At 59.2% G+C, this 112,068-nt stretch carries 107 protein-coding genes, 2 tRNA genes and 3 pseudogenes (1 of these 112 only partly in view); 56 read left to right on the top strand and 56 right to left on the bottom strand.

Annotated elements, in window-relative coordinates; translation table 11 throughout:
* Nucleotides 1-4,185 carry the 3' portion of a response regulator gene (locus NIM86_RS11500; RefSeq protein ID WP_253382242.1) on the top strand. Its footprint begins 12 nt before the window's first position, so only the last 4,185 of its 4,197 coding nucleotides appear in the window; its start codon lies beyond the left edge, outside the window; it ends in the stop codon at nt 4,183-4,185.
* Nucleotides 4,186-4,234: 49 nt separating this feature from the next.
* Here NIM86_RS11500 and NIM86_RS11495 read toward each other — a convergent pair whose 3' ends face one another.
* The 5 genes from NIM86_RS11495 to NIM86_RS11475 form a co-directional block, all read right to left on the bottom strand.
* On the bottom strand, nt 4,235-4,513 hold the full coding sequence (locus NIM86_RS11495; protein ID WP_253382240.1) for a glycine zipper domain-containing protein: 279 nt from the start codon (nt 4,511-4,513) through the stop codon (nt 4,235-4,237).
* 163 nt (nt 4,514-4,676) lie between these two features.
* Nucleotides 4,677-5,534, bottom strand: coding sequence for a metal ABC transporter permease (locus tag NIM86_RS11490; protein WP_253382636.1), 858 nt, complete (start codon nt 5,532-5,534; stop codon nt 4,677-4,679).
* The gene (locus NIM86_RS11485; RefSeq protein WP_253382238.1) at nt 5,534-6,436 is read right to left on the bottom strand and encodes a metal ABC transporter permease; all 903 of its coding nucleotides are present in this window, start codon (nt 6,434-6,436) and stop codon (nt 5,534-5,536) included. The genes NIM86_RS11490 and NIM86_RS11485 overlap by 1 nt, the downstream gene beginning before the upstream one ends.
* A complete protein-coding gene (locus NIM86_RS11480; protein WP_253382235.1) occupies nt 6,433-7,380 on the bottom strand; it encodes a manganese/iron ABC transporter ATP-binding protein in 948 nt (315 codons plus the stop codon). The genes NIM86_RS11485 and NIM86_RS11480 overlap by 4 nt, the downstream gene beginning before the upstream one ends.
* Nucleotides 7,377-8,294 carry a metal ABC transporter substrate-binding protein gene (locus NIM86_RS11475; protein ID WP_371872886.1) on the bottom strand — a complete coding sequence of 306 codons (918 nt, stop codon included), beginning with the start codon at nt 8,292-8,294 and terminating at the stop codon, nt 7,377-7,379. Before NIM86_RS11475 ends, NIM86_RS11480 begins: the two co-directional genes overlap by 4 nt.
* Before the next feature lie 128 nt (nt 8,295-8,422).
* On the opposite strand from NIM86_RS11475, the gene NIM86_RS11470 reads away from it, so the two are divergent.
* Entirely contained in the window at nt 8,423-8,854 is a 432-nt protein-coding gene (locus NIM86_RS11470) for a Fur family transcriptional regulator (RefSeq protein WP_253382233.1), read from the top strand.
* Nucleotides 8,855-8,869: 15 nt separating this feature from the next.
* Here NIM86_RS11470 and fumC read toward each other — a convergent pair whose 3' ends face one another.
* From fumC to NIM86_RS11455, 3 genes are all read right to left on the bottom strand, one after another.
* Nucleotides 8,870-10,318 (bottom strand): class II fumarate hydratase, encoded by a 1,449-nt coding sequence (fumC, locus tag NIM86_RS11465; protein WP_253382231.1) that lies wholly within the window; start codon nt 10,316-10,318, stop codon nt 8,870-8,872.
* Between the two features lie 55 nt (nt 10,319-10,373).
* Nucleotides 10,374-11,846: a xylulokinase gene (gene xylB, locus NIM86_RS11460; protein WP_253382229.1), complete on the bottom strand. Its 1,473-nt coding sequence runs from the start codon at nt 11,844-11,846 to the stop codon at nt 10,374-10,376.
* A gap of 98 nt (nt 11,847-11,944) precedes the next feature.
* A complete protein-coding gene (locus NIM86_RS11455) occupies nt 11,945-12,097 on the bottom strand; it encodes a hypothetical protein (protein WP_253382227.1) in 153 nt (50 codons plus the stop codon).
* A 335-nt stretch (nt 12,098-12,432) separates the two neighbouring features.
* Here NIM86_RS11455 and NIM86_RS11450 point away from each other — a divergent pair, with 335 nt between their 5' ends.
* Nucleotides 12,433-13,545: a TRAP transporter substrate-binding protein gene (locus tag NIM86_RS11450; protein ID WP_253382225.1), complete on the top strand. Its 1,113-nt coding sequence runs from the start codon at nt 12,433-12,435 to the stop codon at nt 13,543-13,545.
* Nucleotides 13,546-13,645: 100 nt separating this feature from the next.
* On the opposite strand, the gene NIM86_RS11445 is transcribed toward NIM86_RS11450, so the two are convergent.
* Nucleotides 13,646-14,440, bottom strand: coding sequence for a hypothetical protein (locus NIM86_RS11445; protein WP_253382223.1), 795 nt, complete (start codon nt 14,438-14,440; stop codon nt 13,646-13,648).
* Between the two features lie 41 nt (nt 14,441-14,481).
* Nucleotides 14,482-16,632 (bottom strand): VWA domain-containing protein, encoded by a 2,151-nt coding sequence (locus NIM86_RS11440; RefSeq protein ID WP_253382221.1) that lies wholly within the window; start codon nt 16,630-16,632, stop codon nt 14,482-14,484.
* Nucleotides 16,633-16,755: 123 nt separating this feature from the next.
* Here NIM86_RS11440 and NIM86_RS11435 point away from each other — a divergent pair, with 123 nt between their 5' ends.
* From NIM86_RS11435 to NIM86_RS11400, 8 genes are all read left to right on the top strand, one after another.
* On the top strand, nt 16,756-17,490 hold the full coding sequence (locus NIM86_RS11435) for a LuxR family transcriptional regulator (protein ID WP_253382219.1): 735 nt from the start codon (nt 16,756-16,758) through the stop codon (nt 17,488-17,490).
* A 124-nt stretch (nt 17,491-17,614) separates the two neighbouring features.
* A complete protein-coding gene (locus NIM86_RS11430; RefSeq protein ID WP_253382217.1) occupies nt 17,615-18,541 on the top strand; it encodes a LysR substrate-binding domain-containing protein in 927 nt (308 codons plus the stop codon).
* 231 nt (nt 18,542-18,772) lie between these two features.
* Nucleotides 18,773-19,852: an ATP-binding cassette domain-containing protein gene (locus NIM86_RS11425; RefSeq protein WP_253382215.1), complete on the top strand. Its 1,080-nt coding sequence runs from the start codon at nt 18,773-18,775 to the stop codon at nt 19,850-19,852.
* On the top strand, nt 19,849-21,489 hold the full coding sequence (locus NIM86_RS11420; protein WP_253382213.1) for an iron ABC transporter permease: 1,641 nt from the start codon (nt 19,849-19,851) through the stop codon (nt 21,487-21,489). Before NIM86_RS11425 ends, NIM86_RS11420 begins: the two co-directional genes overlap by 4 nt.
* A gap of 16 nt (nt 21,490-21,505) precedes the next feature.
* Nucleotides 21,506-22,480 (top strand): extracellular solute-binding protein, encoded by a 975-nt coding sequence (locus NIM86_RS11415; RefSeq protein WP_253382212.1) that lies wholly within the window; start codon nt 21,506-21,508, stop codon nt 22,478-22,480.
* Between the two features lie 76 nt (nt 22,481-22,556).
* Entirely contained in the window at nt 22,557-23,777 is a 1,221-nt protein-coding gene (locus NIM86_RS11410) for a pyridoxal phosphate-dependent aminotransferase (RefSeq protein WP_253382210.1), read from the top strand.
* 20 nt (nt 23,778-23,797) lie between these two features.
* Nucleotides 23,798-24,673 carry an isocitrate lyase/phosphoenolpyruvate mutase family protein gene (locus NIM86_RS11405; protein ID WP_253382208.1) on the top strand — a complete coding sequence of 292 codons (876 nt, stop codon included), beginning with the start codon at nt 23,798-23,800 and terminating at the stop codon, nt 24,671-24,673.
* A 144-nt stretch (nt 24,674-24,817) separates the two neighbouring features.
* Nucleotides 24,818-26,266, top strand: a complete 1,449-nt coding sequence (locus tag NIM86_RS11400; protein WP_371872885.1) for a Glu/Leu/Phe/Val dehydrogenase — start codon at nt 24,818-24,820, stop codon at nt 26,264-26,266.
* Between the two features lie 148 nt (nt 26,267-26,414).
* Here NIM86_RS11400 and NIM86_RS11395 read toward each other — a convergent pair.
* Nucleotides 26,415-26,491 (bottom strand) — tRNA-Arg (locus NIM86_RS11395).
* Nucleotides 26,492-26,681: 190 nt separating this feature from the next.
* Here NIM86_RS11395 and NIM86_RS11390 point away from each other — a divergent pair.
* Together NIM86_RS11390 and NIM86_RS11385 are read left to right on the top strand one after the other, a co-directional pair.
* Nucleotides 26,682-27,743: pseudogene (locus NIM86_RS11390) on the top strand (D-alanyl-D-alanine carboxypeptidase family protein); the annotation flags it as partial.
* Between the two features lie 227 nt (nt 27,744-27,970).
* The gene (locus NIM86_RS11385) at nt 27,971-29,044 is read left to right on the top strand and encodes a GTP-binding protein (RefSeq protein ID WP_253382204.1); all 1,074 of its coding nucleotides are present in this window, start codon (nt 27,971-27,973) and stop codon (nt 29,042-29,044) included.
* 3 nt (nt 29,045-29,047) lie between these two features.
* Here NIM86_RS11385 and NIM86_RS11380 read toward each other — a convergent pair whose 3' ends face one another.
* Both NIM86_RS11380 and NIM86_RS11375 read right to left on the bottom strand, forming a co-directional pair.
* A complete protein-coding gene (locus NIM86_RS11380; protein WP_253382628.1) occupies nt 29,048-29,233 on the bottom strand; it encodes a sulfurtransferase TusA family protein in 186 nt (61 codons plus the stop codon).
* A gap of 77 nt (nt 29,234-29,310) precedes the next feature.
* A complete protein-coding gene (locus NIM86_RS11375; RefSeq protein WP_371872884.1) occupies nt 29,311-30,543 on the bottom strand; it encodes a murein L,D-transpeptidase family protein in 1,233 nt (410 codons plus the stop codon).
* Between the two features lie 259 nt (nt 30,544-30,802).
* On the opposite strand from NIM86_RS11375, the gene NIM86_RS11370 reads away from it, so the two are divergent.
* Nucleotides 30,803-31,258, top strand: a complete 456-nt coding sequence (locus NIM86_RS11370) for a DsrE family protein (protein WP_253382202.1) — start codon at nt 30,803-30,805, stop codon at nt 31,256-31,258.
* Nucleotides 31,259-31,304: 46 nt separating this feature from the next.
* Here NIM86_RS11370 and NIM86_RS11365 read toward each other — a convergent pair whose 3' ends face one another.
* The 3 genes from NIM86_RS11365 to NIM86_RS11355 all read right to left on the bottom strand — a co-directional run bounded on the left by NIM86_RS11365 (nt 31,305) and on the right by NIM86_RS11355 (nt 33,508).
* A complete protein-coding gene (locus tag NIM86_RS11365; RefSeq protein ID WP_253382200.1) occupies nt 31,305-32,255 on the bottom strand; it encodes an acetyl-CoA carboxylase carboxyltransferase subunit alpha in 951 nt (316 codons plus the stop codon).
* 87 nt (nt 32,256-32,342) lie between these two features.
* On the bottom strand, nt 32,343-33,269 hold the full coding sequence (locus NIM86_RS11360; RefSeq protein ID WP_253382198.1) for a site-specific tyrosine recombinase XerD: 927 nt from the start codon (nt 33,267-33,269) through the stop codon (nt 32,343-32,345).
* On the bottom strand, nt 33,266-33,508 hold the full coding sequence (locus NIM86_RS11355; RefSeq protein ID WP_253382196.1) for a hypothetical protein: 243 nt from the start codon (nt 33,506-33,508) through the stop codon (nt 33,266-33,268). Before NIM86_RS11355 ends, NIM86_RS11360 begins: the two co-directional genes overlap by 4 nt.
* A gap of 111 nt (nt 33,509-33,619) precedes the next feature.
* Between NIM86_RS11355 and NIM86_RS11350 the strand changes: the two genes are divergently transcribed.
* The 3 genes from NIM86_RS11350 to NIM86_RS11340 are packed head-to-tail and all read left to right on the top strand — an operon-like array spanning nt 33,620 to nt 36,647.
* The gene (locus NIM86_RS11350) at nt 33,620-34,228 is read left to right on the top strand and encodes a shikimate kinase (protein WP_253382194.1); all 609 of its coding nucleotides are present in this window, start codon (nt 33,620-33,622) and stop codon (nt 34,226-34,228) included.
* Between the two features lie 5 nt (nt 34,229-34,233).
* Nucleotides 34,234-35,361, top strand: a complete 1,128-nt coding sequence (aroB, locus tag NIM86_RS11345) for a 3-dehydroquinate synthase (RefSeq protein WP_253382192.1) — start codon at nt 34,234-34,236, stop codon at nt 35,359-35,361.
* 8 nt (nt 35,362-35,369) lie between these two features.
* Complete coding sequence (locus tag NIM86_RS11340) at nt 35,370-36,647, top strand: HlyC/CorC family transporter (protein WP_253382191.1); 1,278 nt, start codon at nt 35,370-35,372, stop codon at nt 36,645-36,647.
* 38 nt (nt 36,648-36,685) lie between these two features.
* On the opposite strand, the gene NIM86_RS11335 is transcribed toward NIM86_RS11340, so the two are convergent.
* The gene (locus NIM86_RS11335) at nt 36,686-37,411 is read right to left on the bottom strand and encodes a YoaK family protein (protein WP_253382189.1); all 726 of its coding nucleotides are present in this window, start codon (nt 37,409-37,411) and stop codon (nt 36,686-36,688) included.
* Nucleotides 37,362-37,679 (bottom strand): BolA family transcriptional regulator, encoded by a 318-nt coding sequence (locus NIM86_RS11330; RefSeq protein WP_253382187.1) that lies wholly within the window; start codon nt 37,677-37,679, stop codon nt 37,362-37,364. The genes NIM86_RS11335 and NIM86_RS11330 overlap by 50 nt, the downstream gene beginning before the upstream one ends.
* A gap of 108 nt (nt 37,680-37,787) precedes the next feature.
* Between NIM86_RS11330 and NIM86_RS11325 the strand changes: the two genes are divergently transcribed.
* The 3 genes from NIM86_RS11325 to NIM86_RS11315 all read left to right on the top strand — a co-directional run bounded on the left by NIM86_RS11325 (nt 37,788) and on the right by NIM86_RS11315 (nt 40,176).
* Complete coding sequence (locus NIM86_RS11325; protein WP_253382185.1) at nt 37,788-38,402, top strand: J domain-containing protein; 615 nt, start codon at nt 37,788-37,790, stop codon at nt 38,400-38,402.
* A 97-nt stretch (nt 38,403-38,499) separates the two neighbouring features.
* On the top strand, nt 38,500-39,486 hold the full coding sequence (gene cobS / locus NIM86_RS11320) for a cobaltochelatase subunit CobS (RefSeq protein ID WP_253382183.1): 987 nt from the start codon (nt 38,500-38,502) through the stop codon (nt 39,484-39,486).
* Nucleotides 39,487-39,495: 9 nt separating this feature from the next.
* Nucleotides 39,496-40,176 carry a hypothetical protein gene (locus tag NIM86_RS11315; RefSeq protein ID WP_253382181.1) on the top strand — a complete coding sequence of 227 codons (681 nt, stop codon included), beginning with the start codon at nt 39,496-39,498 and terminating at the stop codon, nt 40,174-40,176.
* A 46-nt stretch (nt 40,177-40,222) separates the two neighbouring features.
* Here NIM86_RS11315 and NIM86_RS11310 read toward each other — a convergent pair whose 3' ends face one another.
* The gene (locus NIM86_RS11310) at nt 40,223-40,825 is read right to left on the bottom strand and encodes an NAD(P)H-dependent oxidoreductase (RefSeq protein ID WP_253382627.1); all 603 of its coding nucleotides are present in this window, start codon (nt 40,823-40,825) and stop codon (nt 40,223-40,225) included.
* 120 nt (nt 40,826-40,945) lie between these two features.
* On the opposite strand from NIM86_RS11310, the gene NIM86_RS11305 reads away from it, so the two are divergent.
* From NIM86_RS11305 to NIM86_RS11295, 3 genes are read left to right on the top strand one after another with little or no spacing between them, the layout of a single operon-like run.
* A complete protein-coding gene (locus tag NIM86_RS11305; protein ID WP_253382179.1) occupies nt 40,946-41,404 on the top strand; it encodes a helix-turn-helix domain-containing protein in 459 nt (152 codons plus the stop codon).
* On the top strand, nt 41,401-43,308 hold the full coding sequence (cobT, locus tag NIM86_RS11300) for a cobaltochelatase subunit CobT (RefSeq protein WP_253382177.1): 1,908 nt from the start codon (nt 41,401-41,403) through the stop codon (nt 43,306-43,308). Before NIM86_RS11305 ends, cobT begins: the two co-directional genes overlap by 4 nt.
* Nucleotides 43,305-44,315: an esterase-like activity of phytase family protein gene (locus tag NIM86_RS11295; RefSeq protein ID WP_253382175.1), complete on the top strand. Its 1,011-nt coding sequence runs from the start codon at nt 43,305-43,307 to the stop codon at nt 44,313-44,315. Before cobT ends, NIM86_RS11295 begins: the two co-directional genes overlap by 4 nt.
* Here NIM86_RS11295 and NIM86_RS11290 read toward each other — a convergent pair.
* Entirely contained in the window at nt 44,285-44,827 is a 543-nt protein-coding gene (locus NIM86_RS11290) for an NADPH-dependent FMN reductase (protein ID WP_253382625.1), read from the bottom strand. The two genes, NIM86_RS11295 and NIM86_RS11290, sit on opposite strands and share 31 nt — an antisense overlap.
* A gap of 84 nt (nt 44,828-44,911) precedes the next feature.
* Nucleotides 44,912-45,214 carry a 50S ribosomal protein L28 gene (gene rpmB, locus NIM86_RS11285; protein ID WP_253382174.1) on the bottom strand — a complete coding sequence of 101 codons (303 nt, stop codon included), beginning with the start codon at nt 45,212-45,214 and terminating at the stop codon, nt 44,912-44,914.
* Between the two features lie 261 nt (nt 45,215-45,475).
* Here rpmB and NIM86_RS11280 point away from each other — a divergent pair, with 261 nt between their 5' ends.
* Both NIM86_RS11280 and NIM86_RS11275 read left to right on the top strand, forming a co-directional pair.
* Nucleotides 45,476-46,258 (top strand): DUF3108 domain-containing protein, encoded by a 783-nt coding sequence (locus NIM86_RS11280; protein WP_253382171.1) that lies wholly within the window; start codon nt 45,476-45,478, stop codon nt 46,256-46,258.
* Nucleotides 46,259-46,303: 45 nt separating this feature from the next.
* Nucleotides 46,304-47,215 carry a DMT family transporter gene (locus NIM86_RS11275; RefSeq protein WP_253382169.1) on the top strand — a complete coding sequence of 304 codons (912 nt, stop codon included), beginning with the start codon at nt 46,304-46,306 and terminating at the stop codon, nt 47,213-47,215.
* 4 nt (nt 47,216-47,219) lie between these two features.
* Here the strand turns inward: NIM86_RS11275 and NIM86_RS11270 are convergent, their stop codons facing one another.
* The 4 genes from NIM86_RS11270 to gloB form a co-directional block, all read right to left on the bottom strand.
* Complete coding sequence (locus tag NIM86_RS11270) at nt 47,220-47,651, bottom strand: DUF1284 domain-containing protein (RefSeq protein WP_253382167.1); 432 nt, start codon at nt 47,649-47,651, stop codon at nt 47,220-47,222.
* Nucleotides 47,648-48,238, bottom strand: coding sequence for a biotin transporter BioY (locus tag NIM86_RS11265; protein WP_253382165.1), 591 nt, complete (start codon nt 48,236-48,238; stop codon nt 47,648-47,650). The genes NIM86_RS11270 and NIM86_RS11265 overlap by 4 nt, the downstream gene beginning before the upstream one ends.
* Before the next feature lie 159 nt (nt 48,239-48,397).
* A complete protein-coding gene (locus tag NIM86_RS11260) occupies nt 48,398-49,036 on the bottom strand; it encodes a GntR family transcriptional regulator (RefSeq protein ID WP_253382163.1) in 639 nt (212 codons plus the stop codon).
* A gap of 56 nt (nt 49,037-49,092) precedes the next feature.
* The gene (gene gloB / locus NIM86_RS11255) at nt 49,093-49,860 is read right to left on the bottom strand and encodes a hydroxyacylglutathione hydrolase (RefSeq protein ID WP_253382161.1); all 768 of its coding nucleotides are present in this window, start codon (nt 49,858-49,860) and stop codon (nt 49,093-49,095) included.
* A gap of 97 nt (nt 49,861-49,957) precedes the next feature.
* Between gloB and NIM86_RS11250 the strand changes: the two genes are divergently transcribed.
* Genes NIM86_RS11250 through NIM86_RS11240 form a run of 3 tightly spaced genes read left to right on the top strand, consistent with a single transcriptional unit; the run spans nt 49,958 to nt 52,824 of the window.
* A complete protein-coding gene (locus NIM86_RS11250; RefSeq protein WP_253382623.1) occupies nt 49,958-50,725 on the top strand; it encodes a class I SAM-dependent methyltransferase in 768 nt (255 codons plus the stop codon).
* 36 nt (nt 50,726-50,761) lie between these two features.
* Nucleotides 50,762-51,880, top strand: coding sequence for a histidinol-phosphate transaminase (gene hisC / locus NIM86_RS11245; RefSeq protein ID WP_253382159.1), 1,119 nt, complete (start codon nt 50,762-50,764; stop codon nt 51,878-51,880).
* The gene (locus NIM86_RS11240) at nt 51,877-52,824 is read left to right on the top strand and encodes a prephenate/arogenate dehydrogenase family protein (protein ID WP_253382157.1); all 948 of its coding nucleotides are present in this window, start codon (nt 51,877-51,879) and stop codon (nt 52,822-52,824) included. The genes hisC and NIM86_RS11240 overlap by 4 nt, the downstream gene beginning before the upstream one ends.
* Nucleotides 52,825-52,833: 9 nt before the next feature.
* On the opposite strand, the gene NIM86_RS11235 is transcribed toward NIM86_RS11240, so the two are convergent.
* Nucleotides 52,834-53,853 carry a DUF2125 domain-containing protein gene (locus tag NIM86_RS11235; protein WP_253382155.1) on the bottom strand — a complete coding sequence of 340 codons (1,020 nt, stop codon included), beginning with the start codon at nt 53,851-53,853 and terminating at the stop codon, nt 52,834-52,836.
* Nucleotides 53,854-53,900: 47 nt separating this feature from the next.
* Here NIM86_RS11235 and NIM86_RS11230 point away from each other — a divergent pair, with 47 nt between their 5' ends.
* The gene (locus NIM86_RS11230) at nt 53,901-54,443 is read left to right on the top strand and encodes a gamma-glutamylcyclotransferase (RefSeq protein ID WP_253382153.1); all 543 of its coding nucleotides are present in this window, start codon (nt 53,901-53,903) and stop codon (nt 54,441-54,443) included.
* Here the strand turns inward: NIM86_RS11230 and NIM86_RS11225 are convergent.
* The 4 genes from NIM86_RS11225 to ftsE form a co-directional block, all read right to left on the bottom strand.
* The gene (locus tag NIM86_RS11225; protein WP_253382151.1) at nt 54,426-55,235 is read right to left on the bottom strand and encodes a 1-acyl-sn-glycerol-3-phosphate acyltransferase; all 810 of its coding nucleotides are present in this window, start codon (nt 55,233-55,235) and stop codon (nt 54,426-54,428) included. The genes NIM86_RS11230 and NIM86_RS11225 overlap by 18 nt on opposite strands.
* A gap of 95 nt (nt 55,236-55,330) precedes the next feature.
* On the bottom strand, nt 55,331-56,032 hold the full coding sequence (locus NIM86_RS11220) for a YdcF family protein (RefSeq protein WP_253382149.1): 702 nt from the start codon (nt 56,030-56,032) through the stop codon (nt 55,331-55,333).
* A 54-nt stretch (nt 56,033-56,086) separates the two neighbouring features.
* Complete coding sequence (locus NIM86_RS11215; RefSeq protein ID WP_371872890.1) at nt 56,087-57,073, bottom strand: cell division protein FtsX; 987 nt, start codon at nt 57,071-57,073, stop codon at nt 56,087-56,089.
* A gap of 79 nt (nt 57,074-57,152) precedes the next feature.
* Complete coding sequence (ftsE, locus tag NIM86_RS11210) at nt 57,153-57,812, bottom strand: cell division ATP-binding protein FtsE (RefSeq protein WP_253382145.1); 660 nt, start codon at nt 57,810-57,812, stop codon at nt 57,153-57,155.
* A gap of 195 nt (nt 57,813-58,007) precedes the next feature.
* On the opposite strand from ftsE, the gene NIM86_RS11205 reads away from it, so the two are divergent.
* Nucleotides 58,008-58,214 carry a hypothetical protein gene (locus tag NIM86_RS11205; protein ID WP_253382144.1) on the top strand — a complete coding sequence of 69 codons (207 nt, stop codon included), beginning with the start codon at nt 58,008-58,010 and terminating at the stop codon, nt 58,212-58,214.
* A 12-nt stretch (nt 58,215-58,226) separates the two neighbouring features.
* A complete protein-coding gene (locus tag NIM86_RS11200; RefSeq protein WP_253382621.1) occupies nt 58,227-58,604 on the top strand; it encodes a response regulator in 378 nt (125 codons plus the stop codon).
* 32 nt (nt 58,605-58,636) lie between these two features.
* Here the strand turns inward: NIM86_RS11200 and NIM86_RS11195 are convergent, their stop codons facing one another.
* The 4 genes from NIM86_RS11195 to argH form a co-directional block, all read right to left on the bottom strand.
* Nucleotides 58,637-61,249: a TIGR02302 family protein gene (locus tag NIM86_RS11195; RefSeq protein WP_253382142.1), complete on the bottom strand. Its 2,613-nt coding sequence runs from the start codon at nt 61,247-61,249 to the stop codon at nt 58,637-58,639.
* Between the two features lie 108 nt (nt 61,250-61,357).
* Entirely contained in the window at nt 61,358-62,623 is a 1,266-nt protein-coding gene (lysA, locus tag NIM86_RS11190; RefSeq protein WP_253382140.1) for a diaminopimelate decarboxylase, read from the bottom strand.
* Nucleotides 62,624-62,626: 3 nt separating this feature from the next.
* Nucleotides 62,627-62,923, bottom strand: a complete 297-nt coding sequence (locus NIM86_RS11185) for a hypothetical protein (protein WP_253382138.1) — start codon at nt 62,921-62,923, stop codon at nt 62,627-62,629.
* A 76-nt stretch (nt 62,924-62,999) separates the two neighbouring features.
* A complete protein-coding gene (argH, locus tag NIM86_RS11180; protein WP_253382136.1) occupies nt 63,000-64,403 on the bottom strand; it encodes an argininosuccinate lyase in 1,404 nt (467 codons plus the stop codon).
* Between the two features lie 33 nt (nt 64,404-64,436).
* Between argH and NIM86_RS11175 the strand changes: the two genes are divergently transcribed.
* Both NIM86_RS11175 and NIM86_RS11170 read left to right on the top strand, forming a co-directional pair.
* Nucleotides 64,437-65,114, top strand: a complete 678-nt coding sequence (locus NIM86_RS11175; protein ID WP_253382134.1) for a TlpA disulfide reductase family protein — start codon at nt 64,437-64,439, stop codon at nt 65,112-65,114.
* A gap of 295 nt (nt 65,115-65,409) precedes the next feature.
* On the top strand, nt 65,410-66,939 hold the full coding sequence (locus tag NIM86_RS11170; RefSeq protein WP_253382132.1) for a bifunctional diguanylate cyclase/phosphodiesterase: 1,530 nt from the start codon (nt 65,410-65,412) through the stop codon (nt 66,937-66,939).
* On the opposite strand, the gene NIM86_RS11165 is transcribed toward NIM86_RS11170, so the two are convergent.
* The 10 genes from NIM86_RS11165 to NIM86_RS11120 all read right to left on the bottom strand — a co-directional run bounded on the left by NIM86_RS11165 (nt 66,936) and on the right by NIM86_RS11120 (nt 75,401).
* Nucleotides 66,936-68,186, bottom strand: coding sequence for a carboxynorspermidine decarboxylase (locus tag NIM86_RS11165; RefSeq protein WP_253382130.1), 1,251 nt, complete (start codon nt 68,184-68,186; stop codon nt 66,936-66,938). The genes NIM86_RS11170 and NIM86_RS11165 overlap by 4 nt on opposite strands.
* 2 nt (nt 68,187-68,188) lie before the next feature.
* Nucleotides 68,189-69,505 carry a saccharopine dehydrogenase family protein gene (locus NIM86_RS11160; RefSeq protein WP_253382128.1) on the bottom strand — a complete coding sequence of 439 codons (1,317 nt, stop codon included), beginning with the start codon at nt 69,503-69,505 and terminating at the stop codon, nt 68,189-68,191.
* 27 nt (nt 69,506-69,532) lie between these two features.
* Nucleotides 69,533-70,003, bottom strand: a complete 471-nt coding sequence (locus tag NIM86_RS11155; protein ID WP_253382126.1) for a DUF4442 domain-containing protein — start codon at nt 70,001-70,003, stop codon at nt 69,533-69,535.
* Between the two features lie 19 nt (nt 70,004-70,022).
* Nucleotides 70,023-70,901, bottom strand: a complete 879-nt coding sequence (locus NIM86_RS11150) for a 3-hydroxybutyryl-CoA dehydrogenase (RefSeq protein ID WP_253382124.1) — start codon at nt 70,899-70,901, stop codon at nt 70,023-70,025.
* Nucleotides 70,902-70,986: 85 nt separating this feature from the next.
* On the bottom strand, nt 70,987-71,853 hold the full coding sequence (locus tag NIM86_RS11145) for a hypothetical protein (RefSeq protein WP_253382122.1): 867 nt from the start codon (nt 71,851-71,853) through the stop codon (nt 70,987-70,989).
* A gap of 93 nt (nt 71,854-71,946) precedes the next feature.
* A complete protein-coding gene (locus NIM86_RS11140; RefSeq protein WP_253382120.1) occupies nt 71,947-72,876 on the bottom strand; it encodes an electron transfer flavoprotein subunit alpha/FixB family protein in 930 nt (309 codons plus the stop codon).
* Nucleotides 72,877-72,903: 27 nt separating this feature from the next.
* Complete coding sequence (locus NIM86_RS11135; protein WP_253382118.1) at nt 72,904-73,653, bottom strand: electron transfer flavoprotein subunit beta/FixA family protein; 750 nt, start codon at nt 73,651-73,653, stop codon at nt 72,904-72,906.
* A gap of 181 nt (nt 73,654-73,834) precedes the next feature.
* Nucleotides 73,835-74,569 carry a rhomboid family intramembrane serine protease gene (locus NIM86_RS11130; RefSeq protein WP_253382116.1) on the bottom strand — a complete coding sequence of 245 codons (735 nt, stop codon included), beginning with the start codon at nt 74,567-74,569 and terminating at the stop codon, nt 73,835-73,837.
* A 35-nt stretch (nt 74,570-74,604) separates the two neighbouring features.
* Nucleotides 74,605-75,186 carry a cob(I)yrinic acid a,c-diamide adenosyltransferase gene (locus tag NIM86_RS11125; RefSeq protein ID WP_253382114.1) on the bottom strand — a complete coding sequence of 194 codons (582 nt, stop codon included), beginning with the start codon at nt 75,184-75,186 and terminating at the stop codon, nt 74,605-74,607.
* A 20-nt stretch (nt 75,187-75,206) separates the two neighbouring features.
* Nucleotides 75,207-75,401, bottom strand: coding sequence for a twin transmembrane helix small protein (locus tag NIM86_RS11120; RefSeq protein WP_253382112.1), 195 nt, complete (start codon nt 75,399-75,401; stop codon nt 75,207-75,209).
* Between the two features lie 174 nt (nt 75,402-75,575).
* Between NIM86_RS11120 and NIM86_RS11115 the strand changes: the two genes are divergently transcribed.
* Complete coding sequence (locus tag NIM86_RS11115) at nt 75,576-76,454, top strand: YihY/virulence factor BrkB family protein (RefSeq protein WP_253382110.1); 879 nt, start codon at nt 75,576-75,578, stop codon at nt 76,452-76,454.
* On the opposite strand, the gene NIM86_RS11110 is transcribed toward NIM86_RS11115, so the two are convergent.
* The gene (locus NIM86_RS11110; RefSeq protein WP_253382108.1) at nt 76,381-77,280 is read right to left on the bottom strand and encodes a DMT family transporter; all 900 of its coding nucleotides are present in this window, start codon (nt 77,278-77,280) and stop codon (nt 76,381-76,383) included. The two genes, NIM86_RS11115 and NIM86_RS11110, sit on opposite strands and share 74 nt — an antisense overlap.
* A gap of 106 nt (nt 77,281-77,386) precedes the next feature.
* Between NIM86_RS11110 and NIM86_RS11105 the strand changes: the two genes are divergently transcribed.
* Nucleotides 77,387-77,683: a hypothetical protein gene (locus NIM86_RS11105; protein WP_253382106.1), complete on the top strand. Its 297-nt coding sequence runs from the start codon at nt 77,387-77,389 to the stop codon at nt 77,681-77,683.
* Here NIM86_RS11105 and gluQRS read toward each other — a convergent pair.
* Nucleotides 77,658-78,593, bottom strand: a complete 936-nt coding sequence (gene gluQRS, locus NIM86_RS11100) for a tRNA glutamyl-Q(34) synthetase GluQRS (protein WP_253382104.1) — start codon at nt 78,591-78,593, stop codon at nt 77,658-77,660. The two genes, NIM86_RS11105 and gluQRS, sit on opposite strands and share 26 nt — an antisense overlap.
* A gap of 59 nt (nt 78,594-78,652) precedes the next feature.
* Here gluQRS and NIM86_RS11095 point away from each other — a divergent pair, with 59 nt between their 5' ends.
* Nucleotides 78,653-79,288: a DNA-3-methyladenine glycosylase gene (locus NIM86_RS11095; RefSeq protein WP_253382619.1), complete on the top strand. Its 636-nt coding sequence runs from the start codon at nt 78,653-78,655 to the stop codon at nt 79,286-79,288.
* Between the two features lie 197 nt (nt 79,289-79,485).
* Nucleotides 79,486-80,043, top strand: coding sequence for an HNH endonuclease (locus tag NIM86_RS11090; RefSeq protein WP_094076656.1), 558 nt, complete (start codon nt 79,486-79,488; stop codon nt 80,041-80,043).
* Here NIM86_RS11090 and NIM86_RS11085 read toward each other — a convergent pair.
* A complete protein-coding gene (locus NIM86_RS11085; RefSeq protein ID WP_253382102.1) occupies nt 80,040-80,540 on the bottom strand; it encodes a disulfide bond formation protein B in 501 nt (166 codons plus the stop codon). The genes NIM86_RS11090 and NIM86_RS11085 overlap by 4 nt on opposite strands.
* Nucleotides 80,541-80,549: 9 nt before the next feature.
* Complete coding sequence (locus NIM86_RS11080) at nt 80,550-81,131, bottom strand: YqaA family protein (protein WP_253382100.1); 582 nt, start codon at nt 81,129-81,131, stop codon at nt 80,550-80,552.
* Nucleotides 81,132-81,244: 113 nt separating this feature from the next.
* Here NIM86_RS11080 and NIM86_RS11075 point away from each other — a divergent pair.
* Nucleotides 81,245-81,329, top strand: a tRNA-Leu gene (locus tag NIM86_RS11075).
* A gap of 179 nt (nt 81,330-81,508) precedes the next feature.
* Complete coding sequence (locus NIM86_RS11070) at nt 81,509-81,931, top strand: DUF4112 domain-containing protein (protein WP_253382098.1); 423 nt, start codon at nt 81,509-81,511, stop codon at nt 81,929-81,931.
* On the opposite strand, the gene NIM86_RS11065 is transcribed toward NIM86_RS11070, so the two are convergent.
* The 4 genes and pseudogenes from NIM86_RS11065 to secA form a co-directional block, all read right to left on the bottom strand.
* Nucleotides 81,928-83,208, bottom strand: a complete 1,281-nt coding sequence (locus tag NIM86_RS11065; RefSeq protein ID WP_371872889.1) for a GNAT family N-acetyltransferase — start codon at nt 83,206-83,208, stop codon at nt 81,928-81,930. The genes NIM86_RS11070 and NIM86_RS11065 overlap by 4 nt on opposite strands.
* Before the next feature lie 2 nt (nt 83,209-83,210).
* Complete coding sequence (locus NIM86_RS11060) at nt 83,211-84,641, bottom strand: lipopolysaccharide biosynthesis protein (protein ID WP_253382093.1); 1,431 nt, start codon at nt 84,639-84,641, stop codon at nt 83,211-83,213.
* Between the two features lie 148 nt (nt 84,642-84,789).
* Nucleotides 84,790-84,882: pseudogene (locus tag NIM86_RS17265) on the bottom strand (SEC-C metal-binding domain-containing protein); the annotation flags it as partial.
* 179 nt (nt 84,883-85,061) lie between these two features.
* Nucleotides 85,062-87,534, bottom strand: a pseudogene (gene secA, locus NIM86_RS11055) (preprotein translocase subunit SecA); the annotation flags it as partial.
* A gap of 274 nt (nt 87,535-87,808) precedes the next feature.
* Between secA and NIM86_RS11050 the strand changes: the two are divergent.
* The 6 genes from NIM86_RS11050 (at nt 87,809) to NIM86_RS11025 (ending at nt 92,026) form a co-directional block, all read left to right on the top strand.
* Nucleotides 87,809-88,672: a peptidylprolyl isomerase gene (locus NIM86_RS11050; RefSeq protein ID WP_253382089.1), complete on the top strand. Its 864-nt coding sequence runs from the start codon at nt 87,809-87,811 to the stop codon at nt 88,670-88,672.
* 166 nt (nt 88,673-88,838) lie between these two features.
* Complete coding sequence (gene argJ / locus NIM86_RS11045; protein ID WP_253382087.1) at nt 88,839-90,080, top strand: bifunctional glutamate N-acetyltransferase/amino-acid acetyltransferase ArgJ; 1,242 nt, start codon at nt 88,839-88,841, stop codon at nt 90,078-90,080.
* Nucleotides 90,061-90,870, top strand: coding sequence for a GNAT family N-acetyltransferase (locus NIM86_RS11040; RefSeq protein ID WP_253382085.1), 810 nt, complete (start codon nt 90,061-90,063; stop codon nt 90,868-90,870). Before argJ ends, NIM86_RS11040 begins: the two co-directional genes overlap by 20 nt.
* Entirely contained in the window at nt 90,867-91,280 is a 414-nt protein-coding gene (locus tag NIM86_RS11035; RefSeq protein WP_253382083.1) for a (deoxy)nucleoside triphosphate pyrophosphohydrolase, read from the top strand. The genes NIM86_RS11040 and NIM86_RS11035 overlap by 4 nt, the downstream gene beginning before the upstream one ends.
* Nucleotides 91,281-91,474: 194 nt before the next feature.
* Nucleotides 91,475-91,807 (top strand): hypothetical protein, encoded by a 333-nt coding sequence (locus tag NIM86_RS11030; protein ID WP_253382081.1) that lies wholly within the window; start codon nt 91,475-91,477, stop codon nt 91,805-91,807.
* A gap of 45 nt (nt 91,808-91,852) precedes the next feature.
* Nucleotides 91,853-92,026, top strand: a complete 174-nt coding sequence (locus NIM86_RS11025; RefSeq protein ID WP_253382078.1) for a Flp family type IVb pilin — start codon at nt 91,853-91,855, stop codon at nt 92,024-92,026.
* Here the strand turns inward: NIM86_RS11025 and NIM86_RS11020 are convergent.
* Nucleotides 92,023-92,868, bottom strand: a complete 846-nt coding sequence (locus NIM86_RS11020; RefSeq protein ID WP_253382617.1) for an SAM-dependent methyltransferase — start codon at nt 92,866-92,868, stop codon at nt 92,023-92,025. The genes NIM86_RS11025 and NIM86_RS11020 overlap by 4 nt on opposite strands.
* A gap of 109 nt (nt 92,869-92,977) precedes the next feature.
* On the opposite strand from NIM86_RS11020, the gene NIM86_RS11015 reads away from it, so the two are divergent.
* The 4 genes from NIM86_RS11015 to NIM86_RS11000 all read left to right on the top strand — a co-directional run bounded on the left by NIM86_RS11015 (nt 92,978) and on the right by NIM86_RS11000 (nt 95,454).
* Complete coding sequence (locus NIM86_RS11015) at nt 92,978-93,817, top strand: ComF family protein (protein WP_253382075.1); 840 nt, start codon at nt 92,978-92,980, stop codon at nt 93,815-93,817.
* Nucleotides 93,818-93,889: 72 nt separating this feature from the next.
* Nucleotides 93,890-94,150, top strand: coding sequence for a glutaredoxin 3 (gene grxC, locus NIM86_RS11010; protein ID WP_253382074.1), 261 nt, complete (start codon nt 93,890-93,892; stop codon nt 94,148-94,150).
* 8 nt (nt 94,151-94,158) lie between these two features.
* The gene (locus tag NIM86_RS11005) at nt 94,159-94,992 is read left to right on the top strand and encodes a carbon-nitrogen hydrolase family protein (protein ID WP_253382072.1); all 834 of its coding nucleotides are present in this window, start codon (nt 94,159-94,161) and stop codon (nt 94,990-94,992) included.
* 6 nt (nt 94,993-94,998) lie between these two features.
* Nucleotides 94,999-95,454 (top strand): DUF1178 family protein, encoded by a 456-nt coding sequence (locus NIM86_RS11000; protein ID WP_253382070.1) that lies wholly within the window; start codon nt 94,999-95,001, stop codon nt 95,452-95,454.
* Nucleotides 95,455-95,461: 7 nt separating this feature from the next.
* Here the strand turns inward: NIM86_RS11000 and ubiG are convergent, their stop codons facing one another.
* The gene (gene ubiG / locus NIM86_RS10995; RefSeq protein ID WP_253382068.1) at nt 95,462-96,208 is read right to left on the bottom strand and encodes a bifunctional 2-polyprenyl-6-hydroxyphenol methylase/3-demethylubiquinol 3-O-methyltransferase UbiG; all 747 of its coding nucleotides are present in this window, start codon (nt 96,206-96,208) and stop codon (nt 95,462-95,464) included.
* Between the two features lie 210 nt (nt 96,209-96,418).
* Here ubiG and NIM86_RS10990 point away from each other — a divergent pair, with 210 nt between their 5' ends.
* The 6 genes from NIM86_RS10990 (at nt 96,419) to clpB (ending at nt 105,925) form a co-directional block, all read left to right on the top strand.
* Nucleotides 96,419-97,693 carry an aspartate kinase gene (locus NIM86_RS10990; protein ID WP_253382066.1) on the top strand — a complete coding sequence of 425 codons (1,275 nt, stop codon included), beginning with the start codon at nt 96,419-96,421 and terminating at the stop codon, nt 97,691-97,693.
* A gap of 68 nt (nt 97,694-97,761) precedes the next feature.
* A complete protein-coding gene (gene ptsP, locus NIM86_RS10985) occupies nt 97,762-100,023 on the top strand; it encodes a phosphoenolpyruvate--protein phosphotransferase (protein ID WP_253382064.1) in 2,262 nt (753 codons plus the stop codon).
* 5 nt (nt 100,024-100,028) lie between these two features.
* The gene (gene prfA / locus NIM86_RS10980) at nt 100,029-101,099 is read left to right on the top strand and encodes a peptide chain release factor 1 (RefSeq protein WP_253382615.1); all 1,071 of its coding nucleotides are present in this window, start codon (nt 100,029-100,031) and stop codon (nt 101,097-101,099) included.
* Nucleotides 101,096-101,953, top strand: coding sequence for a peptide chain release factor N(5)-glutamine methyltransferase (prmC, locus tag NIM86_RS10975; RefSeq protein ID WP_253382062.1), 858 nt, complete (start codon nt 101,096-101,098; stop codon nt 101,951-101,953). Before prfA ends, prmC begins: the two co-directional genes overlap by 4 nt.
* 334 nt (nt 101,954-102,287) lie before the next feature.
* Nucleotides 102,288-103,070 carry a DUF4167 domain-containing protein gene (locus NIM86_RS10970; RefSeq protein WP_253382060.1) on the top strand — a complete coding sequence of 261 codons (783 nt, stop codon included), beginning with the start codon at nt 102,288-102,290 and terminating at the stop codon, nt 103,068-103,070.
* Between the two features lie 251 nt (nt 103,071-103,321).
* Nucleotides 103,322-105,925, top strand: a complete 2,604-nt coding sequence (gene clpB, locus NIM86_RS10965) for an ATP-dependent chaperone ClpB (protein WP_253382058.1) — start codon at nt 103,322-103,324, stop codon at nt 105,923-105,925.
* 69 nt (nt 105,926-105,994) lie between these two features.
* Here clpB and NIM86_RS10960 read toward each other — a convergent pair whose 3' ends face one another.
* A complete protein-coding gene (locus tag NIM86_RS10960) occupies nt 105,995-108,013 on the bottom strand; it encodes a bifunctional diguanylate cyclase/phosphodiesterase (protein WP_253382056.1) in 2,019 nt (672 codons plus the stop codon).
* Nucleotides 108,014-108,266: 253 nt separating this feature from the next.
* Here NIM86_RS10960 and NIM86_RS10955 point away from each other — a divergent pair, with 253 nt between their 5' ends.
* Nucleotides 108,267-109,640 (top strand): L,D-transpeptidase, encoded by a 1,374-nt coding sequence (locus tag NIM86_RS10955; protein WP_253382054.1) that lies wholly within the window; start codon nt 108,267-108,269, stop codon nt 109,638-109,640.
* Nucleotides 109,641-109,702: 62 nt separating this feature from the next.
* Here the strand turns inward: NIM86_RS10955 and NIM86_RS10950 are convergent, their stop codons facing one another.
* Nucleotides 109,703-111,658: a M23 family metallopeptidase gene (locus NIM86_RS10950; RefSeq protein WP_253382052.1), complete on the bottom strand. Its 1,956-nt coding sequence runs from the start codon at nt 111,656-111,658 to the stop codon at nt 109,703-109,705.
* Nucleotides 111,659-112,068 lie beyond the last annotated feature (410 nt).

Raw genomic sequence — 112,068 nt, 5'->3', positions numbered from 1 at the left:
AAAAAATCCCAAGACGGCGCCAGGAGCGTAACGGAGCTCTGCAGTTCGCAGTTGGCTGGCCTTCTTGCGCTGAGCGCGGATTGGGTCTGGGCAACGGATAAAGCAGGTGAAACCACCTCGATCCTTGCAACGAATGGAGACAAGCCGGCGCGACGGCTTGTTCGCGCTTTCTCGGACTTGCTCTCGCAGTCGGATAGTCTGAAGAAGGCGTTGGCCCCCGAGCTGCCGTTTAGCGATGTGCGCGTACCCGCACCTGACGGAAGAGGCGAGCTAAGCTTCTCCGGTACCCCGATTTTTTCGGACGATGACGATTTTGTGGGATTTCAAGGCATAGCCTTCTCTGTTGCGAAGGAGAATACGTCCGCAAGTCCGGCCGCCGGGACCATCAACGACAATATACAGAGGGGTTTCCCGGACCGCGACGATTATATCCGCCGTTTCGAAGCTGCTTTGAACACGATGGATGCCGGTTTCATGCTCTGGGACAGGGAGGATCGGCTCGTCTTCGCCAATGACGCGATCCGTCAGGTTGCAGGAGGCCTCGAGCACGTCTTCCCAGGACAGACCTATCGCGAATTTCTGAAATTTTACGCCTATAGCGGATGGGCTCCCGGACTTGCCGGGATTGAAGAACGCTGGATCGAGAACGCGATCGCCACGCGCAACGATCCAAAGAACGAGCCGGTTGAGATCGTCAATCGTGACGGGCAGATATACCAGATTCGTCAACATACGATGGACAATGGCGACCGCGTCGAGTTTCTGATCGACGTCACGACCTTGCGCAACGCACTGAGCGAAACATCCCACGCGCGCCAGAAGCTCGAGATGGTTCTCAATACCATTCCCGCGCAGGTCATCATGTACGACAAGGACGACCGTTTCGTATTCGCCAACGCTAAAGCTTTGAAGGCCGAGCCGGAACTCGACGATATTCGTATCAAGGGCGCAACCCTCAAGGAGGTTGTGCGGGCGGCGGTCGAACAAAAGCTGTTCGATTACGTCGACAATGAAGAACAGAACCGTCTTCTGCACGAAGACCCTGACGGTTTCATCGATGCAACGCTGGATCGTTGGTCGCGGCCGCTCAGCGAAACAACGGTCCGACGGCTAAAGGACGGTCGCTGGCTGGAGAACTCGTATTTCCGTCACGAGGACGGGACGTTCATCGGCGTCCGGTTCGATATTACCGAACAGAAGAATGCGGAGCTTCGCCTGCAGGCAGTCCATGAGCAGCTGGAATCGATCGTGGAATCGATGCCGGCATCCGTGGTCGTCTATGACGAAAACAATCGCTATGTCATGGCCAATGGCATGGTGAATGACCTGATGCCCGAGCTTCGCGAATTTCACAGCAAGCCTGGCGGCTCGCTCCGCGAATCGTTCCAGCTTGGCCGCGAGCACGGCTATTTCCGCCACACGGGTAACGATGAAATCGACGCTATTTATGAAGGCGACGAAGACGTTTGGCTCGATGCGATGGAACGCTTTTACGACGAGCCCGAGCGTGTCGATGAACGGCAGATGCCGGACGGACGCTGGTTCAAGGCCTTTAACCGCCGCCTGCCAAACGGATTCTTTGTTGGAATCCGGGTCGATATCACCGAACAGAAGGAAGCTGAATTCAAGTCCGAAGCCATGCGGATGCGGCTGGCCAGCGTTCTAGACAGCCTGCATGTCGATGTTCTCATTTATGACGAGAACAACAATCTGCTGCTGATCAATAAGCGGATGCGCCAGAAGATCGCCGAGGGCATTCACGAGCCTGGACAGACGCTACGCGACACGCTGCGCATCGGATATAGAAACGGCCTCTACCGCTACGTTCAGGACGATCGGATCAATGCTCTGTACGACCAGGATGAAGAAGCCTGGATCGACGCGATGGAGCAATATTACGACCAGCCTTACCGGTGCTATGAGCGCCGTCGCAAGGACGGCAGCTGGTATCGGGCGATCGATGTTCGCACCAATGACGGACTTCTCGTCATGATCCGCGTCGATCTCTCCAAGGAGAAGCAGATTCAGGACGATTTGGAGCAGTCGCTCAAGGAGATCGAACTGTTCCGGGAGATCGTCGATAACGTTCCCGTCGCCATCTATACCAAAGATCCCGAAGGACACCTGACCTACGCCAATAAGAGCTGGGGACGGATGAGCCGGTGCGATCGCCATGAAGCAATCGGCAAGACGGACGTCGAACTATTTGGCGAGTCCGGCAAGGTGTTTGCGGAAAACGATGCGTTCGTCATGCGGGAGTTCGAGGCGGGCCGCTCCAGCCAGGGCATCGAAATTGCCGAGACCAGGATGTTGCCCGATGGCAGCGTTCAGTACCAGCACTCCAGCAAGAGCCGTTTGGACCTGGACGGAAAGCCAGTGCTCCTGGGCTCCACTATCGATGTAACCGAAGCGCGCGAACGCGAGGCGGAGCTCGCCGAGGCACGCCAGCAGGCAGAACTGGCCGACCGGGCGAAAAGCGAGTTTCTGGCCAATATGAGCCATGAAATCCGTACACCGATGAACGGCGTGCTCGGCATGGCCGAGCTGCTCTCTGGCACTGAACTTTCCGGTAAGCAGCGAACATTCACGGATGTCATTCTAAAAAGCGGCAATGCGCTGCTGACGATCATCAACGACATCCTCGATTTTTCCAAGATCGATGCCGGCCAACTCGTCCTCAAGCCGGATGCTTTCGATCTGGAAGAGGCGATCCAGGACGTCGCGACATTGATGAGTGTGCGGGCCAAGGAAAAGGATCTCGAACTCATCGTCCGATACGCGCCCGATCTGCCCACGCAGATCATCGGGGATGTAGGACGGATCAGGCAGATCGTGACCAATCTGGTCGGCAATGCCGTCAAGTTTACGGAAGAAGGGCATGTTCTTGTCGATGTCAGCGGATCGACTGCATCAGACGAAGTTTCATTGACGATTCGCGTGCAGGATACCGGTATCGGCATCCCGACCGACAAGCTGCAAAGCGTCTTCGACAAGTTCAGCCAGGTCGATACATCGTCTACCCGCCGGCATGAGGGCACCGGCCTCGGTCTGGCGATCACGGCGAGACTGATCGAACTGATGGACGGCTCTATCGGCGTGGAAAGTTCATTCGGCGAAGGCGCGACTTTCTCGCTGAAGCTGACCCTGCCGCTGGCGGAAAACCAATTGCCCGAGAAAGTCGTTCATACCGACGTAACGGGCGCGCGCATCCTCATTATCGATGACAACTCAATTAATCGCTCGATCCTTCTGGAGCAGATGGCTGCATGGAAGTTCGATGCCTGTGCCGCGACCTCCGGCTCTGAGGGCATGGCCATTCTGGAAGCGGCGAAACAGGCCGGAATGCCCGTGGACTGCCTGATCCTCGACTATCAAATGCCGGTCATGAACGGAGAAGAAGTCGCGCGGGCTATCCGGTCCAATCCAGCGTTCGGCGATCTGGCGATTGTCATGCTGACCTCTGTCGATCACGCGATCAATAAATCGAAATGCAACGAAATCGGCGTTGACGGCTATCTTATCAAGCCCGCCCGGTCGTCCACCCTGCTCGACGCAATCGTGTCGGTTCTCCATGCCCGCCGGTCGTCCGGCGACGAAAATACATTTAAGGGCGTACGGGTTTTTCAAACGACCGAAGCGGCGGCGATAGCTGCAGCGTCAGGCAATATATCGGCCGCGCGCACGCTGATGGGCGACGGTGAGCCGACGGGCATACCTCTTCCAGAAGAAACGGAAGAGAACGAGTCGTCGCTGGCGCAATCCCCGGCTTCCGACTCTGGTGGGCTCGACCTTCTGATCGCCGAGGATAACGAGGTCAATCAGATGGTGATGGAGCAGATTCTGGAAGATCTGCCCTATTCCTATGAAGTGGTGGAAAATGGAGAGCTAGCGGTCGAGGCCTTTCTGGACAAACGGCCGCGCCTGATTCTCATGGACGTCTCGATGCCGAAGATGAACGGATTGGAGGCCACCGCTCACATTCGACGGATTGAAAAGAAACATGAGCTGGCTGCCACTCCGGTGATCGCGGTCACGGCGCACGCTCTCAAAGGTGATCGTGAGCGATGCCTGGAAAGCGGAATGGACGACTACCTGGCAAAGCCGATCAACCACTCAGCCCTTCGCGACATGCTAGAGCGTTATTTCGGCAGCAAAAGCAAAACCGAACTTCGCAAAAGCGCATAAAAAAGGCTGCCGAAAATGGCAGCCTTTTTCTTGATGATAGCCTGAGACCTTAGCGATAATTGCGCGGGCACTCGGCTTCGTAGCGGCGGCCACGGGAATCTTCATATACGCAGTAATTTTTGCGCTCAGTCGATTTGCCGACAATGAAGCCAGCAGCACCACCAGCCAGCGCACCCAGCGCCGCGCCTTCAACGCTGCCATCGATAGCGGTTCCAATTGCCGCGCCACCAACAGCGCCGGCGGCAGTCGTCTGTTCAGTGGTGGTGCAGCCCGATGCAGCACCGAGAGCGCCGACGGATGCGAGAATAATCGCGGTTTTCTTGAACATTGAGTTTCCTTTCCCTCTGCCGGCGCCAATGCCGGCTAACCATAGCATCCGGAGCAGAAAACTTTGGGCCCTAAAAACCCGCACCCGCAACGAACGTCTATGGACGTTTGAATGTCCCTGTCGGCAGAAGGTTCCATCAACATCGTGTCGAAAGAAAGGATAGTTAACGCAGAGGGTGTCTTTGTCTGCGCATGATAGCGCTTCCCGCCAGCTGTTCGCGAAGAAATGCGAGCGCAAACGCAGCCGTCATGACGAGGACGATGGATGCGGCGGGACTGGCTGCCAGCCAATAGCTCGCCCATAGACCTATCAAGGTGCTGATGGCGGCGAGGGTGGTGCTGACAATAAGCATTGCGGAAAAGCGTCGCACGAGCAGAAACGCCGTTGCACCGGGAGTGATGAGAAAGGCGATAGCCAGGATTATGCCGACGGCCTGAAGGGCCGCTACCACGAGAATCGAGATGGCGGCCAGAAGCGCCGTGTTGAGGAAGCCAGTCGCGATCCCGATGGCGCGTGCATGCTGTTCATCGAAGGTAAGCAGCTCCAGATCTCGGCGCAGGACCAGAAGGACGACCGTTGTCAGAATGCCGATGATGACCGCTTGCACGAAGTCTGCACGGCGTATGCCGAGCATGTCGCCGAACAGAATGTGATTGAGATGAAGTCCGGACGGGAAGGCGACGAACAGCACCACACCCAATCCGAACATGCCTGCGAATACGATACCGAGGGCCGTGTCGGGTTTGATACGGGAATTGGCTTGCAGATAACCGGCGGAAAGAGCGGTGATCATCGCAGCGCAGAACGCGCCCAGTGCGATTGGCAGCCCCGCCAGCCAGGCCAGCACAACGCCGGGAAGAACGGCGTGGCTGATCGCATCGCCCATCAAGGACCAACCGCGGAGCACCAGAATGCAGGAGAGCATGGCCATCGGAACGGCGACAACCAGCGTGGTCAGAAGCGCGGTACGCATGAAAGCGTAGGAGAAAGGCTCCCCAATGCCGGTCACGATCATATCCATCATGACACAGTCCCGGTCGTGCGGCCCTCGGGGGCGGTCGTCTCTTCATCAAAACTGTCATGGGATTGAAGCTGTCCGCGCCTGCGCGCCGCGATAAGGCCATGGCGAGGCGCGAAGATAAAAGTGATCATGAATACCAAAGTCTGTAGCACGACGATGACGCCACCTGTCGCGCCGTTCAGAAACCAGCTTGCCCAAGCGCCGAAAAAGCAGGTGGCCGTGCCGATCGCCACCGCAAGAGCGATAAGGCGGCCAAACCTGTCGGTCAGGAGATAGGCTGTCGCCCCCGGCGTCACGATCATTGCAATGACCAGAAACGCGCCGACGGTCTGGAGGGCAGCGACAGTCGAGGCAGCGAGCAGCGCGAAAAACAAGATCCGCATGCGATCTGGATCGATACCGACATTGCGGGCGTGATCGGGATCGAAGAAGGCTGCGACGAGGTCTTTCCACTTCAGAAGCAGCACCGCCAGCGTCACGGTCGAGATGATCAGAAGCTGAAGGGCGTCGGCAGGCGCGATTGCGAGGATGTTGCCGAGCACGATGGCTTCGAGGTTCACAGCCACGGGATTGCGGGAGACCATGAAAAGGCCAAGGCCAAAGAAGGCGGTGAAAATGATGCCCATAATGGCATCCTCTTTCAGTCTCGTTCGACGGTTGACGGCGATGATCGCCGCAGCCGCGAGCCCGCCGGAAAGGAAAGCGCCGGCGGCAAAGGGAAGGCCTAACATATAGGCGCCGGCGACGCCCGGCACGATGGAATGAGACAACGCATCGCCGATCAACGACCATCCCTTCAGCATGACGAAGGCGGACAGGAAGGCGCAGACTGCGCCTGTCAGCGATGCGAGCAGGATCGCGTTTCGCATATATTCATAGGTGAAGGGGTCGAAGAGACTCATCGATCTACCGGCTCGTCATCGATCACGACGGCCTCGTCATCGCCAGACTTGTAGGGCTGGCGCTCATCGCCGTAGAGCACAAAAGGCCGTTCCTCATCGGTGATGACAGTGAGGTGCCGCTCGTCCTGGTCTTCGTGCAGGTCGGTGCCGGCCAGCACAAAATGGCGGAGGGAGCCGCCGAAGGCCTCCTTCAGATTTTCTGGATTGAAAACCTCCTGGGTCGGTCCGCTCGCCAGTACCGTGCCTTTGATGAAGACCGTCCGGTCGCAATATTCCGGCACCGACCCCAGATCGTGCGTGGACACCAGAACGATGCAGCCTTCGTCACGCAGTTCACGTAGCAGGGCGATGATACGCTCTTCGGTGCCAATATCGACGCCTGTGAAGGGCTCGTCGAGAAGAACAAGATCGGCTTCCTGAGCCAGCGCGCGCGCCAGGAAGACGCGCTTTTTCTGACCGCCGGACAATTCGCCGATCTGGCGGCTGGCATAATCCTCCATCCCCACCCTTGCGAGGGCATCGGCGACCTTTTCATGATCGACAGGGCGGGAACGACGGAGCCATCCCATATGGCCGTATCGGCCCATCATGACCACGTCGCGGACGAGAACGGGAAAGGTCCAGTCGACCTCTTCGGCTTGGGGGACATAGGCGATGCGATTTTTGCGGCGTGCTTCCTTAACGGTGCCGCCGAAAACGCTAACCGAACCCTCGGCCAGCGGTACAAATCCCATGACTGCCTTGAAGAGGGTTGATTTGCCGGCGCCATTGATGCCGACAAGAGCGGAGATCGTCCCCGATGGCATGGTGCAACTGGCGTCACGTAAAGCGGTATGGCCGTTTCTGTAAGTGACCGTCACACGATCGACGACGAGGCCGTCTCCGGTGATGCGTTTTGCAGCATCATCACCGGCATCGGAATCCGTTATGCGGCGGGCGCTCATTGCGTCAGGGCCTCCGCGATGGCGTCCGTCGTTGTCTTCATCAGGTCGAGATAGCTCGGCACAGGGCCGTCCGGTTCGGATAGGCTGTCGACATAGAGAACGCCGCCATAGGCGCTACCCGTCTCACGCGCGACCTGCCTTGCTGGCTTGTCGGAAACGGTGCTTTCCGAGAAAACGGCGGGTGCGCCGCTCTGCCGCACCTCGGTTATCATCACCCGCATCTGTTCGGGTGTGCCCTGCGCATCGGCATTCATCGGCCAGATATAGAGTTCGCGAAGGCCTAGATCCCGTGCGAGATAGGAGAACGCCCCTTCAGAGGTCGCCAGCACGCGCCGGTCGTTCGGGACCGCGGCAAGCCGCTTTCGAAGCGTACTGTCGAGCGAGTCGATCTCGGCGAGATAGGCTTTCGCATTGTCACGATAGGCCTCTTCGCTGTCAGGATCGATCCCGATCAGCGCATCGCGGATATTCTCCACGTAGAGGCGGGCATTGCTCAGACTCATCCATGCGTGAGGGTTCGGCACATCTTTGCCGTCCACACCAATGGCGATTGGCTCAACGCCATCGGAGACGAGCACAGAGGGCGCGTCCAGACCTTCCAGGAAGCGTTCGAACCAGATTTCCAGATTGAGACCGTTCCAGAGAAGCAGGTCGGCCGACTGGATGGAGGCGATAGCGGGCGGCGTCGGTTGATAGGTATGCACATCCGCACCAACCGGCACGATGGAGACGATCTCCGCTTCCTCGCCGGCAACGTTGCGGGCCAAATCTGCAACGATGCTGAAAGTCGTTACCACCTTGGGCCGTTCGTTACCGGACAAAGGCGTCTCTTTAGACTGCGGATCGCTATTCCCATCGGAACAGGCGGTCACCAATGACAGGGCTATTGCAGCCAGAACAAGACGCGGTTTCAAACGCTATGCGCTCCGTGATCGATCATATCTGCAAATGCATATGACAATAATTCGCAACTGGTCAAGCTTATGCGAATGATTTGCATTTAAAATTGAATTGGCTTGCGGCGCGTGATAGCAAGGACGCAATGACACACCGCGATCCGAAGATTCTCAACGAACTCGAAAGCGACCTGCGCGCGGAAGGCGTTAGGATCACGCGACAACGCATGGCGATTCTGTCGGCGCTCGCCGGATCGGCGGACCATCCGACTGCCGAGGAATTGCTGAGCCGCGCCCGAGAGAAAGATCCGTCCGTCTCGCTCGCCACCGTGTACCGGACGCTTTCCGTTCTGGTTGAAAGCGGTACAGTGCTTCGCAACGAGTTCGAGGGAACTGGCGCGCGCTTCGAACTGGCCGACAAACCGCATCACGATCATCTGATCGATCTCGACACGGGCGATGTCATCGAATTCAGTTCGAAGCGCATCGAAAAGCTGCAGGAAGAGATCGCCGAGGAACTCGGTTATGACATTGTTTATCACCGCCTCGAACTCTACGGGCGGACCAAGAAAACCTGAGACCTTGCGGTCCGGCTAGGCGCCGCCCAGTCCGTCGCCAGTCATGGTCTCCGGCCGGATGATCCGGTCGTAATCCTCCTCGGTGACATTGCCGCTCCGCAGCGCGGCCTGCCGCAGGGTATCGCCCGTCTTTGCCGCATCCTTGGCAATATCCGCGGCGGCATTATAGCCGATCTCCGGCGCCAGCGCCGTCACCAGCATAAGCGAGCGCTCCACATCGCCATCGATGCGTTTGCGGTTCAGTTCGGTCCCCTCGATGCAGAAGCGGCGAAAATTGATCGAACCATCTGTGAGAATACGGATCGAGCGCAAGACGTTGTCGATGACGACCGGGCGCATCACATTCAGTTGAAGATTGCCGCGTGAGCCGCCCATGGCGACAGCCTGATCGTTCGCCATCACCTGAATGGCGATCATCATGAGCGCTTCGCTCTGCGTGGGATTGACCTTGCCCGGCATAATAGATGAGCCGGGTTCATTGGGCGGAATCTGCAGTTCGCCCAGGCCGAGGCGCGGCCCGGAGGCCAGCCAGCGAACATCATCGGCAATTTTCATGAGCGCGACGGCGACGGCGCGGAGCCCGCCGCTCGCCTTCACCATCGCGTCGAGCCCGCCCTGAGCAGAGAATTTGTTGGGCGCGGTGATGAAGGGCTTACCGGTCAGTTCGGCGATCTCATCTGCCGTATCGGCGGAGAAGCCTTCCGGCGCGTTCAACCCGGTGCCGACCGCCGTGCCGCCGAGCGCCAGTTCAAGGAGCTTGTCGCTCGTCTCCTCGACCGTGTCGATGGCGTCGCGAAGCTGGCCCGCCCAGCCATGCCATTCCTGGCCGACCGTCACAGGCACGGCGTCCTGCAGATGAGTGCGGCCTGTTTTGACGACGTTCATCCAGCCATCGGCCTTGGCTTCGATGATGCCGGCGAGATCGCGCAGTGCCGGCAGAAGATCGTCGTCAATGGCGATCTTCGCCGCGATGTGCATGGCGGTTGGAAAGGTATCGTTCGACGACTGGCCCATATTGACGTCGTCGTTCGGGCCGACCGGTTTCTGGCTGCCGAGTTCACTCCCAAAAAGCTGGATGGCGCGGTTCGCGATCACCTCATTGACATTCATGTTGGTCTGGGTGCCGGAGCCGGTCTGCCACACGAAAAGGGGAAAATGACCGTCCAGTTCGCCGCCAATTACCTCATCCGCCGCTCGAACGATCGCTTCGGCCTTCCAATCCGGCAGACGTCCGGCCTTCCGATTGACAATGGCGCAGGCTTTTTTTACGACGCCATAGGCGTGATGGACCTCTGGCGCCATGCGGTCGCGGCCGATGGAGAAATGGTGCAGCGAACGCTGGGTCTGCGCACCCCAATAGCGATCAGCGGGCACCTCCACCTTACCGAGGCTGTCGAACTCCTCACGGACGCCGTCAGCATCGATACCGATCGGCAGATCGTTCATTTTCGGGTGCTCGCTCATGGAATGTTCCTTTCCCTGCCCACCCATCTAAGGCAGGCAACATAGGAATGAAGCGTCAGTGGCCTGCTTCCTCCGGGCGGGCAAGTGGCGCAAGGGCGCGATAGAGAGCCTGATAACGCTTGTGCCGCTCGGCGTGACGAGAGGTCTCGTCAGCCCGGGGCTGAAACGTGCTTTTGGTTGCTGGTTTCTCGGCCAGATCGTCGAGCGATAAATCGCCGGTCATCACGGCGGCGAGCCGTGCAGCGCCATAGGCCGGGCCGGTGTCCGCGCCAACCGTTCGCACCAGTGTCAGATCGAGCGCATCGGAAAGCGTCTGGAGGACGAGATCGCTGCGCGTGCCGCCGCCGATGGCCATCGCCCGGTCAACCACGCCACCCGCCGCAGCCAGGCTGTCGCGCGCATCGCGAAAGCAGTAAGCAATGGCATCGATGACGGCGCGGGCCATTTCCCCGCGCGTTGTCGAGGTCTCGAGACCTGAAAAGGTGCCGCGTATATAGGGGTCGTTGTGGGGGCTGCGTTCGCCTGTGAGATAAGGCAGGAATAGGGGCACCCGGTCCGCTCTCGCCTCCTGAGCTTCTGCCAGTAGCGTCGGAATATCCGCGCCGGACACCGATGAGAACCAGGCGAGCGGCGAAGCGCCGTTCAACATCACACCCATGCGGAACCAGCGATCCGGGACCGCATGGGCAAAGGCGTGGACGTAGCTTTCGGGATTGGGCCGATAGGTCTCGTCGGCGATGAAGAACTGGCCGGATGTGCCGAGCGACAGAAAGGCATCGCCACTCTTCACCGCACCGATACCGACCGCACCTGTCGCTGCATCGCCGCCACCTGCCGCGACGGGTATATTCTTGCCAAGACCGAGTGTTTCGGCGGCCTCGCCATTCAGGCGGCCACTTTCCTCGGTGCCTTCATAAAGAGTTGGCAGCCAGGCGGGGTCGGTCGCGCTGGCCTCGCATAGCGTGGTCGACCATTTTCGTTCGGCTTCGTCCAGCCAGAGCGTACCGGCTGCATCGGCCATGTCTGTCGCCAGTTCGCCGGTCAATTGCAGGCGTATATAATCTTTCGGCAACAGGATATGGGCGATCGCGGCATAGGTATCCGGCTCATGGTCGCGCAGCCATAGAATTTTCGGGGCGGTAAAACCGGGCATGGCCGGTACGCCGGCAAAGCGTCCATGATCCGGAAAATTCTCCGCCATGACGGCGCATTCGGCGAAGGCGCGCCCATCATTCCAGAGGATTGCCGGACGGAGGGGCCGGCGATCCGCACCCAGAACAGTCGCGCCATGCATCTGCCCAGAAAGCCCAATGGCGGCGATTTTCGACCAGGCTTCCGGCGCATTGGACCGAGCTTCGGCACAGGCGGCCTTTGTCGCTGTCCACCAGTCGTCCGGCGCCTGCTCACTCCAGAGGGAATGCGGGCTCGATATCGGAAGCGATACGCTCGCGGTTGTAACGATATCGCCGCTGGCCGGCGCGACGATGACCTTGACCGCAGACGTTCCGATATCGATGCCAAGAAACATGCTTTTCTCCCTGCACGGCCAAAAACACGAACCATCGTGCCAGGCCTTTTCTGCCGGCGGGACACATAGCGTAAGCCTCTCGAAAGAAAAAGCGGCCTCTACGACCGCTTCCGGCGGGTCGGCGCATGGAAGCCGGGCGGCTTGTCAGCGATCCAGCGAAGGAAGTCCGACATATCCTGGCGGGCACGTAACGCATCGGCATCCGGGCCGATCCGCTCCAGTTCGACATTGCTGAAGGTCACATGGAGCATGGCATGGCAGATTGGATGGACCGGTACTATCTGTCGACCACCACGGCTCTTTGGAACCGGGTGATGCCATTGCACCCGCTTTGCCAATGGGCGTCCGCATAACCAACAGCCCTGCCGCAAAAGGACGTCCCGATCCGGCAATGTTCGACACAGTTCGGCGGTTGGCTGGGTCAATTCCTGTTTGCGACGACGCCTGCTCTTCATCGAATTGTCTTCACTCTCGAACGCCGCCCTTTCGAATTTGACGAAATCGATTTCAAGACAGTTGCATCTGCAACTTTCTTGTCGAATGATGCCGCCAAGCATACCGCATCGGTATGGAGAGGAGGAACCAAATGAACTTTTCCCGTCAAATGGTCATGGCCGGTTTTTTTTCACTGGGCACAATCCTGTCGGCCGGTAGTACGGCCGGCGCGCAGGAGGTTACGCTCAGGTTGCACCAGTTCCTGCCGCCACAGGCCAATGTCCCGAAATTCGTAATCGATCCCTGGATCGAGCGTGTCGAAGAGGCTGCCGGCGGAAAGCTGAAGATCGAGCATTTCCCAGCCATGCAGCTCGGCGGAAAACCGCCGGAGCTCATCGATCAGGTCATCGATGGTGCCGTTGACATCGCATGGACGGTGAACGGCTTCACGCCTGGCCGCTTTCCTCGACCGGAAGTGTTTGAATTGCCCTTCATCATGACCAATGCCGAGGCAGCTTCCCGCGCCTATTGGGAACTGTTCGAAAAGGAGATGAAGGACACTGACTACGCCAATCTGCATATGCTCGGTGCATGGGTTCACGGTCCCGGCGTGCTGCATGTCAACAAGCCTATCGAAACCATGGACGATATGGCCAATGTGAAGTTTCGCACACCGAGCCGTATGATCGGCTTTCTGCTGGAGGAACTTAACGCTGCGCCGATCGGTATGCCGATCACAGCTATTCCAGAGGCCTTGTCCAAGGGCGTTATCGATGGCGCGGTCGTTCCATGGGAGGTGACGACGGCGCTCAAAATTCCGGAAATGGTGAAGAACCACACCGAATTCGCCGAGGGCAACGCCTTCTATACCGTCACCTTCACGCTCTCGATGAACAAGGCGAAGTATGAGAGCCTGCCGGACGACATCAAAAAAGCGCTGGACGACAATTCCGGCATGGAATTCTCAGCCATGGCCGGCAAGATCCAGGCCTCCTATGATGCGCCGGCGCGTGAAAAAGCGGTCGAGATGGGCAACAACATCATCACCATCAGCCCTGAAGAGACCAAGAAATGGCGTCAGGCCGCGCAGCCGGTCTATGATCGCTGGGTCGCCGATATGGAGGCCAAGGGCATCGACGGCAGAGCCCTTATCGAGGAAGCGCAGGAGCTGATCGCCAAGTACACCGAACAGCCAAGCGCGGCCGGCAGTGATGAGGCCAGCATGGACAAGCCCGCCGAGAGCGAAGCGGCTCCGGCACAATAGGGCGCGGAACACTCGCTGCTGAAATCCGCAAAACGAACCCGGAGAGCGAAAGCTCTCCGGGTTTTTTATCGCCTAGGAAGGTCAAACGAATTGTCGCCCGTCAGCCCGGTCGCTGCCAAAGGCCCTCGATATAGACGCGGCAGTTCTTGCCGCCTCCGATCATCTTGGCCAGGTGGGGTGCAAGCTTCAGTTTGATCTGCGTACGGATGCCAATGGTGCTGGCATTACGAATCTCGATCTGCTGGCGATTGCTGAACGTCATGCCGATTTGTTCGCCGGTCGTTTCAGGCGATACTTCCACAATCGTCGAGGTCCAGCTGTTCGGACCGGTCTTCTTCCAGGAAAACCGCGCAAAGCCGGGGCCTATCGATGTCGGATCGAAGGGCTTGGAGAAGGTCATCTCGCGCGCTTTGCTCGGCGGAATTTGCTGCTTCATGACCCCCGCCAGCATGTCCGTGCAGCCTGTCATCTTCTGCGAAACCAGCTCCGGCACCCAAGTGCCGTCAGCAGGCTGAATCGATCTGAAACCCTCTCTGTCAAACAGCTCCTCCGACGCCTTTCCCGGCAGTTTGGATAGATCGACGGGTTCTGTTTTGTTCGCCGGAGGGAGCTTTCGCGGAGGGCGCGGCGTGTGGTCCAATTCCACTTCGACCTCGCCGTTGCCGCCGAACTGGCGATCGATGTCGTCGAGATCGGCGCGCGACCAGCGCGGCGGCATACCCTCTTCCAGAATGACGATGCTGGCATCGTCCGGCGCGTTCCAGACATCGTCCGGCAGGCCGCTCTGAACCGTGATTCGGTCGATGGTACGAAACTCCGCACCCTTTCCATTCGCCTTGGGCGTCGCGACGATAATCGTCTGCGACGACGGCTCCGCCGTTTGAGCGTACGCCATGCTCGAGCTCAGGAGAAGCGCGGCCAATACAATCGGCGCTCTCATTGTCCGTCCCCATCGATGCGCGAGAGTAGCGCCTCGATCTGAGCTTTGGTCATCGGTCTATCGCCCATTGTCTTCGCTTCAAGACTTGTTTTGATGATAGCGAAATCGGCGAGATCATCGGCGTCGCTCGTGTTGTCATGACACAGCACCCCGATCGTCAATTCGATGCAGGGACCGAGATCGCTGGAACGCTGGCGCATATTGAGCGTCGCGCCGAACCGATCCGGTCGGTCCGGGCGGGTCGTCATCGTGAGTGTCGGCTGATCGGCTTTGGAGCCGCCCGCTGTCGTATAAAAATAGGGTACTTCCGCGTTCCAACCTGGCGGAAGAGTCCATGCCAGACCGGTGCCAGCATCGAAAAAACGGCAGGGTGAAGGACTGTCGCAGCTATAGCCGGATCGCTCGCCCTCGACCGGCGATCCGTTTTCCTCTCCAATTCCATTCGCGCTTCGGGGCATGAGATCGACCGCGCCGACATCGAGAACGATGCTTCCACTGCGGTCGAGTCTCAGTTGATAGTGGCCCGGTTCGAGGCCCTCAGGTACCGCAAAGCCATCGGCAGTCGCGAGCGGCAATAGGGCGATCTCCTTGCCGGCCTCGTCCAGAAAAAGAAGTCGGTCACCGGGGCGAACCGGTCCATTCAACCGCAAGCCATCGGGATCGGACGCGACCAGCGGCTCCGCCGCGATGACTGCCAGTTCCTGCGGCTCGACATCGATAGGAAGACGCGCCAGTTCCGTCCGCTCGCCATAGGGGTCTGCAACGAGAATGACATCGTAGGGTCCGGGGGCCATCGTTGCGAGGATCGACGTGAATTCGCCGTTCAGCTCGGCGCTATCGATCTCCTCGCGATCGGATCCGCCGCGCGGCACGACGCGATATCGCGCCTCCGGCAGCGGATCTTCTGCTGATCCGTCGAGCCAAATCGTAATCGCCTCTCCATATCGGGCGGGCGTATCGAGCGCGATGCGCACGGTCGGCAGCGTCGCCTTTTCGGAGACGATCTCGAAGGGCGAATCCATGTAGATATCGTCGAGATTTTCGCCGGTGATGCGCAGGCGGTATCGGCCCGGTTCGTCCGGCACGCTCCAGCTATCGGCATAGACGCCGACCGGTTCCGAGGAGAGGAAGCTGCGTTTCGCCACCTCTCCGTTCTCTTTGACCCAGACCAGCCGCCAGGTCTGGTTTTCCGGCATTGGATCGCGCACATCGATCTGGATTTCGGCAAGCTGACCGGCCACTAACGGCCCCTCCGTCAGAAGATCGAACCGCGCCCGACCCACATCGTAGGGAATCTCGTAGCGTTCGCCCGCGACAGGCGTGATCTCAATGCTGCCGCGGCCGATACCCTCAGCTGTGATCCGCCATTTTTCATCGGTAAGCGTCACGGGCATCGCCCGCAGAACCTGGTCTGCGCCGGTTCGGGTGCCGAGATCGCGTGTTTCGCCGGTCGCCAGATTGGTTGCCGAAAATGTCACCTCGGACGGTCTGCTGACCCCTTCAGCCGGCGCCAGCACTATCTCGATGTCGGTCGGCTTCGGACCCTCCGGTTCGCTCGCGGCTACTTCGGCGAAGGCCTCGTTCAGGCTGGCGGCATTGGAGGCGTCAAGATAACGGCCGCCCGTGTTCTCCGCGAGGCACTGCAGTTGCGCCTTATCTTTCGGATCGGTGATGTCGAAGCCAATCACATGCGCCGTGAAGTCGACACCGAGCCGTTCCAGCTCTTCGCCAACCGCACAGGGATCTGCATTGCAAGTCTCTCGTCCGTCGGAAAGCAGGATGACGGTTGCTGCATGTTCGGTGAACTTCAGGACATCGGCTGCCTTGCGCACCGCTGCGGAAAGCGGTGTCTTTCCCTTGGGGTTCAACCGATTCACTAAAGAGGGCATGGCGCTGGCCGACTCAGGGCTCGGTTCTGAGATTACCTCGATGTCGTTGCAATCACCTTTGCGGCGGTGTCCGTAGGCGACCAGACCGGCGCTGACGCCATCGCGAGTCCAGCCGGCAGAAAGATCTCCAAAAGTCTGGCGGGCGATTTCGATTTTAGACAGGCCGTCGATCTGCCCCCACATCGAGCCAGAGACATCCAGCACGACCATCAGATCGCGATCGCTATCCTCTGCGCTCGCAAATTTTCCGACCGTCATCCCTACGGCTAGGGCCGCTAAAGCCAGAATTATCTTTCGCATGGTTCTACCTGAAATTGGACATGGGTTGCCGGAGCGTATTTGCGTCCCCTATGCTCAACAAGCTCAGGAATTCCTTAGGTTATGCTGGTGGAACTCGAACGGTTGACCGCTTTCGCGGAACGCATCACTCAAGCTGACACGCGCGATGCGGTATGGAACATTGCATGTGATCATTTTGCAGAGGTCGGTTTTGATGGAATATTCTATGCCGACCTCTCCGCGCACAACGCTGTCGTCCGAACGAATCTGGAAGATTGCTGGACCGATCACTACGCCGCCGAGCAATATTTCGAAATCGATCCATTCTTTCGCCACTCGTGCAATCGACTGACCGTTTCGCCCACAGGAGAGAAATATTTCGACGAACACCCTTACCTCAATTGCGAGGAGCGCCGGTTCATCCTGACAGCGGGGGAAACCGGGATGAAGGCAGGGTTGGCTCTTCCCTTCCGCATAGCCGGGCCGGAGGGAGTCGGTGGCTGGAATGTCCTGACCACCCACGGCCGCGAAATCGTCGAACAGCATCGCGGTGACAGCGGTCGCGCCGTCTATCTCGCGGCCCTCTTGACGCATGAGAGAATGCGTAACACCGTTGATAAACATGATAAACATCAGCGTTTGCGCCTGACAGAACGTGAGACGGAGACCCTGCACTGGGCTGCTTGTGGGCTACGAAACAAGGAGATCGCCGAGAAAATGCGGGTGAGCGCGGCGACCGTGGAGTTTCATGGCCGGAACGCGCGACACAAGCTCGGCGCCAAAACGCGCGAGCAAGCCGTGGCCATCGCCCTGACGCGCGGGCTTATAGCGATGTGAAAAATAGTGGGTGTCGAGCGCCCTGCAAAGCCTTAAACTCCGGTCGTTCGTCGCCGCTCCTTGCGTTGCGGTAGAAAAACTGCGGAATAGGCTAAATTGCGACGGATAAGGAAACGGGTCCAGCATGAGGCGTCTTCCCCCACTTAAGGCCCTTCAGGCTTTTGAAGCCACCGCACGGCATGAAAGCGTGACGAAAGCGTCGCAAGAACTGAATGTGAGCCACAGCGCGGTAAGTCAGCAGATCAAGGCGCTAGAGCACTATTTCAATCAAAAACTTTTCCGAAAAAAGGGCAACGGTCTGGAACTGATGCCCAAGGCGCGCAACTATCTGCAGGATATCAAGCAGAGCCTCGATCTGATCGCGGTAGCGTCAGAAAATCTTTCGACGTCAGGTGCGTTGAAACGGGTGCGGGTCAATGCCACTCCCACATTCGCCACGCAGTGGCTGATCCCTCGTGTCGCGGAGTTTCAGCGCGTCTATCCGACGATCGAAGTGCGGATCGAAACGTCGACGACAGACGAGTTGACCAACGAAGCTGAGAATAGCGATCTGATTTTCCGGCGCTATCCGATGAAGCAGTCCGGGATGGTTTGTATGCGGATCGTCGAGGACGAAACCATTGCGGTCACCTCTCCCAAGCTTTTGCAGGGAAAGACAATCAAGCAGGCATCGGATTTGCTGTCGTTCGATTTGCTTCATATCAGGAGCCGGATATCCGCCTGGCCCAGCTGGTTTCGAAAGGCGGGGATCGAATCCAGTCAAACGCTGAAAGGTCAGGTTTTCGATCATATCTTTCTGAGCATTGCTGCGGCAAAGAATGGGTCGGGCGTTTGCCTCACTCCACGAGCATTCGTCGAACAGGAACTGCAGGAAGGCCGGCTCGTAAACCTATGTCCGGAAGTGGCTGTGATCGGATCCGGATTTTTCGCGCTTTACGACAGGCAAAACCGCAGCATCCGAAACATCGAGGGGCTACTCGACTGGCTGGCGCAGAAGGTACCGAACGGCACACCCGATGGCAGCGATGTCGAATGGGAACTCTACTCCTGATTGAAGGCGCCCTGACTTCTGGCGTTACGTAACTGAAACGCAATTGTTACAAAAACTTAAAATGAAGCGCGTCGAACGGCCAACTAAGACGAAATATACCGAATTCATGTTAGAAAAACTAACGAGACTGTAAATTTGTATCGCTTTCATTGAGCGGTTTGACCTTCTAAACAAAATCTAGTTCCAGGCGCTGGATGGCCTGGAAGATTGAGGTTTTCCGAGGTCATACACGTGACGGAACTTAGCTTACGCCACATCAAGAAATCATACGGTCATGTCGAGGTCCTCAAGGGTATCGACCACCAGGTTCCGGATGGGACGTTCTTCACGCTGCTGGGACCGAGCGGCTGCGGCAAAACAACTTTATTGCGCGTCATAGCGGGCTTCGTAACGCCCAGTGTCGGCTCCGTTCACTTCGGATCTGAAGACGTCACCGGAGTTCCGCCTCACCGCCGTGAAATCGGAATGGTGTTTCAAGACTACGCGCTGTTTCCCGATAAGTCGGTGTTCGACAACGTCGCCTATGGCCTGCGCGCCCGAAGGGTGCCCAAGGAGGAGATACGGCGCAGTGTAAACGAATACCTTGAACGTGTCGGTTTGGAGGGTTTTGGCGAACGCTTGCCAACCGCGCTCAGCGGCGGACAACGCCAAAGGGTCGCCTTAGCGCGGGCGCTCGTTGTCGGTCCGCGTGTTCTGTTGATGGACGAGCCCCTGTCGAATCTCGATGCGGCACTGCGCGTGCAGATGCGCGACGTCATCCGCTCGCTGCAGCTGGAGACCAAGACCACAACCATTTTCGTAACGCACGACCAGGAAGAAGCGCTGGCGATGTCGGATACGATCGCAGTGATGAAGGATGGGCGGATCGATCAATGCGGCGCTCCCGATGACGTCTATCGCAATCCGAAAACAGCTTATGTTTCGAAGTTCGTGGGATCAGCAAACCTGCTTCAGGCAAAACCGGTCGAACGGTGTAACGACGGAATTTGCCGGTTCGAGGTTGAAGGCTCGAATTTTGCTGGACGTATCATGTCCGAGGCGAACGACGGTAGATATCTCGTGGTCGCCCGGCCGGAAAATCTCGGCATTCGCAAAGCCGCCGCCGCACCCGGTGAATGCGAGCTTTCCGGAGTTGTGATTTCCACGCAGTTTCAGGGGTATCGCACAAGCTATCGGGTGAAGCTGAAAAGCGGCTCGGAAGTGAATGTTGAGACATTTGGAGAGATGGACGGTTCCCCGTTGACGCGGGGCGACGAGGTCATCGTGTCCTTCCAGGACAAGTGCATCTTCGTGCCCGAGGCTTCGCAATGAACCGGTTTCTGCCCTGGGGCCTTCTCAGTCTACTCGCGCTGGCATTTTTGCTGCTGTTCATCGCCTATCCCATAATTGGTATTTTACTGCGCAGCTTCATTGATGAGAGCGGCGAATTTTCGCTCGAAGGTTTCTTTATTTTCCTCAACCAGGGGCGTTACCTCGAGGCGCTGGCGAATTCCATTATACTTGGACTGTCCGTTACCTTCTGCTGTACCGTTGTCGGTGTGTTCCTCGCCTTTATCGTGGCGCGATTCGACATACCGTTTTCGAATATCGTGTTTCTGCTGCCGCTTTCGGTTCTGATCATTCCTGAACTGATTTCGGCGCAGTCCTGGATCATGGTTTTCGGCAACAATGGTCTTGTCACGCACCTGCTCGATGCTTTCGGGATACCTTTCCCGCGGTTTTATGGCTGGTTCGGGCTCATCTATGTGATGACGCTCACCTATTACGTGCACATTTTCCTGGCGGCGCTGGCGGCCCTCAGAGGATTTGATCACAGTCTTGAAGAGGCGGGGCAGAGTCTCGGTACGGCACCGTTGACCACATATGTGAAGGTGGTTTTTCCGACCATCATCCCGGCAGTTTTATCGGCGGGGCTGATCGTGTTCACGCTGGTCGTCGGCAATTTCGCGATCGCGATATCCCTTGGCCAGCGCGTGCCGCTGCTTTCTGTCCTCACCTATCGCAGCTTTATCAGCGAGCTCGGCGGCAACCCCACCATGCAGTCGACCCTGGCGACGGTTTCGATCCTTTTGGTGGCTTTGGTTCTGTTCCTGCAACGCTGGTATATCAGCAAACGCGACTACCAAATGGTTGCCGGGCGCACGCCGCCGCGTTCAAAACTCAAAGGGTGGAAATCATGGGCGGCAACCGGCGTGGCTGGTCTCGTCATCGTGCTTTCCCTTCTGCCCGCCTTGGTCGTGCTTGCAGGATCGTTCACCGTGTCACGCGGTCCGGTCATGTACTGGGGCCAGTTCACCCTCGACAACTATACGAGGATACTGGATTTCAACCTCGGCGTTGTTGGCAATTCACTTAAGTTCGCCTCGCTCGCCACGCTGCTCGGTGTCACTTTCGCCACTCTTGTTTCCTACCTGCTGGTCAAGAAGCGCAGCGCGCTCAGTTCCACGCTCGACTACCTGCTGCTTCTGCCGCTCACGATTTCCGGTACCGTGCTGGGCATATCGCTGGCGCAGGGCTTCAATTCCGGCCCTATGGTACTGACCGGAACGGCGGCGCTCATGGTGCTCGCCATGATGCTGCGCCGGTTGCCGTTCGGTGTGCGCAATGCGTCATCCAATCTCCACAACATCTCCAACTCTCTTGAGGAAGCGTCCGTTAGCCTGGGCGTGCCGCCTGGTCGCACGTTTTTCAACGTCGTCCTGCCCCTCATGGCGCCAGGAATTGCGGCGGCCGCAATTTTGACCTGGGTGACGACCGTCGCGGAACTCAGCGCCAGCGTCGTGATCTATCAAGCCGGACAGGAAACCCTGCCCATCCAAATATTTCGCCTCATCAACAGTGATTTGATGGCCAGAGCCTCGGCATTCGGGGTGATCAACATGGTCATCATTCTGGTGCCGGTCTTCATCGGCATCCGCGTGATGAAGGTGAAACTGTTTTCATCATAACCACAGGGAGCAAACGATGAAAAATCTACTTATAGGCCTCACCGCTGCAACTGCCCTGACGCTTACGGGCGGGATCGCAAGTGCGGGTGAAGTCAATCTCTATACTTCCAACAGCGAAGACTCGGTGGCTATGGTGCTGGACAAGGTCCGTGAAGAAGCGCCCGACATCACACTCAATGTGATCGCCGGAAGTTCGGGCACCTTGTTGAGGCGCATCGAAGCAGAAAAAGACAATAACGTCGCGGATCTTTTCTGGAGCAGCGGGTTTTCGACCCTCGCCGAATTCTCGGAACTCTTTGAAAAATACGACAGCCCCGAAGTGGACAATCTGTTGCCCGCACTGCAGGCCAAGGACGACTCTTGGACCGGCACGAATACGCATGTGATGGTTCTGATGGTCAACGAGGACATAGTTGGCGGAGAGGTTCCAGAGACCTGGGAAGACATCATGGAAGAAAGCTGGAAGGGAAAGGTCACGATGGCCGATCCCGCCAATTCCAGTTCTGCTTATGCTCAGCTTTACGGCATCTATAAGCTCTATGGAGAGAAAGGCGTCCAGAAGCTCGCCAAGGTCGTAGAACTTCAGGGATCGACGAGCGGTGCCTACAGTACGGTCGCACAGGGTGAGTTCGCTGTCGGGATGACGATGGAGTACGCCGCACAGCGCTACGTTGCTGGCGGCCAGAAAGAAATCAAGCTGGTCTATCCTTCCGACGGCACATTCTTGTCTCCCGAGGGATTGGCACTGATCAAAAATGCGCCGCATCCGGATGATGCCAAGCGCGTGTACGATCTTCTGCTGTCCCAGGACATGCAGGCGGGTCTGGTCGGACTGACGTTCCGCCGCCCGTCCCGCGCCGATCTCGACGAGGCGCTGCAGTCGAGCGGTCTGCCTTTGATGAAAGACATCAAGATCATCGACATCGATCAGAGCCAGGCGGCTGCCGACCGCGAAATGCTCTTGGAACTCTGGGCCAAGTCGCGGGGCTGAGAAACCCCATCTCTTCCCAAGTCATGGGGTCGGCAAGCGCCGACCCCTTCGTCTCCGAAAATCGAAGGATCAGAACATGGACATCCTGTCTGCCAAATTGTCGGCGGTGAAGCCTTCGCAAACCAAAGCCATGACCGCGCTCGCGGCCGAATTGAAAGCGCAAGGCAAGTCGATTATCACCCTGTCACAGGGTGAACCGGATTTCGCGACGCCAGAGCACATCTCCCAGGCTGCAATTGCCGCGATCCACGCCGGTCACACAAAATATACGGCGGTCGCCGGCATTCCCGCGCTACGCGAAGCCGTCGTGGAGAAATTCAGGCGCGACAACTCTCTCAATTTTACCCCTGAGCAGATCACGGTTGGCTGCGGCGCCAAGCAATTGCTATTCAACGCGCTGGTTGCGAGCCTGGATGAAGGCGACGAAGTCGTTTTCCCAACACCATGCTGGGTGTCCTATCCCGAAATCATCAAGCTGGCAGGCGGCGTCCCAATTGCCGTTGAAACGCGTGTCGACAACGGCTTCATCATGCAGCCTTCCGATCTTCGCGCCGCCATTACGCCCCGCACCAAATGGCTCATGCTGAACTCGCCTTCCAATCCAACGGGTGCGGTTTATTCCCGCGAGAACCTTGAGGGTGTTGCCGCTGTGCTGCGGGATTTCCCAAGGGTCTGGGTACTCGCCGACGATATTTACGAGCACTTGATTTATGGCGATGCCGAGTTCTGCACGATGGCGGAAGTCGCCCCCGATCTGGCCAGCCGAACCTTGACCGTGAACGGCACTTCGAAGTCCTGCGCCATGACCGGCTGGCGTGTGGGATATGCCGGTGGGCCGCTCGAACTCATCAAGGCGATGAACACAGTGCAGGGACAGTCGACATCGCATACGAGTTCGATTTCCCAGCATGCCGCGGTCGAGGCGCTCAACGGCGACCAAGGCTTCATCAAGGAATTCCGAGACGCCTTTGAGAAACGGCGCGACCTGGTGGTCGAACTCGTCAATGAGATCCCCGGTCTTTCCTGCGATACGCCCAATGGCGCGTTCTACGTGTTCATCGGGTGTCAGGAAATCATTGGCCGCAAGACGCCCGCCGGCAAAACGATCAAAACCGACATGGATTTTGCGATGTACCTGATGGAGGAAGCGGGCGTCGCGGTCGTGCCGGGCTCTGGTTTTCTGGCCGACGGGTTTATCCGCATTTCCTACGCATCATCGGAAGACGATTTGAAAAACGCCTGCACCGCTATCGGCGCAGCTGTCTCCAAGCTCACGCGCGCGCAGGGCGCCGCGTAATTCCGTGAAAGTGTAATAACATGCGAAAAACAAGCAAAAACCTTCGCCAAATGTTTGCCGGCGGCAGCGTGGCCCGTGTGATGGCCGCTCACGATCCTCTTTCCGCCATGCTGGTTGAGGAGGCCGGATTCGACGGCATCTGGGCCAGCGGTTTCGAAATTTCGGCAGCCATGGGGTTGGCCGACATATCGCTGGTTTCGATGACCGAGCACTTGACCAATATGCGCAACATGGCGGCGCGGACCTCGTTGCCCATCGTCGCTGATGTGGACACCGGCTACGGAAACGCGATCAACGTGCTTTATACTGTCGAGCAGTTCGAGGCGGCTGGCGCGGCGGCTGTTGTCCTCGAAGACAAGATGTTTCCCAAGGTGACATCGCTGATCGATGGCGGCCGTCAGGACCTTTTGCCGATTGCGGAATTTCAGGGCAAGATCGAAGCGGCTTTGAGCGCCCGTAAAGATCCGGAATTCCTGATCATTGCCCGCACCGAGGCGCTGATTGCCGGCCGCGGCGAGCAGGAGGCGCTGGCGCGGGCCCGCGCCTATGAGGCTGCGGGTGCCGATATGATCCTGATCCATTCGAAACAGAAGACGCCCGATGAAATCGAGAGCTTCATAAATGCCTGGGATGGAACGGCTAAAATTGTCATTATCCCGACCGCCTATCCGCAGATGACGGAAGCGCGCGCCAGATCGCTCAACAAAATCGGCATTCTTATCTACGGCAACCACGCGGTTCGCGCTGCGGTGACAGGGATGCAAAAGGTGTTCGCGCAGATCATTAACGATGGCGGAATCCAGAACGCCGATGCGGATATCGTGCCGGTAGCGGAAATTTTTCGTCTACAGAAAATGGACTCGGTCAAACAGAACGAGAAGCGTTTTCTCCGCTGACTGGTCTGACTTATCCGTCGCCGAAGCCGATTACGCATATTTCTGCGGCGTACCCCTTGGACCATCGATCCGCGGGCGACCCTGCGTGCTGGTCCGCATCAGTCTAACCCCCAAGATGACGACCACCAGTCTTAGGAGCTCGAAGTGCTGAAACTGGAAACTCAGCTGTCTGATAGTCGGCTTTCTAGCAGCCGAGGTTTTCTCTCCGACGTCGATGAAATGTTTTGCCGGGCGGCGAAGCTGGTGCCGATGCAGGAGGGGTTGGCGGAAAAGATCCGGATCTGCAACGAGACCTATATCACCAGGTTCGGGGTCCGGCTGCGGGGACGGATGTATACGTTCGAGGGTTGGCGCGCAGTGCATACCAACCACCCGGCGCCAGCCAAGGGCGGCATTCGCTATGCACCCAATGTCGATCAGGACGAGGTCGAGGCGCTCGCGGCGCTTATGAGCTATAAGTGCGCCCTTATGGAACTGCCATTCGGCGGATCGAAGGGAGCGCTGAAGATCGATGTCGGGAAGTGGACCGACACGGAGCTGGAGAAGATCACGAGGCGATTCACCCAGGAACTGTCGCGCCAGAACTTTCTAAGCCCCGCGATCAATGTGCCGGCACCGGATGTCGGGACCTCCGAGCGCACCATGGTCTGGATGGCTAATGAGTATCTGCGCATGCATCCCGAGGATATCAATGCGGCAGGCTGTGTGACCGGCAAGCCTGTGGCGGCGGGTGGCATCGAAGGTCGGGTCGAAGCGACGGGCAGGGGGGTGCAATATGCGATCCGCGAGTTCTTCGCCACTGAACGGGACCGCAGCAAGACCAGATTGCCCAAAACCCTCAAGGGGTGTCGGGTAATCGTGCAGGGTCTGGGCAATGTGGGTTACCATGCCGCCAAGTTTCTGGCCGAGGATGGCTGCAAGATTATCGCGGTGATCGAACGCGATGGTGTCGTCCGCAAACCCGACGGTCTCGATATTGAAAAGCTCAAGGCGCATGTGAGCGTCACGGGCGGCGTCAAAGGCTTTGAGGGCGGCAAAATTCATTACGATGCAGACGGTGCCGGGGCCTTGGAAAGCGCCTGCGATATTCTGATCCCGGCCGCTATGGAAAGCGTCATTCATGCGGGCAATGCGAAGCGGATCAAGACCCAGCTGATTGTCGAAGCCGCCAATGGCCCCGTAACCTACGAGGCGGACAGGATTCTCAGCGAGATGGGTGTCACCATCATCCCCGATCTCGTTGCCAATGCAGGTGGTGTCACCGTCTCCTACTTCGAATGGGTGAAGAATATCACCCATATGCCGTTTGGGCTAATGGAGCGCCGTCAGCGCGAGCACGAACAGGCCCGGTTGATAGAAGGTCTGGAGAAATCCCTGAATATGACCTTCAGCGCCGAGCACAAGCTGGCTTTCGTCACCGGAGGCACGGAACTCAACCTTGTCCGTTCAGGCCTTGAGGAAAAAATGCGCGCCGCCTACGCGCGTATGTCCAATCTGATGGCCGAAAATTCCGCTGTCAAAGACCTTCGCACCGCAGCTTATGTCCTCGCGCTGACAAGAATAAAGGGGCTCTATGAGGCGGTTGGGATCTAACGTTTGAAGCGCTTTGAAAGATGGAAGTCTTTTTTTGGTGCTAACACATGAAACCCATGCCAACCGCCGAAGCATGCATCTCGATGAAACAGCAAATTACCTGTCCGCAAAGCTAATTGACGTGGCCTTTGGCGGTGGGACAAAATATTGGCGATCCCGACAGGATTCGAACCTGTGACCCTCAGATTAGGAATCTGATGCTCTATCCTGCTGAGCTACGGGACCGCGCGCCCTTCGCTTAGCAGAAGCGCCCGGGTCTTTCCAAGATGCAAATCGGGCCGATATATGGGAGCGGTCTGGACGGCGGGCAGCAGAACGACGATATTCGTTCGGCAAAGCGGGATCCGTCCCATTGCCGCCGCAACTCTTCGGCAAGGCCAGCCAATCGATCGCCTAACGCCATTCGGGATTCTTGATGCGCCATCGTTCTTTTCTCGCCAGCCTGCTCGTCGTGTGTCTTGCCGCTACTTCAGCGCACGCGAACCCCTATATCGTCGTCGATGTCGCAACGGGCAAAGTGCTGGCTCACGAACAGGCGTTCGATCGCTGGTATCCGGCTTCGATCACCAAGATCATGACCGCCTTTCTAGCCTTCGAGGCTGTCCGGTCCGGCGAGATGTCGATGCGTTCGCCGGTCAAAATCACCAAACGCGCTGCCGCTGAGCCGCCCAGCAAGATGGGCTATCCGGTCGGCACGGAACTGACGCTGGAAAACGCGCTCAAGATCATGCTGGTCAAAAGCGCAAACGATGTGGCCATGGCTATCGGCGAGGCGGTCGGCGGAACGCGCGACAAGTTTCTGGCCATGATGAACGAGCGCGCAGCCGCGATCGGAATGACCGACACGCATTTCGTCAATCCGCACGGCCTGCCCGCGTCCGGCCAATACACCACAGCGCGCGATTTCGGGCTTCTGGCAGCGTATGTGCGGCGGGAATATCCGCAATATGCCGGTATCTTCTCCATCGAGGCGCTGAAGCTGCCCGGACGCAATGCTCCGGTCCGCAATACGAATATTCTTATCGGGCGGATGGCCGGGGCGGACGGCATGAAGACCGGCTATATCTGTGCATCCGGTTTCAATCTTGTGGCGTCTGCCACACGCAATGGGCGCACCATCGTCGCGGTCGTGCTTGGAGCGCTGGACCAGCAGGTGCGCGCCGAAAAGGCCGCCGATCTTCTGGCTGCGGGCTTCGATACCGATCCGGAGACCGTTACCGATACCGTGCTGACGCTGCCGCGCAGCGGAGAGGGCGGAACCGAGGTCGCCGATATTCGAAACGATATCTGCACGGGGCAGGCGCAGCTCGACCGTTATGACGGCCGCGATGTCGACGGCAAATTGATCTACCGCTCTTCCAATATCGAACCGATGCAACGCGCGCCCCAGGCGATTGCCGTCTCGCTCGGCGGCGCTGATGGCCCGCCGGCCCGCAATACGGGTATGGTTGACATACCGATCCCCGCCGCAAGGCCTGCCGCGCTTCGCGATCTCATGAACGAACAGCCGCCAGTCGATCCGGCAGACGATGCCGATGAGGCCAGCGTCACAGAAGAGGTCGAAGATGGCGTGGCTGAGGAGGTGGCGGCATCGCAGTCGGCACCGGCACCGTCAGCAACGGATGAAGAAGATGCTCAGTCGGCATTGGCCGAGCCAGCCATTGTCGCCATTCCGGTCCCTGAAAGCCGGCCGACGCAGGCGCAATGAACGAACGCTCCGGCGGGTTGCCCGTCATATTGCTGACCGGGTTTCTTGGCGCGGGCAAAACGACTTTTCTTAACCGGCTCCTCCTCGATCCGGCGCTTGGCGAGACGGGCGTCATCGTCAACGAGTTTGGCGATGTTCCTGTCGATGGCACGCTCATTGAAACCGCGACTGGCGGCACGGTTCTGGAAATGGCGGGCGGCTGCCTCTGCTGCGCGGGAGGTGGGGCGCTCGACCAAACGCTTTTGGAACTGATCGACGCCGCGTCAGTACGAGGCAGATCGCTGACGCGGATCTTGATCGAGACTTCCGGGATGGCGGATCCCATGCCGATCCTCATGGAGATCGGTGCGTCGGATCGTGCCCTATTGAGTGGCGTCATAACCGTTGTCGATCTTCAGCATGGCGAGGCGACGCTGGCCGAATTCGATGAGGCGCGCCGACAGGTCGCAGTCGCGGACCTACTCCTCTTATCAAAAACCGAACTGGCTAGCTCGGGCCATCGCTCGCGGTTGCACGCGACGCTTCGCCACCTTTCACCCTACGCAGAGGTCAGGCAGACCGACGATGATGCGTCGCAACTGCTCGGCCGCCTTTCCCAGGCTGCGTTGCAGAGCGGAGGTCGTTCCTCGTTTTCATGCGAAGACGACGGTCACGCGCATCAACACGAGAAAGCCGCTCACAGCCATCGCCACAGCGCGAATTATGCGACGACCGTTTTGCGGACGGATCGGCCGCTTGCCCCGATTGCGTTGAACGGTTTTCTTGAAGTGCTGGTCGGCACGCTCGGCAGCCGGCTTTTGCGGGTCAAGGGGCTCGTGAGGCTGGCTGGCGATGAGCGGCCACTGGTGGTCCAGGCCGTGCAGAGCATGGTTCATCCCCCGCGCTTTCTGGATCACTGGCCCGATGAAAGCTCACCGGAAACGGCGATTGTGGTCATCACACAGGGTGATCGAGCGGGTGAGGTCGAAGCGATTTTCGGCGCCTTTACCGGACAGGTCGCAATGGATCGACCCGATGCAGCCGCCCTTTCGGACAATCCGCTGGCGGTGCCGGGTTTCTCCTCGTTCTAATCGTCATCTGCCGCGCGAAATAACGAAGCGATGGCCGTCCGCCAGACTTTCGCTAATCAGAAGCGTGTGGCCGTCCTCATGGCAAAAGGCCGGGATATCAATAACCGCCAGCGGGTCCGATGTCAGAATGGCGAGCGGTTGACCGGGCCTCATGTCTCGGAGACGCCGGCGGGTTTTCAAAACGGGCATCGGGCAGGAAAGGCCGCGCAGGTCGTAAAGGTCGGAATCGTCCGATTTCGCAGGCTCCGCAGCAATGGTGTTTTCGGTCACCGCGCGAAACGCTGCTCGATGTCGGTTTCTCCGCTTGTCGAAACGGCGGAAGTGGGCAGGTCATCTGCGACATTTTCGGCTGCAGGCTGGGAGGTGGCGGCAACGCTGGCCGCAATCATCGCCGCAGCGCGCGACCGGGCCGCCTCGGCTCTTTCTTTCTCTTCGGCAGCGCGCTGGGGTGTGACAGGGCCATTCGTGCCGAGAGAGGGCGGAAGCCGCGATGTCTTTTCACCACGTACGCGCTTCTTCATCCAATCGGAAACAAGTCGCGCTTCTTCAAGTCCGTTGATGGAATTCCGGGGCGGCGTGACCTTACCGCTGGCCGCGCGATCGAGCGCTTTGGAGAAAACGCCCATATTGTCCACTGTCTTCTTGGCGAAGGCCAGAGAAAGGGAGGCCGGCTTGTCCATCTCCGGGCAATTGCCACTCTCGGCGGCGATGCCGTCCCGCTGACGGCCGAAGACGTACCGCCCCTGACAGACACCGACGGCAGGCGGCTGGCCAGTCAGTTCAAAGAAATCCGAACCGTCCTTGAGCTGGCGCCAGAAATCCATATTCGGATCGCCGGCATAGCGCGCCATGTTCGATTCCGTCATCTTGAAGGGGAAGGCCTGGATCTGGAATTCGCGCTGACCGCCCCGGAAGGCGTCGCGTGCGAAAGCATAGATTTCGCCGACATATTCGTCGGTCATGGCGTAGCAGCCAGACGACGAACAATCCCCATGCACCATCAAGTGCTGGCCGGTACGACCGTGGGCGCGGTCAAAAGCGTTGGGATAGCCGATGTTGAAGGCGAGATAGTATTGGCTGTCCGGGTTCATCTGGTGCGGGCGCACCGTATAGAAGCCTTCGGGCGCCTGGCGGTCGCCTTCGACATATTTCGGGCCCAGCTTTCCGGAATATTTGCAGATCGGGTAGCTTTGGACGAAGGCGTAGCGGCCATCCGTCTTCTGCTTCCAGATCTCCAGGGTGCTCTCTTCCTTGTAGAGGCGTACGAGAATGGGCGAGGTTTCGCTCATACCCATGGCCTTCATTTTCCGGACGAGCTTGTTTGGCAGCGGTTTCTCGGCCTTTGCGACCTTATCCAGCGTGTCGGTGCAGGCCGTCAGCGCGATTGGAGCAGCGAGCGTGACAAGAAACGCGAGCGCGCGAAGCGTGGCTTTCACCATGATCGTTCTCAACCCCATCATCCCCGGAACATGCGCCCATGCGCGCTCTCGGAAAATCATATTAACTCCGCCGCCTTGCGGCAGGGTTAAGGCTGGCATTAACCAGCACCCCCAACCTTGGCGGGTATGCCGCAAAGGTTCGGCCATTTTGTGACCACCATTCGGGGCCCGCGTCAACACGCCGTCGACACCTGGCGACCGTCTGTCGCTTCTCAATTACCTCGTATGGTTGTATAGATATATTCGGATCAACCGATCCAAGTCATGGCGGAACTTTCCGAGAGCGGAAGTCGTCCGCCGCAATGTTTGGGAGGACATCATGACACGTTTATTCGTCGTTCTTGCCGCGCTTGCATCTTTGATGATGATGGCGTCGGGCGCGTCCGCAGAAGATTCTCGGTATGGAAAGCAGAAGGTCGTCTATCACATCAATTATAATGGTGGAGAAGAAGACAAGGCCTATCGTGGCGCAATGCGTAACATCCAGAACCATATCAATGCGGTAGGCAAGGAGAACCTCGATGTGAAGGTGGTGCTTCACGGCAATGGCGTTTCGCTTCTGAAAAACGCCAAGCAGAATGAGAAGCTGCAGCAGGACGTTCTGAACCTCAAGTCACAGAATGTCGGTTTTCACGTGTGCAACAACACGCTGACCGGACGCAACATCAGCTATGAGAACGATCTTTTCGAGGTCTGGGAAGAGGATATCGTTCCGTCCGGTGTCGCCGAACTGTCACGGCTTCAGCAGATGGGATATACCTACATCAAGCCGTGACGGCCTCGCCCTAACAAACTGAAACCATAGTGCCGTCGGGCGTCAACTATATATTGCGCCCGATGGCCAGGAACTTGTCGCGACGCTCCTGCTTCAGGTCGCGGCCATCGCCAGCCAGATCGCGTAGCGCCGCATCGATCTGATCGCCGGTACGCGCGATGGTCTGTTCGGGATTTCGATGCGCGCCGCCGACAGGTTCCGGGACTACACCGTCGATAACCTTCAGTTCGGAGAGATCCTGCGCCGTGATGCGCATACCCGTGGCCGCATCCTTTGCCCGCGCGCTGTCATGCCAGAGAATGGACGCGGCGCCTTCCGGCGAGATTACCGAATAGATGGCGTGTTCCAGCATATAGACCCGGTTCGCGGTCGCCAGGGCGATCGCGCCGCCGGAGCCGCCTTCACCGATGATGACGGAAACCAGAGGCGTGGAGAGATTGAGGCAGGCCTGCGTGGAGCGGGCGATCGCCTCCGCCTGTCCACGCTCTTCGGCGCCCATACCGGGATACGCGCCCGTCGTATCGACGAAAGTGATAACGGGGATGGCGAAACGCTCCGCCAGTTCGATAAGCCGAACGGCTTTGCGATAGCCTTCCGGCCGGGCCATGCCGAAGTTTCGCTTGAGGCGGGACTCGGTGTCGTTGCCCTTTTCCTGTCCGAGCACGCAGACGCTCTGGCCGCGGAACCGACCGAAGCCGGAGATGACGGCCTCATCCTCAGCGAATTTCCGGTCGCCTGCTAGCGGCGTGAAATCGTCGATCAGCGTTTTGACGAAATCGACGCAATGCGGACGGTCTGGATGGCGGGCCACCTGCGCTTTCTGCCAGGGCGTCAGCGACTTGTAGAGATCGCGGAGCGCGTCTTTCGCGCGCGTCTCAAGGCCGGCAATCTCGTCCTTGACGTCGACCGAGCCTGTTTCGCCCATCGTCGTTTTCAGTTCCGTGATCCGGGTTTCCAGTTCGGCGACCGGCTTCTCGAAATCGAGATAGTTATACATGCACGTCCTTCGGATCACGCGGCGGGGCCGCTTTGTAAAAGTCTCGGCTGGCGTAAGACGCCGATCAAGTCAAAATCCAGATTTTCCTTACCGGCTCGTCTTAGGCCCCGCAAGCGGATGATGATCCTGGACCAGCCGAACCAGCCGTTCTTCAAGAACATGGGTATAGATTTGCGTTGTGGAAATATCCGCGTGGCCGAGCAATTGCTGGACCGACCGCAAATCGGCACCGTTCTGAAGAAGGTGAGACGCGAAGGCGTGGCGCAAGACGTGCGGCGACACGGCTTTCGGGTCGAGACCCGCACGGGCGGCGAGCGCCTTCAAATCCCGCGCGAAGACCTGCCGGGGAAGATAACCGGCGGCGGCCGAACGGGAGGGAAAAAGATAGTGGCTGTCCGCATAAGCCGGGGCGCGGTCGCGCCGTTTTATCCAGCGGTCCATCGCCTCTCTGGCTGGCGGCGATAGGGGTACCAGCCGCTCTTTGTCGCCCTTGCCTGTCACTACGAAATAGCGGGCATCGCGGCGCGCGACCGAAGCGGGAAGCGAAACCAGTTCTGACACCCGCAGTCCGGTCGCGTAGAGAACTTCGAGAAGGGCCGCCATGCGAAGCGGTGCGAGTTTCTCACCGGCCAGGCGCGCTTCCTCCTCAGCCAGATCGAGCAGTCTGGTGACGTCGTCTTCGCTGAGGATTTTTGGCAAGGGCGCCTGTTTTTTGGGATTGTCGAGAGTTGTCGTCGGATCGTCGGTCCGCGATCCTTCCGCATAGAGAAACTGAAAGAACTGGCGCAGTGCCGCCAATCGTCTGGCCTGCGATGAGGCTGCATAGCCGCGCGCTGGAAGTCCTGAAATATAGCGTCGTAAAGCGCCTTCGTCGGCTTCGGCAAGCGCGGCGCTGCAATGTTCCGAAAGGTCGCGAAGGTCGCGCTCATAGGCCGCAAGCGTATTGGCTGCGGCTCCCCGTTCTGCCGACAGCATCTCCAGAAAGCTCTCTATCAGGTAGCTGTCCGCATTCATTGTGTATCGTCTTGATCGCCAGCGGTATCGGCGGCTTCGTCAGCATCCGGAAGTGCGGTCGTCGGCGGGCGCGATGCATTCTCTCGCCGCTCGGCCTGCTCCAGCAATTCCTGAATGGGCAATTCGATCCGCTCTTCCACTCGCGTCGGCTGAACGAAATTGGCCAGCACGAAAGCCGCCGCATAAACGATGGCGGCGCAGATGATCAGGATCGTGACGAAACGTGTGAGGGTGGGCATGACCCCATCTTCCCGAGTCATACCGGAGGGTTTGCCTCTTATGCGCGCCAGTCGCCGGCTACGCAAGTTCGAGCGCTTGACGCCCCGTCGCTTTTCATGTGCAAGGCGGCCATGACGACACAATCGCAATCCGAAGCGGCATCGCCCGCTGCACAGGCCGAAGCGGCCCGCCAGACGATATTGAAAGGCCTGGACGGCCGGCATGTCGTTCTGGTCGGATTGATGGGCGCTGGAAAAACGGCGATGGGCCGCGCCATCTCAAGCCGACTCGGACTGCCCTTTATCGATAGCGATGACGAGATCGAAACCGCCAGCACGATGGCGATTGCAGAACTCTTCCAGGCTTACGGCGAAAGTGAATTTCGTGATCTGGAGCGGCGTGTCATCGCCCGGTTGTTGGGCGAGCAGCAGCGGGTCATTTCTCTCGGCGGCGGGGCCTTCGTCAATGACGAGACGAGGCAGGCCATTGCCGGGAAGGCCTTTTCGATATGGATCGATGCCGATCTCGATCTCCTTTTCGCGCGAGTGAGCCGCAAGCCGGGGCGGCCACTCCTTCAGAACCCCGATCCGCGCGGCACGCTCGCGCGACTAATGGACGAACGCTATCCGATTTATGCGCGGGCCGACCTACATGTCCGAAGCGAGGATTTGCCGCGCGATGCGATGGCGGCGAAAATGGTCGAAGCGCTGGCCGGGCATTTCGGCAAACAAGAAAGATAAAGCGGATGATCACGCGTGAGGATGACGTCAGGCGGCTTCAGGTGGAGCTTGGCCCGCAGTCCTACGACATTCTGATCGGGCCGGACCTTCTGCGACGCGCGGGTGAGCAGATCGCAGAGCGTCTGCCAGGAGCGCGCTGTGCGATCCTCACCGATGAGAACGTCGCTGCCCTGCATCTCAAAACGTTGACCGATGCTCTCGCCGCTGCCGGATTGTCCTATGAGACGAAACTTCTGCCCGCCGGCGAAAGAACCAAGAGCGCTGAATATCTGCTCGATGCGGTCGATTTCGTCCTCGGAACGAGAATGGAGCGGGGCGATGCGGTCATCGCACTCGGAGGCGGGGTGATCGGCGATCTGTCCGGCTTCGTTGCAGGGATCGCCCGACGAGGCATGAAGTTCGTTCAGGCGCCGACCAGTCTTCTGGCGCAGGTCGATAGTTCGGTCGGGGGCAAGACCGGCATCAATTCGTCCCATGGCAAAAATCTTGTCGGCGTTTTTCATCAGCCGGCACTGGTGCTTTCCGACACGAACGTTCTGGATACGCTTTCCGAGCGGGAATTTCGCGCCGGTTATGCCGAAGTGGCGAAATATGGCCTTATCGATCGGCCGGACTTTTTCGCCTGGCTCGAAAAAAATTGGCAGGCCGTTTTCCAAGGTGGGCCGGAACGTGGCGAAGCCATTGCGATATCGTGCCAGTGCAAGGCGGAGGTCGTCGCCCGCGACGAGCACGAGGAGGGCGAGCGCGCGCTGCTCAATCTCGGTCATACATTCGGTCATGCCCTGGAAGGGGCGACTGGCTACGACAGCAGCCGGCTCGTCCATGGAGAGGGCGTGGCAATTGGCATGGCGCTGGCGCACCGGTTCTCCGTGCGGCTCAATCGCTGCGCCGTCGAGGATGCCGAGAGGGTGGAGGCGCATCTGTCGGCCGTCGGGCTGCCGACACGGCTGTCGGATGTTCCAGGCGAGCTTCCTCCCGCTGACGAACTTCTGAACTATATTGCTCAGGACAAGAAGGTTCGTCGCGGCGCGCTGACCTTCATCCTGACCGAGGGGATCGGCCGCTCCTTCATCGCCAAGGATGTGTCGCCCTCCGAGGTTCTGACATTTCTGAGGGAGTGCCTGACGGCATAACGACACCGATGTGGGTGATCATTTTCGTCATTCTGGTTCTGATCATTCTGTCAGCGACCTTTTCCGGCTCGGAAACGGCGCTGACGGCGGCGAGCCGCGCGCGAATGCACAGTCTGGAGAACGGAGGCGACGCCCGCGCCGGGATCGTCAGCCGTCTCATCGAGCGGCGGGACCGACTGATCGGCGCGCTGCTGATCGGCAACAATCTGGTCAATATTCTCGCTTCCGCGCTTGCGACGTCGATGTTTCTGGAACTGTTCGGCGATCAGGGCGTGGTCTGGGCGACGCTTGTGATGACGGTCCTGCTCGTCATCTTCGCCGAGGTGCTGCCGAAAAGCTGGGCGATCTCCTCGCCCGATACGTTTTCGCTGGCCGTCAGCCGGGTCATGGCGATTTACGTCGCGGTGCTCGGTCCTGTCTCGTCGCTCGTCAACGGCTTCGTGCGCCTGGTGCTGCGCCTGTTCGGCGTGAAGCTCGGCGAAGGACAGTCGATGCTGACCGCACATGAAGAGCTGCGAGGCACGATGGAGGTGCTGCATCGCGAAGGCGCGTTCGTCAAAGCCGACCGCGACCGGCTGGGCGGGCTTCTCGATCTGGCGGAATTAGAAGTCTCCGACGTCATGATTCACCGGACGAGCATGCAAACGCTCAATGCAGACGATCCGTCCGAGGACGCCGTGCGCCAAATCCTCCATTCTCCCTATACGCGTATGCCGCTTTGGGAAGGGACGACGGACAATATTGTCGGCGTCATTCACGCCAAGGATCTGCTGCGCGCCCTCCACGATGTAAACAACGATCCGTCACGGGTCGATATCCGCGCCATTGCCGCGCCGGCCTGGTTCGTGCCGGACACCACCACTCTTCAGGATCAGCTCAACGCCTTTCTCAGGCGTAAAAGCCACTTTGCCATGGTGGTGGACGAATATGGCGAACTGGAAGGGCTGATCACTCTTGAGGATATTATCGAAGAGATCGTCGGCGAAATCGCCGATGAGCACGACGTCGAGATGAAAGGCCTTGCCATCGAAGCCGATGGTTCGGTTGTCGTCGATGGCTCTGTGCCGATCCGCGATCTCAACCGCGCACTCGACTGGAACCTTCCCGACGATTGGGCGACCACCGTTGCGGGGCTGGTTATCCACGAGACTCAGTCCATTCCCGACGAGCGCCAGGCATTTACCTTTCATGGCAAGCGATTCGTGGTGTTGCGGCGTGAGAAGAACCGTATCGTCAGCCTGCGAATCAGGCCAATCGTGGCGCTGGACGACCAGCTATCCGCTTAGGCGAACACGTCCGACGACCTGCTTTGCAGGTCCGTGTATTATGACCGGTTGAGAAAACTCATCGTCCAACGCGACGGAAGCGCCGCAGTGGCTGCGGCGATAAGACAGCAATATAGCACCGGCGGCCACAATGCCTTGCTATCCAGCCAGACCGTGAGGAGCGTTCCGACACCGGCTCCCGACACCATGCCGAACCATGGGACCGTTTCTTTCCATATTCCCCGCCGGCTCTGACCCATGAGAAAAAAGCCGATACCCTTGCCAAGTCGCGACAGCGCGCCGGTGACATAGGTCAGGCTCAGCCTATAGCCGGCCGCCTGTTCCATGGTGGCGTTTATGGCACCCATGGCAAAAACGGTTGGCAATAGCGCCCAAACGGCCGGACCAAGAATGGCGGATAGGGAGAGAAGTGCTGCGACCGTCAACAGACACGGCCATTGCCGTTTGGTCGTTTCGACAATCACGATGCCGGCTGCGTTGCCCATAACGAATGTGACGAGATAGGTCGCCAGAACCGCGATGCGGCCATAATCGCCCTCGCCAAAACTGGTGGCGAGCCGGGTGGTGTTGCCAGTCATGAAGGACACGAAGTTCTGCGACAGTATGAGGCCGATCGCATCGATCATGCCGGCAAGGCTGCTGATGATGAAAATCAGCAGAAGGCCGACGGTAGCGGCTTGTCCGGTCTGTCCTTCTTCCGTCACGAGCCGCCAGTCACCATCGGGTCGTCTCGCCCGGCGCAGCCGGTTCGATGGCCAAAGCATGGACCTTGTTGGGCGCCAATTCTTCCGCCAGCGTTTCGTTAATCGCGCGATGGCGCTCGAGGCGGCTCATTCCACCGAACGCCGCCGACACGATCCGGACCCGGAAATGCGTTTCCCCGACGCCATCGAAGCTGCCGCCTTCACCTGAGTCGCGATTGTGGTGGCCGGCATGCAAGTGGCTCTCATTGACAATCTGGAGACGCTCCGGGGCGAACCGCGCCGTCAATTTATCCTGGATCGCGGTTTCGATTGGGCCGGTGCCGGACATGATTTGTTCTCGCTTTGAGGACAGGGCATATGGTTCGCACCTTTCGGCCGAATAATATGCGCTTGTCAATTCTTGTTCTGAGACGCGAAGCACCCCAATCTTTGGCGCATGAAACCGCGTTCAAACCTTTTCGATTCCATTCGCGTCAAACCGCAGCACAAAAAGCGCGCCGAGGCGGCCAGCGAATCGGTCTGCCAGTGGGATGGCTGCGACAAGCCCGGCGAACACCGGGCTCCGGTTGGCCGCAGCGCTGAGGGGGAGTATTTTCGCTTCTGCGTCGATCATGTGCGGCGCTACAATAAGGGCTATAATTACTTTTCTGGTCTCTCCGATAGCGAGATCGCCCGATACCAGAAGGAAGCGGCGACCGGGCATCGTCCGACATGGAAGATCGGTTCGCTCGGCGGCGAAACGTCCGCCGCGCCGGAAATCAGCTCGATGCGAAGCGGGCGGGCCGGCTATTACAGCGCTACAGGGCGACGACAGCCCGGACGAAATGGCGAGAGTGTGGCTCATGAGCGGCTGCTGAAGCCGCTGGAGAAAAAGGCAATCCGCACGCTCGGTCTTGAGGGGCGGCCGGAAGCCGAACTTATCCGGGAACGCTACAAGCTTTTGATCAAGCAGTATCATCCCGACGCCAATCACGGTGATCGCGGCAGCGAGGAACGGTTTCGCGAGGTGCTCGACGCCTATCGATTGCTCAAACGTTCCGGTTTCTGCTAGGGGACATTAGCCCCGGACGACCGTTCAAGACACGCAAGAAGGACAAGGCGGGCGGCACGGCCCAGATGCCGCCGCGAAACCGCCGTGACGAGACCTGATGGATACCCAGACTTCCGAGACGCCCAGCCTGCCCGATACGTCCGTTTCGGTTCGCGACACATTCGGCATCGATTCCGATATGGTCGTGCCTGCCTATTCGGAAGCCGACCCACATGTGCCGGAACTAGATGCCGACTATCTCTTCGACCGCCAGACGACGCTCGCGATCCTGGCCGGCTTCGCCTATAATCGCCGCGTGCTGGTTTCCGGCTTTCATGGCACCGGTAAATCCACTCATATCGAGCAGGTCGCCGCACGCCTGAACTGGCCGGCAGTGCGCGTCAATCTCGACAGCCACGTCAGCCGGATCGATCTGGTCGGCAAGGACGCCATCGTTCTGCAGGAAGGCCAGCAGGTCACGGAATTCCGTGACGGTATTCTGCCTTGGGCCTATCAGAACAATGTCGCGCTGGTCTTCGACGAATATGATGCCGGCCGCCCGGACGTAATGTTCGTGATCCAGCGCGTTCTGGAAAGCTCCGGCCGTCTGACGCTGCTCGACCAGAGCCGCGTGATTCGTCCACACCCGGCCTTCCGCCTTTTCGCCACCGCCAACACGGTCGGCCTGGGCGACACGACCGGCCTCTATCATGGCACGCAGCAGATCAACCAGGCGCAGATGGACCGGTGGTCGATTGTCACCACACTGAACTATCTGCCGCATGACAAGGAAGTGGCCATCGTTCAGGCCAAGGCGCGGCACTATCAGAACGAACAGGGCCGCGACACCGTCAACAAGATGGTGCGGGTCGCCGACATGACGCGCGCCGCTTTCATGAATGGCGATCTGTCCACCGTGATGAGCCCGAGAACCGTTCTCACCTGGGCGGAGAATGCGGACATCTTCAAGGATATCGGCATGAGCTTTCGGCTGACCTTCCTTAACAAATGCGACGAGATGGAGCGGACAATCGTGTCCGAGTTCTACCAGCGGGCCTTTGGCGAGGAACTGCCGGAGAGTGCGGCTCACGTGGTACTGGGGTAGGGTCTTAGCGTGAACTGGCTCGAGTTCATCTCATCCCTGTTCTGGCCAGCAATCGTTATTTATTGCTTATGGCGCTTTTCCAGACAATTGGCGGTGTTAGGAGACTCTGTGGCCAAACGTCTTGACCAAGGGTCTGGCGTCAAATTGGGACCATTTGAGTTGCCTGGGCTAGAGCCCGCCGATCGGGTGGAGGAGGCTCCTGACATTGTTCCAGACGAGATACATCAAGAAGGCAATGAGGGCGACGCATCGGATGAGGTCGAACCCAGTGATGTTTCTTATGAGAATTCATATTCAGCTTTAATCGAAGAGAGCGTTTTTCTTACTCTTCAAGGAAAATACTCTGCAGTGGCAACCAGGCAAGTGCGAGCTGGCGGACTGCCGGTCGATGGCATATTGCTCGTCAATGGCAACCCTTTGTTGGTCGAAGTTTCCTATTACAGAGAACTAAAAGGTAGGCGGCTATACATTATCACTGTATTCAATAATTACATTGTAAATTTGATTTACAAACTTCAGTCACTTCACTGGAAAAATTACAAAATTCTTTATGTGTTAGTTTTTGATAAAATTTCCGTTGATGAAAGTATATTTAAATCACAGTTGTTAGAGAATTTATCTACTGAAGAGCGATCACGAGTCGATATAGAAGTATTTCTCTCTGAGAATTTGGTTTCGCGTTCAATATAATCAATCAAGGCTTTGCGCCCGAGTTGGCGCAAAGCCTCCTAGGGACTCAAGCCGCCGCCTTCTGCTCCTGTCGGGCGGTCATGGTGGCCTTCGCCCACCATTCCAGCTCGTCTAGCATGGCGCTTGCAGCGGGTGCGATGGCTTCTTCAATGCCTTCCATAGGTCCGTCCTGACCCATTGGGTGAACGGCCATGAAGCTGCCGGCGGCAATATGCACGGCGTTGCGCGTCGGCACCATTTCGAGTTCGACACCTATGGCACGAAGATGCTCTACGGCCCGTGCGCCTCCGGCACCGCCATAGGCGATATACGCCATGGGTTTTCTGTTCCACTCGACCCAGGCCTGATCGAGTGCGTTCTTCAGTGCTCCTGTGATCGAGTGGTTATATTCGGCGACGACAAAAATGTAGCCGTCGAACGTACCGATCTTTTCCTGCCAGGCGACGGCTTTCGGATCGGAACTGGGCATCCAGCGATTGGAGGCCGGTTCGTCGAAGAACGGCAAGTCGAAATCGGCAAGATCAACGAGTTCGACGTCGAACGCGCCGTGCGCTTTGGCTTTCTCGAGCATCCAGGCGGCCGGCTTTTCGGCAAAACGGGATTTGCGTGTCGATCCGATAATGATCGCAATGCGCGGCTTGGAGTTGATGGTCATCGCTAAGTATCCTTTGGTAATCTGGTGTCGCATGGTTCGATGGGATACATCTCTCCGCAGCATCGCCTTCGCAAGAAGGCACTTTTCCGAAACCTTCTCACCCCGAGGTGACTCATGTGCCGCACATCCGATGCCGGAACTGGTGAAAACGACATAGGGGCGCATATCTCCGAAATGCTCTCAAGGGTCGGAGATAGCTGGACAATTCAGACCGTGCGTGCGCTGAGAGAAGGGCCGCTGCGTTTCAATGAGTTGCGAAGGCGTATCGGCGGGATCAGTCAGAAAATGCTGACGGTGACACTGCGTCGTCTGGAGAGAGACGGTTTCATCGGAAGAACCGTCTATCCGACCACGCCGCCGCAGGTGGAATATACCCTGACGGAGCTTGGCCACAGTCTTCAGGCGCCTGTCTGCGCCCTTGTTGGCTGGACGATAGACAATGCCGATGCGATCAAAGCGGCCCGCTCCCGCTATGACGGAATTGCCGAACCCGACAATGAGAGCCGATCCGATGCAAAACGATCTGACAAGCCCCTTGCGGCGACGGATGGGCGTGCTCTATCTGGCTCATGAGCAGTTCCGGTCATAATTCCCGCAAGGCGGCCAAGGCGATCAGCGAAGCGCAGGACGGGTTCAGGCGCTCCGTCTCGGCGACGGTGCGCGCGTTGAGCGGCGATCACGATCTGGAAGTGTCCTTCTCACGCGACAAGCCGGCGCTTGTGGGCAATCGGGCGCGTCTTCCCGAATTGCCGAAGAAACCGAGCGCCGTCGATCTTTCGATCACGCGCGGGATCGGCGATTCCATGGCGCTGCGCCGCGCCTGCCACGACGAGCGACTTCATGTGCGCCTTGCGCCGGAGGGGCGGCAGGCGCGCGCGGTTTATGACGCGCTGGAGGTTGCGCGATGTGATTCCATCGGCGCCAACCGAATGCCAGGCGTCGCCGACAACATCGGCGCGATGGTGGAAGACCGTTGCCAGAAAGCGAACTTGTCAGCCGCCTCCGGTCGCGACGATGTGCCGGTGGAAGAGGCCGTATCGCTTATGGTGCGGGAAAAGCTGACGGGCCGGCCTATGCCCGGCATGGCACGCAATGCCGTGGCGTTCTGGCGCGAATGGGTCGAGGAAAAGGCCGGTGATCGGCTCGACAATTTGCTCGACGCCATCGAAAACCAGGACGATTTTGCCCGCTCGATCCGCGAATTGCTCGTTTCGTTGGAGATGGCGGAAGAACTGTCCGACGAGATGGAGGACGAGCAGGACCAGTCGGAAGACGAGGAAACAGAGCCCGAGCCGCAGGAAAGCGAAGACGAGGGCGGAGAACAGTCCGAGGGCGAGGAAGATGCATCCGCCGACGCCTCCGAGCAGGAAGGGGACCCTCAGGACAGCGATCAGACCGAAATGGCGGACGCTTCCGACGCCGAGTTCGACGAGGACGAAGACGGTGAGGACGAAGCCGAGACGCCCGGCGAAACGCGCCGCCAGGAGGATGTTTTCTCCGACATCCCGACCGAATTGGACTACAAGGCCTACACGACCGCCTTCGACGAAGAGGTCGGCGCTGACGAACTCTGCGACCATGAGGAGCTGGAGCGGTTGCGCGCCTTTCTCGACAAGCAGATCGGCAATATGCAGCGGGTCGTCAGCCGTCTCGCCAACCGCCTCCAGCGCCGCTTGATGGCGCAGCAGAACCGGTCATGGGATTTCGATCTGGAAGAAGGCTATCTGGACCCGGCGCGCCTGTCGCGGATCATCATCGATCCGATGCAGCCGCTCTCCTTCAAGCAGGAACAGGATACCAATTTCCGCGATACGGTCGTGACGTTGCTGATCGATAATTCCGGCTCCATGCGCGGTCGTCCGATCACCGTCGCGGCGACCTGCGCCGACATTCTGGCGCGAACGCTGGAGCGCTGCGGCGTGTCGGTGGAGGTGCTCGGTTTCACCACCCGCGCCTGGAAGGGCGGCAGCAGCCGCGAGGAGTGGCTGAAAGCCGGCAAGGAAGCCGGACCCGGCAGGCTAAACGATCTTCGCCACATCATCTACAAGAGCGCCGACATGCCGTGGCGACGGGCCAAACCCAATCTCGGACTGATGATGCGCGAGGGCCTGTTGAAGGAAAATATCGACGGCGAAGCGCTGATCTGGGCGCATCAGCGGCTGATGCAACGGCACGAGCAGCGAAAGATCCTGATGATGATTTCCGACGGCGCGCCGGTCGACGATTCCACGCTGTCCGTCAATGCGGGCAACTATCTGGAGCGCCACTTGCGCGCGGTGATCGAACGGATCGAGATGCGCTCGCCGGTCGAGATGCTGGCAATCGGCATTGGTCACGACGTTACGCGCTATTATCGCCGTGCGGTAACGATTGTGGATGTGGAGGAACTCGCCGGCGCGATGACGGAGCAGCTTGCCGGTCTGTTCGAGGATGAGACGTCCTCCAGGGCAACCCGCCGCGTGGCCGCACGGCGTTGATTATACTGTTCCGCCAGGCTGGCGCGCTGATGAGCGCTGCTTTGATTGCGGTTGTCTGCGCGTCAATTCCAGCTAAGGCGGAGCGTTTTACGGTTCGCACGGAGACCATCGAGCGATTCCGCATTGGCTCTGACGAGACCAATTTCGGGCCGTTGAAATTCGTCGGCGGCCTGAATTTGATCGGAGGTCATCGGCATCTCGGAGCTTTTTCAGCGTTTCGCTATCGCGACGGCGACGGAGGACGTTTTGTCGCTGTCTCCGACACCGGTTTCTTTTTCTTCGCACGCATTAAACGGGATGCAGATGGCCGACCTGCCAGCATCGCCGATGCCAGTCTTTCCGAAATGACAGACGAGACCGGCAAGGCCCAGCGGGCAAAATATCTCTCTGACGCCGAGGGCCTGTCGCTCAGCGGTGACACGGCGTCTGTCGCCTTCGAGCGTGTGGACCGCATCGTTGAGTTTCAGCTTGAAGGCGATAGCGCGACTCCGCTGTCGACCCGCGTTCCGATCATTATTCCCGAGCGCGAATTGCGTAGGAACGGCGGGTTGGAGGCATTGGTCCGAACACCGGACGACAGTGTTTTCAAGGGCGCGAGAATTGCCATTGCCGAAACCAGTATCGACCGAAACGGAAATATTCTGGCGGCCGTTCTGGAAGGCCCGCGTCGCGGCGAATTTTCCGTGCGCAAGAGTGGACGCTTCTCGCCGACCGACGCCGCCATATTGCCCGACGGGCGACTGCTGCTGCTGGAGCGCTCTTTTTCCATGGCGCGCGGCGTCGGCATGCAATTACGCATGATCGATCTCGATGCAATCCGGCCCGGTGCGGTGGTCGATGGCGATGTCGTTCTGACGACTGATATGCGATATCAGATCGACAATATGGAAGGGATCGACGCCTTCCGCACGAGCGATGGTGCGGTGCGTGTCGGCCTGATCTCGGACGACAACCGTTCGCTGCTACAGCGGACGCTCTATCTGGAGTTCGAAATCGAAACGCAATGAGCTTTGAAAGCGGATAGAAACGCCTCAATCTTCGCGCTGTTCTCAGGCTGTCGAAGGATTTGCGATATCTCATCTGGCGTTTTCGCCATCAACGCGAATCGGACGAAAATCTCACTGGAGAAGGACGCCGAAACGGTCGCCAGAACGGTTCGCAGCGAATCCAGCATGTCGTCGCCGCGATGAGAAGCATGGGCGATTGCAATCGGCTTATCGATGATAGCGTCGCGCGACACCAGCCAGTCGATCAGATTCTTCAAGCCGCCGGGAATGGCGCGGACATATTCCGGGCTGGCGAAAATCAGCCCGTCCGATTCATCGATGGCGGCCAGTAGCGCTTCGATTTCAGGAGGCGTGTTTTCGCCCTCCGTATCGGGCGAGAAAACCGGCAGTAGATTGACCGGCGGCAGCAGGTCCATCACGATCCCGGATGGTGCCATTTGCTGAAAGACATGCAGCATAGCGGCATTTGTCGACGCCTGACGCGCGCTGCCTGAAATTGCCAAAATTTTCAGTCGGTCGGCTGCCATCGGCGTTTCCCAAACAAAAAAACGGGCCGTCGCCGGCCCGCTTTTGAAAAGTTCTGAAAACCTTGGCGATCAGGCCGCCGGAAGGTTTTCCTTTTCAAGCGCCTTCTGAACCTGTCGCTTGATGAGTCGGGCGCGCTGGGACAGCGTTTCGTTCTTCGACTTCATCAGGAAGTTGTCGAGGCCGCCCCGATGCTCCACCGTGCGCAGTGCCGCTGCCGAAACACGCAGGCGATAGCTCTGGCCCGTCGCATCGGAAATCAACGAGACGTTGACGAGGTTCGGCAGAAAACGGCGCTTGGTCTTATTGTTGGCGTGCGAGACGTTGTTGCCTACCATCACGCCCTTGCTGGTCAGTTCGCAGATGCGGGACATCGTGATCGATCCTTCATTTGGTCCGTGGCCGAGCGGCTGATGTCTCAGGCCGGCTGCTGAGGCGACACGCGAAAAAGCCGCGCACGCGCGGCTCGGTTCGGCGGGTCGGCCGGAAAAGTCGGTGTTCCATAGTGGCAAGTGACTGTGCCGTCAAGTCGCGATTGCGGCTAGAAAGGCGCTAGTCCGGTCGCGATGGCGCCTCAATTAGGACGTTGATAAAGTGGTCAAGGGACGATCCGCACAGAAGGATCGAGACAAAGCATGAGCATCCGGAAAATTTGGCGCGTCGGCGTCATATCGGCTATCGCAACGATGTTGGCGGTGCAACCGTCGTCTGCCGTCAGTCTCGGCGCCGATTACGTCTTTTCCGTATTCGGCCTGCCGGCCATGAAAATCGATATCGACTGGGCGAGCAAAGGCAACCGCTACAAGATCGACGGCAAGCTTCGTTCTGCTGGGATCGGGCGTGTGTTCGGTAACATCAAAGGCGACCTTTCGGTGGATGGCGCGACGACAGATCAGGGCTGGCAGCCGCAGAATTTCGCCATGAACTACAAAGGCAAGGACCCCTGGCAAGGCCAGGCGCAATGGTCGGGCCAGACGCTGACCATGCTGCAAACCAAACCTGACAACCGACGCAAGGGCGGTAGCGCGTGGATTCCGCTCGACGGACCGGCGCGCAACGGCTTCGTCGATTTGTTCACCGGGATGGTGATCGAATCGGACACGGCTGGCGGGGTCTGTGGGCGTACCCTCGATCTTTTCGATGGCGAGATGCGCATGACCCTTGCCATGAGCGCCCCCAAGACCGTCAACCTCTCGATCAAAGGTGCGCCGAAAAAGGGCGTTCAGTGCCAGGCGCGCTTCACTCCCGTTGCCGGATACAGCACCAAAAGCTCTTCTCGCCGGCATCTGGCCAAACAGACCATCCAGATCGTGTGGGCCAATCCGGTAGGGCACTATTGGGTGCCGGCATCGGCGGTCATTCCTCACAAGGATGCAACGCTACGTATCAAGGCATCTCGCCTATACGGAAAGCCCTGATACGAGCTTTATTGCCGAGAGAGTTGGGCTGGTCTAAGCCCGGCCATGATCCGTTCGACGCTCATCGGCTTTGTCGCAGTTCTCCTCTGGGCGTCGCTCGCCCTGTTCACCACGCTTTCGGGCGAGGTGCCGCCGCTGCTGCTGAACGGGCTTTCGTTTGCGATCGCAACGCTGGTCGGCCTTCTTTATGGCTTATCGACAGCGGAAAGACGCAGAACCCTGATCCAGACCCTGCGGCTGCCGCCCTACGTGCTGGTCTTCGGCACGGCAGGGTTATTTGGCTTTCACGCGCTCTATTTCGCCAGCCTGCGACTGGCGCCACCGGTCGAGGCCAATCTTCTCAACTATCTGTGGCCGTTGCTTATCGTCCTTTGCTCCGGGTTCGTCGCAGGCCGTGCGCCCGGCTGGCGGGCTTGGGGCGGAGCCGTGCTGGGGCTGATCGGAACCGGCCTGATCGTCATTCAGGATGACGGACTGGCGTTCGATACTGCCTATCTTCCGGGCTACGCTTTAGCGCTATGCGCGGCGCTCTTCTGGACCACTTACTCACTCGCCGCGCGCCGCTTCGCGCATGTTCCGACACTCGCCGTCACATGGTATTGCTTCGGCACGAGCATATTGAGCTTTGTATTCCATCTGATGTTCGAGACGACGGTTCTGCCTCAGAACACAATCCAATGGGTTGCGGTTTTCAGCCTCGGTCTCGGACCGGTCGGCATTGCATTTTTCTTCTGGGATGAAGGTATGAAGCGCGGTGACGTATCGGTGCTCGGTGCCGCCGCTTATGCCGCTCCGTTGCTTTCGACGCTTCTGCTGATTGCATTCGGTCAGGCTGCGTTGACGTTGCGTATCGCGCTGGCCTGCCTTCTCATCACCGCAGGGGCCGCGCTTGCCGCGTCGAGTCTGATCGGCCGCGGCCGCCGGTCAGCGGCCGTCCCGGACAGCCCTAACCGGTAAGTCCTTACTTCCTGTCCCAGGAAATGGCCGCCTCGCGGTAATTCTCATGGGCGATGTTCGTGCAAAAATCCTCCCACTCGCATCCTTGGCAGCCCGACCGGATATCGCCTGAGGCAAAAACCGCGCGAAGATGCGGGATGCGCATATCGGATAGGAGGAAACGATCTCCCGGTCGGATCGGCCTTTTTAGAAAGCGCCCGACATCGTTGGCTGCGGCCCGGTCACGTTCACTCACCCTGCCAAGATGGCAATGCGGGTTGTCATCGGTCAGAAGAGGGGCGCAGATATCGTCTGGCCCCTCCACGATTTCAATCTCTTCGCCCGCAGAAAGACGCCCCGCGATCATGGCCAGATTTTCCGTGAAAGCAGGGCTGTAACCTCTGCCGGCGAATGTGAGGATGCACAGCAGATGATGCGGGCGAAGCCGAACTGTCACGTATCGGCGCGCTCGGTCCTGCGCGTCATTGCTTTCAGCACGGCTGCGGCAAGAGCCGACTTCAGAATGCCGCCCAGAATGAACGGCAGCACGCCGGCGACGATGGCTTTTTCCACCCCGATCATGACGGCAAGCCACGCGGCACCGAGCACAAGACATAGCGCATTGCCAATAAGCATGGCAGCAAAGGCCAAGCCGACATTATGGCCGTTCCAGCCGCGTTCCGCGAGCCAGCCGACGACCATTGCCACAACGACAAAGGCAAAGAGATAACCGCCAGTCGGGCCGAAGAAGTGGGCGAACCCGCCTGCGCCACCAGCGAAAACCGGTAGGCCGGCTGCGCCTTCGGCGAGCCATGCCACGATAGTCAGCCCACCCAGGCGCCAACCGTAAAGCGCGCCGATCAATGTTACTGCGAAAGTCTGCATCGTCACCGGGACCGGATACATCGGCACCTCGATATAAGACGAGAGTATCAGCAGCAGGCTGCCGAGCAGCACTGCGCCGACACGCCACATCAATGGCCGGCTCTCAAGATCGAGCGGACTGAACACTGCTTTCGCCGCCTGAGCAGACACGTTGTTCATAGAGCATCTCCTAATTATAGATAATTTATTGATTCTATCGCTAAAGATTCCTCAGTGAGCGGAAATATGCAACTGCCGCTGTCGAAATAATGGGCGTCCACCCCACGTCTCGAAAAAAGCAGGAGAGCAAGCGTCTGTTTTTGTGGTGAAACTCTGTCGTCAGCCGCGCTTGTTGCGGTACGCACTTTTCCCGATCCAACCGACATGATGCGCGAGAAGGCTCGCGGCTCTGTCGCTGTCACCGGCACGAAGCGCGGTCAGAATGGATCGGTGGTCGCGGTCCGTGGGCGTTTCCCATTCGGCTCGCCAGCCTGAGAAGAGAAAACGGGAACTGGCCGTGTGAAGATCGTCTATGGCGCGCAGCAGGCGCGGCATGCCGCACGGTTCCAGGATCAGCCGATGGAAGGTTCTGTTGGCTTCTTCCCAGCTCTGGACATCTCGGGCGCGGTCACCGGCACGTGTTGCCTCTTCCGCCTCATCGAGAATGGCGTTTGTGAGGTGCGGTGCTGCGTTGCGCAAGGCCAGCGCTTCGAGAGCAGCCCGCATTTCCGCGACCTCCCGAACCTCGTCATGCGTGAAGCCGGCAACGCGGACGCCCCGCCTGGGTTCGCTTCTGACGAGACCCTGCGATTCGAGGCGGCGAAAAGCTTCGCGCACGGGAACGTGGCTGGTGCCGAACTCCTCGGCGATGTGATCCTGGCGCAGTCTCGCGCCGGCCTCGATCCGTCCGGTCACAATCCGGTCGGATAGCTCGCGGCTGATCCGGGCAGCAAGAGGTTCTGATTTTGCCGTAGACATCGGATTATCGATAATCCGATCCGCAGTGGGCGTCCAGCCAGTGCTTCGATGCCCCGTCAGAACCGATCTTTTCGTCCCCGGATTTCTGCAAAGACCTCCGTCGGGCTGGCATTCTCCATCCCAAGCGCCGCCTTCAGCGAGGCATCGGACGTGCGAAAATAGGGATTGGTCTGCTTTTCCAATCCGATTGTCGTCGGCAGGGTCATTTCACCCGCCTGTCTCTGGACATCGACCACCGTCAATCTCTCCCTCAAAGCCTCATTATCGGGATCGACCGTTACAGCGAATTTCGCGTTGGCAAGTGTGTATTCATGGCCGCAATAAACCTGCGTTTCGTCTGGCAGGGCGGCCAGCTTGTCGAAACTCTTCTGCATCTCCGCAGGGCCTTTCTCGAACAGGCGCCCGCAACCCATGGCGAACAACGTGTCGGCAGCGAAGAGCAATCCGCTCTTCGGGAAATAATAACAGACATGACCAGCGGTATGGCCTGGCGTTTCGATGACCTCGACGGTCTGATTGCAGATCGAGATCGTGTCGCCGTCGCCAACAAGTTCATCAAGCCCGTCGATCTTATCGGCTTCGCCCTTTGGGCCAAAAACCTTCGGTGTAAACCGATGCTTCAAGGGCTTTAGCGCCTCGACATGATCGCCGTGATGATGGGTGATCAAAATATGGGTCAGGTTCCATCCGGTGCGGTCGAGGGCCGCTAGAATTTCCTCTTCCCTCGGAGCATCGATGAGGACGGTGCTGTGGCTGTCGGGATCGTGGACGAGAACGCAGAAATTGTCGCCCCTTGCCATAAACTGCTCGATTTCCAGCGCCATCTCGATTCTCCATCATTCGACCGATCGCTACCAAGGTGCGGCGGTCGGCGAGGCGGTCAAGGTTTCCAAGGAGAAGCGCGGACCTTATCTTGTGTTCATGCACTGTGAAATTCGCGCCCTTCGTGACTTCTACGCCAGCCCGCTCGGCTCGCTCGCCGTGCTTTCTATCGGGCGCGCGCTGACGTCCGTCTGGGAGCCGAGTGCATCGGAACGCCTTATCGGGATCGGTTATCCGATTCCCTGGCTGGAAAAATTTTCACCCGATGCGGAGCGTACGCTCTGCTTTATGCCAGCGGGGCAGGGCGCCATCGCATGGCCCGACGAACAGCATAGTGCGACCGCGCTCGTTTTCGACGAGGAACTGCCTCTGGCGGACAGTTCGGTCGACCGTCTGCTTTACGTGCACGCGCTGGAACATTCTGAAAATCCGCGTGAAACGCTGACAGAAGCATGGCGGGTGCTGTCTCCGGGCGGACGGGTGGTGGCGGTCGTGCCAAGCCGCCGGGGACTTTGGGCGCGATTCGAACATACGCCTTTCGGCACCGGCCGCCCGTTTTCCGAGGGGCAGCTTTCCCGGCTTCTGGAAGATAGCAATCTGACCGTGACTCATCGTATGGAAGCGCTGCATTTTCCGCCGGTGCGTCGGCGTATGGCGCTGCGCTTCGCCGGCACCCTGGAGAGGCTAGGTCGGCGTTTCTGGCCGCTCTTTGCCGGTGTGCGCATTATCGTCGCTGAAAAACGGCTGTATCAGGGGCTGCCGGTCACGGAGCGAGCCAGCCGGCGTGTTTTCCAGCCTGTGCTGCAGCCGGCAGGGGCGCTCAGCCGGCAATCGCGGACCCTCGACACGGACGGCCGGGCCGGATAATCAGCGGAACCGTCATACTCCCGTTCGAGAACCGCCATGACAGAGTACGCAAAAACGGACGCCCCACTGGCCCGCCAGTCCATCGGTTCCATCAGCCCCTATGTGCCCGGCAAGAGCAAAGCCGAAGGCGCGGCCAAGGTCCATAAGCTTTCGTCAAATGAGACACCGCTCGGCCCCTCGCCGGCGGCAGTAGAAGCGTTCAGCGACATGGCCAGCAGGTTGGAGCTTTATCCCGACGGCTCGTCATCCGATCTTCGCAAAGCGATTGCAAAGGCGCACGATCTCGACGCCGACCGCATCATTTGCGGCGCGGGTTCCGACGAATTGCTGTCGCTTCTGGCCTACACTTATCTGAATGCCGGTGACGAAGGCATCTATTGCGAACATGGCTTTCTGGTCTATCGCATCGCGATACTGGCCGCGGGCGGCGTCCCGGTCGTCGCGCCGGAGACCGACGAGACCGCCAATGTCGACGCCATTCTCTCCGCCGTGACAGAGCGGACGAGGATCGTCTTCCTGGCGAACCCGAACAATCCGACCGGTACCTACCTTCCGGCAAGCGAAGTCAAACGGCTGCACGACGGTTTGCCGAAAAATGTCTTGCTCGTCCTGGATGCCGCCTATGCAGAGTATGTCTGTCAGGACGACTATGAGTCGGGCATCGAACTGGCCAGTTCTGCCGGTAATGTCGTCATGACGCGTACTTTCTCGAAGATTTACGGACTGGCTTCGCTTCGGCTCGGCTGGATGTATGGGCCTGAGGCCGTTATCGATGCGGTCAATCGTGTGCGCGGTCCGTTCAACGTCACCGGCCCGGCCATTGCGGCCGGGGTGGCTGCTATGGGCGACAAATCGCATCTGGCGCGGGCAGTCGCGCACAATACGGAATGGATCAAAAGGGTCAGCGACGGGCTGGCGGCCCTCGGTCTGCGCGTCACACCTTCGGTCGGCAATTTCGTGCTCGTTCATTTTCCGGAAGGCGAAGAGACGAAAAGCGCGACCGCCGCAGATGAGTATCTCACCAAGCGGGGCTTCGTGCTGCGGCAGGTCGCCGGATACGGCTTTCCCAACGCTCTTCGCATGAGCATCGGTACGGCGGAAGCCAATGACGGTGTGCTGGCGGCGCTTGCCGATTTCATGGGCGAGCCGGCATGAGCGAACGAATGTTCGGACGAATTGCGCTGATCGGCATCGGGCTTATCGGCTCCTCGCTCGCACGTGTGATCGCGCGCGAGAAGCTGGCTGGCGAGGTCGTCATTTCAAGCCGTAGCGCGGAGACGCTGGACGAAGCGGCAGCGCTCAATCTCGGCGACCGCTATGAGCAGGATGCCGCCGAGGCGGTGAAGGATGCCGATCTCGTTATCGTTTCCGTTCCTGTCGGCGCGTCCGGCGCGGTGGCGCGGCAGATTGCTCCGGCACTGAAGAAAGGCGCGATCGTTACCGATGTCGGCTCGACCAAGCGATCCGTGATCGCTCAGATGGCGCCAGAATTGCCCGCCCATGTTCATTTCATCGCCGGCCACCCGCTGGCCGGTACAGAAAAGAGCGGCCCGTCCGCCGGCTTCGCATCGCTGTTCGAGGATCGCTGGTGCATCTTGACGCCGCAGGATGGTGTCGATCCTGCGGCAATCGAGCGCCTGAGCGCTTTTTGGGAGGCATGCGGCAGCCGGACCGAACTCATGGACCCCGTTCATCACGACCAAGTGCTGGCGCTGGTGTCGCACGTTCCGCACCTGATCGCCTACAATATCGTCGGTACGGCGGATGAACTGGAAAATGTCACCGAGAGGGAAGTGATCAAATATTCCGCTTCCGGTTTTCGGGATTTTACACGTCTCGCAGCGTCCGATCCGACGATGTGGCGTGATGTCTGCCTCCATAATCGGGATGCGATATTGGAGATGCTGTCCCGTTTTTCGGAAGATCTGACGGCGCTGCGAAAGGCCGTGCGTCGGGGCGATGGCGAGGCCCTGTTCGATCTGTTCACGCGTACGCGATCCGTTCGGCGGAGCATTATCGAGGCCGGACAGGATGTCGATGTTGCCGATTTCGGCCGCTCGGCTGCAGGCGGCCGAGAGATCGGCGAGGCCGCGAAGTAAGGTCGCAAATCAGGGCAGCGGTGGAATACGCGGCAGCTTGATGAACAGGACCGAAGGGACCCCGTCCTTTATCCGAACCGGGATAGAAGGGGTTTTACCATCGACGGTGAAGCCAGCGAGCGTCTTGAAGGCCGAGCGGATGGTGTCGGCCTCGTCCGGCGCAAGTTCTGCGATAATATCGCCAAGTCGTTCGGGCGACTCGATCCGGACATGCACATCGCCATCGATCAAGCCATCATCGCCGACCACGTAATCGCCCGATATCTGAATTTCGGCATCGCCATCGGCTGTGTGCAGCCTCAGCTCGCTGAGTGTTCCGGAGAGGCCTCTCATCGTTCGAAGGCCGCCCCCGGCGAGCTTTTGAGCACCATCGGCGACCGATGCTTTCGCGATCAATGTCAGGGGCGGTAGACGAACGGCCGTAGGTACGGCGGCGAAAAAATCGGACAGTTGCAGATTTAGATCGAGATCACTCTGATGGAGCCGCCAGGTCAGGTGGAGTTGCGATGCTTCGGCGAAGGGCGTTTGCGATTCTTCCTGGAACAATTTGACATCATCGACCCTGAGGGCGGCCCTTTGCGGAAGCGGTTCGTCATAGTCCGTCGAAAAGCGGAGATCGTCCCATCGCAGAGTGAGAGGTGGGAAGTCCGGTCCTTCTAGCGTCAAGGGCGAGCCAAGCCGCCCGCCGATCCGTTCCGGCTTGCGGATTTCAGCCGTGGAAACAAGGCCGGGCGCTGTCGCGGTGTATTGGCCATCGGCCGTTCCGAATGAGACGGTGTCGCAGGCAACGCCGAGCTGAAAAGGGTAGCCGGTGGTCGTCAGGTCGCCACACGATGCTTCGGCGCCGCTGGCTTCGATCTGGGTCAGAATCGTACGCGTTTGCTCTTCCAGCCGGCTCGCCATATAGAACCATCCCGCTGTCCAGGCGATCAATATCAGCAGTATCGCGGTCGCCACCCATAGAGCCAATGCGCCGAAACGAAAGCGCGATTGCCGGTCATCAGGATGGGTGGCCAGACGTCTGGTCATGAGGTCGAACCGAGGGAAACGGAGATGGCGAAGCGCATGGAGGCGATATGACCGATTTCTGGGTTTTTGGCTACGGCTCTTTGATGTGGCGGCCCGAATTCGAACCCCTGGAAACAGTACGTGCGCGCCTGCATGGCTATCGGCGTTCTCTGTGCATCTCGTCGCACATCATGCGCGGTACGCCGGAACGGCCCGGACTGGTGCTTGGCCTCGACCGGGGCGGATCGTGCGTCGGGCTCGCTTTTCGCGTCGATGGAGACAAACACGATAAGATTATGGCCGATCTACGGGCTCGTGAACTTGTGACGAATGTCTATCTGGAGTGTCTTCGGTCTGTGCGCCTTGTCGATGGACGTCGCGTGCCAGCCGTATGCTATGTGGTCGACCGCCATCACGATCAATATCTCGGAGCATTAAGCGTACAGGATGCCGCCAATCGTGTGGCTGGCGCCACCGGCAAATTCGGGCCGAATGAGGATTATGTGTTGAACACGGTCGACCACCTCCGCGAACTCAATATCAGGGATGGATGGCTGGAGGCGGTCGCACGCCGGCTGCAGAGCAACGCGCCGTCAGTTTCGGCGCGGTAAGTTCGCCGTATCGACGCCCAACTCCTCCAACCGCGCAATTGCGGTAGGCGGAAATGGCGGCGGGTCCTGCTCCTGCGCAACCTCCATGAGCAGCTCGTCGCAGGCGGTCTCGATTTTCTCGCATAGCAGTTTGCGGAACTCCGGGCGCGGCAGTCCGGGCTGGATTGGCTCCAGAATGCGGGCTTTCATAATGCCCGGATAGCGGCGGAACTGCCGGCGCGGCCAGTACAGACCAGCAAGATGGGCAATCGGCACGACTGGCACATTGAGCCGCGCATAGAGTTCCACGATGCCGTATTTGTAGTCCGGCGGCGCGCCGACCGCCTTCCGCGTTCCTTCCGGGTAGATGATGAGCTGGCGGTCCTGGTTCGCCATGCGGCTTGCGGCCTTCTCGACGATCTGGTCCATAACGGCGCGGCCCTTGCCCCGATCGATGGCGATAAAGCGGAAGCGAAGGAGATACCAGCCGAACAGGGGTATCCAGGTCAGCTCACGCTTAAGGACGATCATGCCGGCCTTGATGTTCGGCACGAAAGCGAAGGTGTCCAGAAAGCTCTGATGTTTGATGGCGACGATGCAGTTCGTATCCACCATATTGTCTGCGCCTTCGACATGAAGACGGATGCCGACGATCTTCTCAGCCAGCCAAAGACTGCTCCGCGACCATGTCTGACCCACCCCCCAGACATACCAGAAGGGTCCCAGAAAGGTGAAAATTCCAAAGACGAGCATCTGAACCACGAGGTTCAGATAGAAGACCGCGTTGAAGATCAGCGATCGAATGGCAAGCATTTTCGGTCCATCGAGCGTGAAACAGTAAAGTTGACTGGCACATACACGAGGACGAGGTCGCGGCAAAGCGTCCGATGGTAATAGCGGCTTCGTGCTCAGAGAGGCCAGCCATGCGCCGCTGCGAAGGATCCCACCGGGCCGGGTACGACGTTTCGAATCATTGCGAAGAGATATTTCGCATATTCCTGCGCAAGAAGGCGAAGGGTCTCGCTATTGGACAACAATATGCCCTCGCTGATGACGTCCGTCTGCACTGGAGCGCCAATGAGCGTCTGATCGCCGTTTGCCTGACGCAGTTCCAGAAGAGAGCGCGGCAAATGCCAGTCGCTGGTCACGATGATCAGAGCATCGAACCCATTTTTGTCCGCCCATGCCAGAGTTTCGCGGGCATTGCCGGCGGTGTCCAGCGCCTCGGCATCGAGATCGATGCAGCATTCAAAGAGCTTCGGATAACCGCGATGTTGTGCGGCGAGATCAGCCAATCCATTGTCGGGATGCACACCGGAGATGAGGAGACGTTCGCCCTTGCCTTCGCCGAGCAGCTTCAACCCCTTCTCTATGCGGCCGGAGGCGCCGGTAAAGGCAACGATGCCTGCGTTGTCAGGAAACGATGTGGGATCGTTTGTCTGATGGATGGAATAAACGAAGAAAATGAACCCGCCGACAATTGCGCCAAGTGCGGCCAGCAGCAGCCAGTTCATCAATGTACCAACGGCGCGCAGCACGCGCCCGACACCTCCGCTACGACGCATGGGTGTCGCCGCGGTGTCGTCCACCGAATGTTCGGCCCGGCTCATTTCCGTCCCTTTCACGCCAACCCAATGAGGGCCGCGCCACTTTCGAACGACGCATCATGATTGCTCCAATGCGCGTCGATCCATCTCGCCGAGATAGTTCAGGACGGTGACGTGAGAGGTAATCGCTGTCAATGCGGCGATCACCATTATCAACGCGGCAACGCCGAGCCATCCGGTCATGCCGATGGAGAAATCGCCGAAGAGAGCGCTTGTCTGATCGCCTTGCGGAGTCGCCATGGAGTTGATCGACCAGACGTGAAAAAGCGCAAAGATGAGGAGCGCCGCACCGCCACCGCTGATCGCTCCTCTGAGACCGATAAGCAGGAAATGCCGCCGAAATTCGCGTGCGATGAAGCGCGCTTCGGCGCCGACAAAGTGCAGCACTTCAATAATGGGATCGTTGCCAGCCATCGCGCCGCGCGTCGCGAAGACCACCGTGAGAATAGTGGCGACGATCATCATGGTCAGAACGGCTATCCCGATGATAATCGTGGTGCCGGCCATCTTGATGAGGCGATCCACCCAGCTGCGATGGTCGTCGAGCGACAGATTTTCCACCTCGGCGGTCAGCGCCGCGCGAAGAGCTGGAAAATCCGGCGGGTCGGTTTCATCGATCGTCAGCAATATCAGACGCGGCACCGGCAGCTCGGAAAGATCGAGCCCGGTGCCAAGCCAAGGTTCCAGCAGGCGGCCCGTCTCTTCGTCATCGATGATTTTCGTATCGATCACGCCGGGAAAGTCTTCGGCGATGGCCAAAGCGCGCTGCAATGCTTCAGTCATGTCGAATGATTCGCCCGGCCGAATTTGTATAGTTGCTTCGCGCGCGATCTGGCTCTGCCACCGCGTAGCGGCATCTGAAACGAGGCTGACCGCGCCGGTGGTCAGGCAGCACAGAAAGGTCATGATCGCGATCACGAGCGTCAGCGCGCGCCCTGCGACATTCTGTTGAGGAATGATCGGCGTCGCCTTGCCACCGCCCGGTCTTGCAGGTCTACCAAGGCCGGCCTTGATATTCGAAAGGCGTGGGAGGCGCGGGGCCATGCCGACACGATTGGCCGTGCGCGACATGCGGGATGGCAGTTCGCCGTCGCCGGATATCGCTCTCTTGCTTGGCGCGTCCTCAGTCATGCGTCACCAGATGACCGTTTTCCAGCACCATGCGCCGCGCTTCGACCTGGTCCATCAGGCCGAGATCATGGGTGGCGATCAGGACTGCCGTGCCGGACCTGTTCAACTCGATGAAGAGTCTCAGCAGCCGGTGCGCCATGGGCGGATCGACATTGCCGGTCGGCTCGTCCGCCAACAGAATGTCGGGCTGCTCGATCAGTGCGCGGGCAATGGCGACACGCTGCTTTTCACCGCCGGACAGGACCTGCGGCATGACGTGCATGCGGTCTCCAAGGCCCACCCATTTCAACAGTTCGGTGACGTCGCCCGCATAACTCGATTCCTCGCGTCCTCGCACCCGAAGGGGCAATGCGACGTTTTCCCATGTCGTCATATGCTCCAGGAGACGAAAATCCTGAAACACGATCCCGATCCGTCGGCGGATTTCCGGCAGATCGTGGCGCGTAACTTGCGCGCGATCCCTGCCAAAGATGGTGATCAGGCCCCGCGTCGGCCGAAGCGACATAAAAAGCAGACGAAGAAGTGTGGTCTTGCCGGCGCCCGACGGGCCCGTCAGGAACTGGAACGAGCGCTCCGGAATGTCAAAGCTGACATCACGGAGGATCTCCGGTCCCATGCCGTATCTCAGACCCACATTCTCGAAACTGATCAAGGCAAACCCGCCGCCTGCTTCGCCGCCGCGCCATCATGACGCGCCTCCATCGAATCCGTGTGCGCCAACATGGTTAAAGGAGCTTTAAGAAAGTCGTCAACATTCGGTGAAATTAAGGTTTTGTTAAGCATAATGCGCTTAGCTCAATCGTGGTCAGGACCCGTTCATCATGCGCATTCGGGAATTGGACAAATAATGAACACCCAGCTTTTGCGCAGCGAACATGCAACCGAAACGCAGATCGAGGAAGCGGAGTTCGAGATTATTTCACCCACAGCTAAATCTCGCTCATCAATTGCCGATGGGGGTGGTGAAAATAAGATCGGTTTTGCGATTCTTCTGGTCGCGCTGTCGGCTACCGCCTTTCTCGTTTCGGGCGGGTGGCATGTGTTTCGAAGCTGAAAGGTATGAATGATGGCTCGTATTCTCATCGTTGAAGATGATGACGCCGTGCGCCACTTCACAGCGCGGGCGCTTACCCGTGACGGACATATCGTCGAAACGGCTGAAGATGGCGATCTCGGTCTCGAAATCATCGAAGAGCGGCAGGGCCAGTTCGACCTTGTCCTTTCCGATATCCGGATGCCCGCGATGGACGGGATCGCCATGGCGATGGCTGTTGCCGAACGGTTTCCGCACCTGCCGATCCTGCTGATGACGGGATATGCCGAGCAGCGCGAACAGGCGAGTGAAGTCAAGAATGTCGTTATCGACGTGCTATCGAAGCCATTCGAACTGGCTGATTTACGCAGCTTCGTCAGTCAGGCGCTGACCGAGCGAAAGGCTGCCTGACCCGATTTGAGACGGGGAAGAGGGCCGGAAATCTACCGCGCTTCCAGCAGCCGTTCCAAATATTGCCGTTCCAGTTCCGGAGAGAGCCGATCCCCTAGACGGCGGCGAATTTCTTCCAGAATGCGCCGGGCGCGTTCGGCTTCGATTTCTTCGGGCACCTTGGTTGTGTCGCCGAAATCCGGGCCGCGTGTCGCACGGGGACGGCCAAGGGGGTCGCGATCGTCGGTCCCGCGCGCCCGGCCATTTTCGCCGGCGCCGCCCTGGTCGCCGGGCTGGCTTTCCTGCATGGCCTGCATCTGGTTCATCATATCCTGCGCGCCCCTGCGCATCGCTTCCAGCGCATCGCCCTGATTGCCTACCGCACCCTGGCCATCTTCGTCGCCGAGATCGTCACCGGCGCGACCCATAGCCTCGCCGGCGTCGCCGAATCCTTCGCCCGGCTCTATACCCGACCCGCGCAGATCGTCGGTGAGACGACCGAGATCTTGTTGCAATTGCCGCTGGCGCTCCTGCAAGTCCTGAAGGGTCTGGCCCACCAGTCCGTTTTGTCCCTGTCCCGGCTGCTGCCCGGAACCCTCTCCAGGCTGCTGGCCCTGACCGGGTTGGCTTTCACCTGGCTGGCCTTGTCCGGGCTGTGCCTGACCCTGCTGGTTCTGCTGTGGCTGGCCACCCGGCTGCGGCTCGCCCTGTTCTCGACGGAAGGTCTCGTCCAGCAACTTCTGCTGTTGGCGCATAATGTCGCCAAGCCGATCCATTTGCTGGCGCATCTGGCCCTGCGCGCTCTGCTGGCCCGATTGGCCCTGCATGGCCTGCATATTCTGCATCATCTGCTCCATCATGGAGAGCAGTTGCTGGGCCGCTTCCTTGTCGCCGTTCTTGGCCAGCTCTTCCAGCCGGTCCAGCATGTCCTGCAGATCCTCGCCGGTCATCATCTGGTCTGGATCGGGAGGCGGCTGATTGGCCCGGTTCGGGTCGCGCGCGGCATTCTCGGCAAGTTCGCGCATGTATTCGGCCATAGCCGTGCGCAATTCCTGCATTAAAGAATCGATTTCGTCCGGCGAAGCGCCCCGCTCGATCGCCTCGCGGAGCGCTTGCTGTGCATCGCGCAGGCGCTTTTCGGCTGCGCTCAGATTGCCGTCCTCAATGCCGATCGCAACGTCCCACATATAATCGACCACTGCGCGCAATTGATCGTAGGTCTGGGCCTGATCCAGACGTGAAACGACCGTCGAGAGAGCCAGATAGTCGGCCAGGCGCGGTATTGTCTCTTCCGGTCGCATCATAGTGGAGCGAAGGAGGCGCTGAACGTAGGGCTTGTCGTCGGCGTCCATCGCCAGCAATTGACGCTGTTCGAGCAGTGCGAGTGCGAGTGGATTTGTAAAGCGCCGCTTGGGCAGGAATATCTCAGCTGTCCGGCTCATGGACGACTGGCCGGCTGCATCCTCCGCGAGAATATGGACGCCGACCGGCATTCCGGCAAACGGGCTTTCGATCAGTTCCTTGACCGTCTCGCCCGAGCCATCGCCTCGGCGCGGTGGAATACGAAGATCGATGATCGGCGGTTCGTAAAGAGGACGTGATTCGGGGTCCGGCGGATCGAGCGTTTCGATGATGGCTTGCGCCGAGGCAACGCCGTAATCATCCGTCAGCCGGTACTTCAGAGCCAGTGCGCCGGTTGCTTCCTCCGCCGGCGCTTCGGTGAAGCGGACTTCCGGGGGACGGTCCGGGGTCACGGAAAACGCAAATGAGCCAGACTGGCCTCCGCCAATCGCGAGGGTGCCGTCGCCTTCCAGCACATAATCATATTGTGCGGTGCCGGCTTTCGTTCCCTCATCGCTTGGCGGGAGCGGTTCGGCAGCACCGCCGATCGGGGTCCATCGAATATCGGTTTCGCCTCCGGTTACCCGAACGGTAACGGTGGAGAAGCGCGGCACAGTAAAAAGGGTTTCGTTACGGTTCTGCTCGGCCGTCAAAAAAACCGGCGCACGCCCGGTATAATCGGGCGGCGTTACCCAGGCATCGATGCGGGTCGGTATTGCTGCGGATTGTTCCGCTCTGGCGGAAAAGGCGTCGGCGATCCTGCCGCCAGCCTCCGAGAATGAAAAAGCGAACGCTACGACAAGAAACAACGGCACCATTGTGCGAAGCGCATAGGGATCACGGCGCGCGATATCGCTCTCCGGCAATCCCGTGCCAAGCGCTCCGATACGCTCGGCCATCCGTTTCTGGTGTTCTCGCCACAGGGCAAGGGCGAAAGGATCGCTTTCGGAGTGTTCATCAAGCCTGTCGGTTTGTGTGCCGATGGGCTGGTGATGGAGTTGGTTGTGCCGTTCGAGCCGAAGATCGACCTCTTCGGTCAGCGGCAATCGGAAATAACGAAGACGGATCAGGGACCAGACCGTCGCGGCGGCGAAGCAGAGAAGGATGGAGATTCGCACCGTATCGCCCATCATGCGAAAAAGGCCGGACCAGGCGAAGATCAGAAAAAGCCCGGCGATCAGCAGCAAGGGCATGATTAGCGGCCAAAACCGCTCCACCGCCATTGTCGCAGCCATGCCGAAGCGCGTCCGGCGCAACCGGACGGGAAGCCCGATTGCCGAGACATCATGAGGGGAATGCGATTGCGGCTCGCCTGCCAAAGCCACTCCTTTGTTCCCGCTGCGTGATCCGCCACGCGCTATATAGGGAGACTAGCAGCAAATGCGGGTTTTGCGAGGCCATGACGAATTTGTAATATCGCCAGCCGGGCGCGGCTACAGCCAGTGGGGCACCGAGTCCAGGGCGATCAGAGCTTTATAGTCCTGGCGAGGCCGGACAACGTGCCAGCGGTCGCCATCGACCAGCACTTCGGGAACCAGCAGCCGGGAATTGTAAGTGCTGGCCTGCACCGCGCCGTAAGCGCCTGCCGACGAGATCGCCAAGAGATCGCCGGCGCCAACACGGCTCATTTCACGGTCTTTGGCCAGATAATCGCCGGTTTCGCAGACTGGGCCGACCACATCCGCCGTGATCCATGGTGTGGTTGACGCCTTGATCTCGACCGGACGGATCGTGTGATGGGCCTCGTACAGAGTGGGCCGCAGCAGATCGTTCATGGCTGCGTCGACGATGACGAAGTTCTTGGCGTCGCCTTCTTTCAAATAGATCACCTCGGTGATGAGGATGCCAGCGTTTCCGGCAATCAGCCGGCCCGGTTCGAAAACGGCTTTCACACCGAGATCGGTCGCGTGCCTGGCGACAACCGCAGCGTAATCGGAAGGAAGGGGCGGCGGGTTGTTGTCGTCGAGATAGGGAATACCGAGGCCGCCGCCGAAATCGACATGTTCGATGTCGTGTCCATCCTCCCGCAGATCGCGGACGAGATCGCTCAGAACCGTCGCAGCATCATCGAAGGGCGCCAGTTCGACGATCTGGCTGCCAATATGCATATCGATGCCGGTGATGCGAAGGCCGGGAAGGCCTGCTGCCCGGCGATACACCTCGCGTGCACGCGCATACGGAATGCCGAATTTGTTCTCGGCTTTGCCGGTCGAAATCTTGGCGTGGGTTTTTGCGTCCACGTCCGGGTTGATGCGCAATGAAATGGGTGCGGTCTTACCCAGCGCTTCGGCGCGGGCGGACAGCATTTCCAGTTCCGGTTCGCTTTCGACATTGAAGCAGTAAATGCCGACCGAAAGGGCGTAATCGATTTCCCGCGCCGTCTTGCCGACGCCGGAGAACACGATTTTTCCCGGAGGAATGCCAGCGGCGAGCGCTCGGCGGAGTTCACCTTCGGAAACGACATCAACGCCGGCCCCTTCCTTGGCAAGAAGGGTCAACACCGCCTGATTGGAATTGGCCTTCATCGCGTAGCAGACGAGATTGTCGATCTGCGCGAACGCTTCGGAGAAAACACGAAAATGGCGGCGCAGCGTGGCGGCGGCGTAAATATAGAGCGGTGTGCCAATTTCGGCGGCGAGAGCGGGCACGGGTACATTTTCGGCGTGCAGTACGCCGTCGACATAATCGAAATGGTTCATGGATTATTCCAAAAGCCCGTCGAGAAAGAACCGGCGATCCGTCCGGGTATCGCCATCATCCGTCGAGGTCGAACGCTCACCCTGCTGCGTTTCCAGCGTGCCGTCCTCCAGATCGGTCGCGGCGGCGCGCGCAGCGGAACTATCTTCGCGGCCGAGCGGAACACCCAATGGCCCAGCGACGCGCTCCTGTTTTTCCACCGGCGATGAGGACGGTTTTTCGAGAGCGGCGCGGCGTCCACAGGCCGAGACGGCCAATGCGCCGACGATCAGAACGATAAGGGTCAGTAATGGCAGACGCATAATTTATGGATTCCTGCAGATCGTGGACCTTCTAGCCCGAAACCGCTTTCCATTGAAGTCCCGATGGAGCCTCTGCCTAACTTTCATTGGTGAGCCGCTGCCGCCAGTGGGTAATCTGCCGGCGGACATTGTCCGGCGCAGTGCCGCCGTAAGAAGTGCGGGCCTTGGCGCAGCTTTCGACTGTCAGAACCTTGTAGACATCCTCAGTGATCGCACCATCGATAGCCTGAAGATCGGCCAGTGGAAGGTCGGCCAGATCGATGCCGCGTCCCTCGGCCAGCGCCACGGCGCGGCCGGTAATATGGTGGGCCTGGCGGAAGGGCAGGTTCACTTCTCGCACCAGCCAGTCCGCCAGATCGGTCGCGGTTGCGAACCCGGCTCCCGCCGCGGCTGCCATCCGGTCGGTCCGCACTTCCATGTCGGACACCATGCCGGTCATCGCGGCGATCATCAGGTCGAGCGTCTCTGCGGCGTCGAAGACCGCCTCCTTGTCTTCCTGCATATCCTTCGAATACGCGAGCGGGAGGCCTTTCATCACAGTCAGTAGCGTGATCAGCGCGCCGTTCAACCGACCGGTCTTGGCGCGAATCAGTTCGGCTGCATCCGGGTTTTTCTTCTGCGGCATGATGGAAGAGCCGGTGGAGAAGGCGTCCGACAGTCGGATGAAGCCGAATTGCGGTGTCGACCAGATCACGATCTCTTCTGCGAGCCGCGATAGATGCATCCCGCAGATCGCCGACAGCGAGAGGAACTCCAGCGCGAAATCGCGGTCCGACACCGTGTCGAGACTGTTGCGGGTCGGCTCCCGGAAGCCAAGTTTCTCCGCCGTCATGTGCCGGTCGATAGGCAGTGACGTCCCGGCGAGGGCCGCGGCGCCGAGCGGACTTTCGTCGAGCCTGGCGATGCAGTCCGTAACACGGGACCGATCCCGGCCGAACATCTCCACATAGGCCATGCAGTGATGGCCGAACGTCACGGGCTGGGCGGTCTGCAAATGCGTAAAGCCGGGAAGATAGGTCTCCGCATGCTCTTCGGCGCGCGTCAGAAACGCTTCGATCAGCGTTTTCAATGCGCCGTCGATACGCGTCAGCTCGCGCTTGACCCAAAGTCGGAAGTCGAGCGCGACCTGATCGTTACGCGAACGGCCGGTGTGAAGCCGGCCGGCAGCCGGGCCGATCAAGGCGGCGAGCCGGGCCTCGATATTCATATGGATGTCTTCGAGCCGGCGCGAGAATTCGAATGTGCCGTCCTCGATCTCTTTTTCGATGGTCTTCAGACCCTCGGCGATGGCAGCGTGGTCCTCTTCGGAAATAATATTCCGGGCGGCCAGCATCTCGGCATGGGCCAGCGAACCCTCTATATCCTCACGATAGAGGTTCCGGTCGTAGTCAATGGAGGCGTTGATCGCTTCCATGACCGCGTCCGGGCCGGAGGCGAAACGGCCGCCCCACATCTGATTGCTGTTTTTCTCGCCGGTCATATCTGCCCGTATCCTGCAAGGAGTATCTGATTCATGGATGAAAAAGACCGCCCGACCCGCCCTATGGGGCGCTATGTCTTTATCGGCTTTCTCATTCTGCTGGCCTTCACGGCGCTGCTATACGTGCTGGGTATGGTGCCTGGCAATGGCGGCGGCGAAGCGCCAGTAGACGACGACCGGGCGGCGGCCCGCTGTATCGACAAGCCAGACCTTGCAAAGGCGATCGATGATGCGCGCGTTGGAGAAGTCGCGGGTGTGCTGGCGAGCGAAACACAGGACCTGTCCGACCTTTCGTTCAACGGCCCGGAAGAGGAAGGGATGACGCTCGCCGGCTTCTCCGGCAGAGCTGTTTTACTCAACCTGTGGGCGACCTGGTGCGTGCCGTGCCGCGAGGAGATGCCCGCGCTGGATCGCCTGCAATCTGCTCGTGGCGGCGAAGATTTCGAAGTGGTTGCGGTCAACATCGACAAGGGATCGCTGGACAAGCCACGGGACTTTTTAGACGAGATCGGCGTGAGTTCTTTGGCGCTCTACCACGACAGCTCCAACGAGATCTTCGAGGAGATGAGGAAACGCGGGCTGGCGTTAGGATTGCCGGCGACCGTCCTCGTCGATGAGGATGGCTGTCTGCGCGCACAGATCAATGGCCCGGCAGAATGGTCGAGCGAAGAGGCCATCAGAATGATCGATGCGGTGGCGACCGCCGGCTGACCAATCGCTTCGCCGCGATTGGACCGCGCTCGAATGCGCCTGTCTGAGAAACGTAGATTTTACAACCGCTTCCCGTATAAATTGCATAGTCGATAAAATTCGACGAGCTTCTTTCAGTTGCGTTTAGCAATCGGCTGGCAGGATTGTGGGCAACTAGCCGTCGATACGGCACTTATGGACATGACGTCCTTTGGAAACCGCGAACCGGTCTGCCCATGACGGCGATGGACACGACGCAACCGGACCATCGTTGGTTTTGGGGGCACATATGCAGGCCAACCTGAGGAAGAGAGCATTGAAGGATGCTCTCTGGCTGATCGTAGCAGGCGTCATGTTCTGGGTCGCGAGTTATCAACTCGACCTGTTCGACAGACTTGTCGCCTTTGTCGAAAATCACGAAAGTTGGGAACTCGACGAAATCATCCTGGCGGCGCTCTCTGCAGGGACGATGGGCTTCATTTATGCTGCCCGCCGTTACAGCGATTTAAAGGTGGAAACGGCGCGGCGCGAAGCTGCGGAACAGGAAGCGCGATGGAATGCGGACCGGGATTCGCTGACGGGGCTCTTCAACCGCCGTTATCTGGAAGATTATCTCGCCAACGTTCCGGAAGACCGGCGCCTTTCGGTCATGATGGTCGATCTCAACGGCTTTAAAAAAATCAACGATCTACGTGGCCACTCCATCGGTGACCGCATTCTGTGCGCCATCGCGGACCGCATTCGCTCGGTGCGGCCGGACATTATAGCCACGCGTTATGGTGGGGACGAGTTCATCGTGCTGCTGCCCGGCGAAGATCCGACCGGGGCCGGCGTCGTCGCAACAGACATGTTGGATGCGCTCGATGCGCCCATCCTGATCGATGGAGAAGAATACAGGATCGGTGCGGCCATCGGTCTTGCCTCCATGCCACACCACAGCACCGAGGCAAGCAGGCTCGTCCATAAGGCCGATCTTGCCATGTATCAGGCCAAACGTCGCGAAGAGTCCAGCTTCGAAGTCTTTCATCCCTGGTTTCTCACGGATGTTGAAGAAGCGGCTTCGTCCGAGCAGCAACTCCGCGATGCGATCCGCGATGAGACCATTCAGCCCTACTACCAGCCGTTGGTCGAATTGGAGAATGGCCGGATTGTCGGCTGCGAAGCGCTGGCTCGCTGGTTTCGGGAGGATGGCACGCAGGTTCCGCCCAGCACGTTTATTCCGCTGGCCGAAAAGCTGGGTCTCATCGACGAACTTTTCGAGAGCCTTTTGCGGCGCGCCTGCATGGATGCCAAAGAGTGGGACGAGCGTGTCACTCTCTCCTTCAACCTATCAGCCAGCCAGTTGGACGATGTGGCGCTGCCCTACCGGGTTGCATCGATCCTTAGTGAAACGGGGTTTCTGCCCAGCCGTCTCGAACTTGAGCTTACCGAAAGCACCTTTGTTCAGAACGCCGAGGTGGCTCTGGACACGATTGTCCAGCTCAAGGCTCTTGGCGTGCGGATCGCACTGGACGATTTCGGCACCGGCTATTCCAGCCTCTCGCAGTTGGCTCGCCTGAAGATCGACCGGGTGAAGATTGATCGCAGCTTCGTGATGCAGTGCATGGCCGATGAGCGCAGCATGAGCGTGCTGCAAGCTATCGTCGCTCTCAGCCAGACACTCAAACTGGCGACGACGGCGGAAGGCATCGAACAGAACGACCAGTATCTGGAGCTTCAAAGGGCCGGTTGCGATCTCGGTCAGGGCTTTCTTTTCAGCCGGGCGCTGTCGCCTTCCGATTTTCAGGACTGGCTGAACCGGATGGCTGTTCCCGATGAAAAAAACATGCTGCGCGCCGCCGTTTAAAAAGGCCCAAGGCGCGTGGCGAAGTCATTCCAACCAAAGGTCGCCACGATCTCAACGGCGTCTTTTCTGCTATCCCACAAAGCGATGGCCGGAAGCGGGGTGCCGTTGAAGGTCGTGCCCTTGACGGTCGTATAATATCCGAGATCGGTAAAGACGAGGCGCTCGCCGATTTGCGGCAGCAGGTTGAAGCGATAAGTGCCGATCGTATCGCCGGCGAGGCAGGTCGGGCCGCCGACCCGCGCGATATTCGGATCGTTGACCTCGTTCGGCCGGAGTGTGCGGGGCAGCGTCTCAGCGTTTAGACAATCGGGGGTGAAGGGCGCTTCCAGCGCGTCCGGCATGTGACAGGTGGCAGACAGATCCGTCACGATCACCGGCGCGCCGACGCCCTGATCCGCCGTCATCACATCCAGAACCTCTCCGACCATGGCGCCGGCGTGGAGCGCGACGGCCGTGCCAGGCTCGAGCGTGATGCGAAGGCCTGTGCGCGCACGAAAATCCGTCAAAAAGGCAATCGCCTCGTCGAGCGGAAAATCATCATCCGTCCAAAGAACGCCACCGCCGAGATTGATCTCCTCGATGGCCTCGAAGAGATGGCCGAGACGCGCTTCTATGGCGGCAACCATGCGGGCGAAGGCCTCGAAGGCATGATCGCAGAGCGCGTGGATGTGCAGGAAGGAGAAGGGTTCCAGATCGTCGGGCGAGAGCGTAGCGCCGTCAATGCCGAGCCGGCTCCATGGTCCGGCGGGATCGTAGAGCGCGTTCTCCACTTCCTGATGGCGCGGATTGATGCGCAGGCCAAGATGCAGTCGCTCCGAGCCGTCGATATTCGCGAGCAGTGGCGCGAAGCGATGATACTGGCCAAGGCTATTGAAAATCAGCGCATCGGTGCTGGCCACCATTTCCGGCAGCTCGGCGGGTTTGAGGCCCGGCGCATAGGTGTGCACTTCGCCGCCGAACGCTTCGCGTCCAAGCTTCGCTTCCCAGAGGCCCGACGCCGCCGTGCCATCGAGATAACGGTCGAGGATGGGCGCACAGGCCGGCAGGGCGAACGCTTTCAGCGCCAGCAGCACCTTACAGCCCGCCTCGTCCCGCAGACGGGCGAGACGACGGCTATTTTCTTCCAATCGCTCCTGGTCGATCACCAGGCAGGGAGAGGGAACGGAGGATGGGTCGAAGCGATGGAAATTGCCTTGCGGCAAAACGCGCTTATGCGCCTTGCCAGACGAACCACGAGCTGTGTTCATTGTTAAGTCGCGCCGCGATCGGTCGCTGCGGTCTGCTGAGAGAGCGGAGCGGAACTAGGCGAACCCTCTCCGTCGGCATAGGGCCAGGAGCCATCCGCAGGCAGTTCGTCCGCCTGCCACGGACACCCCACTTCCGGCATCAGCGCGAGGAAGGGATCGGGGTCCAGTTCCTCGACATTGACCATGGTCTTCGGATCCCAAGTGCCGTCCGCCATCAGCAGTGCCGCCGTGATAACCGGTACGCCCGTCGAATAGCTGATCGACTGCGCGCCGACCTCTTCGTAGTTTTCCTTGTGGTCGAGCGTCGACCAGATGAAGAGGCGCTTGTCCTGGCCATCTTTCTTTCCGCGTATATCGACGCCGATCACGATCTTGCCGGTATAGTTTTCCGCAAGGCTCGCCGGATCGGGCAGCAGCGCTTTGACCACGCGGTTCGGAGCGACCATCTGCCCGTCCACTTCCACCGGCACAGACGAGGTGAGACCGAGTGTGTCGAGCACCTCCAGCACTTTCATGTAGTGCTCTCCGAAACCCATCCAGAAGGTGATGCGCGGCGTGTCGGGAAAGTTGACGGCGAGGCTCTGCACCTCGTCGTGACCCATGGAATAAACGCGCTGCTCACCGACGAGCGGAAGGGTAACGTCTTGCCACACGCTGTGATGGGGAATGAACTTCCACTCGCCATCCTCCCAGGTGATGACCTCTTCGGTCACTTCGCGAAGATTGACGTCCGGATCGAAATTGGTGGCGAAATATTTGCCGTGATTGCCAGCATTAACGTCGATGATGTCGATGGAATCGATCGCATCGAAATGGTGTTTGCGGGCCCAGGAACAGAAGATGTTGACCACGCCAGGGTCGAAGCCCATGCCGAGCAGGGCCGTCACGCCCTTGGCCTTGAACTCCGGACGACGCGGCCATTCCTTATGTTCGTACCAGTTCGGCGGGATGTCGATGGTGAATTCGTCTTCGGCAAGAGCGGTATCGAGATAGCTCGCCCCAGTTTTGAGGCAGGCGTCCGAAATCGCGACGTTGCAATAGGGCGAAGCGACGTTGAGAACGATCTTCGCGCCAGTTTTCTCGATCAGCGCTGCGACGGCGTCTGTATCGCGCGCATCCACCGCTTCATGCGAAAGAAAAGGCGCAGCTTCGGTCGCACCATAACGGCCGTTCACCACTGCCGCTTTGCCGGCAAGCTTTTTCGGGGTGCGTGCCGCCCATGTGATCGTGCCGAACCGTTCGCGGAACTGAACCGCCTTGTTCGCCACCACGTCACCGACACCGCCGGCGCCAATAATCAAGAGATTGGGTCCCGTCATCTGGCCCGCTTTCCGTCCGTTCAAAAATCAATTACCGATGCGGCTGCGATTGTCCGCACGGCGGCGTATATGCAGCGTCTTGTCGATCTTCGCCACCGTATCGCCTTGCGCATCCTCGACGAATATCGACCAGACCGGCCGCACGACATCGCCTTCGTTCGGCGTTGCGGCCTTTATCTCTTCGATCATCGCGTCAGTAATATGAAAGCTTGTCCGTAGCGTGCCCTTGCCCGGCTTCAGGAAATCGATAGAGGCGGACTTGTCCCAGACCGTGTAGTCGCGGGGAAGGATGTTCATCAACATCAGCATGTAGAACGGATCGGTCATCGAAAAGATCGATCCGCCAAAATGCACGCCGACATAATTCATGTTCATGCGGCCCTGACGCAATTCGACATCGACCCGTCGCCAGTCGTCAGAGATATGAGTGACGCGGATGCCGGAAAAGAAATAGGGCGGCCAAAAATTCATGCCGCGCCGAAGAGTGGATGGCTTCATCGCAACGTTTCAGCCCGGATCAGCGGGTCGGGACTGGCTTGTCGCCGGAATAATCGTAGAAGCCTCGCCCGGCTTTGCGTCCCAGCCATCCCGCCTCGACATATTTGACCAATAGCGGGCAGGGGCGATACTTGCTGTCTGCGAGACCGTCATACAGCACCTGCATAATCGACAGGCAGGTATCGAGGCCGATAAAGTCCGCCAGTTCCAGCGGTCCCATGGGATGGTTCGCGCCGAGTTTCATGCCGGTGTCGATGGCCTCGACCGTGCCGACCCCTTCATAAAGGGTAAAGATGGCCTCATTGATCATCGGCAGCAGAATGCGATTGACGATGAAGGCCGGATAGTCTTCGGCAACCGTGACGGTCTTTCCAAGCGCTTCGGCGAATTTCTTTGCAGCCTGAAAGGTCTGATCGGCTGTCGCGATGCCGCGTATGACCTCAACCAGCTTCATGACCGGAACCGGATTCATGAAATGGATGCCGACGAATTTTTCGGGTCGGTCGGTCTGGCTCGCCAATCTGGTGATGGAAATCGAGGACGTATTGGAGGCTAGCAGAGCGTCGGGGTTGAGCGTCGTGCAAAGCTCCTTGAAGATTGCATGTTTGATGCTTTCGTTCTCGGTGGCGGCCTCAATGACAAGATCGCATTCGCCAAGAGCTTTCAGCCCTTCGACCGGCGCAATACGCGCGAGCGCCTTATCGCGCAGCTTGTCGTCCATCTTTCCGTTATCGACGAGGCGAGCGAGACGTTTCTCGACGCCGCTCACGCCCTTGTCTGATCTGCTTTGTTCGACATCGGAGAGGCGCACATCATAACCTGCGACCGCTGCAACCTGTGCGATCCCGGCGCCCATCTGTCCTGCGCCGATAATTCCGATTTTTTTCAAGCTTGCCATCATATGTCCAAATGTTGATGTGTGCCGCGTCTAGTGAAGGTCGCGATGCCAAGCAACGCTGACCTCCCCGCAATGCCGCTTTTTCTTATGCGAATACGCCCGAGAACCGCCAGACGGTGCGTTCGAACTCCTCGAAATTGCCGCCGAGTTCGATTCCGAAACCTTTCAGCCCCGCCGCGATTTTTCCGTTGATGCCGAAATCGTCTTCGTATCGTAGGGCCACCTCTATGGTGTTCAGTCCGGCCTCCAGCCGCGAATGAACCACGGAGCGCCAGGCGGTTTCATGCGGGTACCAGGCCAGATCGGGCGGCAAGGCCGGCGCGCCTTTCGGCTCGAATGTCGCTTTCAGCTCGCCAGAGCTCTTGCGTACATTGCGTGTCTCTGCGGACGTTTCCAGCTTGCCGACCAGCTCTTCCGCAACCGAAAAACCGACCGATCCACCCTTTTTGTCGCTCTTGTCAGACGAATAATTGACTGAAATTTCCCGCGCGCCGAGCGCAGTGAGGATGTGCGTCAACTCGAAGAACTTATCGACGAACATGGCGCGATGAAAATTGGCCATCGGTACATAGCGTTCCGGTCGCAGGGGATGGCCGACATAGGCGACATCGTAGCGCGGATGTCCTGGCGGAAAATCGATGATCTGTTCGATACCCGCGCCATCGACACGTATCAGCCGCCCGCTCTGTTCGTTGCCGCCATTGGACGTTCGACCTCGTAATTTGTCGAACAGATAGCCGAAAACGCCGTAATTCTTACTGTCGGCCCAGTAATCCCGTTTCAGCAGGAGCGAGGGAGGAGGGCCGGTCAGAAAATTATAGCGATAATATTCCGACAGTTTGGCTTCGACCGGCGCTGTGTCGTCGTCTTTGCTATGCTGGTGCGCCAGCACGATGACCTGACGGTCGCGATAAGGCCGCGCAATGATATCTTGCGCTTTCTGTAAAGGCATAAGTGGCCCCCGAGTGTCCCCGGGAGCCACGATAGCATTCCGCTTCATCGCTGCAAGATGTTCAGCTGATTTGCAGCCATATCTTCGGTCGATTTACAGCTTTTCCTGCAGTTCGGGCAGGATCGTGAATAGATCGCCTACCAAACCGTAATCGGCGACCTGGAAAATCGGCGCATCCTCGTCCTTGTTGATGGCGACAATGACGCGGCTGTCCTTCATGCCCGCCAGATGCTGGATCGCGCCGGAAATGCCTGCTGCGATATAGAGTTCGGGCGCAACGACCTTACCCGTCTGGCCGACCTGCCAGTCATTGGGCGCGTATCCCGCATCGACTGCCGCCCGCGATGCGCCGACCGCTGCATTGAGCTTGTCGGCGAGCGGCAGGATGATTTCGTCGAACTTCTCCTTGCTGCCGAGCGCCCGGCCGCCGGACAGGATCACCTTGGCGGAGGTCAGTTCCGGACGGTCGCTCTCGGCGATCTTTTCGGAAACAAATGAGGAGACGCCCGGTCCATCCACAGCGTCAATGGTCTCGACCGAAGCGGAACCGCCTTCGCCTGTGGCTTGGAAAGACGCGCCGCGAACGGTCATCACTTTTTTGGCGTCGGAGGATTGAACGGTCTGGATCGCGTTTCCGGCATAGACCGGACGTTTGAAGGTGTCGTCACCTTCGACGCTCATCACGTCGGAAATCTGCATCACATCGAGCAGCGCGGCGACGCGTGGCATTACGTTCTTACCCGTCGTTGTCGACGGCGCGAGAAGATAATCGTAATCGCCTGCGAGGTTCTCGACGAGAGCGGCAAGCGGCTCGGCCAGTTGATGTTCCAGCTGGTCGCTCTCAGCAAGCAACACCGTTCGGACGCCATCCAGCTTGGCAGCGGCGTCGGCGGCAGGCTGCGCACCCTTGCCGGCAACAAGAATATCTATGTCGCCACCGATCTCCTTGGCAGCGGTGAGCGCCTTGGCCGTCTGGTCGGACAGGGTCGCATTGTCGTGATCGGCAATAAGAAGAAGTGCCATGTCAGTAGTCTCCCGTTTTGTCCGCGATCAAAGCACGCCGGCTTCGTTTTTGAGCTTGTCGACAAGCTGGTCGACATTTTCGAGTATCTCGCCAGCGGACCGCTCGGGCGGTTCTTCCGTTTTCAGGACTTTCAGTCGGGACGAAACCTCGACGCCGTACTCGTCCGGCGTTTTGGCGTCGAGCGGCTTCTTCTTGGCTTTCATAATGTTGGGAAGCGAAGCGTAGCGTGGCTCGTTAAGACGAAGGTCCGTCGTGACGATGGCCGGCAGATTCAGGCTCACCGTCTGCAGGCCGCCATCGACCTCGCGGGTGATTTCGGCTTTCTCGCCGTCGATTTTCACTTCATTGGCAAAGGTGCCCTGACCCCAGCCGAGAAGCGCGGCCAGCATCTGACCGGTCTGGTTGGCGTCGTCATCGATCGCCTGCTTGCCGAGGACGACCAGCTTGGGGCTCTCCTCATCGACAATCGCCTTCAGAATCTTGGCGACAGTCAGCGGTTCGACTGTTTCATCGGTCTTGACGAGAATCGCGCGATCCGCGCCCATCGCAAGAGCGGTTCGCAGCGTTTCCTGAGCCTTGTCCGGCCCGATCGAAACGGCGACCACCTCTTCTGCGGTGCCGGCCTCCTTCAGACGGATCGCCTCTTCGACGGCGATTTCATCGAAGGGGTTCATGCTCATCTTCACGTTGGCGGTTTCTACCCCCGAACCGTCCGATTTGACGCGAACCTTCACATTGTAATCGATCACGCGCTTTACGGGCACCAGGATCTTCATCAGCTTCTCCCAATTCGTACAAAATAATGCGGGCTTGGCCGCTTATTTGGGCCAAAGCTCCGACAAATCCATGCATACGGCCTGTTGAAATTGCCGCCTTCGACCTATCCGCAAGCCTGTCGAAAGGCCAGTAAGCAAATTTTGACGTAAACGTCAAAGAAGATTTGCGGCTCGATGAATTTCACCGCTTCGGAAGGTTGTCGCCCTTCAAAATGGCGGCGTCGGGCGGCTCGATCCGACGATCCAGTATGGGCTGACCCTTTCGCTTGAACGGCCATACCAAAAGCGCGCCGGTGACGATGCCGCCAATATGCGCAGCCCACGACACCTGATCTTCGGGAAGCGCGAAGAACATGATTATTTGAAGCGCGATCCAGGCGCCCAGAAGCCATTTTGCCCGAAGACGCAGGGGGATCTTGGCGAAGACCAAGGCCCAGATTTTGACCCTCGGATGGAGAATGAAATAGGCGGCTACGACGCCCGCTACCGCGCCTGAAGCACCTATGAGTGGTGCGGGTGAAGCCGGCAGGAAAAGACCGTGTGCTGCCGCTGCGCCTATGGCGCATAAGAGATAGAATGCGAAGAAGCGAAAATGACCCATCGCATCCTCGACATTGTCGCCGAAGATCCAGAGAAACAGCATGTTGCCGCCAAGATGAAAGATGTCGCCATGGAGAAAGGCGTAGGTCAGATATGTCGCTGTCTCGCCGACGATTCCAAGCCCAGCGGGGTCGGGAAGCACGTCCTGAACATAGGCCGGAGTAAAACCGAGCGTCGTGGCGTAGGCGGCGAGGACGCTCTCGCCCATGGTTCCCGTCACGAGCCAGATCGCGGCATTGGCAGCGATCAGACACAGCGTCACATATTGGCGTTTGATGTAGATGAGATCGTTGGCGTCGTGAATCGGAATGAACATCGATACGACCCCTGACCGGCTGTGAAGGTGAGGAACTAGCGGCTTGCGCCTGGAACCCAGAGAACGTCGTCCCGCCCGTCACCATTACAGATGCGGGCGGCGACGAACAGAAAATCGGAAAGCCGGTTCAGATAACGGATCGCTTCATCGCTGACATTTTCGCCAGCTTCATCCCTGGCGGCGACCGCCAGCCGCTCTGCCCGGCGAACCACCGTGCGCGCCAGATGAAGCATAGTGGCCGCTGGTGAACCGGCCGGCAGGATGAAGCTCTTCAGCGGTTCGAGGCGTTCATTGAAAACGTCGATATCATTTTCTAGCCGTTCGATCTGGCTGGCGACAATTCTGAGCGGTTCATAGCCCAGTTCTTTATCGGTCGGTGGCGTTGACAGATCCGCGCCAAGGTCGAAGAGGTCGTTCTGAATGCGCGCCAAGACCTTATCGATGTCGGATGCCTCGCTACCGGTATGCAGCCGCGCCAGGCCGATGGCCGCATTCGCTTCGTCAACGGTGCCGTAGGCCTCGACCCGCGCATCGAATTTCTTGCGGCGTTCGCCGGAGCCAAGGCCGGTCGTGCCGTCATCGCCGGTCTTGGTATAAATCTTGTTCAGCCGGACCATCTCAACCTTCCTTCGGCACTTCAGGCGGGGCGGGCGAAATAGAGAGCGCCGACGATCAGCACGATCGCGATGAATTGCAGAAACACACGCATCTGCATCAGTTTCTGGCTGGTATTGCTGTCGCCTGCGCGCATCATGTTCCACAGACCGCGCAAAAGCACGATCCCAACGGCGAACATGGCGATGATTGCAGCAATCTGAAAAACGGTGGCCATCGATCTATCCTATACTGTCCGCCTGCAATGTGGGACGGCGTCGGAAGATTTCATCCCTGTGCCGGTAAATCGGCAAAAGGTCGCATGCCGTTCTTGCGGTGCAAACGACGTTCGTGCTGATTTCGCGTCATGGCGTTCCATATGGTATGACATGATCAGCAAGGGAATCCATTTATGTGGCACACATTCCGCGTCGTGATCTGGGACGCGATCAGCCACTTCAACAATGACGATGGCTGGGCCTTTGCAAGCCATGTGGCGCTGTCCACGCTGATGGCGATTTTTCCGTTTCTTATTTTTGCCGCCTCGCTGGCTGGCTTTCTCGGCGCCGATTACTTCGCGCAATATGCGGTGCCGCTCTTGTTCGAAACATGGCCGAATACCATCGCAGAACCGGTTACGCAGGAAGTGCAGGCCGTTCTCTCCGGCGAGCGTGGCGATCTGCTGACCATCGGTGTGCTGCTGGCCCTTTTCTTCGCCTCAAACGGTGTGGAAGCGCTTCGTACGTCGCTCAATCGAGCCTACCGGCAGGTCGAAAGCCGGTCTTTCATCTCATTGCGGCTGCAGAGCTTCGGCTTCGTTCTGCTTGCGACAATCTGCCTGACGATCGTCAGCCTCATGCTGGTCGCCGCACCGATCGTTCATTCGGTGCTGCTCAGCCGGGCGCCCGATCTCGTGCCCGAGGTCTTCGCCTTCGATGCCTTGCGGATTGTCATCGCCATCATCGTGCTGCTGGTGGGACTGGCCATGAGCCATATCTATCTGCCGGAAGGAAAGCGCCGCATTGTCGATATTCTGCCAGGCATGGCGCTGACGATCCTTTTCTGGGTCGTCGGATCGTGGGGCTTCGTCACCTATCTGGACAATTTCGGCCAGTATTCGACGACCTATGCCGGTCTCGCCTCGATCATCGTGGCGTTGGTCTTCCTCTACATGGTGTCGGCCATCTTCATCATCGGTGGCGAGTTGAACGCCGCCATCATGCGCTACCGGGCGCTACGGGCGGCTGGCGGCTTGCCCTTCCATCGGTCATCGCCACGGCTAAGGCGGTGATCGCCATGCCGGCGATCTGTATCGGCGATAAAGGTTCTCCGAACAGGATGTAGGCGAGAATGGCTGTACAAGCGGGCACCAGATAGAAAAGCGCGGCGACGCCGCTGACCGCCCCCTTCTCGATCAGCCACATCAGCAGCAGGATCGTGCCAACCGACAGGACGAGCACGAGCCATGCCATCGAGAGAACCAGCGGCGTAGTCAGCGTAAAGGTCTGATCCTCGAGCAACAGAGCAACCGGTACGGTGAGTAGGACCGCCCCGACGAATTGCCAGATCGTGCTCGCGACGGGGCTGGCGCCTTTCAGTCGACCCTTTTGCAGCACGGTGCCGGCGCTCATGGTCAGAACCGCCAGACAGATGGCGCTGACCGTCCAGAAATTCACGCCGGAACCGATCTGGCCTATGCGCGGGCCAAGCACCATCGTCACGCCAACCAAGCCGACGGCAAGCCCGGTCCATTGACGCCGCGTGATCGTCTCGCCGAGGGTCGCGGCGGCCATGAAGGCGGTCAGAAGAGGTTGAAGGCCGACGATGAGCGCGGAAAGGCCGGCGGGCATGCCGTTGTCGATCGCCCAGAACACCATGCCGAGATAGACGCCATGCATAAGCATGCCGGCGATCATCGCATCACGCTTTTGCGCCCAAGAGAGCCGCGAGCTTTTTACGAAGGCGGCGATCAGTCCCAGCGCTGCTGCCGAAAGGACGAACCGGACACCCAGGAAACTAAAGGGTTCGGCGTAGGGCATGGCGTATCGCGCGCTGACGAAGCCTGTCGACCATAGGACGACAAAGAGTAGCGGAACGAAAGCCGCACTAAAACGCATGATTGTCGTTCCGTTGCATTGCAATCTTCTCTTTAAGCAAACGGCAATATGCCAAGGTTATGGTTTCGACTTCTGTGGTTTGTGCAATTCGTTTGGAGAAGCGTCGATGCCGTCAATCGATATGCCGACGATCATAATCGGCTCGACGATCATTGCATGTATCCTTCTCGTATCGGGCTTTGCATTGAGCAATATGCTTGATGAAGACGGATTCGGTCCGTTCGGCAACACCGCCGTTTTAATGTTCGGCTTTTTCGGTATTCTCAAAGCGCTGCCGGAATTCGGTCTTCGCTTCTATACGCTGCCATCCATCATCTTTGTCGGCTTTGGCGGTGCATTCGGTCTCGTCATGTTTATGGTCATTGTGAAGGCCGCCCTCAGCCGGATGTTTTCGGAAGGGTAAAGTCAGCTACAGCTTCTCTGGCAGATAGTGCCAGCGTTTTGATTTTCCCGGCGCCTTGGCCGGAGAGCCGTCGAGTGGACAGGGCGGTACTGCCGGCGCTTTTGGAGAGTTTGCGACCTTCTTCGTCCAGAATCAGCGCGTGGTGGTGGTAGACCGGCTCGGGCAGGTCCAGCAATCGCTGGAGTAAACGGTGAATGGCGGTCGCCGCATAAAGGTCGCGGCCACGAACAATATGTGTGACCGCCTGCATGGCGTCGTCCATGACCACGGCAAGATGATAGCTCGTCGGCGTGTCCTTCCGCGCCAGTACCACATCGCCCCACTGACGGACTTCGAACCGCGCTACGGAAGGTTCGTCAAGCAGTGTCCGGCTTTCGTTCCATGTGATCTCCTCCGATCCGAGCCGTTCGAGCGCGGCATCCATGTCCAGACGCCATGCATAGGAACGGCCGGTCGCCATCAGCGTTGCCCAGTCCTCTTCGCTACGTGTTCTCTCGGAAGCGGGCGGATGAGGTGCGCCATCCGGATCGCGCGGCCAAGACCGACCTTCCTTTTCTGCGATGGCGACCACCTGGCGTAGTTCGCCGCGTGTTGTGAAGGAGGGATAAACGAGACCCAACTCACGCAGCCGCGATAGTCCCCGCCGATAGTAATCGAAGTTGTCGGACTGCCGGCGGACCGGGCCGTCAAACTTGATGCCGAGCCAGTCCAAATCCTCATTGATGCGGTGTTCCAGTTCGGGCGTACAGCGCGCCAGATCGATGTTTTCCATTCGGAGCAAGAGCCGTCCGCCGGATTGTCGGGCCGCGATGTCGTTCAGTATGGCCGAACGGGCATGACCGAGATGCAGCGCGCCATTGGGGGAGGGTGCGAAACGAAAAACGGGTTTGTCTGGCGGCGCGTTCACCATAGGCTTTGCTAAGCACAGACGACCGGTTTTCCAAGCCGCAAAAAGAAAGTGGTGTGCGCATGATTCTCGATAGTGAAGCGGCGATCGCCCGGTCGCTCGGCATCCTTCTTGAGCAAGACCCTGATTTGACGCCGCTCGCGGAAATGTGCGGCCCGCTGCCGGCGCGAAGCATGGCGGGAGGCTATGCAGGCCTGGCGGCAATCGTGGTTGCGCAGCAGGTCTCCAAAGCCGCAGCCGATACGATTTTCAGACGGTTGAAGGAAGCGGTCGATCCGCTAACCGGCCCGGCGCTTCTTTCGGCCTCAGACGAGATGTTGCGTGGTGCGGGCCTGTCGCGACCCAAGATCCGTACTTTGCGCGCCGTGGCCGAAGCCGAGCGCGATGGCCTTTCGCTCGATAGCGTTCTGCGCCTGCCGGCTGAGGAGGCCGTGGCGGCTCTGACTCCTGTCTCCGGGATTGGCCGCTGGACAGCGGAGTGCTGGCTGCTTTTCGCGGCCGGTCATCCCGACATCTTTCCTTCACGCGACCTCGCGCTTCAGGCCGCTGCGCACGAGGCGCTCGGCCTCGACGCACGGCCAGACGAAAAAACACTCTCCGAGCTGGCCAAACGGTGGGCTCCAAACCGCAGTGTGGCCGCTCGTTTGCTGTGGGCATGGTATGGCGTTCGAAAAGCCGGTGGAGGCGCACCGGTTTGATGCCCCGCTGTTACGAATTTGTTGCCGAGCCTGTGTATCGGCGGTGGAGAAAGCAGTGGATAAACAGGGATGGGCCAATGCCGAAGCGTCTTCACAACGGCGGATTTAGGCGCTTAACTATCTCTGGACATCAATGATGTTCGCCTTTCGGTCCCTGCTTTGTCATCCGGGCCTGAAGATGAAAGGAGCCGCCTGCTGTGACGGTGCATGTGCGTCCTGAAGCGCTTCCCGCGCTTGTCCTCAATGCCGATTACCGGCCTTTGAGCTACTATCCCCTGTCGATCTGGTCCTGGCAGGATGCCATCAAGGCCGTGTTTCTGGACCGGGTTTCCATCCTTGCCGAATATGACCACAGCGTGTCGTCGCCATCGCGGTCGATGAAACTGCCGAGCGTGGTCTGTCTGAAGAGCTATGTAAAACCCGCGACATGGCCGGCATTCACACGCTTCAACCTGTTTCTACGCGACCGGTTTGAGTGCCAGTATTGCGGCAGCCTTCACGACCTTACCTTCGATCATGTGGTGCCGCGCCGCTGCGGCGGACAGACGACTTGGGAAAACGTCGTCGCGGCATGCTCGCCGTGCAATCTGAAAAAGGGCGGTCTTATGCCGGATCATGCCCGCATGTGGCCAAGGCAGACGCCTTTCCAGCCGACGACGCACCAGCTTCACGAGCGCGGGCGCGCCTTCCCGCCAAACTATCTGCATGAAAGCTGGCTCGATTATCTCTATTGGGATACCGAACTGGAGCCTTAAGGCCGGGGAGCCGGTTGCCGGCGGAGTGCGCCGTAGAGGCAGAGTGCCGCCAGCATCGCCGCCGCAACGACATTCCATCCGGCAAAGGAAATGCCGAGAAAGCGGCCTGCTGCCCGGTCGCAGGAAGGCGGTCTCTGGCCAAGCGAATCGAGCAGGCTACCCGCTTCACTCACCGTACTGGATGCGCCAGCGCAGTCGTCAGGCCCGGCCCACCACGCCCATTCCACGCCGGAATGATAGACGCCGATCGCCATCGTCCAGATCATCAGAAGTGCGCCGACTGCGAACATGGTCTTGACAAGCCGCGGACGCGTACCGTGCGAAGCGGCTATAGCGGTGCCAATCATGAAGGGTATGCCGACATAATAAGCGGTTCGCTGCTCCAGGCAGAGCTTGCAGGGGATGTAGCCGCCAATATGCTCGAAGCCCAGCGCGGTTCCGACAGCGAGCGCCATGCCAAGGCCGGTAAGAATCGCCAGGTTGCGGTTGGAGATCATGGATCGGTCCTAAAACAGGTATCGGATCGAGACAAAGCCGCCGATAAGAAGAATCATGAAGGCAAGGAATAGCCAATTCAACCAGCGTTCGATGAATCTTTGGATAGGTTCGCCGTAGCGCCCGAGCAGCCAGGCCACGAGGAAAAAGCGCGCGGAACGGCCGATAATCGAAACGAGTGCAAAGATCCCTAGATTGAGGCCTGTCGCTCCGGAAAAGATAGTCAGGACCTTATAGGGAAATGGCGTGACCGCCGCGAACAGAACGCCCCAGCCACCCCACTCGTTGTAAAGCGCCTGGATCTCGTCGAAACTGTCCGCCTTCCCATAGAATTGCAGGATCGGGTCGCCGATCACATCCATGAACAATGCGCCGATCGCGTAGCCGACGAAGGCGCCGACGATTGAGGATACGGTGCAGACAAAAGCCAGATAGATCCAGCGATGTCGCTGGGCCAGAACCATCGGGATAAGAAGGGCGTCCGGTGGGATCGGAAAGATCGAGCTTTCAGCAAAGCTGACAGCAGCCAGCGCCTTGTCAGCGTGACGCGTTCGGGCAAGGCCCATGGTCCAGTCATAAAGGCGGCGCAGCATCGATTCTTCCGTGGCGGCTTTTTCGCGCCTCTGCCTATTTCTTCCATCCGGGCCTGTCCAGCAGGCAAGGGCTGTTGACGCGCGCTATCGGCCTCATATAGTTGCCGCGCGTTGCCCCTTTGGCGGAATTGGTAGACGCGCCGGATTCAAAATCCGGTTCCTTCGGGAGTGCCGGTTCGATTCCGGCAGGGGGCACCATTTCTCACCGGACTTCTCCTTGTCGCTATAGCGGAACGCCCGGTTCGTCTTTCAGAACCTCGCCGTGCGGTCGTAAGCCGGCAATATGAATATCAAGACCCTGCTGCGCTCTGGCCCTTGCCTATGCTGCCGCCCATATAATGGCCGGCAGGTTGGCTGCGACTAAGAGTGGAGTGGATATGACGGCGAATATTGCGGATCAAACCCGGCGACTGCGGCGCGTGGCCCGTGCTGCGCGGCTTATGGACACTGCCGTCCGGCTCCCCGGCGGCTTTCGGCTGGGCGCCGATTCCATCGTCGGTCTCGTTCCAGGTGTCGGCGATACGGCCACCGTTCTGGTCTCGCTCTGGATCGTCAACGAGGCGCGCAAAATGGGCTTGCCGACTCATAAACTGACGCGGATGCTGGGCAATGTCGGGCTGGACTACGTCGTGGGCGCAGTACCGATACTCGGCGATGTGTTCGATGCCGTTTATAAGGCGAACCGGCGCAACCTGAACATGATCCTGGATCATTTCGGCCACCACGACCTGACCGATCTGGACGATATTGACGAGCGCACGATGAAGGATGTGACGCCCGACAATAATCGACGCGGTTAGCGACGGATTTTCCGTACCTTGTCGCGAAGATTCTTCGCCAGATTGCGTGTGCCCCGGTAGAGATGGAGTTGACGGGCCGTCTGGTTGACCGCACGGTCTGTGCCTGGCGTGATGCCGACGATGATCGTGCCGTAGGTCCGGCTGTCGCTCCACATGCGGCTCATGACCGGGTGGTTCTCAGCGGCGCAGCTATCGGCCTGCATAATGTTTGGATCGTTGATCAGATATTCGGTCGCATCGATCATCAGCAAGACGCCCGGCGAAAATTCCTTCAGCGTCTCATCGAAGGCTGTCTTCCAAGTGTAGGCCGTGCCGCCGGCGAGCAGCAGAATGAGTGAGGCGATCGTTTCGCCGTCCAGTTTCAGCGTGGCGATGCGCACCATGTCGCGTTCCGCCAGCCGGTAGATTGCTTCTCTGGCAAAGGCGGCCTGATAGCGGTCGGAGGCCATGGCGGAGCGGGCCTTGCCCTTCCAACTCATCAACTCCAGCGTCAGGAAGGTTTCGGTTGCCTCGCGGGTTTCCTCCGGCTGACGGGCAATGTCGAACGTCAGTGTCCCGCGTTCGCCGAGCCGGCGGCGCAACCGGTTGTAGTTACGGCGATGGTGGCCGCTTACCGCTGCCGCAAAGTGTTCATCGGCGTCGCCCGTCGCATCAAGGACAGGACGCGACTCGCCCTCGATAATATTGATCGGCAGGTCGGAAGAGATCGCGGCTGCGCGGATCGCCCCAGCCGCGGGGCCGTCGAGAGGCATGTCCGGCAGGACCAGGACATTGGGAAGTTTGAGTTTCTTCTGCGCCATGAGTGCGAAAGCGGCATTGACGATCTGCACCGGATCGTCGCTGTCGATCAGAGGCGCTCCCACGGGACCGAAAGGCGTCGTCCAGCCGCGGATGACGCTTGGACCGATGCCGAGCCCGGGCCGTTCGATGGAATAGGGCAACAGGAAGCGGAGCCGCGAGCGCGTGGTATCCTCGTCGCGCAGCACCGCCAGAAAGACGTCGCGATCGTCGAGGCGGGGCATGGCCGGCGCCAGGAAGCGCGGCTCGAAGAAGACGTTTCGTTCGATGGAGCGCGCAGCGAGATGGTCAAGTTCGTCCAGCAGTTCGAATCCAGCCGACGCATCGTAGATGGAGAGGCGACGGTCGAATTCCGGCAGGCCGGAATCGAGCATCGCCTGATGCTGCGGCTTCCAGCTGGGAAGGGCCATGAGATTATCGAGAACCTGATCGCTCAGGCGGGCTTTGCCGCTGGCTTCGACGAGAGGGATGGTGGTGATTGTCATGCGGCAGCTCCCCGCGTGACCTGCCGAAAGTTAGGCAACCCGTTCACCACCATCCAGAAGCCGAACCGGCTATGGACGATGAAGATCAGAAGCGCGGCCTCGGTGGCGATGGCGACGGCTGTTGCAATGGCCGCGCCCCAAAGGCCGAACGTCGGTAGGAGAACGATATTCAGCGACACGTTGATGGCAAGGACCGCTGCGTAAAGCGCAGCACAGATGTTCTGGTGACCGGTCATTGAAAGAAGACTTTCGGCCGGACCGACCGCCGCCCTGCAGCAGACACCCGCCAGCAGGATGAAGAGCAAGGGATAGCCCTGCTCGAAGTTCTCGCCGAACAAGGACAGAAGGAATGGGCCGATCGCCAGGACCACGGCGCTCATCAGAAGCGATGGCCAAAACGTCCATGCAACGGTTTCGCGGGCGAAGGCCGCCAGTTCGTCAGGGTCGCCGTCGCGGCTGGCGAGGCGTACATAGCGCTGGGCGACGGCGGCTTTGACGGCGAAATAGACAAAATGGACCAGGACGATCGTCTTGACCGTGGCGAAGTAGATAGCGACGTCCTGCGGTTGGAGGAACAGGCCGACCATCAGCACGTCGGCATTGGTCAGCAGCGCGAAGAACCCTTCAACCAGAAAGATCGGCAGGGCAACGCCGAACCAAAGCTTCGGCTCGTAGCGGATGGTGCGCTCCTGCGGGAGGCTTTTTCGAACGCGGCCAGGTAAAAGGAGGTGCTGGAAAGCGGTGGTCAGAGCGGTTGCGGCAACTGCTGCGCCAACGGCTGTTAGAGCTGAAGCACTCATGCCGAATAGCAGGGCGAGGGCCATCCCGACAATGATCAGGAAAGGGCGCAGAAGATAGATCGGCCCCATGGCCAGCATGCCCCAGCCCTGTGACCGGGCGAGGCCGTGGTGGAAGTCGCCGAGGCCGAGAAAAGGGACGGAGGCGAAAGCGACGATAAAGGGCAGAATCCAATAGCCGTCGATGTTACCGCGAAGCGACCAGACGATTGCTGCGCCGATTGCACCTATCACGAGCGGCAGAAGGAAGGAAACGAGCTGGCCAAAGCGCAGAATGCCGCGCAGACGGGCCGGATCGGCCTTTTCCTGATATTGCGGAGCGAAGCGGATGATGGCGGTGTGAAAGCCCAATCCCGCCAGATTTCCCAGAATGATCATCGTCACCCAGACAAAGGTGAAAACGCCATATTCGAAGGTTCCCATCCAGCGCGCCAGAAGGATTTGGCTGACATAGGCAAGCGCGGCAGCCATCAGGCGGACGCCGAATGTCACCAGTGCGACGCGGCCAGCCTGCGCCTTTTCGCCCTCGCCACGCAAAATTGTGTCGAATTTCCGCGCGAAGGGACGGGCGACGGCGCCAAGGCGCGTCGGTAAAAATCGTTCCGCTGTCAGTTCGGCCGACAGTCGCAATATCCCGCTTCCGTTTGCTACGTTCGCATTACAGATAGCGATGGATGCTTAAGAAACGGTGGAATTGAACCATCCGCACGCCACGGAGAGAACCGAGGCATTCGGAGCTAGACTGCGGAGCGTGGTATCTAAATGCCCGACCCAGCGCCTAGACGAAGGCGCCGTGGCAATGTTTGAACTTCTTACCGGACCCGCAGGGGCAGGGCTCGTTGCGGCCGACCTTGCCCCAGCTATCTGGGTCGGTCGTCTCTTCGCCGGTCGCGGAGACGGCATGCGCCTCAGACCAGCTTAGCGGGCCGCCTTCATCGCCGGCATCGTCCTCACCGGTCATCATGTCGAGATGATGGGGTTCGGCTCCTTCCGGCACGCCGTCGCCTTCCAGGCCTTCCAGGCCTTCCGGCTCGTCGGTTGCGCGAATCTGGATGCGCATCAACTGCCGCGTCGTCATCTGACGCAGATTGCCGAGCATGGCCTGGAAGAGCTCGAACGCCTCGCCCTTATATTCCTGCAGAGGGTCGCGCTGGCCATAACCACGGAAACCGATGACGGAGCGCAGATGGTCCAGATTGACCAGATGTTCGCGCCACAGATGGTCGAGCGTCTGCAGCAGAATGCTCTTTTCCACATAGGTGCGGACATCGGGACCGAACCGGTTGGCGCGCTCGTCGGCCGCAGCCGTCGCCGCTGCGAGAATACGTTCGCGAATATCGTCCTCGGCAATGCCGTCCTCTTCCACCCATTCGCCAATCGGCAGATCGAGGTTCAACGCTTCCTCGACTTCGCCGGCCAGGCCCTTGATGTCCCAGCTTTCCGCATAGGCGTTTTCGGGGATGTGCCGGTGGACCATATCCTCGACCACCTCTTCGCGCATTTCTGCGATCGTGTCGGTGAGGTCTTCGCCATCCATCAGATCCAGACGCTGCTCGAAAACGACCTTGCGCTGATCGTTCATCACGTCATCGTATTTCAGGAGATTCTTGCGGATATCGAAGTTGCGCGCTTCGACCTTTTTCTGCGCCTTTTCCAGCGCCTTGTTGATCCACGGATGGATGATCGCTTCGCCTTCCTGAAGGCCGAGCTTCTGGAGCATTCCGTCCATGCGCTCGGAGCCGAAAATGCGCATCAGGTCGTCCTGCAGCGACAGGTAGAATTTTGAGCGCCCTGGATCGCCCTGTCGTCCGGAACGGCCACGAAGCTGATTGTCGATGCGCCGGCTTTCGTGGCGCTCCGTAGCCAGCACATAAAGACCGCCCGCTTCGAGCGCCTTCTTCTTCAATTCGGCTACTTCGGCGCGAATGCGATCTTCGGCAGCCTTGCGCTCTTCACCTTCCGCCATGTCACCAAGCTCTTCGGCAAGGCGCATGTCCAGATTGCCGCCAAGCTGAATATCGGTACCGCGACCGGCCATGTTGGTGGCGATAGTGATGGAGCCGGGAACGCCGGCTTGCGCAACGATGTATGCCTCGCGCTCATGCTGGCGGGCGTTCAGAACCTCGAAGCCTTTAAGCCCGGCTTTCTTTAGCCGGTCGGCCAGATATTCGCTTTTTTCGATCGAGGTCGTACCGACGAGGGTCGGTTGGCCCTTTTCCTTTGCGGCTTTGATCTCCTCGACGATGGCGGCGTATTTCTCTTCCGCCGTCCGGTAGACCTCATCGTCCTCGTCTTCGCGAATGACCGGAAGGTTGGTGGGAACTTCGACCACCTCGAGGCCATAAATGTTGCCGAATTCCTCCGCCTCGGTCGTCGCCGTGCCCGTCATGCCGGCAAGCTTGTCGTACATGCGGAAATAGTTCTGGAACGTGATAGAGGCGAGCGTTTGGTTTTCGGGCTGAATATCGACCTTTTCCTTGGCCTCCAGAGCCTGGTGCAGCCCTTCGGAGAACCGGCGGCCGGGCATCTGACGACCGGTGAATTCGTCGACGATGACGATCTCACCGCGATTGACCATGTAATCCTTGTCGCGGGCGAAAAGCTTGTGTGCGCGAAGAGCATTGTTGGCGTGATGGACGAGCGCGACGTTCTCCACATCGTAGAGGCTGTTGCCCTGCATGAGACCGGCGTCGCGAAGCAGATTTTCCATCTTCTCCGTGCCGTCTTCGGTGAAAGTCGCGGTGCGCTGCTTTTCGTCGACTTCGTAATCGTCTTCGACCAATTGCGGAATGAAAGTGTCGACCTTGATGTAAAGGTCGGACTTGTCGTCGAGCGGGCCGGAAATGATGAGCGGTGTGCGCGCTTCGTCGATCAGAATGGAGTCGACCTCGTCGACAATCGCGTAATTGTGGCCGCGCTGTACCATCTGCTCGCGCTCATACTTCATATTGTCGCGCAGATAGTCGAAGCCGAGTTCGTTGTTGGTGCCGTAGGTGATGTCGCAGCGATAGGCTTCGCGCCGTTCATCGTCATTCATGCCGTGGACGATGACGCCCGTCGACATGCCGAGAAAGCCATAGAGCCGACCCATATGCTCGGCGTCGCGGCGGGCGAGGTAGTCGTTGACGGTGACAACGTGAACGCCTTTTCCTTCCAGAGCGTTCAGATAGACGGCCAGTGTCGCTACCAGAGTCTTGCCTTCGCCGGTGCGCATCTCCGCAATAGATCCTTCGTGAAGGACCCTCGCGCCGATCAACTGCACATCGAAAGGGCGCATTCCCAACGAGCGCTTGGACGCCTCGCGAACAACAGCAAAGGCTTCTGCCATCAGGTCGTCAAGCGTTTCGCCATCGGCAAGGCGCTTTCGGAAGTCGTCCGTCCTGGCCTTCAATTCGGTATCGGAGAGAACAGCGATGCCGTCTTCCAGATCGTTCACGATATCAGCGAAAGGTTGAAGCTTCTTGATGCGACGATCATTGGCCGAACCAAAGAGCTTTGTCGCAAAACCGCCGAGACTGACCATAGTGGCCCTTTCTTGCCCCACTTGTGCGTGCTGCGTCCGGCCTGCTGCTGGCGCCATTATCTGGCGGGCCTGGCCTGCCGCGCGGGGCCGCGGTGACGCTGAAAACCTTTCCAAATCGCAATCCAAAAGGCTCAAGGGCCGGGTGGACGCGTTGGTGGCGGAGAGATAAGAGTGGCCCTATGTGTTGTCAACGCTCGCACCCTGCGTGCCAAGGCGCGCAAACGGTCCATCGGGCCACTATGGAAGCGCCATTCAATCAGTCCGGAGCCTTTACATGATTTCCCTGCGCCCAGCCCGCATTCTTCTTGCCGGCGTCGTTCTTGCTGCAAGTGTCACCATACCCGCTTTCGCGCAGGAGGAGAACGAGACCGTCGCCACCGTCAACGGATCGCCGATTACTCGTCAGGAGCTGGATATGGCGATGGGTGAACTCGGTCCCCAATTCGCTCGAATCCCGGAAGACAAGCGTGATGCCGCGGCTCTGGCTGCTCTCATCGAGATCAAGCTGATGTCCGGCAAGGCGCGTGAAGCCGGTCTGGACAAGGATGAGGAATTTCAGCGCAGCATCGCTTTCATGACGGAGCGCGCATTGCACGGCTTCTATATGCAGAAGCAGCTGGCTGACGAGATTACCGATGGGGACGTCAAGGCGCTCTACGATGAGCGCGTCGCCGATATGCCGAAGCAGCAGGAAGTCAAAGCCCGGCACATTCTCGTAAAGACCAAGGAGGATGCCGAAGCGGTGATCGCCGAGCTTGAAGGCGGGGCCGACTTCGAGGCCGTCGCCAAGGAAAAGAGCACCGGGCCTTCAGGCCCTTCCGGCGGCGATCTCGGCTATTTCCGGCCCGGACAGATGGTGCCGGAATTCGAACAGGCGGCATTCGCGCTGGAAACAGGATCTATCACGAAGGAGCCTGTCCAGACGCAGTTCGGATTTCACGTCATCAAGGTGGAAGACAAACGGAATGTGAAGCCGCCGGAGTTCGAGCAGATCAAGGATCAGCTGCGCAATGAACTTCTCGTCAAGCGTTACACCGACGCCGTGAAGACCGAGCGGAGCGAAGCGACTGTCGAGATCAGCGACCCTGCCTTGCAGACGGAGCTGAAAGCCCTGGAAGCGACGAAAGAAGCCGAATAGGTCTTATCGGGCGGCGGCCTTACCGAAGACTCTCTTGCAAGCCGGCATCCTTGGATGCCGGCTTTTTGCTGATCGCTTTTCGCCGGTGGCGTGCTTGCAACTTGACGAGGCGTCGGGCAAATCTGCCGCCGAACCCGTCGCCTTCGCTTCATTTGAAAGTCGCTGTATGAGCTCCGCCGTCTCTCCGCTTGCCCCGAAAGCCTTTCCTGCCATGCCTCCGATCGGCGGCGTTCGGATAGCGACGGCGGAAGCGGGCATCAAATATCGCGGACGAACCGATCTGATGGTGATGATTTTCGATGAAGATACCCAGATCGCCGGCACTTTTACCCGGTCGCGATGCCCGTCCGCGCCGGTGGATTTCTGCCGAGCCAATCTAAAGCACGGGACAGCTCGCATTCTCGTCGTCAATTCGGGAAATGCCAACGCGTTTACCGGGCGCAAGGGGCGTGAGTCGACGGAGGTGACAGCCTTGGCCGCTGCCTCCGCAGTCGGGTGCTCGCCAAGCGAAGTGTTTCTCGCATCGACGGGCGTGATCGGGGAGCCGCTCGCCGCCGACCGTTTTTCCGGGCTCCTGTCCGGCATGGCCGAGAAGAGCGTCGCCGATGGCTGGCTGGAAGCCGGCAAGGCGATCATGACCACCGATACCTATCCGAAATACGCGACAGCCAGCGTCGCCATTGGCGATCATCTGGTCACCTTGAACGGGATTGCGAAGGGCGCAGGTATGATCGCGCCGGATATGGCCACGATGCTGTCTTTCGTTGCAACCGATGCGCCAATCGAAGCGCCTGTTCTACAGACTTTGCTGTCGGAAAGCGTTGGCGGCAGCTTCAATTCCGTGACGGTGGACAGCGACACCTCGACCTCCGATACGCTTTTGCTGTTTGCAACGGGCACCGCAGCGGATGCCGGCGCTCCGAGGATCACCAGCGCGGACGATCCGCTTCTTGACGGGTTTCGCGGCGCGCTCGACGCCATGCTGAAGGATCTGGCGAGGCAGATCGTCAGAGACGGTGAAGGCGCGCGCAAGGAAATCGAGGTCCGAGTCAAAGGCGCTCAGAGCGACGTCTCCGCCCGAACCATCGCCTTGTCCATCGCCAATTCACCGCTCGTCAAGACGGCAATCGCCGGAGAGGACGCCAATTGGGGCCGTGTCGTCATGGCGGTCGGTAAGGCCGGCGAACCCGCTGACCGTGACAGGCTCGCGATCTATTTCGGTGATATTCGCGTGGCGCATGAAGGGGAGCGCGATTCATCCTATTCAGAGGACGATACATCCGCTTACATGCAAAACGATACGATCGTCATCACAGCCGATATCGGCATCGGGAACGGTGAGGCGACAATCTGGACCTGCGATCTGACCAAGGAATATGTCGCAATCAATGGCGACTACCGGAGCTGACACCGTAGCGATGAACAGTCCGACCGTTCCCCGCGCCCCACTAACTGTCGCGCGCCGCTTCACGGCGGCGGGCGCCCAGGCCTGGCCGGCGGAAACGCTCCATTATGATGGGGCTTGGGCGGTGCGCCTTTCCAGCGATTGCGCCGCCAAGCGGCAGAACTGCGTCACCCCGCTCGATCCCAGCGATGATGCCGATATCGATATGCGCCTAAAAAGGGTCATCGAACGATTTGCCGATGCGGGCAAGCGGCCACGCTTTCTTATCTCCCCCCTCGCGTCGCAGCGGATATTGGATTCGCTAATCGAGCGAGGCTGGACGGCGGAAGCCCGCACGACAATCCAGTCGCGTTCGGTCGACGATTGGAACGACGATAATGCGCCGGAATTGCGCCGCGTGAAGGCGGAAGAATTCGTCGCCGCTCACGCAGCTATCGGCGCGCGTTCGATCGAGCGGGGAGACGATCTGCGCGCGGTTCTGGCGCGCATCGAACCGCCAAGTTTCCTTTTTCTGCTTGAACGGGACGATCACCCTGTCGGCAGCGTCGTTTGCGTACGCCAGGGCGACATGATTGGCAGTTTCGAGCTGAATGTCAGTAAGGATGTAAGGGGCAAAGGGCTTGGCAAGGAGCTGATCTCCGGCGTTCTGTCCTGGGCGAAAAAGCGCAAGGCCTCCGGTGTCTGGGAACAGGTCGAGGCCGACAACGCGGCTTCGACGGCTCTTTCGCGCTCGCTCGGCTTCGAACCGGTCTATGACTATTTCTATATGAGTTCCCCGGACGCCACCCAATGACGAAGACCGACGCGCGCATTCTGCTGGTCGTCGCTTGCGCTTTGGTCGATGCGGATGGCCGTGTGCTGCTGACGCAGCGGCCCGAGGGCAAGGCGCTGGCCGGGCTGTGGGAATTTCCCGGCGGCAAGATCGATTCCGGCGAGCGGCCCGAGGACGCGCTGATCCGCGAACTGGACGAGGAGTTGGGTATCGTGACGCAGGCCGCTTGCCTGGCGCCGCTGACCTTTGCCTCCCACGCTTACGAGGACTTTCATCTCCTGATGCCGCTCTTCGTCTGCCGACGCTTCTCGGGCACGCCGGTAGGACGTGAGGGACAGGCGATCAAGTGGGTGAGGCCGAACGCGTTGCGCGATTATCCGATGCCGCCGGCGGACGAGCCCCTGATCCCCATTCTTCAAGATTTGCTCTGAGATCCTTGCGAAGGCGCGGAGCCACGACCTTGACAACCTGCCGATCGCCCAATTCGCCATAGCCTGTTTCAAACGCCGCCATGGACGAATAGCGGTTTGAGCATCGAAGGATTAACGAGCTGTTCATGCGCAGATGCAATGATCGAAGAGGTTTCGTCGGCGTTTTTGCCGGCGGACATCTTTGGAGTGGCATAATGAACAGGGGTGTCGATCTAACGCCGCTGAACGACAGGACCGATTCTGCGGTAACGCGGATGGGGTTCGGCATCCTGCGCGCGGCGCTGCTGTTCGGCACTGCAGGGGTCATGCTGGCGCTTTTCCTCGCTCCAATGGCGGATCGGAAGGCCAAGCAATACGCTCAACGGCAACAACCGGCCGCTTTGCGTAACATCGACATGATATCGACCGGTTCGGTCCGCTCGACCGCGCCAAACGGCAATCCCTACATTCTGAGGCGAAGCGTGTTGTCGCCGATGCCGGAAGTGATCTGCCTTCATGCCGCCGGCGAGACAGCGAATGGCTGCTGATGCCGCACTTGCGATAGCAGCATCCATGGTGCCGGGAGCAAATTCGTGACGGGCCTGTTGAGACGATTCCTCGGCGACAATCGTGGCGCCACCGTCATCGAATACGGCCTTTTATGCAGCCTGCTGGCCGTTCTGCTGTTCATCAGCATTCAGGCAAGCGGCGGCCGCGCCATGTCGATCATAAGCGTCGTAGCGTCGGCCATCGGCGGCACGGACTAGGACGTTTCTCCGCTTTTTTCCGCCTGTCGGAGGGCATCGGCAAGGCTCGCTTTCGCCGATCCCGGTGCGAGCGGCTTCTGCTGACTTCGGTCCGGTGCCCATCCACTGAGCCATATCATTTCGAAGACCGCACGGACACGGCCATCGGGATCGCCATTTCTCTCCTGATAGATTTCCGCCGCGCGTCCCAGAATGGCACGCGTCAAAGGTTGCCTGCTCCGCGACGCCAAGGCGTTGGTCGCGCCCATCGACCGCAAATCCGCCATAAGACTGATAAGGCTGTCGTAGCGGACAGTCGTGGTCTGCCTGTCTATCACGGGAAGGGCGAAGCCGACATGTTGAAGCAGCGCACCTGCATCGCGCAGCGCAATCGTTGGGTGAACGCGTGGACTGGCGCCACCACGCTGCTCCGTCTCGGCCAAGAGAAGGGCTTCCCGAAGACCGCCAAGGCTTTCGCCGCCTATGAAGGCTCCCACGAACAGACCGTCCGGCCGCAGCGCATGACGACAGGCGGCGAGATAGCTCGCCGGATCCGCTACATCCTGAAGATCGAGAAAGGAGACGATGAGGTCCGACTGCCCTTTCGGCAGCGCATCTTCCCATCCCTCCACGTGAGCATCGACCGCATCAATGCTTGTTTCGCCATGACCGAGTTTGCGCAAAAGCGGAACGAGGTCCGACCCCCGAGCGCCAACCAGCTTCACGGTCGGAAAGGTGCGTGTGACGCTTTGCAGGCGGTCATCCAAATCTTCGGCAACCAGTTCGGCAAGAAAACCAGCTCCTTCGACAGCCATTTTTTCGGCTCGGCGGCGGCGTCTACGAACCTGTGTGCTGTCGAACATGATGAATAGATTTCCTGACGATTGCCGCGTCGGTTCCTGAGTGCCAGAGTAGCTAGCGAGGCGAAGTCCACCCCGCAAGCCCATGCGCTGAGCACGGATCGAATTGGCCATGACCGAACCATCTGAAATCTGGTTGCCGCCTGGGGCGGCCTCCCCGGCTCAGACGCAGGACCCAGTCGAACGCGGCGGGTCAGGTGCCGGCATACGGCGCTTCGTCGCCGCTATCGGCCATTCGGTTGCTCAGACGGTTTTTCCGCCCTCCTGCCTTGAATGCGGACGCATTGTCAGCGCTCCGGGCACATATTGTCCTGAGTGCTGGCCACATCTGAAGGCAATCGAAGCGCCTGTCTGTCCGGTCCTCGGTACGCCATTCAGCGTCGAACTGGGCGCGGGCATCGTTTCCGCCGAGGCGCTGGCCGACCCTCCGGTTTTTCGCCGCGCGCGGGCGGCGGTCATCCATGACGGACCGGCGCGTGGTCTGATCTCGGCGCTGAAATACCACGACCGGACCGATCTGGCCCGGTGGATGGCGGGCTGGATGGTGCGGGCAGGCGGCGATTTGCTTGCGGATGCCGATCTGATCGTGCCGGTGCCACTGCACCGCCGGCGGCTGCTCGCCCGCCGCTTCAACCAGAGTGCCGAACTGGCGCGCGCCGTTGCATCGCGAGCGCAAATCCCGCTTCGCCCTGAATGTCTTATCCGCAAACGCGCGACACCCCGACAGGTGGGTCTGACACGTGAGCAAAGGCGGACAAATGTAAGGGGTGCTTTCGAAGTCCCTGCGGATGCTTTTCCGCTCCTTTCCGGCAGACAAGTCCTTTTAATCGACGACGTCTTCACCACAGGCGCGACGGTCACGGCGGCGACGCGCGCTTTACTGCGTGGCGGTGCGGGGGCAGTCGACATACTGACCTTTTCGCGGGTACTCGCGGAGGGCCGAGTGGTCTGAGCAGGCGCATTTGGCGGCAGGTGATGACGTCCTATATGCAGTGCAGCAACAGATGCGATGCAGGAGAAGTATATGCCGCAGATCGATATCTATACCCGCCAATTCTGCGGTTATTCCACCCGCGCCGTGCGACTTCTCAAAAGTAAGGGTGTCGCTTTCACGGAGATCGATATCACCGAGGAGCCACAGCGTCGCCAGGAAATGATCCATCGCGCGAACGGCGCCTCGACCTATCCGCAAGTTTTTGTCGGTGAGCGGCATCTGGGCGGCAGCGACGACATCTATGCGCTCGACCGGCAGGGCAAACTCGATGCCTTGCTGAAAGACGACTGAGGCCAGCGATGGGCTCTTTCAGCGCCGCCTGCTTACAGATGCGATCGAGTCGCGATCCGGCGGTCAATCTGCGCACATTCGAAGACACGGTGCGGGAAGCTGCGAGCTTGGGCGCCGATTATATTCAGACCCCTGAAATGACCGGCATGCTTGTCCGGGATCGCGACGAGTTGCTCAGCAAAATCAGCGACGAAGCGTCAGACCCGCTTGTGGCGAAAGCTGCTGCGCTGGCGAAGCAGCTTTCTGTCCATCTGCATATCGGCTCCACCGCTATTCGGCTGGATGGGGAAAAGGTCGCCAATCGCGGGTTTATTTTCGCGCCGGATGGGTCGCTCATCGCGCGTTACGACAAGATCCATATGTTCGATGTCGATCTTGCCGATGGCGAGAGCTGGCGCGAATCGCGAACCTATCGTCCGGGCGAAGAAGCCATCGTTGCGAGGACGGCGCTGGGTACGATTGGCATGTCGGTCTGCTACGATCTTCGTTTTCCGCAACTCTACCGTGCACAGGCGAGGGCCGGAGCTGAAATTCTTACCGTGCCGGCTGCATTCACCCGCCAAACCGGTCAGAAGCACTGGCACACGCTTCTTCGCGCCAGAGCCATTGAAAATGGCGCATTTGTCATAGCGGCGGCGCAGGGCGGCCGCCATGAAGACGGACGCGAGACATTTGGCCATTCGCTTATCGTCGCGCCGGATGGTGCGATACTGGCCGATGCGGACGGTGATGAGCCTTGCATCGTGATCGCCGATCTTGATATCGGGGCTGTGGCTTCTCAGAGAGCTTCCATCCCGAACCTTACGAATGAGCGTGAATTCTCCCTCAACATCGTGGGCTGACTATCAATGATCCATTATGCCCTTCGCTGTGTCGATGGCCACCAGTTCGATGGATGGTTTCGCTCGTCCAGTGACTTCGATGCACAGAAGCAGCGCGGCTTACTCTCATGCCCGCACTGTCACACGGCATCGGTTGAAAAAACGCTTATGGCGCCAGCGGTGAGGTCGCCGGCTGAGAAAACGGTCGCGCCTGCCGATGCGCCTCAGCCGCAATCGGTCGGTCTGGTCCCTGATGAAAATCAGGCGCAGATGCTGAAGCAGATGGCGAAAATGGTCCGGGAGATGAAGGCGGATGCGACCGATGTTGGCGAGAAATTTGCCGAGGAGGCGCGCCGCATCCATTTCGGTGAGACCGACAAGAAGAAAATCTACGGCTCGGCGAAGGCAGAGGACGTCAAATCGCTGCTCGATGACGGCGTGCCGGTTCTGCCGATCCCCGATTTGCCGGAAGACCAGAATTGAGGGCGATTCAGCTCGGGCGCTCGTAGAGCACCATGTAGTTGACATCCGTATCGCGACTGCGCTGCCAGCTATCGGATAGTGGGCTGTAAAAAACACCGGTAATGTCGCGCCTTAAAAGGCCTTCGCTCGATAGCGGATCATGGATTTCAACCGGGCGAACCAGCTTGTCGTAGGAGTGGGTGCCTTTCGGCAGCCAGCGCAAGACGTATTCAGCGCCGACAATGGCCAGCGCGTAGGCTTTCATCGTCCGGTTGATCGTCGCCACGAACATCATGCCGCCCGGTTTTACCATCTCGGCGCAACGCCGAAGATACAGGTCGACATTGGCGACGTGTTCGACAACTTCCATGTTGAGGATCACGTCGAAGCGTTCGCCTCGATCGGCCAGGGTTTCGGCGGTCGTTGCGCGATAATCGATATCGAGCCCAGATTGTTCGGCATGAATGCGCGCTACCTTGATATTCGTTTCGGAGGCATCTGCGCCGACGACTTCCGCGCCCAATCGACGCATCGGCTCGCACAGCAGACCGCCGCCGCAGCCAATATCCAGTATGCGTAGCCCCTGAAACGGTTTCTCGGCCGTTGGATCGAGATCGAACTGTCTTATGACCTCGTCCCGGATATAGCGTAGCCTGACAGGATTGAACTTATGAAGTGGGCGGAACTTGCCTTTCGGGTTCCACCATTCGGCAGCCATCGCGGAAAAGCGATCCACCTCTGCCGCATCGATCGTCGTTCCGCTTGTCGCGTTCATCTCGGCCATCCTGTTCATATTGATGCTGACATCGGGAAGTTGCGGACTCAAGTCAAGCTGGCGCGCTTGCTTCATTCGGGGCTTTTGGCTATGGAACCGCCGGTCACGCCGGTCTGCCCACCGGCGTGTTTTCTCATGGGCCGGCCTTGGCAAAGCACCCAACCGGTCCGGCCCTGTCGTCCCCGATCCAAAGGGAGAGTTTCGCCCAAAATGGCGCGCATCGTGATGAAATTCGGCGGCACTTCGGTGGCCGATCTGGACCGCATTCATGTCGTCGCGCGCCACGTCAAGCGCGAGGTCGACGCCGGTCACGAAGTGGCTGTGGTCGTTTCTGCCATGGCTGGCAAGACCAATGAGCTGGTTGGATGGGTCGAAAAGATGCCGAAGGTCGCCGGCGCTGGCGCCTCATTCTATGACGCGCGCGAATATGATGCCATTGTCGCGTCCGGCGAGCAGGTGACGAGTGGCCTGCTGGCCATCGCGCTGCAATCGATGGGGGTCGATGCACGATCCTGGCAGGGTTGGCAGATCTCGCTGAAAACCGACAATGCGCACGGCGCTGCGAGAATCGAATCCATCGATGGCGACCGGCTGATCGAGCGAATGAGCCAAGGTCAGGTTGCCGTTGTCGCCGGGTTTCAGGGGATCGGGCCGGATGGCCGCATCGCGACACTCGGGCGCGGCGGATCGGACACGTCCGCCGTTGCAATCGCTGCAGCGGTGAAGGCCGATCGCTGCGACATTTATACCGATGTGGACGGGGTCTATACGACCGACCCCCGGATCGAACCGAAGGCAAAGCGCCTTCCACGCGTAACCTTTGAGGAAATGCTGGAAATGGCCAGCCTGGGCGCGAAAGTTCTTCAGGTGCGTTCGGTCGAACTGGCGATGACACAGGGTGTGCGGACGTTCGTCCGCTCCTCTTTCGAAGATCCCGATGCGCCGGGAATGGGCGATTTCGCCAACCCACCCGGAACGCTCATTTGCGACGAGGACGAGATCGTGGAACAGGAAACCGTGACAGGCATCGCCTACGCCAAGGAAGAGGCCCAGATTTCTCTGCGGCGCGTGGCTGACAGGCCGGGCGTGTCAGCAGCCATTTTCGGGCCGCTCGCCGACGCGAATATCAATGTCGACATGATCGTTCAGAATATCTCCGAGGATGGTGCGGCGACCGACATGACCTTCACGGTTCCGTCCGGCGACCTAGAGCGGGCCGTCAAGATTCTGGAAGACACGAAGGGAACGGTCGGTTTCGACGCCATTCAGAGCGAAGCAGGCCTGACCAAGGTTTCGGTGATCGGTATCGGTATGCGCAGCCATACTGGTGTGGCGGCAACCGCGTTCAAGGCCATGGCCGAGCGTAACATCAATATTCGCGCCATAACGACATCGGAAATCAAGATTTCGATACTAATCGACGGCGCTTATACCGAACTGGCCGTGCGCGCGCTTCATGCGGCTTACGGTCTGGACCGCAAGTAACAGGCCGCTGGCCTTTACGACCGAAATCCATCAATTCAACGAAGCAGGGACAAGAGGAGGGACGAGTCATGACGGACTTCGCGGTCGGCCCACGCGTCCTGCTTCGACGTTTACGCGAGCTCATGGCCGAGCCGCTGGATGCGCAGACCCGGCTCGACCGTATCGTGGCGGAAATCGCTCGCAACATGGTGGCGGAAGTCTGCTCGCTTTACGTCCTCCGCGCCGATGAGGTGCTCGAACTCTATGCCACCGAGGGTTTGAACCCGATGGCTGTCCACCTTGCATCATTGCGTGTCGGGCAGGGCCTTGTCGGTACGATTGCGGCAAGCGCGCGCACGCTTAATCTGCCGGAAGCCGAGAAGCATCCGGCTTTCCGCTACCTGCCGGAAACGGGCGAAGAAGCCTTCTCGTCCTTCCTCGGCGTGCCGGTGCTGCGAGCTGGCCGAACGCTTGGCGTCCTGACGGTTCAGAACAAGACCAAGCGCGTCTATCGGGAAGAAGAGCTGGAGGCGATGCAGACCGTCTCCATGGTGCTCGCCGAGATGATGGCCAGCGGCGATCTGGCCAATCTGTCACGCGCCGGTATCGAACTGGACATGCGTCGGCCCATCACTTTCGATGGCGTGGCGATTTCGGACGGGGTCGGTCTCGGTTACGTCGTTCTTCACGAACCGCGCATCGTCGTGACCAATCTTTTCGCCGAGGATGTCGAGCTGGAAATGTCGCGTCTGCACGACGCGCTTGGCCAGTTGCGCATATCGATCGACGATATGCTCAACCGCGACGAAATTTCGGCGGATGGCGAGCATCGCGCGGTGCTTGAGGCCTACCGCATGTTCGCCCACGATACCGGTTGGGTGCGGCGGCTGGAGGAGGCGGTTCAGAACGGATTGACCGCCGAGGGCGCGGTCGAGAAGGTGCAGAACGATACCCGCGCGCGCATGATCCATGTCGCCGATCCGTATATTCGCGAGCGGATGAACGATTTCGACGATCTGGCCAACCGCTTGCTGCGCCAGCTTGTCGGGGCCGGGCGTGACGCTCTGCTGGCTGCCGACGACAATGTCATTGTCGCGCGGACGATGGGCGCTGCGGAACTTCTGGATTATCCGCGCGACCGCATTCGCGGTCTCGTGCTGGAAGACGGTGCGATCACGAGCCACATCTCTATTGTCGCGCGGGCCATGGGTATTCCGGTTACGGGCCAGACCCGCGGCGTCGTATCCATGAGCGAAAACGGCGACGCGATCATCGTCGATGGCGACGAGGGACGCGTCCATCTTCGCCCGCCGGCAGATCTGGAAAGTCTTTACGCCGAGAAGGTCAGGTTCCGCGCTAAACGCCAGGAGCTCTACCAGGCGCTGCACGATAAGCCGGCACGCACCCGCGATGGCATCGACATCAAGCTGATGATGAATGCCGGGCTCGTCGTCGACATGTCGCAGCTTGAAGAATCGGGCGCGGACGGCATCGGTCTGTTCCGCACCGAGTTGCAGTTCATGGTCGCATCCACCTTCCCGCGGGCGGACCGGCAGGAAGAACTCTACCGCGATGTCATCGAAAAAGCGGGCGACAGACCCATCCTCTTTCGTACGCTCGATATTGGCGGCGACAAGGTTCTGCCGTACTTCCGCAACGCGCCGCATGAGGATAACCCCGCTATGGGTTGGCGGGCGATCCGGCTGACGCTCGATCGCGCTGGACTGTTCCGGACGCAAATCCGTGCTCTGTTGCGCGCCGGACGAGGGCAGACGCTCTCTATCATGTTGCCGATGGTTACAGAAATTACCGAGATCGAGCAGGCGCGTGATCTTATCGAGCGCGAAAAAAATTATCTGACGCGTCACGGTTACGATCTGCCGAGTGAAACGCTGGTTGGCGTGATGCTGGAAGTGCCGTCTCTGATCTGGCAGATGGACCGACTTGCCGGGCTGGTCGATTTCGTGTCGGTCGGCTCCAACGATCTGTTCCAGTTCATCATGGCGACGGATCGCGGCAATCCTGTTGTCGGCGACCGGTACGATGTTCTCTCATGCACTTTTTTGAGGGCGCTCCGCCATATCGTGAAAGAATGCGGGCGGCTTTCGATCCCGCTATCGCTGTGCGGCGAGATGGCGTCACGTCCGATCATGGCTCTGGCGCTTGCCGGTATCGGTTTCCGTACCCTGTCGATGAGCGCGGCGTCGATCGGTCCAGTGAAGGCGACATTGCGTGAGGTCGATCTCGACGATCTCGGCAAGAAGCTGAACGCGGCGATCGATCATTCGGAAAAGCAGAATATTCGCCGCTTCCTGGCCGATTACGCCGAGAAGAACGGGCTGACGCTCTGATCATGATGGAGGCTCTTCCCAAAGCCCGGCTCGACGCTGTGGAAAAGCGATTTCAGATGCTGGAAGCGGAACTGGCCGCCGGGCCGAGCGCCGAGCGTTATGGCAAGGCGGCGGCCGATTACGCCGAACTGGAGCCGGTCGTCGCGGCCATCCGCGAACTGCGTGACGCTCAGTCGGAGCGAGCAGGCGTGGACGAACTTCTGGACGAGGCAGGCGGCGACGCCGAGATGCGGCGGATGGCCGAAGCCGAAGCTGACGCCCTCGATGACCGTATCCAGAAACTGACCGACGCCCTTCGTATTCAGATGCTGCCAAAGGACGAAGCCGACGCCCGCAATGTCATTCTCGAGATTCGGGCGGGAACCGGCGGCGACGAAGCGGCGCTATTCGCCGGCGATCTTTTCCGCATGTATGAGCGATATGCCGCCAGCCAGGGCTGGAAGGTCTCGGTCGATACGATGTCGGAAGGCGAGGCAGGCGGCTTTAAGGAGATCATCGCGGAGGTTTCGGGCCGCGGCGTCTTCGCCAGGATGAAATTCGAATCGGGCGTTCATCGCGTTCAGCGTGTCCCAGCGACAGAGGCCGGCGGACGTATCCACACATCGGCGGCCACGGTCGCCGTTCTGCCGGAGGCACAGGATGTCGACGTCGAGATAAATGACAGCGACATCCGGATCGATACGATGCGTGCTTCGGGCGCTGGCGGACAGCACGTCAATACAACCGATAGCGCCGTGCGGATCACTCATTTGCCGACCGGCATCGTCGTGACCCAATCGGAGAAGAGCCAGCATCAGAACCGGGCGCGTGCGATGCAGATCTTGCGAGCGCGGCTTTATGACGCCAAGCGCAGCCAGGCCGATGCCGAGCGCAGCGAATCCCGCCGCGCGCAGGTTGGCTCCGGCGACCGATCCGAACGTATCCGCACCTATAATTTTCCTCAGGGCCGTGTAACCGATCATCGGATCAATCTGACGCTATACAAGCTGGATCGCGTCATAGAGGGCGATCTGGACGAATTGGTCGATGCGCTGATCGCCGATCATCAAGCGGCGCTTCTGGCCGAAATGGAATGACGCTCGATAAGCTTTTGTCGCGAGTGCGCCAAGTACTGGCCGAGGGTGATGTGAATGATGCCCCCGCTGAAGCGCGCAAGCTCACCCTTGGTCTTTTGGAAATCGCACCGGCTTCCTGGCTGGCCGATCCAGAGCAGCTCGTCGATGACGGTATAGCATCCATTGTGTTGGAGCGGGCGCATCAACGTGCCGAAGGAATGCCTCTTCACCGTATTTTGGGATGGCGTGAATTTCACGGTCTCCAACTGGCACTTTCACACGAAACGCTGGAGCCGAGGGATGATACCGAAGCTATCGTCGACCTCTGTCTGAAGTCTGTCAGGATGGAAAAGCAGGCGGAGTCGGCTTTGCGTATTCTTGATCTTGGCACCGGAACGGGCGCCATCGCGCTGGCGCTGCTGAAAGAGCTGCCGAGAGCTGTCGCGCTCGGTATCGATCTCAGCGCCGATGCATTACAGACAGCGGAAAAAAACGCCTTGAATAACGGGCTGGCGGATCGTTTTTCGATTCGTCAAAGCGACTGGTTCGAAGGTGTGGAAGGTTGTTTCGATCTCATCGTGTCCAACCCGCCTTATATTGAAAGCGGGACGATCGCGGAACTGGACACAACGGTTCGCGACTACGATCCGCACCTGGCGCTGGATGGCGGTTTCGACGGTCTCGACGCCTATCGGATAATTGCCGCAACCGCGTCGTCTCATCTGCGGCCGGGCGGAAAGATCGGGGTGGAAATCGGGCGAGACCAAGAGGACGATGTCGCCGAAATCTTTCAAGCATCGGGTCTTCGATGTGTCGATCGGAACCGTGATTTGAACGGTATTTGGAGGGCCATGCTCTTCCAAATCGCGGAGTAAATGCTTCAAACGGGCATGGGGCTTGGCAAAGCGGAAAAAGGTGATTAAGTTCAATACACCGGATGAATGAAGCAAACGACTTCTGCCATCTCCGGCTTTCAAATTGCAAGCGGGATCAGTGGCGGCAGGTTGGTCGACAATCGTAGGAATTACGCATTGTAGGGCTGGGGGCGTTCGGCGAGAGACCCGAGAGTTAACGGATCCACCGATTGTCTGACGTTTCGTTATGGCAGTCGCAACGAGCATGACGCGCGGCGGGACCGTTGCGTCGGCGCAGGCCGGTGAATGCCGGTTTCCATCCCAATTGTAGGATGAATTCAAAGAAGAGTTATCGATGAGGCCAAACCAGCAAAACCGCCGCAACCGTGGGCGGAACAACAATGGTGGCAATAATCGCAAGGGGCCGAACCCGCTTTCGCGTAGTTATGAAAGCAATGGTCCTGATGTGAAAATTCGTGGTTCTGCCCAGCAGATCGCGGACAAATACGCCACTTTGGCGCGGGACGCGACATCCGCCGGCGACCGCGTGATGGCCGAAAACTATTTTCAGCACGCCGAGCACTACAACCGCATCATTGCGGCTGCCATGGCTGCCAATGCCGAAGCGCAGCGTCAACGTGAGGCGCAGCGCGAAGCGGAAGCATCCGATCGCGATAATGATGACGATTCGGATGAGACGGATCGCGCGGTAGACGCTCGTGGCGACGATTCCGAAAACAAACCCCGGAGGGGCCGGTCGGATAATCGTCGGAACCGCCGCGATGACCGCGCGGACAATGATGATACGGATGGGGACGATGCCGACGCGCCGAACAAGGCTGCGGACGGATCGGACGACGAGAAGATGCCGGCTGCGGCGCAATCTCCGGCTGACATCGTCGCGGAGGCCGAGAAGCGGTCGGGTGGTGGTGAAGAGGCTGCCGAAGACGCGCCTAAACCGCGTCGCACACGCCGAAAAAAAGCTGAACCGGTTGCTGAAGAAGCCGCGGATGCCGAGGGCGAGACGAAGGTTCGGCGAACCCGCCGAACGCGCCGCACTGCGAAAACCGAAGAAGAAGCCTCGTCGGATGGATCGAATGAGGGCAGCGGTGAACTGCCTTTGGCGGCCAATAGCTGAAGCCGATCTTATCAAGCGAATTTTTGAAACCGCGGCGGAGACGCCGCGGTTTTTTGTTGCGGTCAGAATGATGGCTCTGCGGCAGCGATTTTGCCCTGTCACAATTTTGCGATGGGCGGTGTGCACGCGCTTGGAATTGGTCGTCACGACACCCATATCTCTTCTGAAACCGGAAGTGCCTTCAAGGGCTTCCTGTCATTCATCTACCAAACTGGCGCCTGACGGGCCGGGGAGGGGAAGGAGACCGAAAAATGAATATGGAAAAATACACCGAGCGCGTGCGGGGATTCGTGCAGGCGGCCCAGACGGCTGCCGTCACGCGCAACAACCAGCAGCTCTTACCCGAACATCTTCTCAAGGTTCTCATCGACGATGAGGAAGGCTTTGCAGCCTCGTTGATCGACCGTGCCGGTGGAGATTCCAAAGCCGTTCGAATGGCTGTCGATGCTGCGCTGAATGCGCTGCCGCAGGTCGAGGGTTCGGGCGCGTCGCTTTATATGAGCCAGCCGCTCGCAAAGGTCTTTGCAACCGCCGAGGAATTGGCAAAGAAGGCAGGCGACAGCTTTGTCACCGTTGAGCGCCTCTTGACGGCTCTTGCCGTGGAGAAGAGCGCCAAGACCGCCGATATGTTGAAAAAGGCCGGCGTGACGCCGGTTGCACTGAACCGCGCCATTGAAGAGATCCGGCAGGGTCGGACCGCCGATTCCGCATCGGCCGAACAAGCCTATGATGCACTGAAGAAATATGCGCGCGACTTGACGGAAGACGCCAAGGCGGGCCGTCTCGACCCCGTGATCGGGCGAGACGACGAGATTCGCCGGACGATCCAGGTTCTGAGCCGCCGGACCAAGAACAATCCAGTCCTGATTGGTGAACCCGGTGTCGGCAAGACTGCTATCGCGGAAGGTCTCGCCCTGCGTATCGTCAACGGCGATGTGCCGGAAAGCCTGAAGGACAAACGCCTTCTCGCGCTCGATATGGGCGCTCTTATCGCTGGCGCGAAATATCGCGGCGAGTTTGAGGAGCGGCTGAAGGCGGTGCTCTCCGAGGTGCAGGCTGCGAATGGCGAAATCATTCTCTTCATCGATGAGATGCACACGCTCGTCGGCGCCGGCAAGGCCGATGGCGCGATGGATGCGTCGAACCTGCTGAAGCCGGCGCTGGCGCGCGGCGAGTTGCACTGCGTCGGCGCGACCACGCTGGATGAATATCGCAAGCATGTGGAGAAAGACGCGGCCTTGGCCCGTCGTTTCCAGCCGGTCTTCGTCTCCGAACCGACGGTGGAAGACACCATCTCGATCCTGCGCGGTTTGAAGGAGAAGTACGAGCAACACCACAAGGTGCGTATTTCCGACTCCGCTCTGGTGGCCGCGGCAACGCTTTCCAACCGCTACATTACGGACCGCTTCCTGCCGGACAAGGCCATCGACCTTGTCGATGAAGGAGCGTCGCGCCTCCGTATGCAAGTCGATTCCAAGCCCGAAGCGCTCGACGAGATCGACCGCCGCATCATGCAGCTCAAGATCGAACGCGAGGCCCTGAAAAAGGAGACCGACGCAGCGTCCAAGGATCGTCTTTCGCGTCTGGAAAAGGAATTGTCCGATCTGGAAGAGGAAAGCGATTCGCTGACCAGCGCATGGATGGCCGAGAAGGAGAAGCTCGGTCTGGCTGCTGATCTGAAAGGCGAACTCGACGAAGCGCGCAACGAACTGGCCATTGCCCAGCGCTCTGGCGAGTTTCAGAAAGCGGGCGAACTGGCCTATGGCAAGATTCCTGACCTGGAGCGGAAACTTGCAGAAGCGGAGGCCCGTGAAGGCGAAGCCGGATCGATGGTCGAAGAGACCGTAACGCCGGACCACGTCGCAGCTGTCGTTTCCCGCTGGACGGGGATTCCCGTCGACAAGATGCTGGAAGGCGAGCGTGACAAGCTGCTACGCATGGAAGACGAAATCGCCAAGCGGGTCGTCGGTCAGGGCGAAGCGGTTCAGGCGGTCGCTAAAGCGGTGCGCCGCGCGCGCGCTGGCCTGCAGGACGCCAACCGGCCGATCGGCAGCTTCATGTTCCTCGGCCCGACCGGCGTCGGCAAGACGGAACTGACCAAGGCGCTGGCGAACTTCCTGTTCGACGATGAGAGCGCGATGGTCCGCATCGACATGAGCGAATTCATGGAGAAGCACTCCGTCGCACGGCTGATCGGTGCGCCTCCCGGCTATGTCGGTTACGACGAGGGCGGTGTCCTAACCGAGGCGGTTCGCCGCCGGCCCTATCAGGTCGTTCTGTTCGACGAGGTTGAGAAAGCCCATCCGGACGTCTTCAACGTGCTGTTGCAGGTTCTCGACGATGGACGGCTGACCGACAGCCAGGGACGAACGGTCGATTTTCGTAACACGCTGATTATTATGACCAGCAATCTTGGCGCGGAGTTCCTTGTCAATCTAGGCGAGGACGAAGATACCGACGCCGCTCACGATGAGGTTATGGGCGTGGTGAGAGCCGCGTTTAGACCGGAATTTCTCAACCGGATCGATGAGGTCATTCTATTCCACCGTCTGCGGAGGGCCGATATGGGTGCAATCGTCCGCATTCAGTTGGAGAGGCTGGAGAAGCTTTTGGCCGACCGCAAAATCAGGCTGGAACTCGGCGAGGACGCTATCGAATGGCTCGCCGAGAAAGGTTACGATCCCGCCTATGGCGCGAGACCGCTGAAGCGGGTGATGCAGAAGGAACTTCAGGACCCGCTCGCCGAGAAGATTCTTATGGGCGAGATTCTGGACGGTTCAAAGGTTCAGGTCGGCGCCGGGTCGGATCGGCTGACCTTCGACACGGCATCTGTGGGCGCAAAAGAGGCGGCATAACGTCCAGGCGCTTTGCTCATTAACGAGGGCCGCCATTTGGCGGCCCTTTTCGATTCGGGCGTGGCGTGGTCAGCCCGCGGCTTTCCGCGCGACCTGGCTTTCAGCGGCTGCGGTTTCTGCAGGTCTTTTGTCGCTTAGTAAATTCGACACGCTTTTCAGGATGTGACCGTCGACCATGTCGCTGCTCATAGGCTTTGCGTAGAAATAGCCCTGAATTTCGTTGCATCCCGCCAGTTCCGCAGACGCGCGCTGGGCTTCGTTTTCTACCCCCTCGGCGGTCACACGCAGTCGCATCGTATGGCCAAGCGTGGCGATTGTTTCCAGCACGAAGTTCACCGTCTCGCTCTGATCGAGCTGCGAAACCACGGAACGGTCGACTTTGAGCTTGTCGAAAGGAAAACGCCAAAGTGAGCTGAGGCTGGAATATCCGGTGCCGAAATCATCCATGGCGATCTGAATGCCCAATCTCTTGAGCTCATGCAATTGCCGTTCGACAGACGCCACATCGTGGTCGTGTATGAACATGCTTTCGGTGATCTCCAGCTCAAGACGATCGGCCCGAAGACCCGATCGCGATAGTGCGGTTCTCACTGTTTCGACCAGGTCTTTCTCGAATTGCTGAACGGAGAGATTGACCGCTAACTGGAGATCGTCCGGCCATGTCGCGGCTGTCCGGCATGCGCGTTCGAGGATGCAGGCCCCCATTTTCGGCATCAGCCGCAATTCTTCGGCAACCGGAATGAACTGGTCGGGCGAGATATAGTCACCATCGCCGTCCGGCAGCCGGGCGAGTGCTTCGAAACCGCAAAGCGTCCCGGTATTGGCGTCGTGCTGAGGTTGGTAGAACACCTCAATAGTGTTGTCCCGGACAGCGCTGATCAATCTATCACGCAGTTTCTGACGTGAACGGACGAGCTTTTCCATTGCCGGCTCGAACAATGCCGCCTGGTCCTTTCCCTGAGCTTTGGCGTGATAAAGAGCCGCATCGGCGCGGGACAAAACCAAATCGGGAGTTTCGCCGTCAGACATCGTGGCAAGCATGTAAGTGCCAACGCTGGCGGTCACATGAACACTGACATTGCCGACGCGCTTTATTTCCCGAGCCGCTTCGACCATGCGATCCGCCAGGCGTAGCGCCATATTCTCGTCGTCGACATCGGACTGGATCACAGCGAATTCGTCGCCGCCGAGCCTCGCCAGAAGATCGTTTCGCCGCATGGACTGAAGCAGGGCATCGGTGACGGTACGCAACAACTCGTCGCCCACACCATGGCCATAGCGATCATTGACGGTTTTGAATCCATCCAGATCGATCATGTGTATGGCGGTTTTCCCATCTGCCTGTCGCTTGCCTTCCAGTCGATCGGCGAGCCGTTGATGAAACACTTCACGGTTGGCGATGCCTGTCAGACCGTCATGATGCGCCAAGTGGAATGCGCGGTCGCTCGCGTTCTTCTCCTTCTTGAGAAGACGGGCCGTATAAAGGGTATGCATCAAGGCGATAATGCACAGGGCAAGGGTTAGCCCAAGATTTGGATAAAGCGTTTCGGCGAAGATTTGCCGCCGCTCTGTTTGATCGACATATATCTCGACGAGACCGCGGACTTCGCCGTCGCGCATAATCGGCACGAAGGTTTCCGCATAGAAATCGGGCCTATCTAGCTTATCGCGTCCATCCTGGAGTTGGGTAATGCGCTCTCCTTGCAGAAGCCGGGCTGCCAGCTCCGGTTCGTGCTCGAAAAGGTTTTCTCCGTTTTCGGGAAGCCCCTCCACGTCGGAGACCAGCCTGAGGTTGCCCTGCGCATCATAAAGGTTGAAGCGAAAGACGCTGCCTTCCTTGGCAACGATCTCCAAAGTCTGGCGCTGTTCAGCGGTCAAGGGGCGGCGAGAGAGCACCGTCTCCATAAGGTCAGCCTGGACCACAAAAGCGTCGGCCCACTGTTCAACGGTGTGGCTGGCATCGCTATCGAGAAGCTTGTTGACAGATCGAAGAGAATAAAACGTGCTGAAGGCAAAAATAGCGGCTATTGACAGTAGTATCAAATATTTCGTTTTGGCTGACGATGTTTGTGCTTCCATCTCTGCCATCACTACCTCCGCTGCAGCGCTTTCGCCGAAAATATAGCCAAGGCCATTCAATTATATATTAACAAGGCATAATTATCTTTATGAATGGGCATACGCGCCGGGTTTTCGGCCCTGACAACCCGCATTCACATTTCATTCACCATGAATGTCCCAAAAGGGGACATAAGCTGCAACGCTTTGCATCGCTCTGTCGTTTTCATGCCAGGTTCATGTTGTCTCAACCATAAGGTTCGGGATCATTAGGAGATGTTCGATGAAGCGACTGCCTGTTCTAACCGTAGCTGTGGGCGCTTTGGTTCTATCTGCCGCCAATGCTCCAGCGGTTCACGCCCAGATTCAGGCCGATGTCGTGATCGGCCAAAATGGAGAGCGGATTTTCCTAGATCCCAGAACGGGTGAAGTGCTGACGGTACAGCCGCCATCGGCCGTCCGGGAACTGCCGCCGGAACCGCGCTACGAGCCTCTCCCCCGCGAGCGGGACGTCCGCGATATTATCCGATCCGAGCGGCAGGCGGAACGGCAGCGCCAGCGCGATATCCGCCGGGCCATGCGCCTGGAACGCGAACGTACGGAAGAGCGGCTACGTCAAAGGCGCGCCACCATTCAGGAGCAGGTTCCTGTCATACCAGATCCGCAACCGGCCCCCTTGGGGACTGAGACGCTTCCCGAAGCGGTGGCGTCAACAGAGGAGCCAGGCGTGGCGACCGGCACCGTCGGAAATCCGCCTGCGGTTGCCGAACCAAGTGTGGAAGCGCCAAAGGCGGCCAAGCCCGCTTTGGGTGCCGGCAAAATGACCGTTGCAAAAGCGCAGATCCTTCTGGATCGCGTCGGCGCCTCACCCGGCGTGATCGATGGCGTGAAGGGTCAAAATGTTCTCTACGCCATGGATAGCTGGCGCAAGCTGACAGGCGAACTCGTCGATTTCACCGATGAAAGCGCTATCGATGAAGCGTTGGAAGCGCGGGGCGGGGCGGCTTTCGTCGATTATACGATCACGTCGGAAGACGTCTCCGGACCTTATGTCGCCGCGATACCCGCGGACTACGGCGAAAAAGCCGCTATGCCGGGCATGCGCTTTACGTCGGCGCGCGAAGCTATTGCCGAACGTTTCCATATGGACGAGGACTTCCTGAAAAGCCTCAATCCCGGTGTAGATTTCGGTCGTCAGGGTCAGGTCATCCGGGTTGCCAATATTGGGGCGGCTCAATCGGGCAGCGTGTCTCGTATCGTGGCCGATAAGGGGCGGGAACAGGTAATTGCCTATGATTCCTCTGGACGTCTGATCGCGAGTTATCCCGCAACGATCGGGTCATCCGATACGCCGTCGCCGTCCGGTACCGTGAAGGTCGAGCGGATCGCTCTCAATCCAAACTACACATACGATCCGGTGAAGAACTTCAAACAAGGCGAAAATGACAAGATCCTAACGATCCCGCCCGGTCCGAACGGGCCGGTCGGCTCCGTCTGGATTGCCCTCTCCAAGCCGAGTTATGGCATTCACGGCACGCCGGAGCCCAGTAAGATCGGCAAAACATCGAGCCATGGGTGTGTTCGCTTGACCAATTGGGATGCCAAAGAATTGGCCAAAATGGTCGCGCCGGGCACCACGGTGGTGTTCGAGGACTAACGCGAGCGCCATATTCGTCTGGAGCTTGATGGGCGAGCGAGCCGTCCGGCGCAGATGCTTTTTTAATCGACTGCGGCGATCTGCTGCGCTTCACGTTGGCGCAGGATTGCGTCGATCCGTGACTTCTCGGTCTGAAAGCGCGCCAATTCTTCGTCGCTGAGCGTCAGTCCGTTCGGCAGGCGCACCCGCATCGGATCGACCTTCGATCCGTTCACCGACACTTCGTAATGCAAATGGTTGCCGGTCGACAGGCCCGTCGATCCCACATAGCCGATGATCTGGCCCTGCGTGACGCGTACGCCCTTTTTCACGCCCTTGGCGATGGCGCTCTGATGGTTGTAGCTGGTTTTATAGCCGTTGGCGTGCCTTATGACCGTCTGTCGACCGTAGCCGCCAGCCCAACCGGCCTTTTCGATAACACCGTTGCCAGAGGCGATGATCGGTGTCCCACGGGGAGCGGCCCAGTCGACGCCGCTGTGGAGGCGGCTATAGCCGAGGATTGGATGGCGACGCATGCCGAAGCCGGAGCGGAAACGACCGCCGGGACAAGGGTTGCGAATCAGGAACTGCCGGGCCGAACGCCCTTCGGCATCGAAGAAATCCGTTTCTCCTTCGGACGTCGTAAAGCGATAGAATTCCCGTTCGGTCCCGTTAAGTGCGATCTTGGCGTGAAGCAGAATGCTGTCGGGCGTCGCTTCACCCTCGCTATCGGGATGAGAATATAAAACAGCGATCCGATCATTCGGTTTGATCGGCGCCTGGAAATCGACGTCGCCGGACAGAACCCTCAAAAGTTCCTGGGTCATATCTCGGCTAAGGCCTTCGCCTGCTGTCGCCTGCCATATCGCATCGTATGCATCTGGAAGCGTTGCACGGGTCGGTAGTATGGCCGGAGCTTTTGCCAGGCCATCCTCCTGGTCGGCATAAGCAAGTTCCAGCGTTGGCGTCGCGCTGGGTTCCTCGGCAGGGACATACTGGCCGCGATCGTCCAGAGCGACGGTCAGAATGTGTTCGCGTCCGTCATAGAGCGAAGTGCGAACGATCCGACTGTTCGAATTGTTTTCCTCCAGCCCGATTCGCATGATCGAGCCGGCTTTCAATGTGTCGCCGCGAAGCAGTGTTTGAATCGCTTCGACCATGCCTTTGGCATTGGCATCGTCGTAGCCCGCTTTGGTCATGAAGGCCTGGAGGTTGGTTTCCTCCTTCGCCGTCAGAACGCTTTCGCTGAAGCTGGGACGGCCCAGATTGTCCTGGTAGGCGATGGAGACGTTTTCCGGCACGATTCGAGCATTATCGGGAATGGCGCCAAGCATGGCGCTGATCGGGTCGGCTTCACCGAAACGCTGCGGGTTGACGAAGGGCAGAGCCGCGATCTGCGTTTCTCCCTCGGCGACCAGCAGGCCGCCCGTGTCTCTCACAAGGTTCTCCACCTCCTCCACCGAGAGTTCCGCATCGGTATCGTAGCTTTCGCCGTTTAGGGGGAAGTCGGAAAGGCGAAGCGTGACGGCGTTCTCGATTTTCGCGCCGTAAATCTCGCCCGTTGGCTCCGATTCGCTCTTCATTTTGGCGACCGCGAACATCTTCATCGGATCGAAGGGCGGGTAGTTCGTGGACCGGGAATAATTGGCGGCAAGGCGGAGATCGGCATAGGCGAAGCTGGCCATGCGCACGACATCGGTTTTGTTTTCGCGCTGTAGCGTCGCGACCTCGATGCGTTTGTCACTGACCGGCGCGCGAGGTGGTGGCGGTGGCAAGAGCCGGTGCATTCTCGTGACGCTGGCATTGTCGGAGCCATCGTCGCCGCTCCAAAGTTCTGGCGGCGTTGCAAGGATTTCCCGGCCGTCCATCGCGCCAAACAAAGCGACGCCCATGAGAACGCATGACGTCATGCCTGTCAGTACTGTGCCGGAAAGCCAGCGCGCAGAAATCTCCCGACGGTCGCGCACCGAAGCGCTGCCGTCGCCACGAATCGGTGGCTGATCGCCCAGCCAAGTGATGAGTTCGCGCTGTCCTTTCATCCCCGCCCGATCCGATACCTTTTTCAAAGGCGTTTGCCCCACGCCGCGCTTATTGACGGTCTGCCTATTGGTGGCGGCAAGATTGCCGGGCCAACCTTCGAAGTCAATTCAAAGAGGGTTGGCGCGTTATCTCCCACTGCCGCCGATCTGCGCTAAGGCTGGAATGCGGCCCGCTTATGACGCATTGCGCGTGCAAGCCGTTTTGTCACGCGGCTGTCATACGAGGTCACTAGACATCACGAAAGCAGCGCTGACTTAGCGTCACGGCGTCGCGATGATTTTTCTTCATTTTTGGTGTTGACGGTTTTGTGTGGTGGTGCGTATAAGCCGCCCATCGCTGGCGGGGCTGCCGGGTTTGTTGAGAACCTGGTTTTAGGGTCTTGCCAGAAGGGGCGCTGGGTCTTATGTTC

Source organism: Notoacmeibacter sp. MSK16QG-6 (assembly GCF_024158145.1).
GTDB lineage: Bacteria > Pseudomonadota > Alphaproteobacteria > Rhizobiales > Rhizobiaceae > Notoacmeibacter.
The sequence above is the reverse complement of the archived record's forward strand: the minus strand, read 5'-3'. Positions and strand labels throughout refer to the sequence as shown.

Excerpts from the sequence above, each read along its gene's own strand:
- NIM86_RS11440 (WP_253382221.1), bottom strand. The coding sequence starts at position 16,632 with ATGACGGTCGGAAAATTTGCGAGCGCAGAGGATAGCGATCGCGATCTG.
- NIM86_RS11275 (WP_253382169.1), top strand. The coding sequence starts at position 46,304 with ATGATCCGTTCGACGCTCATCGGCTTTGTCGCAGTTCTCCTCTGGGCG.
- NIM86_RS11260 (WP_253382163.1), bottom strand. The coding sequence starts at position 49,036 with ATGTCTACGGCAAAATCAGAACCTCTTGCTGCCCGGATCAGCCGCGAG.
- NIM86_RS11005 (WP_253382072.1), top strand. The coding sequence starts at position 94,159 with ATGGGCTCTTTCAGCGCCGCCTGCTTACAGATGCGATCGAGTCGCGAT.
- prfA (WP_253382615.1), top strand. The coding sequence starts at position 100,029 with ATGGAGGCTCTTCCCAAAGCCCGGCTCGACGCTGTGGAAAAGCGATTT.
- NIM86_RS11175 (WP_253382134.1), top strand. The coding sequence starts at position 64,437 with ATGGATGAAAAAGACCGCCCGACCCGCCCTATGGGGCGCTATGTCTTT.
- NIM86_RS11360 (WP_253382198.1), bottom strand. The coding sequence starts at position 33,269 with ATGAATGCGGACAGCTACCTGATAGAGAGCTTTCTGGAGATGCTGTCG.
- NIM86_RS11130 (WP_253382116.1), bottom strand. The coding sequence starts at position 74,569 with ATGTTCATTCCGATTCACGACGCCAACGATCTCATCTACATCAAACGC.
- NIM86_RS11155 (WP_253382126.1), bottom strand. The coding sequence starts at position 70,003 with ATGAAGCCATCCACTCTTCGGCGCGGCATGAATTTTTGGCCGCCCTAT.
- NIM86_RS11495 (WP_253382240.1), bottom strand. The coding sequence starts at position 4,513 with ATGTTCAAGAAAACCGCGATTATTCTCGCATCCGTCGGCGCTCTCGGT.
- NIM86_RS11380 (WP_253382628.1), bottom strand. The coding sequence starts at position 29,233 with ATGCCCGTTTTGAAAACCCGCCGGCGTCTCCGAGACATGAGGCCCGGT.
- gluQRS (WP_253382104.1), bottom strand. The coding sequence starts at position 78,593 with ATGGTGAACGCGCCGCCAGACAAACCCGTTTTTCGTTTCGCACCCTCC.
- NIM86_RS11240 (WP_253382157.1), top strand. The coding sequence starts at position 51,877 with ATGAGCGAACGAATGTTCGGACGAATTGCGCTGATCGGCATCGGGCTT.
- ubiG (WP_253382068.1), bottom strand. The coding sequence starts at position 96,208 with ATGAACGCGACAAGCGGAACGACGATCGATGCGGCAGAGGTGGATCGC.
- NIM86_RS11040 (WP_253382085.1), top strand. The coding sequence starts at position 90,061 with ATGGCGACTACCGGAGCTGACACCGTAGCGATGAACAGTCCGACCGTT.
- NIM86_RS11435 (WP_253382219.1), top strand. The coding sequence starts at position 16,756 with ATGCTGGTGGAACTCGAACGGTTGACCGCTTTCGCGGAACGCATCACT.
- NIM86_RS11455 (WP_253382227.1), bottom strand. The coding sequence starts at position 12,097 with ATGCTCCATGTGACCTTCAGCAATGTCGAACTGGAGCGGATCGGCCCG.
- NIM86_RS11420 (WP_253382213.1), top strand. The coding sequence starts at position 19,849 with ATGAACCGGTTTCTGCCCTGGGGCCTTCTCAGTCTACTCGCGCTGGCA.
- NIM86_RS11220 (WP_253382149.1), bottom strand. The coding sequence starts at position 56,032 with ATGAGCCGGGCCGAACATTCGGTGGACGACACCGCGGCGACACCCATG.
- grxC (WP_253382074.1), top strand. The coding sequence starts at position 93,890 with ATGCCGCAGATCGATATCTATACCCGCCAATTCTGCGGTTATTCCACC.
- cobS (WP_253382183.1), top strand. The coding sequence starts at position 38,500 with ATGGATACCCAGACTTCCGAGACGCCCAGCCTGCCCGATACGTCCGTT.
- NIM86_RS10960 (WP_253382056.1), bottom strand. The coding sequence starts at position 108,013 with ATGGCAGAGATGGAAGCACAAACATCGTCAGCCAAAACGAAATATTTG.
- NIM86_RS11230 (WP_253382153.1), top strand. The coding sequence starts at position 53,901 with ATGACCGATTTCTGGGTTTTTGGCTACGGCTCTTTGATGTGGCGGCCC.
- NIM86_RS11105 (WP_253382106.1), top strand. The coding sequence starts at position 77,387 with ATGCCGTCAATCGATATGCCGACGATCATAATCGGCTCGACGATCATT.
- NIM86_RS11250 (WP_253382623.1), top strand. The coding sequence starts at position 49,958 with ATGCACTGTGAAATTCGCGCCCTTCGTGACTTCTACGCCAGCCCGCTC.
- NIM86_RS11370 (WP_253382202.1), top strand. The coding sequence starts at position 30,803 with ATGACACGTTTATTCGTCGTTCTTGCCGCGCTTGCATCTTTGATGATG.
- NIM86_RS11430 (WP_253382217.1), top strand. The coding sequence starts at position 17,615 with ATGAGGCGTCTTCCCCCACTTAAGGCCCTTCAGGCTTTTGAAGCCACC.
- NIM86_RS11145 (WP_253382122.1), bottom strand. The coding sequence starts at position 71,853 with ATGCCTTTACAGAAAGCGCAAGATATCATTGCGCGGCCTTATCGCGAC.
- NIM86_RS11030 (WP_253382081.1), top strand. The coding sequence starts at position 91,475 with ATGAACAGGGGTGTCGATCTAACGCCGCTGAACGACAGGACCGATTCT.
- NIM86_RS11355 (WP_253382196.1), bottom strand. The coding sequence starts at position 33,508 with ATGCCCACCCTCACACGTTTCGTCACGATCCTGATCATCTGCGCCGCC.
- NIM86_RS11330 (WP_253382187.1), bottom strand. The coding sequence starts at position 37,679 with ATGTCCGGCACCGGCCCAATCGAAACCGCGATCCAGGATAAATTGACG.
- NIM86_RS11050 (WP_253382089.1), top strand. The coding sequence starts at position 87,809 with ATGATTTCCCTGCGCCCAGCCCGCATTCTTCTTGCCGGCGTCGTTCTT.
- NIM86_RS11120 (WP_253382112.1), bottom strand. The coding sequence starts at position 75,401 with ATGGCCACCGTTTTTCAGATTGCTGCAATCATCGCCATGTTCGCCGTT.
- NIM86_RS11095 (WP_253382619.1), top strand. The coding sequence starts at position 78,653 with ATGATTCTCGATAGTGAAGCGGCGATCGCCCGGTCGCTCGGCATCCTT.
- argJ (WP_253382087.1), top strand. The coding sequence starts at position 88,839 with ATGAGCTCCGCCGTCTCTCCGCTTGCCCCGAAAGCCTTTCCTGCCATG.
- NIM86_RS11410 (WP_253382210.1), top strand. The coding sequence starts at position 22,557 with ATGGACATCCTGTCTGCCAAATTGTCGGCGGTGAAGCCTTCGCAAACC.
- NIM86_RS11150 (WP_253382124.1), bottom strand. The coding sequence starts at position 70,901 with ATGGCAAGCTTGAAAAAAATCGGAATTATCGGCGCAGGACAGATGGGC.
- NIM86_RS11165 (WP_253382130.1), bottom strand. The coding sequence starts at position 68,186 with ATGAACACAGCTCGTGGTTCGTCTGGCAAGGCGCATAAGCGCGTTTTG.
- NIM86_RS11335 (WP_253382189.1), bottom strand. The coding sequence starts at position 37,411 with ATGCTTTGGCCATCGAACCGGCTGCGCCGGGCGAGACGACCCGATGGT.
- NIM86_RS11340 (WP_253382191.1), top strand. The coding sequence starts at position 35,370 with ATGTGGGTGATCATTTTCGTCATTCTGGTTCTGATCATTCTGTCAGCG.
- NIM86_RS11000 (WP_253382070.1), top strand. The coding sequence starts at position 94,999 with ATGATCCATTATGCCCTTCGCTGTGTCGATGGCCACCAGTTCGATGGA.
- NIM86_RS11185 (WP_253382138.1), bottom strand. The coding sequence starts at position 62,923 with ATGCGTCTGCCATTACTGACCCTTATCGTTCTGATCGTCGGCGCATTG.
- NIM86_RS11070 (WP_253382098.1), top strand. The coding sequence starts at position 81,509 with ATGACGGCGAATATTGCGGATCAAACCCGGCGACTGCGGCGCGTGGCC.
- NIM86_RS11485 (WP_253382238.1), bottom strand. The coding sequence starts at position 6,436 with ATGAGTCTCTTCGACCCCTTCACCTATGAATATATGCGAAACGCGATC.
- NIM86_RS11375 (WP_371872884.1), bottom strand. The coding sequence starts at position 30,543 with ATGATTTTCCGAGAGCGCGCATGGGCGCATGTTCCGGGGATGATGGGG.
- NIM86_RS11115 (WP_253382110.1), top strand. The coding sequence starts at position 75,576 with ATGTGGCACACATTCCGCGTCGTGATCTGGGACGCGATCAGCCACTTC.
- NIM86_RS11020 (WP_253382617.1), bottom strand. The coding sequence starts at position 92,868 with ATGTTCGACAGCACACAGGTTCGTAGACGCCGCCGCCGAGCCGAAAAA.
- cobT (WP_253382177.1), top strand. The coding sequence starts at position 41,401 with ATGAGCAGTTCCGGTCATAATTCCCGCAAGGCGGCCAAGGCGATCAGC.
- NIM86_RS11445 (WP_253382223.1), bottom strand. The coding sequence starts at position 14,440 with ATGGCGTACGCTCAAACGGCGGAGCCGTCGTCGCAGACGATTATCGTC.
- argH (WP_253382136.1), bottom strand. The coding sequence starts at position 64,403 with ATGACCGGCGAGAAAAACAGCAATCAGATGTGGGGCGGCCGTTTCGCC.
- ptsP (WP_253382064.1), top strand. The coding sequence starts at position 97,762 with ATGACGGACTTCGCGGTCGGCCCACGCGTCCTGCTTCGACGTTTACGC.
- NIM86_RS11140 (WP_253382120.1), bottom strand. The coding sequence starts at position 72,876 with ATGGCACTTCTTCTTATTGCCGATCACGACAATGCGACCCTGTCCGAC.
- NIM86_RS11415 (WP_253382212.1), top strand. The coding sequence starts at position 21,506 with ATGAAAAATCTACTTATAGGCCTCACCGCTGCAACTGCCCTGACGCTT.
- rpmB (WP_253382174.1), bottom strand. The coding sequence starts at position 45,214 with ATGTCCCGCATCTGCGAACTGACCAGCAAGGGCGTGATGGTAGGCAAC.
- NIM86_RS10970 (WP_253382060.1), top strand. The coding sequence starts at position 102,288 with ATGAGGCCAAACCAGCAAAACCGCCGCAACCGTGGGCGGAACAACAAT.
- NIM86_RS11265 (WP_253382165.1), bottom strand. The coding sequence starts at position 48,238 with ATGAACAACGTGTCTGCTCAGGCGGCGAAAGCAGTGTTCAGTCCGCTC.
- NIM86_RS11015 (WP_253382075.1), top strand. The coding sequence starts at position 92,978 with ATGACCGAACCATCTGAAATCTGGTTGCCGCCTGGGGCGGCCTCCCCG.
- NIM86_RS11135 (WP_253382118.1), bottom strand. The coding sequence starts at position 73,653 with ATGAAGATCCTGGTGCCCGTAAAGCGCGTGATCGATTACAATGTGAAG.
- NIM86_RS11235 (WP_253382155.1), bottom strand. The coding sequence starts at position 53,853 with ATGACCAGACGTCTGGCCACCCATCCTGATGACCGGCAATCGCGCTTT.
- NIM86_RS11325 (WP_253382185.1), top strand. The coding sequence starts at position 37,788 with ATGAAACCGCGTTCAAACCTTTTCGATTCCATTCGCGTCAAACCGCAG.
- NIM86_RS10950 (WP_253382052.1), bottom strand. The coding sequence starts at position 111,658 with ATGAAAGGACAGCGCGAACTCATCACTTGGCTGGGCGATCAGCCACCG.
- NIM86_RS11080 (WP_253382100.1), bottom strand. The coding sequence starts at position 81,131 with ATGCTGCGCCGCCTTTATGACTGGACCATGGGCCTTGCCCGAACGCGT.
- NIM86_RS11470 (WP_253382233.1), top strand. The coding sequence starts at position 8,423 with ATGACACACCGCGATCCGAAGATTCTCAACGAACTCGAAAGCGACCTG.
- NIM86_RS11365 (WP_253382200.1), bottom strand. The coding sequence starts at position 32,255 with ATGTATAACTATCTCGATTTCGAGAAGCCGGTCGCCGAACTGGAAACC.
- NIM86_RS11110 (WP_253382108.1), bottom strand. The coding sequence starts at position 77,280 with ATGCGTTTTAGTGCGGCTTTCGTTCCGCTACTCTTTGTCGTCCTATGG.
- prmC (WP_253382062.1), top strand. The coding sequence starts at position 101,096 with ATGACGCTCGATAAGCTTTTGTCGCGAGTGCGCCAAGTACTGGCCGAG.
- NIM86_RS11205 (WP_253382144.1), top strand. The coding sequence starts at position 58,008 with ATGAACACCCAGCTTTTGCGCAGCGAACATGCAACCGAAACGCAGATC.
- NIM86_RS11160 (WP_253382128.1), bottom strand. The coding sequence starts at position 69,505 with ATGACGGGACCCAATCTCTTGATTATTGGCGCCGGCGGTGTCGGTGAC.
- NIM86_RS11215 (WP_371872890.1), bottom strand. The coding sequence starts at position 57,073 with ATGGCCCCGCGCCTCCCACGCCTTTCGAATATCAAGGCCGGCCTTGGT.
- NIM86_RS11225 (WP_253382151.1), bottom strand. The coding sequence starts at position 55,235 with ATGCTTGCCATTCGATCGCTGATCTTCAACGCGGTCTTCTATCTGAAC.
- NIM86_RS11490 (WP_253382636.1), bottom strand. The coding sequence starts at position 5,534 with ATGGATATGATCGTGACCGGCATTGGGGAGCCTTTCTCCTACGCTTTC.
- NIM86_RS11305 (WP_253382179.1), top strand. The coding sequence starts at position 40,946 with ATGTGCCGCACATCCGATGCCGGAACTGGTGAAAACGACATAGGGGCG.
- NIM86_RS11350 (WP_253382194.1), top strand. The coding sequence starts at position 33,620 with ATGACGACACAATCGCAATCCGAAGCGGCATCGCCCGCTGCACAGGCC.
- NIM86_RS11200 (WP_253382621.1), top strand. The coding sequence starts at position 58,227 with ATGGCTCGTATTCTCATCGTTGAAGATGATGACGCCGTGCGCCACTTC.
- hisC (WP_253382159.1), top strand. The coding sequence starts at position 50,762 with ATGACAGAGTACGCAAAAACGGACGCCCCACTGGCCCGCCAGTCCATC.
- NIM86_RS11125 (WP_253382114.1), bottom strand. The coding sequence starts at position 75,186 with ATGGTCCGGCTGAACAAGATTTATACCAAGACCGGCGATGACGGCACG.
- xylB (WP_253382229.1), bottom strand. The coding sequence starts at position 11,846 with ATGTTTCTTGGCATCGATATCGGAACGTCTGCGGTCAAGGTCATCGTC.
- clpB (WP_253382058.1), top strand. The coding sequence starts at position 103,322 with ATGAATATGGAAAAATACACCGAGCGCGTGCGGGGATTCGTGCAGGCG.
- NIM86_RS11450 (WP_253382225.1), top strand. The coding sequence starts at position 12,433 with ATGAACTTTTCCCGTCAAATGGTCATGGCCGGTTTTTTTTCACTGGGC.
- gloB (WP_253382161.1), bottom strand. The coding sequence starts at position 49,860 with ATGGCGCTGGAAATCGAGCAGTTTATGGCAAGGGGCGACAATTTCTGC.
- lysA (WP_253382140.1), bottom strand. The coding sequence starts at position 62,623 with ATGAACCATTTCGATTATGTCGACGGCGTACTGCACGCCGAAAATGTA.
- NIM86_RS10955 (WP_253382054.1), top strand. The coding sequence starts at position 108,267 with ATGAAGCGACTGCCTGTTCTAACCGTAGCTGTGGGCGCTTTGGTTCTA.
- NIM86_RS11085 (WP_253382102.1), bottom strand. The coding sequence starts at position 80,540 with ATGATCTCCAACCGCAACCTGGCGATTCTTACCGGCCTTGGCATGGCG.
- NIM86_RS11405 (WP_253382208.1), top strand. The coding sequence starts at position 23,798 with ATGCGAAAAACAAGCAAAAACCTTCGCCAAATGTTTGCCGGCGGCAGC.
- NIM86_RS10990 (WP_253382066.1), top strand. The coding sequence starts at position 96,419 with ATGGCGCGCATCGTGATGAAATTCGGCGGCACTTCGGTGGCCGATCTG.
- NIM86_RS11035 (WP_253382083.1), top strand. The coding sequence starts at position 90,867 with ATGACGAAGACCGACGCGCGCATTCTGCTGGTCGTCGCTTGCGCTTTG.
- NIM86_RS11280 (WP_253382171.1), top strand. The coding sequence starts at position 45,476 with ATGAGCATCCGGAAAATTTGGCGCGTCGGCGTCATATCGGCTATCGCA.
- NIM86_RS11480 (WP_253382235.1), bottom strand. The coding sequence starts at position 7,380 with ATGAGCGCCCGCCGCATAACGGATTCCGATGCCGGTGATGATGCTGCA.
- NIM86_RS11385 (WP_253382204.1), top strand. The coding sequence starts at position 27,971 with ATGAACGAACGCTCCGGCGGGTTGCCCGTCATATTGCTGACCGGGTTT.
- fumC (WP_253382231.1), bottom strand. The coding sequence starts at position 10,318 with ATGAGCGAGCACCCGAAAATGAACGATCTGCCGATCGGTATCGATGCT.
- aroB (WP_253382192.1), top strand. The coding sequence starts at position 34,234 with ATGATCACGCGTGAGGATGACGTCAGGCGGCTTCAGGTGGAGCTTGGC.